Here is a 99,093-nt window from a genome sequence, read left to right on the forward strand (position 1 = left end):
TATCTTGTCCGGAATGTCCTTTCCGTCGAGCATGCTGACCGCGAACTCGAGATTCATCCGCGTGATGGTTGTCACATCGCCGTGGATGGCGTCGCCGGGAAGTGTCCCGCAGGGCGCGACATTCTCGACGAAATGTCCCACCATCTGCCGCGATAATGCCCACACGTCCTTCAGCGGCGAGGAGATCGGGGCACCGGCAATGGTGAGACCCGAGGGGGTCGAGCTGTCGGCGGTCATCGCGGACTCCTTCCGCATCGAATTGTCTGATGCGGCGGTTAACACTAATCACGCCACGGGGCGGTACCCAGGGTTATGGAATCGTCTGTGTGAATGCCGAACCCGTCTCGGGAAGTGCTGTGAGCCGTCACAACGCCGGGGGTGGATCGTCGCACGTCAGTGCCAGAGACTGCGGCAGGGCAGGGGGCGCATTCCGGGTCGCACCTTGGTGTCGATCGTGACCGCCAGGCCCGAGTGCACCGCGGCCGCAGCGAATTCCCATGCCTCGGCGCGAGTGGCGGCGTATTCGAGCACCAATTCGTCGCCCGGGTCGGGTCCGTCGAAATAGACGGTCACGCGCCGGGTCGGCGCCTCGGTGACGGTGTCGGGAGTGTACATGGCCGTGCTCCTTCTTCCTTCTGCGCCGATGCAGATGCCGATACAGCAGCAACGGCGCCGAGTTCGAAGGTACGTTCGTGTAACCGCCGTCAACAGATTTCCGCGCGATTTCGTCGCGCAACACAGACCGGTCTCGTCGGGTGTTGTGATTTCTCAAGGCGTGGGATGCCGACGGGCGTCTGTCGGTGCTGCCGGATAATGTGTTCGACCATGGGGAATTTCGTATTCCGGCGCGCCTTGGGCGCGTGCGCCGGGAGCCTGGTGTTGCTGGCCGCCGCGGTGGGTGCCGCCGCGGGTCAGCCGTTTCTTCCGGCCGATGATCCGGATCCGTTCTACTCGGCGCCGGGCGACGTCGCCGACCACGAGCCGGGCGACGTGCTGGGCATCCGGGCACTGCCACCGCTGGCCGTCTTCCCGGACACCGATGTCTGGCTGATCAAGTTCCGTTCGACGAACTCCGAGAACAAGCCGATCGCGGCCACCACCACGGTGTTGTCGCCGCGCCACCGGCCCGACAACGGGCCGCTGATGTCGTACCAGACCATCATCAACGGGCTGGGCACCGAATGCTCGGTCTCCCACACGCTCTACACCGACGACCCGAACCTCATGGTGCGCGAGGCGCCGGCCTACAACGTCGTGCTGCAGCGCGGCTGGACCATCGCGCTGCCCGACCACCTCGGGCCCGAATTCGCCTACGGCGCGGCCAAATTGGGCGGTCAGATCACCCTCGACGGAATCCGCGCGGCCCAGCAGGTGAAGCAGCTGCGCGTCGAGCACAGCCCGGTGGCGATGGCTGGATACTCCGGCGGCGGGATGGCGACGGCGTGGGCGGCGGCACTGGCCCCGACCTACGCGCCGGATCTGAAGATCGCGGGCGCGGCCGCCGGTGGCGTCCCGATGAATCTGGTGAAGATGCTGGAGGGCCTCGGCTACGGTTCGCATCCGGTGTTCGGGCTCGCGTTCGCCGCCGGAATCGGGCTCGAGCGCGAGTATCCCGACCGGTTCCCGATCTCCGACCAGCTCAACGACCTGGGCGTGCAGATGGGCCGGAAGGTCGCCAACGGCTGCACCAACGATCTGCTGGCCGCGGGCGCCGGGCGTGGCGCGCTCGATTTCGCGAAGACCACCAAGATGACCGAGGACCCCGAGGCCCGCAAGGTGCTCGAGGAGAACAGCCTCGAACTCTACGACGACGGCGTGCCGAATATGCCGGTGTTCGAATGGCATTCGCCCATCGATGGCCTGGTGCCAATCGACTCGATCGTCAACACCGACCGGCGCTGGTGCGGCGCGGGCGTCCGCCTGCAGTCCGAGGCGATCCCGGTGCCCGACCACCTGACCGCCGCGGTGCTCGGGCTGCCGTCGGTGATGACCTGGCTCGACGCGCGGATGCGCGGGGAGCCGGCCCCCAGCAACTGCTGAGGGAACCGAGGAGGGATCGCTGAGGGGCCCCGAGTAGGGATTGCTGAGGGGCTCCGAGCAGGGATTGCTGAGGGGCCCCAGTAGGGATCGCTGAGGGCCCCGAGAGGGGATCGCTGAGGCGGTTCAGATCCCGGCGACGGCGCGATCGATCGCGGTGTCGCCGGAGATCAGCTCCAGCGTTTTGCCGTAAGTGTTGGGTGCGCCCAGGGTTTCGGCGATGACGGCGGCGACGTCGGCGCGAGGGATCGCGCCGTACTCGCCGGGCGGCTCGACCAGGGTCACCCGGCCCGTGCCCGGGTCGTCGGTGAGCCGCCCGGGGCGCACAATGGTCCAGTTCAGGTCGCGGGCGCGCAGATCCTCCTCGGCCTGGGTCTTCGCGTCGATATAGGCGGACCACACCTCGTCGCGGCCCGGCTCGGGCGCCTTGCCCGCGCCCATGGTGGAGATCTGCACGAAGCGGGCGGTTCCGGCCGCCCGCGCGGCGTCGGCCAGCAGGACCGAACCGTCGCGGTCGACGGTGTATTTGCGGTCCACGCCGCTGCCCGGCCCGGCCCCGGCGGCGAAGACCGCGGCGTCGGCCCCCGCGAGCGCGGCCGCGATCTCGGCGGGCTCGGCATTCTCGAGATCGAGCACCACCGGCCGCGCACCGGCGGCGGTCACGTCGTCGGCGTGCGCGGGATTGCGGATGAGGGCGGCCACCTCGTCGCCGCGACGGGCGAGGGCTGCCGCGAGCTGTAGTCCGATCTTGCCGTGTCCACCTGCGATGACGATGCGCATGGGCTCTCCGTTTCGTTGGTCCGTGGTGATTCGCAACGGTAATCGGAACGCACAGCAATCCTACGGACCGTGCCGTTTCCGGCCGGTCGGCACGGTCTACCGGCCGGTATCGAACCGGACTCGCGATGTGTACGAATCGAAAACACCGCGGTGTCAGATGTTTCCGTGCCAGTACCCTCGAAGAACCCGATCAGGCGGGTCCGGGAGTCTTGGGGCCGGGCCCGCACGGCGGAGATCGGGTGTGAACTCACATGGGGGTGAGCCATGCGAAGCTGGCGCGTCGTCGTCACCGTGCTGCTGATCGTGTGCGGGCCGGCTGCTGCCGTCACGCAGGCGCAACCACCGGTGCCCGGCCTTCCCGCGTTACCCGGTCTGCCGGACCTGAATTCTCCCGCGCCGCCGCCCATCTCGCTGCCCGCCGGCGCGGACGTGCCCGATCTGCAGCGCTGGCTCAACGCCGTGGTCCCGCCCCCGCCGATCGTCGCGCCCGCGGTTCCCGTGGGACCCGCGGCGCCGGTGACGCCGGTGGCGCCCGAGGCCGCGACCACCGCGCAGGCGGCGAATCTGGCGCTGTTGCAGCAGGCGGTGATGCCGTCGGCCGTGGGCGATCCGCTGTTCGACTACTGGCCGCCGAATCTGGAGACCTTCGCCCCCGGCGATGTGATCGAGGTCCGCGATGTCACCCCCGTCGCCGCGCTGCTGGTACTCGTTCCGGCGCGGCAGGTGGTGCAGCTGAAGTTCCGGACCACCGACGCGCACGGCGCACCCTCGTACGGCACGGCGACACTGGCGATTCCGGCCGCGCCGTGGACGGGAACGGGGAGCCGTCCGGTGCTGGTGAACAACCTGCCGATCGATGCGCTGGGCCGCGACTGCACGCCGGGGTACACGCTGTCGCACGGATTCTCGTCCGACACCGGCCAGACCGACTTCATCCCGCCGACCACGCAGCTGGCCATGCTGCGCGGCTACGCGGTGCTGATCCCCGATCACGAGGGCCCGCGGATGGCCTATGCGGAGCCGTACGTCGCCGGGCACGTGGTGCTCGACTCCATCCGCGCGGTGCGCAACCTGCCGCCGTCGGAGTTCGCCGGCAGCCGCTACGCCATGCACGGATACTCCGGGGGCGCCATCGCCACCCGCGGCGCGGTCGCGCTGATCGACTCCTACGCTCCGGAACTCGCCCCGTCCATCGTGGGCGCCGCGCTCGGCGGCGTACCGGTCGACTATCAGATGCTGGGCCGCAGCATGAACGCCAACCTGGCGTCCGGGATCTTCCTGGCCGCCACGTTCGGGGTCGCGCGGGAGCGCCCGGAGATGCTCGGCGAGATGAACAATCTCGCCCGCTGGGCGGCGACCTCGCCGCTGAAGGACACCTGCTCGGGCGTCTTCGCACTGCCGGGCGTGCTGATGCTGCCGATCGATCTGGCCTCCCAGATCCCCGATCCGCTGCACAGCGACATCGCCACCCAGATCTACGACGTGACCCGGATGGCGGATTTGAAATCGGCGGTCCCGCTGTACATCTACAACGGTGAGCAGGAATGGTGGATCCCCGCCGAGGGCGCCCGCACCCTGTTCCGCGAACAGTGCGCGATGGGCGTGACCGCGGTCTACCGCAGCGTTCCCGGCGAACACATCCTCGCCGCGGGAATCGGCTATCCCGACGCGCTGTTCTGGCTCGACCAACGCCTCCAGGGCGCGCCCGCTCCCGACGAATGCTGAATGGGACGGTGGCGCAAAGGGGCCGGGGCACTGCGGGGAAATTTGTGTGCGGCCCCTAGCCGTACGTCCCGCCTTTCATGAATCGTCATCGGATTCATGCTGATTCGTCGTTGTGGTGTTTCCGTGGCCGTACCGTGATGTCACGCGGCGCCGGTGTTTGCGCGGTCGGCGCCGCGCCTGGCATCGGCGCGCCGCACTGAATCAGGAAAGGAGGCGCCGGTTCGGTAGCCGGGCCAGCCACCGTCGGACGGTTGCCCCGAGAGACAACCAGACCGTCCGTCGGCGCACCGCCGCACCGCGGCATGTGGACTACCAACCCCCTCCGTTGCGCGGTGCGAGTGCGCAGCAGTGGATTCATCCGCCGGGCGCGACCTCACCCCTGGCGCCCGGCGGATACACACCACCGCGGTCACGACCTCTGGAGCGACCCGATGACATCTCCCGCACCGGTCCTGCGCCTCGCCTCCGTCCGCTCGGATGGGGACACCGAACCGGCCGCCCCGCCAGGCTCGCTGACTGCGAGGCTGGCCGACCACTTCCGCACCGGCACGAGCGCCGCGGGCCTGTCCGCGGGCGTGCGCGAGTGCCTGGCCCTCGCACTCGGGGTGCTGTCGACGCCCGGCCCCCGGGACGCGGCGCAACTGTCCGAGCTGGTCGGCCGCGCCGGCGAATGGGCCCGCGAGGGTATCGATCTGGATACCGTGCTGCGCACCTACCACGAGGAGGTCCGCCGCGGCTTCGAGCGGGTCGCCGACGAACAGCGGTGCGGCCCAGCGGAATTGCTGGCCGGGACCGAGGATATGCTGCGGCTGCTCGAGACCGTCACGGTCGCGACCTCGTCCGCCTATCTCGACGAGCACCGGCTGTCGGCGCGCCATCATCAAACGGCCGCGCAGACTCTCGTGACGGCGCTGCTGAGCGGGCACGGCCGCGAGGCGCTGGCCCGCCGGACCGGTATCAGCGTGGCGTCCACGTATCAGGTTGTGGCGCTGTCGATTCCGCCGCATCCCGGCGAGCGGAACCCGCGACTGAACACCGAGGGCGTGGCCCGGCGCAAGCTGCGCCGGCTGCAGAGCGCCCTGGCGCCGGTCCTGGGCTCGCGGGCGCTGTCGCTGCTGTCGGTGGACGGCGGGACCGTGCTGGTGCCGGTCGAGGAGATTCCCGCGCTGACCGGTGGGCTCGCGCTGACCGCCGACACCCTCGACGTGCTGTCGTCCGCGGCGTCGGTGCCGCTGACCGCCACCGTCGTCACCGGCGCCACCGAGCGCATCCCCGAACTCGCCGAGCAGGCCCGCGAACTGCTGGAACTGGTTCTCGCCCTGGGCCGCCCGGCCGGCCTGTACCGGATGGCCGACGTGGCCGTGGAGTACCAGATGACGCGGCCGGGCCCTGCCCGCGAGCACCTCGCCGCCGCCCTCGACCCCCTGGCCTCGCACCCCGAACTCCTGGAAACGCTGCGCGCCTTCCTCGGCGCCGGGCTCGACCGCCGCGCCACCGCCCAGCGCCTCGGCGTCCACCCCAACAGCGTCTCCCACCGCATGCGCCGCATCGAACGCCTGGCAGGCATCGACCTGTCCCACCCCGAGGGCATCTCCCGAGCCAGCCTCGCCCTCCTCGCTTACGAACTCGCCGCCGTCTGACGGGTTTGCGAGCCTCGGCCCGGTTTCGCGGGCCGAGGCTTTCCTTTACTGCCGAGGGCCGAAGGGAGCAAGGAGTAGGGGTGGTAGGCCGTCGGGGGTGAGGGTGCCTGCCAGGGGCACGCCGGCGTCGGTGAAGAGGGCGGTGGCGCGGGGCATGTGGTCGGCGGAGGTGACCAGGACGGCGTCGCCGGATCCCATGGCGCGCATGAGTTCCGCGGAGTTGGCGGCGTTCTCGACGGTGTCGGTGGCGGCGGGTTCGGTGTGGATGCGCTCGGGGGCGATGCCGCGCTCGATCAGCCAGCGCGCCATGGCGTCGGCCTCGGTGACCCCGGCCCGCGGATTGCCGCCCGTCACGATGACCGGCGACTGCGGGGAGATCACGGCCTGCACGAATCCGGCCTCGAGCCGGTCGACCAGCTCCGGCCGCATATGCCCGTCCGGTTCCAGGCCGTACCCGAGCACCACGATGGCGGTCCCGGGCCCGCGCGGCACCGGCAGGGGCGGGCCGGGCGGGCTGGTGTCGAGGGCGCCGAAGGTCTCGAGCACCGCGGCGACGGTGTCGAGTATCGGGTCGCCCACGGCCGCGGGCGCGGTGAGCAACAGCCCGGCGGCGACGGCGGCGCCGGCCAGGACACGGGTACAGGATCGCGACAGCGAGATCGTGGTGTGGGGCATCGGAACTCCAGAGGAGAACCGCCGACGTCGGCGGGAGCGGGAATATGCAGCGATCATGCCCGCCATTTCCGTGATCTGATCGTGATAGGTTGCAGCGCTGGATATCTCACGGCAACGAGCGCGTCGCAATTGTGACCCCGACAGCCCCGCGACAACGCCGTCGTGCGCGGCGCGCATTTCCCCTCCTCGTGAACTCTCACTGCGGCCCACCGGCACGCTCGTGAGATTTCGAAAAGCCTGCTCGAGTCCGTATCCGGCGCCTCTTTCCGGACCTAGCGTGTGACCGCAGTTCCGAGCCGCCCGAAATCACGGCGCGGCACCGGAACCGAAGAACGCCGTGGTTCTGCAGGAAGGCAAGGAATGAGACGTAGTACCCGCCGCCGGCCGTTGAGCGCCGCGGTTCTCGTGGGGGTCTCGCTGCTCGCGATGGGCTTCGGTGGCGTCGGCGCCAGCGCCGACCCCGCACCGGTTCCCAGCGAACAGCCGACGGAACAGCAACTGGCCGACAACATCGCGCAGGGGTTGAAGAATCCGGCCGCTCATCCGATCGCGGACAGCGGCAGCGCCGGCAGTTCGGGATCCGCGTGCACCTCCGGCAGCGGCGCGGGGTCGGGCAACGGCTCCGGCGACTGCTACGGCGGTTCCGGTTCGAGTTCCGGCTCCTCGGGCGGGCATTCGTCGGACACCGTGGGGTACGGCCCGGCGAGCACGTCCTTCCTCGCCGCCTTCGGCTACGGGCTGCTGAACCCGAATGTCGCGCCGCCGGGCACCAACGACTGGAACTGCAAGCCGACGGCCGAGCACCCCGAGCCGGTGGTGCTGGTACACGGCACCTGGGAGAACGCGTACGACAATTTCGCGTTCGTCAGCCAGCCGATCAAGGATGCCGGCTACTGCGTCTACACCTTCAACTACGGGCAGTCGAACCTGCTGGAGGGCGGCGGCCTGGGCTCGGTGCTGCCGGGTGCGAACGGCACCGGCCTCATCCAGGATTCGGCCAAGCAGCTGGCGACGTTCGTCGACCGGGTGCTGACCGCGACCGGTGCGCCGAAGGTGAACATGGTCGGGCACTCCCAGGGCGGCGTCATGTCGCGGCAGTACCTGAAGTTCGAGGGCGGCGCGTCCAAGGTGGACCACCTGATGACCTTCGGCGCCACCAACCACGGGACGTCGCTGGACGGGATCGGCGCGCTCGGGCGGGCGATCAACAACTTCGGGATCGACGTGCTCGGGCTGGTCGAGATCTTCGTCGGGCACTCGGGAATCCAGCAGACCATCGGCTCGGATTTCATCAACACCCTCAATGCCGGCGGCGACACCGTGCCGGGCGTCGACTACACCGTGGTCGGTACCCGCTACGACGAGGTCACCAACCCGTACGACCTGACATTCCTGCAGGCCGGACCGGGTGCGACGGTCCGCAACATCACCCTGCAGGACGGGTGCGAACAGGATCTGTCCGATCACCTCACGCTGATGTACTCGCCGCGGGTGCTCTCGATCATCCTGAACACCCTCGACCCGTCGCAACCGCTGGCGTGCACGTTCAACCCGTGGCTGTTCGGCGGCGGCGGCAAACTCTGACGACCAACCGACGGGTGCCCGGCGGCACGCGAGAGTCCTGATACCCCTCCGCGTCCCGCCGGTCGCCACCCGCCGTTTCGCTCACACGGGATGGGCATCGCCGGCCCAGCTCCGACACCCGTGCGGCGGTCACGAACGGCGGTACCGGCCCGCCGGGCGGTGGAATACCCCCATCGCCCGGCGGGCCACCGGCCTGTCCGGCCGGTACCGAGAACAGGAGAGAGCGAGATGATCCGGAAACTACTGCGCGGCAGCGTGATTCCCGTCGTGGTCCTGGCGGCGGGCGTCCTGCTGGGCGGGGCGCCGGCCACGGCGGACGCGCCCGACGGGTCGGCGGTCACCGGCAGCTGGCCGGTGGACGGGCGCACCGTGCAGTTGCGCGTGCACTCGGCGGCCATGGACACCGACATCATGGTCAACGTGCAGCGCCCCGCCGACGCCGGCGCGCCCGCGCCGGTGCTCTACCTGCTCAACGGCGGTGGGGGAGGCCAGGATTCGGCCACCTGGCAGCGCAATACCGACGTGCTGGGATTCCTGTCCGACAAGCAGGCGTACGTGGTGCAGCCGGTCGGCGGCAAGTGGAGCTACTACACCGACTGGCGCGCGCCGGATCCGAAACTCGGTGTGTACAAGTGGAAGACGTTCCTCACCGAGGAACTGCCCCCGCTGATCGACGCCGAATTCGCCACCACGGGCGCGAACGCGCTGGCCGGACTGTCCACCTCGGGCACCTCCGTCCTGCAGCTGCCGATCGCCAAGCCGGGCCTGTACCGGGCGGTGGCCGCCTACAGCGGGTGCGCCCAGATCAGCGATCCGCTCGGGCAGCAGTTCGTGAAGCTGTCGGTGGAGTCGTGGGGCGGCGGCAACACGGTCAACATGTACGGCCCGCCCAACGACCCGATGTGGGCGGCCAACGACCCCTACGTGCACGCCGACGGGCTGCGGGGCCTGCAGCTGTTCATCTCCAGCGGCACCGGCGCGCCCGGGGCGTACGACAAGTACGAGGGCAAGTACATGCAGCCCGGCCCGCGCGGCTTCTTCAACCAGCTGCTGATCGGCGGGGTGATCGAGGCCGCGGTCGATCACTGCACGCACAACCTGCAGGACCGCCTCGCGCAGCTGAACATCCCGGCGACCTTCGATTTCGAACCCGACGGCACGCACTCGTGGGGCTACTGGCAGGATGCGCTGAAGCGGTCGTGGCCGGTGCTGGCCTCCGGGCTCGGCATACCCGCCTGATACGGCACCTGCCCGGGACCGCGGCGGAGTGGTCATAGACTTTCCGTCGTAGAACCGAGCCGGAACCGCGTAGGGGCGGTACCGGGGAATGTCGAACTTCGGCGTTTCGAACGAGAGTGACAAGGCGGTCGGAGCGGTGCGGACGAGCTGTGCAGTAGGCGCCAGGGGCGTCGAGATCGGTGCGGGCGGCGGCCTCGCGGGCGGTGCGCGGTGACGGCCGCCGCGCTCGATACCGAACCCGAGGTGCTGCGACCGCCCTTGGAGAAGTTCGGCTTCTCCGAATTCCGGCGGACCGCGATGATCGGGACCGTGCTCGGCGCCTCGGTCACCCGCCGCGTCGTGCGCGGCGGCCTGCGCCGCCCGAAGCGCCGCCGCGCGGTCGCCGACGGCATGGTCGACGGGTTCGAGACGCTGGGCCCGATGTTCGTGAAGCTCGGTCAGCTGATCGCCTCCTCCCCGGCGTCGTTCCCGGCCGAACTGGCCGACGCGTGCCTGCGCTGCCTCGACGATGTGCCGCCGTTCCCGGGCGTGGACGCCCGCGCCATCATCGAGTCCGATCTCGGCCGCCCGATCTCGGAGCTGTTCCGGGAGTTCGACGACGAGCCGCTGTCGGCGGCGTCGGTGGCGCAGGTGCACGGCTGTGTCCTCGCCGACGGACGCCCGGCGGTGGTGAAGGTGCAGCGGCCCGATATCGCGCGGCGCATGATCGTCGACCTGCGCGCGGCCTACCGGCTGGCGGGCGCGATGCAGAAACGCTCGGAGAACGCGCGGGTCGCCAATGCGGAGGGCGTGGTGCGCGACCTGTACGAGACCACGGTGGCCGAGCTGGACTTCCGCAACGAGGCCGACAACCAGACCCGGGCCCGCGCCAACCTGCGGGCCTTCGGCGACAACGCGAATGTCGTTGTGCCGGAGGTGTACTGGGAATACTGCGGGCCGCGCGTGCTGTGCATGGAGCGGATGAGCGGTATGCCGCTGGACCGCTTCGACGACATCCGCGCGGTGCACCCGGATCCGGAGCTGCTGATCCGGCGGCTGGTCAAGGCGTGGGTGGAAAGCGTTGTGGTGCACGGGCTGTTCCACGGCGACGTGCACGCCGGGAACCTGTGGCTGCTCGACGACGGCCGGGCCGCCATGCTCGATTTCGGCATCGTCGGCAAGATGACCCCGCAGTGGCGCGACTTCGTCGGCGCGCTGTTCCACGCCAGCGCCGTGGACGGCGACTTCCGGCCGGTGGCGCGGGCATTGCGCGAACTGGACCTGGTCGACGGCGAGTCCGGTGACGACGCCACCATCGGCCGGCAGCTGGCCACCGCGCTGGCCCCGGTGCTGTCGGGCAAACTCGCCCAGCTCGATATGGGCAAGGTCGCCGCGCGCATGGTCGAATTCGGCAAGCGTCGCGGCGCGTTCGGCCCCGAGCAGCTCATCCTGATGGGTAAGCAGCTCGGCTACTTCGAGCGGTACGCGGTGGCCCTGGCCCCCGGGTGGCGGCTGGGCCAGGACCTCTACCTGTTCCGCAACATCTTCCCCGACGAGGTCGCCGCGAAGGCCGCCGAGGAGGGTATCGAGCTGCCCGACTGAGCGGGATCAGTCCACGAATTCGCGGTCGCCGTAGCGGACCGCAGCGGGGTCCCAGGTCGCGCCCAGGCCGGTGACGAACCGGCCGACCAGCGGCAGATCGGCCAGATCGGCGACCAGGATCAGCGTGTCGTTCTCGGTGACGGAGCCGCCGACGAGGCGGTCGCGGACCTCCGGGTCGGCGACGAGCGCGTCGTGGAACCGGGTGACGCCGATGCCGGGGACCTCGACGGTGAACGCGTCGCGCGCGGGGGAGTCGGCGGGCAGCGGTTCGAAGGTGAGCACCGACTCCTGGCCGAACCGCGTCCGGACCTGGTCGGCCAGGTCGTGCAGCGCGGGCCCGGATACGCAGGCCAGGTGGAATTCCCGCGAGCGCTCGTAGGTGGCCTGCCGCTGGGTGTCCGACCAGAACACGCCGCTGACGAGCGTCGAGCCGACCGGCAGCGTGAGGTGTCCCAGCGCCATGCCGTCGACCTGGAGTTCGAAGGCCTCCAGCCGGTTTCGCAGCCGGTCGTCGCCGGGGTCGGTGATGGTGGCCGTGTTGTCGGTGGCGAACAGCTCCGCCTCGATCCGGAGCGGATTGCCCGCGGCGCAGTCGGCGGGGCCTGCCTGCGCGGTGCCCGCTCCCGTCATCACCCCCGCCGAAACCACCAGCGCCGCAATCATTCCCACACTTCGCGATCCGATCATGTCACCCTCCTGCTCGCGTCCACCTACGGTATTCGATCACCGGGCGCATCCGGCGTTGTCACATCGGGGCCGCGCGTCGCGATGGTTCCTCGGGGCGCGGGAATATGCTCCCAGCGAACGCCCTACCCGCCACCACCGAAAGGGTGCGTTTTCATGACCGATACCGATCCGGACGAGCCCCGCGAGCGGCCCGCCGGTGGGGACGACGCGACCGTCGACGAGCGTGTCCAGCTCGCCGCCGAACGGGGGGACCGGGACGAGCTACGCCGGCTCGCCGCGGCGGGCAGCGAGGACGCGGTCGACGAGCTGATCGAGCTCGCGGCCGAGCGCGGGGAGATGGGCGAACTGCGCCGCTGGGCCGACCACGGCAATGCCGTCGCCGTCCACCAGCTCGTCCAATTGGCCAGTGACCAGGGTGATCTGGTCGAACTCCGCCGCCTGGCCGCGGGCGGCAACCGCGATGCCGCGGACGCGCTGGCCGAACTCACGGCCGAATAGCCCGCTCGATAATGTGACGCGACACACACTTGAATCCGACGTAACGTCAGGTTCTAGCGTGGAGCGTGCACACCGAGAGGAGACCGGAGTGGGCGAGCGGATGTGGCGGATCGGGGAGCTGGCCCGGGCGACCGGGGTGACCGTCCGGGCGTTGCACCACTACGACCGCCTCGGCCTGCTGACCCCCTCGTCGCGGACCTCGGGCGGGCACCGGTGCTACACCGGCGCGGATGTCCGGCGGCTGCATCGCATCGTCGCGTTGCGGGGCTACGGCTTCGCCCTCGAGGAGATCGCGGGCCTGCTGGACGCCGAGCCCGATTCCGATCCGCGGGAGGTGATCCGGCAGCAGCTGGTCCTCCTCGACGACCGGATCGCGCAGGCGACCAGGCTGCGGGCCCGGCTGCTCGGTGTGCTCGGCGGCCTCGACCTCTCGGCCGAGCCGCCGGCCACGGAATTCCTGCGACTGATCGAGGAGACGACGACCATGAGCCGCCCACTGACCCACGAGGAATTCGCCCGCCTGCAACAGCGCCGCGCCGACTACGCGGCCCGCCTCACCCCGGAAGACCTCGCGGCCCTGTCGAAGCGACGCGAGGAGGCCATGGCGGCCCTGACCCCCGAGGAACGCGACCGCATGACCGCCGAACGCAACAGCCTCCTCCCGGAGTCACCCAGCGGCACACCCTGATCGGCCCGCCATTCCCGGCACGCGCACTCTCAATTTCCCGGCGCGCCCACTCTCAATTGCCCGGCGCCCACTCTCAATTTCCCGGCGCGCGCTCTCAATTTCCTGGCGCGCGCTCTCAAATTTCCCGGCATGCTTTTGGCCGGGAACTCGCCACCACACCTCGCGACTATCCTTGTTCCGCAACATGTTTCGGCGAAACCCTGCGAAGCGCGGTCCAGCCGCCCCACCCCCGCTCGCCCAGTAGTTCCATCAGACGGCGGGCGGGCGGGGCGGCATCGAAGGCGAGGGCGTCCAGCAGCGTGGCGAACGGGGGCTCGAGGCCGGTCTCGCCGAGGTAGGCGTCGCCGTACTCGTCGGCCAGGCGGGTGAGGTAGGCGGACAGGGTGTCGGCCAGGGTGACGAGGGCCGGGTCGTCGTCCGTCCGGTCGAGGGCCCGGCCGAGGGTGAGATAGAAATCGAGGAGCTGGGGGTCGGCGAGCTGCCGATGCTTGCGGGCCACCCACTCCGGAACGCGCTGCGGGGCCCGCGCGGCGAGCGGGATCCACCCGTCGCGCTCGACCCGGACGATCCGCTCGTCGACCCCCAGCTCCCGCAACCTGTCGAGGAATCCGACCACCTCCGGCGGCAGCGCGAGGTCCTCGGCGGCGGTGAGGCGGGCGATCCGCGCGCGGTGCCGCTGCCGTTCGCGGATCTCCGCCCGCAGCCGCGCATCGATATCGGCGACCGCCGCCGCGAACTCGTCCGCACCGGCCGCCAGCATGTCCCGCACCCGCGCCAGCGGCACCCCCGCCTCCGTGAGCGTCCGGATCCGGATCAGCTCGATCACCGCGCCCGCGTCGTACCGCCGGTAGCCGTAGTGGTCGCGCTCCGGTTCCGGCAGTAGCCCGGTGGCGTGGTAGTGCCGCACCGCGCGCACGGTCACCCCCGCGCACGACGCCAGCTCGCCGATGGTCAGCATGCCACCAGTCTGCGGGACCCGCCCGATGTCACGAGACGGCGTCCCGGATGATCCGGGTGATCTCGGGCGCATGCGTCACGACCAGCCGATGGTCGGCCTCGAGCCAGACCGCCGAGATCCGGGGCCGCGCCCGCACGAGCCTGTCGATCCCCGCCCGCCAATTCCGATTCCGCCACACCGTGCGCTCGTCGTCGCCCGATCCCGCCATCGCGGTCGACATGATCATCCGGACCGGCCGATCGATCTCCCGGTACCGGTCCAGAATTCCCCGCCGGATCCCGTCCAGCTCGAGATTCAGCGCGAGAATATCCTTCGCGCCGAGCAGCATTCGGCTGTCGGGATCCGCCGCCATCTCCGCCGCCATCGCGCGGAACTCCGGAAGATCGTCTTCGGCGAGAAACGGTTCGGGCACCGGATTCGCGCCGTCGACGAGAATCAGCCCGCCGACCGCCCCGGGATGTGCCGCGGCGTAATGCACGGCGAGATCCGCGCCCAGCGAATAGCCCACGAGGACCGGCGGCGAGGAGAACGGCGCGAGCGCGGCGATCACGGCCTCGAGATCCCCGAGAAACTCCTCGAATCCGTATCGATCGGTCGCCGAAGACAACCCGTGCCCCCGTGGATCGAACGCCGCCACCTCGTGATCGCGCCGCAGCAACCCGATCAACTCACCCAGCTCGGCCCGCGTCGACCCCAGCCCGGGACACACCACGACCGGCCGCCCGGCCCCGCCCCGGCTCACCGCGATCCGCACAGCGCCGCGCCGGACCGTGAACTCCTCCGCACTCATGCCACCATGCTGGGGCCTTGACCCTGCGTCAGGGCCAAACCGGCCGCTACAGGCTGCGGCCGATGATGACCTTCATGATCTCGTTGGTGCCGCCGTAGATCTTCTGGATGCGGGCGTCGGTGAAGGCGCGGGAGATGGGGTATTCGGCCATGTAGCCGTAGCCGCCGAAGAGCTGGAGGCAGTCGTCGGCGACGCGGCACTGCTGTTCGGTCAGCCACCACTTGGCCTTGGCGGCGGTCGGGACGTCGAGTTCGCCGCGCAGGTGCTTGGCGACGCAGTCGTCGGTGAAGGCCCAGGCCACGCTCTTGGTCGTATCGGCCTCGGCCAGGACGAACTGGGTGTTCTGGAATTTGAAGATCGGCTTGCCGAACGCCTCGCGCTCCTTGGCGTAGGCGATCGTCATCTCGACGGTCTTCTCGATGGCCGCGGCCGCGGCGACCGCGAGGATCAGTCGTTCCTGCGGCAGCTGCATCATGAGCTGGATGAACCCGGCGCCCTCGGCGGCGCCCAGCAGATTGGACTGCGGCACGCGGACCTCGTCGAAGAACAGCTCGCAGGTGTCCTGGCCGTGCTGGCCCACCTTCTCCAGGTTGCGGCCGCGCCGGAACCCGTCCCGGTCGGTCTCCACCGCGATGAGCGAAACGCTCTCCGCGCCTTTACCTTCCGACGTCTTGGCCGCCACCAGCACCAGATCGCAGAGGAGGCCGTTGGAGATGAAGGTCTTCGCGCCGGACAGGACGTAGTCGTCGCCGTCCTTGACCGCCTTGGTGCGGATGTTCTGCAGATCCGACCCGGTGCCGGGTTCCGTCATCGCGATGGCCGCGACGATCTCCCCGCTCGCCATCTTCGGCAGCCAGGCCCGCTTCTGCTCTTCGGTGCCGTAGGAGTGGATGTAGTGGGCGACGATGGTGGAATGCACCGGGTTGCCGAGGCTCGGCGCCATGGCCCGCGTCTGCTCGATCGCGACGACGGCCTCGTGGGCGAAGGTGCCCCCGCCCCCGCCGTACTCCTCGGGAATGCTCAGGCACAGCAGCCCGACGTCGCCGGCCTTGTTCCAGATCTCGCGGTCCACGTGCTGCTGGCGTCCCCAGCGGTCCTCGTTGGGCGCGCACTCCTTCTCGAAGAACCGGCGCGCCAGGTCGGCCAGTGCGTCCAGATCCTCGTCCATCCACGGGGAACGGTGCAGAGACACAGCAGAACTCCTCTGTTCGAAGGCTTGCCTCCGATGCTGGTGCGCCCGCGCCGCCCCGCCAATGACCGCACCGCTCGATTCCTTGACCCGACTGCTCGAGGTCACCTCGTGGGCACTGGGAATACGGGCAACGAGACTACGCGGGCGTTCAGCGCTGATACGACCCCGGCGGGCTGCCGGTCCAGCGCCGGAACGCGCGGGAGAACGCGCTGGGTTCGGAGAAGCCGAGCCGCCGCGACAGCGCCGCGACGGTCTCCCCGCCGCGCACCAGGCTCGCCACGGCCGCGTCCCGCAGGATCTGCTCGCGGATCTCGCGGGCCGAGGTGTTCTCCTCGCGCAGCTTGCGGCGCAGCGTCGCGGGGCTCATCCGCAGTTCCGCGGCCACCTCGTCGTTACTCGGCCAGGCGCCGGTGCGGCCGCGCTCGAGAATCCCCCGCACCTGGGCGCTGACCGAGACCGAGTAGTGCCGGCGGGCGATGACGGCCGAGGGCGCGTCGCGCAGGAAGGCCACCAGATCCTTCTCGTCGCGCACCAGCGGGAGGTCCAGGGCCGTCACGTCGAACACCAGCGCGGGCGCGGGGGCCGAAAACACCACGGGCGCACCGAAGATGAGGTCGTAGTCGTCGAGACCCGATGGGGGATAAGGCACTTCGACGCGGCACAGCTGGAAGCGCCCGCCGACCGCCCAGCCCAGAAAGCGGTGGGTGATGGTCAGCATGGTGTCGATCACCAGCCCGACCGGGCTGCGCACCGCGCTGATGTCGAAGGCCAGCCGCGCCTGCTCGCCATCGATGACCAGTGTCAGCGGCGGAAACCCGGGTAGCGACTTCTGGAATCCGAGGAACCGCCGGATCGCGGCGTCCACGTCGGCGGCGCCGAGCAGCGCGAAGCACACCAGCCGGAAGGTACCGCGCGGCATCGGACGCAGCCCGAGCCCGAACAACTCGTCGTCGGTGGCCCGCCACAGGCGCTGCATCATCCGGACGGTCTGATCGACGGTGACCCGGGACCGGCCCTCGGCGAGCAGTTCCGGCGCGATCCCCGCCGCGCCGAGCATATCGGCGACGTCCCAGCCGCGCGCCCCCGCCAGCTCGACCATGGCCCGCACCCTCGCCATGGGCAGGGTGTATCCGGCATCGGTCGAGGTCACCCGCAGACCGTAGCAATCCCGGTCAACTGTGTTACCCGGTGATCACTGTATGTGGCACGCTGCGTGTCGCCGGGCGCGAATATGGTTGGGGCGCAAGCGGGTCGGGGGTCATGGGGTGTTGGCGAACACCGCGTCTGCGGTGGGCGCCGCCACGGCTCGGTCGAGCCAGGTCTCGAGCAGGGCTGTGTCGGAACAGGTGGCGATGCGGTCGCGGGCCTCGGGGGAGAGCGGGATGCCGCGGTGGTCGAGGATGCGCAGAATGCTGTTCGCGATGCCCTCCGTGCGGCCTTCCTCGCGGCCTTGTGCGCGCAGGCGCTGGGAGGTTTCGGAGCGGAAGAACGCCATGTCCACGGTCATCAACTGCCTCCAGATCGTCGCGGCCCGGGTGCTGCCCAGTCCGAGTTCGGTGAGTTCGGCGAGGATGGCGCGGTCCTCGTCGTCGTCGACATCCCGCAGGGCGGTGGCCAGCGCCGTCAGTATCTCACCGATGCGGGGGTCCTTGGCGTGGGTGACGGCGGACAGGGTGGCGAGCGGGAGGTCTCCGGCGGCCGCGGCCGCATCGGTCACCACCGGGACGTTGTGCGGGCCGAGCACCATCGGCTGCACGGTGAGACTCGGCCACAGCGGCAGCCCGATCGCCGCGGGCCGCACCGCCCACAGCGCGGTCACCCGATCGTGGCAGACGATCAGCAGCACGACCGGTAACCGGTACTTGCTGTGGGCATGGGCGACGTAATACGCCCACGCCGCCGGCTTGTCCGGATCGTCCTGGCCCTGCGCCTCGACGAGCAACAGGAACGGCCCATCCACGGTCTCGACCCGCAGCATACTGTCGACCCGCCGCTCGACCGGCTGGATCTCGGTGCGATCGGTAGGCATCAGATCCACCGCCACCGGATCGGGAAACGGCAGGTCCAACGCCCGAAACGCACGCGCGAACACCCCCGGGTCGTGCCGGAAGATCCGATGCATCGCCTCGTGCCGGGAACTGACCATGGCCACGAGGATAACTCGAGGATCGAAAGTATGTTCGATAGCACGGAATTCTAGCGAGTCAAACTTCTTGGCAGGGTTGCTCGGTTTACGCTCCGGGCACATCGAGCCAGGAAGGAGCCGATCCTGTGGCGAGATTACGGCGATTGAAGATCCCGGTCGAAGACAAGGTGCGCGTGGTGTTGTCGGTGCTGGCCGGGGAGATGAGCGCTGCGGAGGCCGCGCGACGGCGCGGGGTGAGCACGGCATCGGTCGGGAAGTGGAAGCAAACGTTCCTCGAGGCTGGGACGAAAGCGCTGGATGAAGTTGGGACCCGGGGACGAACTTCTTCAGTCGATGGGCTCGGCTCGAAGGAGCATTGTTGGGCGGTTCATCACTAGTAGCCATAGCGGCAGGATGACCAGGCACAGTACCGGCACGATGGTGGAGTCGCCGACCGTGAGCGCGGCCATGAACAGCGCGAGCCAGCCGTAGCGGGCGATGACCAGCACCGCGCCGAGGACCCCGCACGCGAGCGCGACGACCGGCGGAATACTCGGCACCAGGGCATGCGCGATAGTGCCGACACAGACGCCCAGGAACGCCGCCACGAATATCCGGCCGCCCCGGAAACCTGAGGAGGCCGCCACGATCAGTGCCGCCAGTTTGACGACCGTGATCAGGACCAAGTGCGTAACCGGCGTGGAGTCGGCTTGCGCGGTCAGCTCTTTCATTTCTTCGAGCCCCTTGAACAGGGTCAGGTGCCCACCCAGCGCGCCGAGCATGCCGAGGACGACACCGCCTGCGGCAAGAGCGAAGAACGGGTTCGGCAGCCGATGGAAAGGCTGTGCGCGTAGGGAAACTGTATACCGCGACCAGGCAGAGCCCGGCCGAGATGAGCGCGATCACTGTGCCGGTGAGTACATCGATCAGTGCAGGTGTGGAGCGGTAGGCCGGAATGTCGAGTGACAGTGCGGGTTGCTCGAACGCTGTCACGGTCAGTGCAGCCGTACCGGCGGCGACCAGCGGCGCGAACAGCCGGTTCCACAGGGGCCCGGCGGCAGTGGCGGTCGCCAGTTCGGTGAGCACCAGCGCGGCGGCGATCGGTGTGCCGAACAGTGCGCCGACCGTGGCCGCTGCGGCGAGCACCGCGGCGGTCTCGGCCGGGACCCGCCGCCATAGTCGCGCCGCGATCCACACCGTCAGTGCGGTATTGATCGCTGTGATCGGGTTTTCCGGGCCCAAGCTGACACCGCCGGCCATGCCGAGGACCAGCACGAGGGCAAGACTTGGCAGCACTCGTAGCGGTTGTGGCGTGTCCAGCAGGTCGAGGGTGGCCGGATCGGGACCGGCGTGGCCGGGCAGTTTCCACACCAGCATTCCGGCCACTGCTCCGGTGAGGGTCAGGATGGTGAAGATCCACCACCCTGACCGGCCGTCGACATTCAGCAGGCTCGGGGTCGTTGTCCACAGAAGCTTACGCAGCTGTTCGGTTGTCGAGTTCAGCGCGATGAGTAGTAGCGCGCAGCCGATTCCGATCGCGACCGCGGGCAAGGCCAGCACCGCGAGTTCGCGCGGTCCGGGTGCTTGCTCAGGTGCCCCGGTGCCGGTCAATGTTCACTCCGGCGCACCAGTCGCGCCAGGAACGGAAACAGCAGTACCGTGGTCGCTCCGGCGGCGACGAGTGTCGAGGCCAGATCCGCGCGCAGCAGATCGGAGCTGGTGGCGACCTGGGTCACCGCGACGATGATCGGCAACCCGGTTGCCGCGTAGAGCGCCAGCTCGGTACGTCCGCGCCGCGAGGTCAGATTCGCGCCGTGGGGAATGAAGCGCTCGCTCAACAACACCGGCAGGCCGCGGGCCAGCAGGATGGTCACCACGAACAGCGCCCACAGCAGCGGGTTCGCGGCGACCGCGCCGACATCGATTCCCATCCCGGACACCACGAAGAAGACCGGGATCAGCATGCCGAATCCGATTGCCTCCAAAGAGGTTTCAACCTCCGGATGGCCGGCGGCGACAAGCTTGCGCAGAATGAGGCCGGCGGCGAAAGCGCCGAGCACGACATCGAGATCGAACACCTCGGCGACCATCATCAGAATCAGGAGCAGGAGCAGCACACCGCGCACCGGCAGCTGATCTGTGCCGCCACTGGCCCTGTCGAGCATGCGGCCGAACCCTGGCGATCGATCCAGCAGTCGCCGCGGAAGGAACCCGATCAGTCCGGTCGCGACCACGAACAGTGCGAGCACGACAATCGCGCCCCCGAGATTCCGGCTGGTGAGCAGCAGCGACATCGCGAGTACGGGACCCAGTTCGCCCACCGCGCCGTGTGCGAGAACCGCGCGGCCCAAAGGTTTGTCGAGCAAGCCTTCCTGCTTGACGATCGGCAGCAGGGTCCCCAGTGCGGTCGAGGTCAATGCGATCGCGACGGCGATACGCGCGGCGAAATCGGCGTCCGAGGCCGCGAGGGTCACCAGTGCCAGCGCGATTCCGAGACCCGTGAGCCAGGTGAACCATGCGGTGCGCCCGGACCGGCCCCCGAGCAGGCGAGGATCCAGTTCGTAACCGGCCAGCAGGAACAGCATTCCGAGCCCGAGTTCACTGAGCAGATCGACGCCACCGGCGGTATCCGCCCAACCCAGGGAATGCGGGCCCAGCAGCACTCCGAACACCAACAGCAGCACCACACTCGGTACGGCGCCGCGTACCAGTCGAGACAGAATCGGTGCCGCCACAGCGACCGCGCCGATCCAGCACAGCGACACGATCGCCGACGGCCCCGCAGTCGGCAATCCATCAGCAAGCGTATCCACTCACCTATCGTGGCATGTCAAGCGACCGGTGACGGCACTATAGCAGCACTTGAAGTGGTGATTTTCTGCCGGAATACTCGTCGCTTCCCCAAGGCATTCAGAAAAGTGCTGCATATTTGCACGCATCAGGCGCGCGCCCGCTCGAGCGGGTGCTCGTGAGATGGCAGCACCGATCTCGGCAACGAGTCGCCCACTGCGGGGACGAGTGAGATCTCCTCTCGCTCAGCAAAATTCAGGCGAGTCGCGCTGCGACGGTGCGGTACCGGGCGAACTGTTCGGGTCTTGACACTCTTCGTCCGCTCGGGGTGGAGCGCCGCCGACGGACGGGTTACTCACGGCAGGGTTGGGTACCGAAATCGCTTGTGCCGGTGTAGGTCACATTGGACAGGTAGGGGCCCATCACCGCGACTTCGTCGCCGGGGGCCTTGGTGTTCTGGACAGCTCGCCTGGCCGCGGCATCAACCATGTGACCAGCCAGTTCCTGCCAAGATCTTGACGGTGAAGATGTGTGAGTCGCGTAGGCGTCGGGTTTGACCTCAATCTTGACCGAACTCCTTGTGCGGGATGTCCTTCTTGGGATCTGTCGACTCGACGCCTACGCGGCGGCGTGTGCGTCGTGTTCGGGCGGTCGTGACATCATAGGACCCTGCTTATGTTCTTCACCGTCTTGTCCGTCTAACCCGTTGCGTCGCAGAAGAATTCGACACAAGGGAGACAGATGGGCAACACAGTCGATGGGCTCGCGATCGTCGGTGGGGTCGACACCCACGCCGACACGCATCACGCCGCGGCGCTGGACTCGCTCGGCAGATTGCTGGACACGCGGGAGTTCACCGTCGACACCGGTGGCTATCGAGCCATGGTGCAGTGGCTGCAGTCGTTGGGGCCAGTGACCGGCATCGGCGTGGAGGGCACCGGATGCTACGGTGCCGACCTGACCCGTTACCTGCGTTCGTGCTCGATCCCGGTCGCGGAGATCAACCGTCCAAACCGCCAGGACCGCCGGTTACGCGGCAAATCCGATCCCCTCGACGCCGAAAGTGCCGCCCGTCGTCTCTTGGCTGCCACACGCCATGTGCGGCCGAAGGATTCCACAACGGCAGTCGAGTCGATCCGGGTCACCGCACCCGATGTTCTGCGCGCCCAGCTGCGCACGATGACGCTGAAAGCGGCGGCCGCCAGGGCAGCCCGATTCCGGATTACCCCGGCAACACCGGTGGACCCGGTCCAGGCCACCAAACTCGCGATGCGCAGCATCGGACGCCGTGTCGCGGTACTCACCGACGAGATCGACACCGCCTCAACGCAATTGACGGAGTTGCTGACCTCGATCGCACCGACCACGATGGCCTTGTTCGGCGTGTCCACCGACCACGCCGGCCAACTGCTGGTCACTGCGGGTGGCAATCCCGAACGGCTGCACTCGGAATCCGCCTTCGCCGCTCTGTGCGCTGCGAACCCGATACCGGCCAGCAGCGGTAAAACCCCTCGTCACCGGCTCAATCCCTTCGGCGACCGCGGCGCCAACGCGGCCCTCCACATGATCGCTGTCGTCCGCATGCGCCACGACCCGGCAACCCGAGCCTATGCCGCCAAACGCACGACAGACGGCCTGTCCAAGCGAGAGATCATCCGCTGCCTCAAGCGCTACATCGCCCGTCAGGCCTACCACGCGATCATGACCGACCTCGGCCACAAATCAGGGCACATCAGGACTTGACGGTCTATAGGACCATCGCAAGACACGTGTCTCGCGGGTCGCTATCCAAGTGGTGCGTCGTCGTCTCGGCGATGAGTTCCGCGAGCCCGCGGAGTCTGGACTGTCGGCCGGCGCAACCTCGCCACCGGTGTCCGGGGTCCGCGGACTGCCGCTCACCCCCGACGACTTCTTGCGCTGACGGCGGGATCCGGGTGTTCGGCGTTCGGTGACTCGGGGCTAGGTGAAACGGGGCCCGGCGACACGGGATCCGGCGGCCCGGGGTCCTGTGGCGCCGGATACCGCACGGCTGCGGGAAAGCAGCGCAGCAGTGCGGCGAGCCGCGCGGTATCGCCCGCCACCTCGGTGTCTGCCCGCTCGACGGCGTCGTGCAGCGCCGCACCGGCGAACACCAGATCGCGCAATGTCGCCGCCTCCGGCACGGTCAGCCACGCCTCGGGTTCGGCGTGCTCACCGCGGTCCAACTCGAGGCGCCCGCCCGCAACGGTGATGCGGAACCGATCACCCGCGACGTCCAGCTGGCAGCGCAGCGACAGCTCACCCGCCAGTGCCGGATCGAAGGTGGCGCGCAGGGCGAACAGCAGCGCGTCGACGCTCAGTTCCGCCGCGCCGTCCTCGGGCAGCGGTGCGCGGCTGCCCCAGTGGGCGAGCGCGCGGAGCACGGGCTCCAGTTCCTGCCCGCGCTCCGTGAGTTCATACACGGCGGCGGGCGCAGGCGGTCCCAGGCGCCTTCGCCGCACCAGGCCGTCGGCTTCGAGCTCGCGCAACCGCTGCGCGAGGACGTTCTGGCTCATCTGCGGCAGCCCGCGGTGCAGGTCGGAGTAGCGCTTCGGGCCGAAGACCAGCTCCCGCACGACGAGCAACGCCCACCGCTCGCCGACCGCATTCAGCGCTCGCGCGATGCCGCAGGGGTCGTCGAACAGCCGCTTCTTGCTCATGCACCCGATTGTACTTGCACAACAGGTGTGAATGCTCCTAAATTAGGAGTGTGAACGTGGCCTCCGTCGACGGCACCGTCATCGGCTACACACGGCACGGCGACGGGGCCCGGGTGGTCCTTGGTCGACATGCTCCGACGGTGACGATCACGCATCGAGAAATGGAGAGAAGCAGTGAACGAGATGACACGTCGTGTGACGTCCGCCGACGGTACGAGGATCGCCTACGACCGGAAAGGCACTGGCCCGGCGGTGATCCTCGTCGGCGGCACCCTAGACGACGGCGCTGAGAACGCGCCGCTGGCCCGGCTCCTTGCCAACCATTTCACGGTCTACAACTACGCACGACGCGGCCGGGGCGACAGCGGCGATACACTGCCGTACGCCGTGGCGCGGGAGGTGGAAGACCTCGACGCGCTGATTGCGACAGCCGGCGGCTCGGCTCACGTGTACGGCGCCTCATCTGGCGGCGCCCTCGCGCTGGAGGCAGCAGCGGCAGGTTCGGCGATCGACAAGATCGCGGTGTGGGATGTGCCGTACGTGATCGGGGACGATCTGTGGCCGAGGTTCAACCAGTACCTCGCGGACACTCACGAGGCAGACAAGGCCGGCCGGGACGAGGAGCTCCTGGAACTGTTCATGAGGCTTACCGGCGGACCCGACGCGGACATCGCGGCTGGCAAACAGCACCCGCTCTGGGCCTCGTCCGTCGCGCTCGCCCACACGCTCGTCAAGGACGCCATGGTCCTCAATGACTACAAGATCCCCACAAACCGACTTGCCCGCATCACTCAGCCGGTCCTGGTGACCACCGAGGGTCCGACCACCCAGCCCCAGTTCGCAGGCCTCCCGACCGACTTCTTCGACCGCGCCGCGAAAGCGATAATTGCTGCCATCCCCCAGACCGAACGACACACGCTCGACGGACAGGGACATGTCGTCGACCCCGAACTCATGGCCCGTGTACTGAAGACGTTCTTCAACCAGTAACCCGTCGACTGATCGGGTCGCGACCGTGGGTCGCTTCGGAACGCAGGCCCATCGGCCACGTCAGCATCGATCGGTGAGCGGCGACTCCTGAGTTCCGGCAGTCCACCCGCTTGGCTGCCACCGGCCACGGGTGCCCGACCGGTTGGTGTTCTGGGGAATCTTGATCCGCCTCACCACGGGGGCGTCGTGGGTCGACATCGAAGCAATCCTCGAACACCGGGTCTCTGACACCACGCTGCGAGCCCGTCGCGATGAGTGGATCGCTGCGGGGTGTTTCCACCAATTACGCGCCGAAGCGCTCGCCGCGTTCGACCGGATCATCGGACTCGACCTGTCCGAGGTCGCCGTCGAGCCTGAACGTACATGTGCTGAGCCCAGCTCTATCAAGATTGAGGATGCGGTGACCGAAGCCCGGGTGGTCCCTAGGCGTCCGGGTCGCGTTTTCCGGGGGCGATGAAGGATTTGGAGTCGTCGATGGGGGTGTTCTGTGCGGCGGAGAGCCACCAGGTGCCTTCGCGTTCGATGAGGACGTAGAGTGCGACCTCCGAGAAAGCGCCGGGGGTGAGGGCCTGTCTGCGGATTTGGGTGACGACCACGCCCGGGGCGGGACTCGTTGCGACCACGACCTCGAAACGGGAGGCCGGTGCCGCGGGCTTGTCGGCTCGCATCATCCGGCGGTGGATGGTGTTGATGCGGTCGTGGCCGACGACCAAGGCTCCGAAGGGGGTGCCCCACACCACGTCCGCGGCGAAGGAGTTGTCGTAGCGGTCGGCGTCGGTGGTCTCGAGGGCCTTCTGTAGTTCGGCGGCGAGATCGGCGGCCACCGCCTGTGCGGTCGCGTCGGTGGCCGGGTCGGCGAGGGTGGGCCGGGTAGTCATGTCATCCTCCGTTCGGCGGGTACCGAACACAGCCTGCAATCTCAACCAACGTTGAGGTCAAGCCCTGTGGTACTCGTCAGCTGCACGGCGTCGACCCGGCCCACGTCGCCCTCGCCACCCGCCGCGACGACCACCACCGGCTCGTCGCGGCCTTCCGGAAGTATGCCCGGACTCACGTCACCGGACCCGAATTCGACTGAGCCGCCGACGTTTCCACGCGAACGGCGGTTACGCGGTCTGCCCCTGCTCGGCGCGCCGGCGCACGATCTCCGTGATCCATGTGGGCGCGTACGGGGAGGTGCAGTTCGGCGGGGTCGGGTAGTCCTTCAGCACTCCGAGGCGTTCGCCGATGGCGAGGGCGCGAGCGCGGTGGCCGGCGTGCTCGATGCCGATCTCGGCGAGGCAGTGATTCATCGCCCACTGCAAGCGATCCGGGGCGTCGCGCATATCCGCCTCGATCGCGTCCAGCAGGCCGGCGAGGTCGAGGCCCTCGGGCTTCTTCGCGACGCGTTCGGTGGTCAGCGCCCAGCCGGCGCTCGCGACCACCGGGTCCGGGTCGGCGAGCCAGGCGACGCGCAGGTCCTCGGCGTGCGGATTCTTCTTGACGACGTTCACGAGCCAGTCCTGGACCTTGGGCGTGCGCGCCTCGCGCAGCATGCCGTCCAGGTCGCCACGGTCGAATGCCTTCGGCCGGCAGATCAGGGTCGCCAGCAGCCGTGCGGCGGAGTCGCCGGTCGCCCACAGCTGCCGCGCGAGGTCCTGCTGCGTCTTCAGCCGCTTGGCGAGCGCGCGCAGCTTGGTGAGATTCACGCCGTGGTCGTCGCCGTGCTTCTCGTTCACCGCGCGGATCTTGGGATCCGCGAGGGCGGCCAGCTCGGCCGTCACCTCGGCCACCGTCGTCTCGGTCACCTCGGTCTCCTGTCCGTCGCGGGGAGTTCTCGGCCGAATACAGCATGTCCGATGCGCTCCCGGTCCCGGCGGAGGGGTCAGTCCTTCCGGCCGGTGAGGGCCAGCGAGGTGCCGAGCCCGATCATGACGAGCCCGCCGGTGCCGCCGACGGCCGCGAGCCGGCGCGGCGAGCGGGTGAACCAGCCGCGCGCCGCGCCCGCGACCAGCGCCCACCCGGAGTCGAAGATCAGCCCGAAGACCGGAATGCACGCGCCGAGCAGCAGCATCTGCCCCGGCACCCCGCCGGTGTCGAGGGTGACGAACTGCGGTAGCAGCGCGGCGAGGAACACGATGGATTTGGGATTGGCGAATCCGACGACCAGCCCGTCCCGCAGGACGGCCAGGGTGCCGCGGCGATCGACGGTGACCTGGGCCGAGAGGGACTCCGCCAGATTCCCGCGGTGCCGGAACGCCTGCACGCCCAGGTAGACCAGATAGATCGCCCCGACCAGTTTGACGGCGGTGAAGACCCCCGCCGAGGTCGCGACCAGCGCTCCGAGCCCGAACGCGACGGCCACCACTTGCAGATACACGCCGACCGCGTTCCCGACCACGGTCACCAGAGCCACCCGACGACCGAGCGTGAGCGCGCGCGTGATGGCGAACAGGACGCTCGGCCCGGGAACGACAACCATCACCAGGGCCAGCCCGGCGAACCCGAGCAGATGATCGGCGGAAACCATCCGATCACGATAGCCAGGGTGGACCGGGCGGGCCACCGCAATTCCGTCGGCGATCGGGGCCGGAATCGGATGATCGCCGGGCCGGACGGCCGTCGAAGGTCCCGCCTTAATGCCCTACGACGGCGACGGCCGGGGATGTTGAATGGAACGGTTGGGCAGTATCGGTGCGAGATCGTGTGCCTGCTGCGATGGCGCGGATAGACGAGGTTCACCGATGCCGGAAGACGGACGACGCAGCCGGGCGACGACGGCGGTGATTCCGCACATCGATCAGGCGGTCGACGATGTCGTCGCCCTCGTCGCGCGGGCCCTCCCGCGCCGGGCCGCGGCGGGGGTGACGATGCGCCGCGCCGGGGCCGCCGCGACCATCGCGGCGTCCGCCCCGCTGGTCGTGCGCGTCGGCGAGATCGTCGGGGAACGCCGGGCCGGTCCGGAGTGGGACGCCGTGGCCGCCGCGGCCGTGGTCTCGGTCCCCGATCTGGCCGGGGAGAGTCGCTGGGACGACTATCCGGCCAGGGCCCTGGCGCTCGGCATCCGCTCGGTCCACTCGCATCCGGTCCACGACGGGAACACACCGGTCGCGACGCTGGATCTGTATGCGCCCCAACCGGATGCCTTCGACGACGGTATCCGGCAGACCGTCGCGATCAGCGCGCGCCACATCGAGCGACTGCTACACGCCGCCCACCTCTCCCGGATGAACGAGCAACTGCGGCAGGCGTTGTCGTCGCGCAGCACCATAGACCAGGCGGTCGGCATCCTGATGGGCCGGCGCCACTGCGGCCGGGAGCAGGCGTTCGAATTCCTGCGCGCCGCCTCGCAGCACCACAACGTCAAGCTGGCCGTCCTGGCCGCGGATATCGTCACCCGGGTCTCCGGGAGTGCGCCGGAGCCCGCGCATTTCGACGTGCCCGGCCGGTAGCCGGTCAGTCCGGGGTGAGCACCAGACGGCCGGCGACGATGTCGGCGGCGACCGTGCGCAGCGGCCGATCCGACGCGAAGGCGTGTGCGCGCAGCCGGGAGAGCGTATCGGCGATCGCGAATCCGCCTGCGACGGCCATCTTTCCGCGTGCCGCGTCGACCTCGCGATAATCGATCACCGACACCCACTCGGTGCCGATCCGTTCCACGAGTACACAACTGACCAGGGTCGTCAGCAGAGCGGCCTCGCTCCTGGTGCGCCCCGGGATCGGCCCGGTCCGGCGCGAGTACAGATCCACCGACCCGAATCGGATGGCGCCCAGCCGCAGCGGAAAGGCCGCGACCGCACCGGTTCCCGCCGCGGCGGCGCACGGCCCGAAGATCGGCCACCGCGGATCGTCGCCGACCCGCGCCGACTCCACCGGTTCGCCGCCGGTGAACGCGTCCACGGCCGGACCCTCGCCCAGTGTGAACTGGATGTCCTCCAGCACCGCCGCCCAGTCGCCGCTGGCGCCGAGCACGTCCAGGCTCTCGAGATTCCAGCGCATGGTCAGGGCGACGGCATCGACCCCCGCCAGGCAGTCGGCGTAACTCGCGCAGATCCGCTGGCCCCAACCGGCGATCGGGTGCGTGTGCCCGATCGCCGCCATCGCGGTGTCCAATCGGCCCCGGGGATGCCCGTGCATACGGCTGCTCCGATCCGTACGGCCGTGTCCGCTCGATCCGGAGTCGCTCGCTACGCCCGCCGAGCGTGTTCGTGCCGCGTCCTAAGGATGCCGCTGCCGTCGCGGCCGGTCAGTCCCGAATACGAACGAAACGGTGACCGCACCGGACAGAAAGCGAAGTCCGGCCGGTACGGCGCGCGGTACTACTCTCGGACGTAGGCCGCGGCAGTCGAGAGAGGTGGCGGATGAGCGGAGCCGACGGTGAGATGACGGCCTGGCGGGTACTGCGCCCGGGGCCGATCGGCGGTCGTCCCATGGATCTGGTGCGCGCGCCGGTCCGCGCGCCCGGGGACAGGGAACTCCTGGTGCGCGTGCTGGCCTGCGGCGTGTGCCGCACGGACCTGCATGTGGCGGAGGGGGATCTGCCGGTGCACCGGACCGGTGTGGTGCCCGGCCACGAGGTCGTCGGTGAGGTCGTGGCGCTCGGCGGCGGCGTGGGGGAGTGGTTCGCGATCGGCGACCGGGTCGGCGTCGCGTGGCTGCGGCACACCTGCGGCGTCTGCAAGTACTGCCGCCGCGGGGCGGAGAACCTGTGCCCCGAATCCCGCTACACCGGCTGGGACGCCGATGGCGGATACGCCCAATTCACCACGGTCCCCGCCGATTACGCCCATCCGCTGCCGCCCGGTTACGCCGACGCCGAGCTGGCGCCGCTGCTGTGCGCCGGGATCATCGGATACCGCGCGCTGCGACGGGCGGCCCTGCCCCTCGGCGGCCGCCTGGGCATCTACGGTTTCGGCGGCAGCGCGCATCTGGCCGCGCAGGTCGCGCTCGCCCGGGGCGCCGAGGTGCACGTGATGACCCGCGACCCGAAGGCGCGCGAGCTGGCACTGGACCTGGGCGTGGCCTCCGCGCAGGGCGCCGCGGACCCGCCCCCGGTGGCGCTGGACGCGGCCATCCTGTTCGCGCCGGTGGGTGATCTGGTGCTCCCCGCGATGGCGGCGCTCGACCGCGGCGGCGTGCTGTCGATCGCGGGCATCCATCTCACCGACATCCCGGCGCTGAACTATCAGCGGCATCTGTTCCAGGAGCGCGAGATCCGATCGGTCACGGCCAATACCCGTGCGGACGCCCGCGAATTCCTGGCATTCGCCGCGGAGCATCACCTCGACGTCACCGTGCACCCGTATCCGCTGGACGGCGCCGACCGCGCGCTGACCGATCTGGCACACGGAAAGTTTGCCGGAGCGGCAGTGCTCATGCCCTGACACGCCGAGACACGCCGAGAATTGCACTCCTAGTTCGCGATTCGCGTGCGTGTTGCCCGGTTTTCCTGCTTTGCTGACAAGAAAGCGGCGAAGCGGGGAACGGAGGCGTGGATGGTTCATCGGGTTACACGGCGGCAACACGTACGGGCCGCGCGGCCCTGGGTGTGGACGGCGTTGGCCGGCGCGGTCGCGGTGGCGGCCGTGCTGTGGGTGGCCAGACCCGACCCCGCGTCGTGCAGCGTCACCCCGGCGCCCGCGCCGGAGCCGCCGGTGCGTACCGTGACGAATCCGACTGTGTCCGAACCGCTCCCGACGCTCGAACGGCTCGACTCGCCGCAGCCCGGCGAGGCCCGCTACTACGCGTTCAACCAGCGGGTGGCCTGCTCGATTCCGGAGCTGCCGCTGGACGGGTTCTACATCGGCGTCCCGACCGCGGAGTACGCGGGCGGCGCGGCGTGCGGCGCCCTCGTCCAGCTCGACGGACCGCTCGGATCCGTGCGCGCGCAGGTCGTCGACCGCTGCCCCGGCTGCGGGCCCGGCCAGTACGACCTCAGCACCGCCGCCTTCACCCAGATCGCGGACCAGGGCGCGGGGGTCGCGCCGATCAGCCTGCGCCACATCCACAATCCGGTTCCGACCCCGGAACTCGTGTACCGGGTCCAGGACGGTTCGTCCTCGCACTGGCTGAGCCTGCTGTTCGCCAACACCGGAAATCCGTTGAGCCGCGTGGAGATACGCCCCGACGCGGGCGGCCCCGGCCACACCCTGAAGCGCGGCACGGACAACTACTGGTCGATCTCCGGCGCGGGCGCGGGCCCGTTCACCGCCCTGCTCACCGATACCGAGGGCCACCAGGTGCGCGTACCCGGCATCGCCGTCACCCCGGGCGCTCTCCGGCACACCGGCACCGGCCTCTACGAATTCCCGCCCCTGCCCCCGGCTACGTCGACCATGCCGGCCACGACAGCGGTGGTCCCGACACCCGCCGCCGGTTGCGCGTAAGCCCTGACACGGGTGCGGGATCCGAGACGCTGGTTCGTCGCTCGTGCCGGTGCGCATCGGTGTGTCATCATCGACTGGAACGCGTTCTAGTTTGGCAACCGTGCCAGGAGGGTCGTCGATGGTGAATCCGGAACCGGCGGGCGGGCGGTTCGGCGGGCGCGTCGCCCGGATGCGGGAGGTGCCTGCGGGCCGGATGGTGGAACTGCCGGGGCGCGGGCGGACGTATCTGGTGGATATACCGGGGCCGGGCGGCGCGCCGACGGTGATCCTGCTGCACGGTCTCGTGACGACCGCGATGCTCAACTGGTTCCCCGCGCTGGCGGAGTTGTCGGAACGGTATCGGGTGGTGCTCTACGACCAGCGCTGGCACGGGCGCGGAATCCGGTCGCCGCGGTGGGAACTCGACGATCTGGCCGACGATGTGGTGGCGGTCGCGGATCTGCTCGGCGTCGAGCGGCCGATTCTCGCCGGCTATTCCATGGGCGGCATCGTGGCTCAGCTTGCCGCGCACCGGCATCCGCGACGGTTCGGGGGACTCGTGCTGTGCGCCACCACCTACCGGTTTCGGGAGACGCTGCGCGAGCGGGCGTTTCATCGCGCGATGGGAACCGTCATGGGCGGGCTGTCGCGCACGGCCTCGCGGCGGGTAACAGCGGCGGCGCGGCGGCTTCCCGCCCTGCCTCAGATCACCTGGGAAAACGGCCGAATGGACCGCTGGGCCCTGGCGGAGCTGCGCAGCACCAGCGGCTGGGCCGTCGCGCAGGCCATCGCCGAACTCGGCCGGTTCGATTCCTCGGACTGGCTGCCGGAGCTGAGCATCCCGGCGGCCGTGGTCATCACGACCCACGACCGGGCGCTACCGGTGTACCGGCAACTCGAAATGGCGAAGCTGGTCGCGGGAGCCGAGATCTTCCTCGCCAAGGCCGGGCACGCGGCCTGCGCGTTCGAGGCGGACACCTTCGTCCCGGTCCTGCTCGACGCGTGCGCGGCGGTGGCCGCCCGGAGGTAACGTCCGCCGCCCGTTCATTGCTCGAGAGTTGCTGCTGGATAACAAATCTCACGAGTTCGTGCGTTCGCGCGGCGATTGGGTATCTCTCCCGCAGTGGCGTTGCCGGGCATCGGCGCACCCACCTACCTTGGCTCACATACGGCCGATGACAATAGTCTGTGACAACAGTCACGTGGCCGCTCACAACGGCGTGAGTAGGTGGGAACCATGGGCGACCGGAAGGTGTTGCTGTCCGAAAAGTGGCGTATCGCTTGGATATTCGCCGCGGTGCTACTGCTGCTGGGGCTCGTGTACCCGGCTCCGCATGCGAAGGCGCAATGGTGCGCCGATGTGGATCTGGTGGTGGCCCGGGGCACCGGCGAACCCGGATATCTGGGAAGCGGCGTGGGCGATCCGCTCTACGGCGCTCTCCAGGACCGGTTGCCGGTGAGCGTGAGCGCCTACCGGGTGGACTACCCGGCGGATCTGACCGACCCGTTCTCGGTGGGCAAGGGCAGCGCGGATCTCGTTGCGCACCTGGCGTATCAGGCCGCGACATGTCCGGATCAGCGCTTCATCCTGGCGGGGTATTCGCAGGGCGCGGCGGTCGTGCACACGGCCCTGGGCACCGGGATCACGAACTTCATCCCGGGCGCCGTCCGGGTGGACGGTGACCTGGGCGGGCGCGTGACATCGGTACTGCTGTTCGGCGATCCGATGCGGCTGATCGGCTGGAGCGTGCCCGAGCCGTATCTGTGGCGGACCGCGGACTTCTGCGCCGCGGGCGATCCGGTGTGTGGCGGCGGACTGGATCCGGGCGCGCACAACACCTACGGCGGACTCGTCGGCGCGGCAGCGGATTTCGCCGCCGACCGGCTGTGACCGTCAGCGGCGTTCGACCCGGCCCGGTGGGGGCTCGACCGCACCTCGGGTGGTGAGATACGACTCGAGGGCGTCGAGATCCGTCGGGCCGACCGCGGCCTTGCTGCCCTCGGTGAAGACGCTGAACCCGTCGCCGCCGGCGGCCAGGAAGTTGTTGGTCGAGATCGGGTAGGTGGCAACGGGATTCAGCGGCTGCCCGCCGATGCGCACGCTGCCGGGATCGACCTTGCTGCCCGCGGGCGCGGAATCGGAGTAGGCGTAACTGATCCCGGCCACCGAGAGCACCCCGGACTTGTCCGGGGTGGCCCACTGCTGTTCGAGGAGCCGGAGGATCTGCTGCCCGGTCAGCACCACCGTGACGATCTGGTTGCCGAACGGCTGCACCGTATATGCCTGCTCGTAGGTGATGTCGCCGCCGTTCAGATCCGCCCGTACGCCACCGGCGTTCATGAAGGCGGCCACGGCCTGATCGGGGCGCATGGCGGCGAGCATGGCGTCGGCGATGACGTCGCCGAGCGGGGAGTCGCCGCCGTGGGTGGGCTCGTTGGGCAGCGGCGCGGTGGCGGTGCCGATGACCCGGTCGGCCCGCGGCTTCGCCTGGTCGGCGTAGAAGTCGACGGATCCGGTCGTCGCGGGATCGGGCGGGACGTCGCGGGTGACGACTCGGTTGACCGCGCCCGCGTCGACGATGCCGTCGTGGAATCGCAGGGAGATATCGGTGACGAGGCGGCCGTAGGACGCGGCCTGGGTGACGACCTTGCCCGCGATCGTGCAGTTGTAGGCCTGGTGGCTGTGGGCGGTCAGCATGACCCGGACGGCGGGGTCGGTGCGTTCGGCCAGCTTGGTGACGTTGGGCGTGATGTCGGCGCAGCCGTTGTAGTCGGTGGGCGCGCCGTGGGTGCGCTGCGAGCCGCCGTCGTGCATCAGCGCCACCACGGTCTCGGCGCCCGCGGCACGCATCTGCGGTACGTACTTGTTCACCGCGTCGACCTCGTCGCCGAAGGTGTAGCCGCGAATGCCCTCCGGCATCACGATCGTCACGGTCTCGGGGGTGACGGTGCCGACGACGCCGATCTTGTGGCCACCGAGCTGGAGCATCGTCCACGGCCGCAGTCCCGGCGGGAGCTGTCCGTTGGCATCGGTCACGTTGGCGGCGAGGTACGGGAACTTCGCGCCGGTGAACGGTTCGCCGGGAACGCAGCCGTCCCAGCCGCAGCCACCCTGTTGCAGCCGCGTCAGTTCCGGGACGCCGTGGTCGAATTCGTGATTGCCGACCGCCGAGGCCGCGACGCCGACCGAATTGAGGAATCCGATGGTGGGCTCGTCGTGGAACAGCGCGGAGATCAGCGGGCTGGCACTCACATTGTCCCCGGCGGACAGGACGGCGCTGTCGGGATAGGCCGACCTGAGCCGGGCGAGATGCGTCGCGAGATACGGTGCGCCGCCGGCCGCGTAGCCGGCGATATGCCCGTTGCTGCCGGTGGGCGGCTGGAGATTGCCGTGCAGATCGTTGAGGCCGAACAGGTGTACCTCGCCCGGTTGCGGCTTCGGCAGCTCGTCGGTCGAGACCAGGGGCACCGCGCCGGGAGCGGGTGGTCGCGCCTCATCGCTCGAGCTGCCGCACCCGGCGAGTGCGAGAGTCAGGAGAACGGTCGCCAGAACCCCACGGAAGCGATGACGCGCCTGCATGGAACGACTTTCGCAGAATTCGCCGTCCAGCGCACGACGAGCAGGTGAACGCCGGGGATCACGGGCCGATCAGCCGGGACACCGTGACGAAGCGATATCCCCGCTCGCGCAACCCGTTCGCGATACCGGGGATCGCCGCGCGGGATGCGGGCCGGTGCATGGCGTGCAGCAGGACGATCGATCCGGGACGTACGGCGTCGAGGGTGTCGCGCACGATGCGCTCGGTGTCCGCGTCGCCGCTCGAATCGGGTTCGACGTCCCACATCACGGTCGTGCGGTCGTGGTCGGACAGGTATTTCGGGAGTGCGAAGAGCTTCTTGCCGTAGGGCGGGCGGAAGGTGATCGGCCCTCGATATCCCGTCGCGCGGATCTCGGCATCGGTGCGCTCGACCTCGTCGCGCACGGTGGGGGTCACGAGGACGAACCGCCGATGCGTGTAGCTGTGATTGCCGATCTCGTGCCCGGCGGCGGCGATGGCGGCGCCGTCCTGCGGGCGGGCGGCGAGCTGATCGCCGATGAGATAGAAACGTCGCCGGAATCCCCGCCGCCGCCAGAGTTCTCAGGATCTCCGGCGTATGTTCGGTCGGCCCGTCGTCGAGGGTGAGCGCGACGACCTTGTCGGCCGTGTCCTGCCGGTGAACCAGCCGCCCCGCCACCTGGTACGTGCGCGAATTCATCAGGAAGTACAGCCCCGTGCACACCACGACGAGAACGACGAGGACGATCGCGCCGCCGATCAGGAACTTGCGTCTCACCGGAGGCAAGTTAGCACCGTGACACCGGAGCGGTCGGCGAGCAGATGTCCGCCGCGACGCCGGCGAAGGCGCGGATGGCGGCATTCTCCATCGCGGTGATCCAGACGAGTGCACCCTCCACGGGCGGATTTCCGGCGAGGGGAATGTGGGTGACCTCGGGATGGTGGTAGTAGTCGACGAAGGATGCCGAGGTGGGGTGGACGACCTCGCCGCGAGCGATCCGGTGCAGGATGTCGCTGGTGGTCGCGATCGGCGCCCCGCGCGGGATCGGCCGGCCTCCGGGTGTGACGGCCGGAAAGTATCTGTCGTACAACGCCTTCGGGATATCTCCTCGCGGAATGACCGCGTGGTCGCCGAGATCCTCGAGCGTCGCGTGCCCGCGGCGGGCGAGCGCGCTCCCGGCCGGCACCAGGAGAATGCTCGGCTCCCGGCTCAGGATCGGGCCGACGGTGACGTCGGGTTCCGCGATCGGCAGGCGATGGCACATGAGGTGGTACACGCCCGTGCGGAGCCGGGCGAATTCGCCTGGGAATTCCTCGGTCACGGTCAGGCGGCAGTCCGGATATCGCGCCTGGAACTCGCGCACGATCGCGGTGAAACGCGGACCGGCCATGGCGTAGCTCGCGACACACACGCGCAGGTCTCCGCTGACGCCGCGCGCCATTTCCGTGACGGTGGCGATGGCGCGCCGGAATTGGTCGTGGGCCGGGCGCAATTCGTCGCGCAATCGCTCGCCGAGGGCCGTGAGGCGGACGCTGCGACTGGTGCGGTCGAAGAGTTTGCCCCCGATGCGCTCCTCCAGCGCGCGGATGGTCTGGCTGACCCGCGGCTGGGTCAGGTACAGGCGCTGCGCGGTGCGCCCGAAATGCTGTTCCTCGGCCAGCACCAGGAAGATCTCGGCCTCGCGCAACTCCATGGGCGAATCCTAGACAGCCGCGCCGGGATTGATAAGTCCCACTAATGGCTGGTGTGCACGATAAGCCGTTGATCAGGCACGACGCGAGATCGAAGCTGTATGAGGTTTCATTCGATCCTTTCCGAGGAGTGCTCCCCATGAAGATCAAGACGCATATCGGTGTCAGCCTCGACGGCTTCATCACCTCGCCCGACGGTCTGCCCGCCGTCCTGTCGATGCCCACGTTCGAATCGGGCGAATCGCACGGTTTGCCGGAATTCATCGCGGACTGCGGCGCGGTGGTGATGGGCCGCAACACCTTCGTCCCCGCCGTGGGGTCGTCGCACTGGCCGTGGCCCGGTCTGCGGGTATTCGTGCTGACCACACGGCCGCTACCGGAGGGGACCCCCGAGCACGTGGTATCCGCGCCGTCGCCGGAGAAGTTGCTCGAGCTGATGCGCGAGGCGGACTTCACCGGCGACGTGCACCTCGTCGGTGGCCAGCGGACCATCGACGCGTTCCGCCGGATCCGGGCGCTGGACAGTTTCGGGGTCGTCGTCCTGCCGATCCTTCTGGGCGACGGCATGCGGCTGACGCCGAGCGGCAGTACGTCGCAGTATCTGCGCCTGGAATCGACGCGGACGCTGGAGGACGGCTCGGTGGAGCACACCTACACCCTCGCCGCGGACGTCGGCGCGCAGTAGCGCCGAGTTCACCAGTGCAGACCGGGGATTCGATTCAGGATGCGTGCCGCGGGGGTGGGGAGGCTCATCAACGGGCGGACCACCGGCGCCAGGGCGAGGAGCGGGCTGCCGGAATCGGTCGCGGGCTCGGTGTCCCGGCGTGCGGGGGCCGAATCGCCGAGCCTGCGGAAGCCCTGGTGCAGGATCGCCTTCTTCACCGACGGCATGACCGTGTCGACGAGCTGGGCGAAGGTGCCGATCGGGGTGTCGATGCGGTCGGGGCGCTCCTCGAGGGCGCGGACGACGATATCCGCCGCCTGGTCGGGGGTGTGCACCGGCATCGAGCGGTACAGCTCGGTGGGGGCGATCATGGGGGTGCGCACCAGCGGCATGCGGACCGAGGTGAACGTGATTCCGGCGTCGGCGTTCTCGACTCCCGCGATCTCGCTGAAGGTGTCCAGGGCCGATTTGCTCGCCACGTAGGCGGCGAAGCGCGGCAGCTTCGTCTGCACGGCGATCGAGGAGATGTTCACGAAGTGCCCGAAGCGGCGCTCGCGCATCGATGGCAGCAGGGCCAGGATCAGCCGCACCGCGCCGAAGTAGTTGACCGCCATGGTCCGCTCGAAATCGTGCATCCGGTCGGTGGAGTCGAGCACCGACCGGCGGATCGAGCGGCCGGCGTTGTTGACCGCGTAGTCCACATGGCCGTGGTCGGCGAGCACCTGCTTGACCAGCAGCTCGACGGCCTTCTCGTCGGTGATGTCGCACGAGTACGCCTGTGCCGCACCGCCTTCCGCGCGCACGGCGGCGGCCGCGGCCTCGAGGTCGTCGAGGGTGCGGGCCACCATCAGGACGGTGGCGCCGCGCCGGGCGACCGCGTGCGCGGTGGCGAGGCCGATCCCCGAGGACGCCCCGGTGATCAGCACGATCCGGCCGCGCAGCCCGTCGCCGCCGTCCGCGTGGCGGGCGCGGTCCGGGTCCAGGTGGGTGCGCCAGTACTCCCACAGCTTCTCGGCATAGGAGTCGAACGACGGAACCGGCAGGCCGCGCAGCCGCGACCGGGTCGAATCGGAGACGAATTCGGAGTCGAACGAGACGTGCGGGGCGACCTCGGCCGGAATGCCCAGCTGCCGCAACAGCAGATCGCGCAGCGCGGTAGCGCCCGGGACCTGGGCCAGTGCCCGCAGCGCGGCGTGGCTGCCCGGAACGGTGCCGAGGCCCGCGGGCGCCCCGGCGGCGCGGGCCAGCGCGGCGAAGATGTCGCCGAACGGCTGCGGATCGGGGTTGACCAGGTGGAAGGTGCGCTTGTTGAGCCCCGGCCGGGTGATCAGCCGGACCATCGCCGCCGCCACGTAGTCGACCGGGACGATATTGGTCGCGCCGAGATCCGGCAGCGGCAGGGGCAACTCCGACGGCAGCCCGGCGAGGCGGGCGATCGCGGGGAAGAAGTAGTACGGTCCGTCGACCTTGTCCATCTCGCCGGTGCGGGAATCGCCGACGATGATCGCGGGGCGGTACACCCGCCAGCGCGGTCCGGCGGTCTCGCGCACGAGCTTCTCGGCCGCGAATTTGGTGCGGTGATAGGGGGAGTTCAGGTTCTGGCCGAGGTCGAAGTCGTCTTCGAAGAACGTGCCCCGGTGGTCGCCCGCGACGGCCACCGACGACACGTGGTGCAGCGTCGCGCCCAGCTCGGTGGCCAGCGCGATCACCGAGCGAGTGCCGGAGACGTTGGCGGCGTACGCCGTTTCCTCGTCGGCGGTCATGTCGTACACCGCGCCCAGATGGACGACGTGCTCGGCGTGCGGCGGGTCCTCCTGCAGTCCCAGGCCGTCGGCGGTCAGGTCGCCGAGCAGCGGGAAGACCCGGTCGTGCGCGCCCCAGCCGGCGGCGAGTTCGGCGAGCTTCGCGGCCGAGGCCTCCCGCACGAGCACGTGGATCACCGCGTCGCGATCGTGCTCGAGGAGTCCGGCCACCACGCGCCGTCCCAGAAATCCGGTGCCGCCTGTCACGATATAGGAGACCATCGCCCCTCCTGTCTGTCCGATCCTGTTGCCGCGCAACGGTTTTGGTGCCGAGCGCAACGCTGTTCGTCCGACATGCGTCGGTGGATGTGGACGTAGGAGACGGCCCGCTAACAGAAGTCGGGCCTGGGTAGGAACACCTTCGTGCCTAACTGATGAGTAACTTTAGCGGTGGGGGATATGTCCCGCAAACCAAAACAGCGCCCCGCGTGTTGTGTGTCGTATCACGCGAGGCGCCGTCAAGTATGTGTGTCAACGGTTTTCGTGTAACCGTCGGATGCAGTTGGTAACCCTCTGGCAAATACCCGATCCGCCGGAATCAGCCCCGCCGCCGCACCGGGAATTCGGCGGCCAGATCGCGGAACAGGGCGGTATTGAAGGCGAACGCGCGCTGGCACTCACCGAGGACGCGCTGCTTCTCGAGATCGTCGACGGCCAGCCGGTCCAGCAGGGTGCGGTACTCCCGCTTGAAGGCCGCCGGGTTGGGGATCTGGTCGAAGACGTAGAAGCGGACGCCGTCGCCGCGCTTGGGCAACTGCCACAGCTTTTCCGCCGTACCGCGGATGACCTGCCCGCCGGACAGATCGCCGAGGTAGCGGGTGTAGTGGTGGGCGACGTAGCCGGCGGGCCAGGTCCGCGCGCACTCCTCGATGCGGCCGGCGTAGGCGGTCGTCGACGGCAGCGGCTCGATGCCGTCGCGCCAGCCCGCGCCGCCGAGATGGGCGAGATCGGCCTCGAGATTCGCCAGTCGCGCCAGCTCCGGCCGCACGAACGGCCCCGCGACCGGATCGTCGGCGAGGGTGTCCCAGTGCGTCTCGAGCGCCCGGTACACGTGCCACAGCTGCCCGGTGTACCGGAAGAACGCCTCCACCCCGAGCGACCCGCCGAGCATGTCGCTCATGAACGTCGAATTCTCCGCATCCGCGTGCTGCCGCTCGGTAGCGGTCCGGATCTGGGTGGAGAACGGCGCACTCTCCGCCGTCGTGGTCGTATCCGCCATGATCCCGCTTTCCCGTCCCCGACCGGGGGACCGCAACTATGGGTTACCTAACTTCACTCTCACGATACCGGTGGGGAGGCGCGGGTGAATCAAACTTTCGGACGAAACCGTGTCGTCCGCCGGTCTCGCTATGCTGTCGGGGTTTCGCTTCTGCTCCAGTACGAGGGAGATCGTGGTTCATCCCGAAATCGGCACGACGTTCGCGGACTACGTCATCGACGGTGTCCTCGGGCACGGCGGCATGGGAACGGTCTACCTGGCGCGGCATCCGCGGCTGCCGCGGTCGGTCGCGCTGAAGGTGCTGAACCGCGCGGTATCCGGGGACGCGGAGTTGCGCAAGCGATTCGAGCGGGAAGCGGGTGTCGTTGCGCGGCTGGAACATCCGAATATCGTGGGGATCTACGACCGGGGCACGCACGACGGTTGTCTGTGGGTCGCCATGCAGTACATCGAGGGCGGCGACACCGGGCGGCTCGATCCCCGGCAGCTGACCGGGGAGCGGGCGGCGCGGATCATCACCGACACCGCGTCGGCGCTGGACTACGCGCACGCCCACGGTGTTCTGCATCGCGATATCAAGCCGGCCAACATCCTGCTCTCCGCCGCCGACGCCGGTCGCGCGGAACGTGCCGTACTCACCGATTTCGGTATCGCCCGGATGGATGCGGCCACGAAGATCACCGTGATCGGAACATTCACCGCGACACTGGCTTTCGCGGCGCCCGAGCAGCTCTCCGGTGAGCCGCTGGACCATCGGGCGGATCAGTACTCGCTGGCCTGCACCCTGTTCTCGCTGCTGACCGGCCGTCCGCCGTTCACCGCGGACAATCCGGGGCAGGTGGTGGCGCAGCATCTCTCGGCCCCGGTGCCGCCGCTGGGTCCGCTGCGCCCGGATCTGCCCGCCGGTCTCGACGCGGTGCTCGCGCGAGGGATGGCGAAGGAGAGGGAGCAGCGTTTCGGTAGCTGCGGCGAATTCGCGGCGGCGGTGTGGGAGGCGCTGTCCGGGCGATCTGCCGTCGTGCCGCTTCCACCGGAAACTGCTGTGCGCCAGCATGTCTCGGCGGGGCAGAGGTATCTGCCGCCGCCTTCCGCGTCGTTGCCGGGGTATTCGTCGCCACCGCGGATCGAGCCCGGACAACCGGTGCGACGCGGCAGGCGCGGTGCCTTGGCGGCGGCGATCGTGGCCGTTCTGGTGGTCGGTGCGGGAGTGACGTACGCGCTGCGAGAGTCGACCACGAAGTCGATCGCCGACAGCCCGGGCATTGGTGCCGAGTCCGTTCCGGAAACCACCGTCAGCTCGCATCCGGGCGGTTGGAGCGACAGCGAGCAGGTGGTCGTCCAGGCCTTCCCGAAGGTGTTCTCCGATCCGGTCAACCGCAAGGATTGGCGCGGCGCGGACTGTACGGGCACGACGACCGGCCAGACGCCCGAGAAGAGCGGAATCACGTGCACCGCGGCGGATTTCACGCTGTCGATCTACGACCTGGGCGATGCGGTAGCGGCCGTGGACTACCTCGGTTCGAGTCCGCCCGGCGTGAACTGGATCGAGGGGCAGATCACCCGGCGCGGATTCATGTCGTTCCTGCCGTACCGGGTCAGCCCCGACAGCGACTTCGGTCGGCCCGGGACCAAGTTCTTCTGGGGCGGGTTCAGTTCCGAACCGAAGTTCGCGCGCTATGTGCTCCTCATCGAGATGGACGCGGACTCCCGGGATCAGCTCGTCGACGTGTGGGGTGACGTGCCGCTGTAGGCCGGGTCAGTGGGTGAGCGCGATCTTGACGACGACCACTGTGGCGGCGGCGAGGGTCAGCAGCAGGGCGGCGATCGCGGAGGCGCGCGTCGGCCGCCGCCCGCGCAACCGGCCGATGACGAAGACGATGGCGCCGATGCGGATCAGCACGGCGACCTCGGCGAGGATCTGCGCCGTCCGCGGCTGGAACCAGCCCAGCCATCCGGCGGCGAGCAGGGCGCAGGGCAGGACCGCGGAGCTGAGAATCGGCACGGAGTTGCGCATTTCGCGAATCCGGTCGGCGACGGTGGTCGGCTGCTCGCGCACGGTGCGGGCAACGGTTTCGGCGAAGCTGTGCGCGATGAACGTCGACAGGGCGGTGCCGAGGACGATGAGGACTCCGAGGTGCTTCTCGCTGGTGACGACGGGCACGAGCGCCGTGAGCACGAGAATGTTCCCGTAGATGTACGCGCCGATCCGGCTGGCGGCATTGTCCCGATCCAGCGGCGCCCGCCGCGAGAACAGCGGACCGTGCAACAGCGCGGCGGGGTCGGATTCCATCGATCTCGTGTCCTGGGAGTGGAGAACGGGCTCGCCATCACAGTGACACGTCGTGTGCTCGCCGGGTACCACCCGCCGGGGGTGAATCCGCCGCGCGGCCGGTCCGAATCAAGCTGTGCGCGTGAGCGGACGCGATTGGTATGCCTGGCACACGGATCTGCGACCGGTTCGCCGTCAGGCGGTGAGGATGGTCTTGCCGAGCGCCGTGCGGTCCTCGAACGCCCGGTGCGCGGCCGCCGCCTCGGTCAGCGGCAGGACCGTGCCGATGACGGGGGTGAGGTCGCCGCGCACGGTCAGCTCCTCGGCCCGGCGGGTCAGTTCGGGCCACCGCTGCGGGCGGTAGCCGAGGCTGAACGGGATCAGTGACGCGCCGACGGGAAGCAGCTGCTGCGAGGTGATCTCGACCGGAGCACCACTGGCCGTGCCGAAGACCACCATCCGCGCGCGCGGCCCGGTGAGCAGGCCGTAGGCGTCGCGGGCGGTCTGCCCGCCGACGGTTTCGAGGACGACCGACACCGGACCGACCTCTCGGGCCCAGCCGGGTCGGGTGTAGTCGACGGTCGCGTCGGCGCCGAGGTCGATGGCCAGCTTCCGCTTCGCCTCCCCGCTCGCACCGGCCACGACGCGCGCGCCCGCTCGTTTGGCCAGCTGAATCAGCAGGGTTCCGATACCCCCGCCCGCCGCCTCCACCAGTACCGTCTCGCCGGGTTCGAGTGCGGCGGTCTCGATGACACCCACGGCCGTCGCGCCCTGCCCGAGCAGTGCGAGTGCCTGATGCTCGCCGAGACGATCATCGAGCCGGACAGCCGCGGTGGCCGGCACGACAACCAGTTCGGCGTAACTGCCGGAGCCGACGGTGCCGACGACCCGCTCACCGATTCGATCCGCGTCCACGCCGGACCCGACCGCGACGACCGTTCCCGCCACTTCGATACCCGGCGTATGCGGCAACGGCTGCCCGAGCGGATCGGGAATCACCCCGGCCCGCACCTGCACCTCGAAGTAGTTGACTCCGGTGGCCGTGGCCCGGACGAGCACCTCGCCCGCACCGGGTTTCGGATCGTCGACCTCCTCGACCCGCAGCACCTCCGGTGGCCCGTATTCGTGATAGCGAACCGCGCGCATGACATCCACCTCTCCTATGCGGACCATCGGTCCGTTTACTTCCCGCTATGATACGGACTAATAGTCCGTTTCTGTCAACAGGAGGTTCCCGATGCGCGCCGACGCCGAACGCAACCGCGGCGCGATCCTCGCCGTCGCGGGCCGTCTGATCTGCGACGACAAATTCGGCAACGTCTCCATGGACGACATCGCCGCCGCCGCCGGAGTCGGCAAGGGCACCTTGTTCCGCAGATTCACCGACCGCGAGGGCCTGTTCCGCGCGGTATTCGACGACCGGACCAGCCGGGCCTGGGCGGAAGTGCGCGACCTCGCCGGGGATACGACCAAGCCCGCGGAAGAACGGATACTGGCCTTCGTCGCAACGGTTTTCGACCTGACCGCCATCGAGTTGCAGCCGTTGATGCGCGCCCTGCCCGACGGCTGTCAGACGGAAACGTGGGCTCCGTGGCGCGCCCTACTCGCACAATTGATCTCGCAGATCGACCCCGGCGCCGACGCCGAATTCCTCGCCCTGGCGATCTTCGCCGGCATGCGCCCGGAGATCACCGACATGATCACCCCGCAGCGCCATCGGGACGGCGTCCTCGCTCTGACGGAACGCCTGCTCGGTCTCGGCTGACCGTGTGCCTCGCCGGCCCGGCTTATGCTGCGGATGTGGCAGAACCTATTGCGGGTGACGATTCGTCGGGGGATGCGATCGCCCGCGCGTTGCGTGCGGAGATCCTGGCCGGGCGGTTGTCGGCGGGGGAGCGATTGGTCGAGGGGACGATCGCCAAGCGGTACGGGGTGTCGAGGATTCCGGTGCGCGAAGCGCTCGCGCGGCTGCAGTCGGAGGGGTTCGTCACCATCGTCCGGCATCGGGGCGCCACGGTGTCGGAGTCACTGCTGCACGACGGGCGGGAACTGCTCCAGGTTCGCCGGGGGCTGGAGATCTTCGCCGCGCGGCTCGCCGCGGAGAATCGCGGCGGCACGGTCGCGAAGGAACTGGCCGAGGTCGCGGAGGGGCTGTCCGGCGGCGGGCCTGCGTTCCACGAACTGGTCGCCGTCGCCTCGGGGAACGATCACTTGCGCGAGATGCTGGCCGGTCTCAACCAGCGAGTGCGCTGGGGGCTGGGTCACGACCCCGCGGTCTCGGCCACCGACCACCGCGCGGTGGCGATCGCCATCCTCAACGGCGCCGCCGTCCAGGCGAGCTACCTGATGGACGAGCACCTGCAACGCGACGAACGGTTCTTCACCGAAGAGTTCGGCAGCTAACGGTTTCGAGAAACGGTATACAGTCTGAGGTGATATATCGCTTACTTAACGTGAAATATTGGTGAGGAAACACTCTGGCAACCCAGACTGTATACAACTACAGGCAGTTCGATCGCGGTTCTCGCTCCGAGGTCGGCTCGCCGATACGACCGGTGTCGGTGTCACGCTCCCTCCACCCGGAGTTCCGACATGTCCCTCACCCTGCCCGGCGGATCAGCCTCCGCCGTCGTCTCCTCTCCTCCCGTCGCGTCGCCCGATCCGTCGCCCGGCTTGTCCGGTGCGCTCGACCGCATCGGTTTCGGCCGTGTGCAGGCGGTCGTCATCGCTCTGCTGATGGCGGGGCTGTTCTTCGACTCGCTGGAACAGAATTCGACCGGTGCGATGGGCCCGTTGTTGAAGGAGTCCTTCGGTATCGGGAACGCCCAGCTCACCCTGATCAACACGGTCACCGTGGTCGGCGGGCTGGCCGGGCGGCTGATCGGCGGGTACATCGCCGACCGGTGGGGGCGTCGCACCGCGCTGAGCCTGAACCTGCTCGTTTACACGCTGGGCGGCCTCGTCAGCGCCGCCGCGGTGAACTACGAGATGTTGCTGGTCAGCCGTGCGATCGTCGGCATCGGGCTGGGCGGCGAATTCACCGTCGGCCTGGCGATCCTCGCCGAGGTGGTCGCGACCCGGCACCGGGGATCGCTGCTCGCGACCTTGAACATCTCCTCCGGCGGCATCGGCAATATCGCCTCCTTCGGCTTCTTCCTGCTCGTGCTCGGCCCCTTGAACGAAATGCTCGGCGGGGACGACAGCTCGTGGCGCTGGACCTATGTGATCCTCGCGGCGCCCGCCGTCCTCGTCGTCTTCTTCCGCCGGTACCTGCCGGAGTCCCCGCGGTTCCTACTGTCCAAGGGCCGCGTCGACGACGCCAACGCCAGCCTGACCCGGCTCGCGAGCGGCAGTGTGTCGGGACTGCGCAAGCCCGGCCCCACAACGAGTTTCGTCACCGCCGCCGATATCACACCCACCGGCCGGACCTCGTATCTCGCGGTGTTCCAGGGGGTGAACCTGCGGCGCACCGCCGCGATCGGCGCCGCCTCGTGGATGTCGTTCGGCGCGCAGGTGACACTGCTGTTCCTCATGCCGATCCTGCTGGTGTCGCGGGGCTATTCGCTGTCGGATTCGCTGGCCTTCACGATGATCATGAATATCGGCAGCCTGTTCGGCGCGTGCGCCGCCTCGTATCTGGCCGGGCGGGCGCCGCGGCGGGTCACGGTCATGTCGGCCGCGGTCCTCGGATGCCTGTCCGCGCTCGCCTTCGCGGTGTTCGCCCAGTCGACGGCGCTGATCCTGGTGCTGGGCATGATCTTTCAGTTCTTCACCATGATGCTGAACACGATGCTGTCGGTGTGGTCTCCGGAGCTGTTCCCCACCTCCGTGCGCGCCATGGGCGCGTCGGTCGTCAACGGGATCGGCAATGTCGCCGGCGCGGTGATGCCGTTCGCGGCCCTGTACTTCTTCGACCGCGCCGGTGTCGCCGGTGTGTTCGTCATGATCGCCGGCATGTACGCCCTGCTCGTCGTGGCCGCCCGGTTCGGTCCCGAGACTTTTGGCAAGTCGCTGGAGGCGGCCACCGAACATCCTGTCCCCAAGCCGTAAACCGATCACTCGAAAGGGGTTCCGCCGATGGCCGAACTGACGATCTCCGCCACCTCGCACGCGCTGAACTATCTGCCGCAGTACTACGCCGACCACCTCGGACTGTTCGCCGACCACGATGTGAAAGTCGTAGCGACAGCGAAGGATCCGTGGACCGGAGTGCTCGACGACCTCGACAGCGGCGCGGCGGATATCGCCCTGGGCGGCCTGTGGGTGCCCGGCATGTACTGGCGCACCCCCCGGGAACTCACCGTGTTCGCTCAGGTGAACCACCAGTTCCCGAAAGCACTGGTCACTCGGGAACATTCGGGCACCTTCGAGTGGGCGGACCTGTCGGGTGGCACCGTCCTCGCCCCCGGTATCGGCGGCAGCGCGCCCTACGCGTTCACCGCGGGCCTGATCCGGGCGGCCGGGGTGGACCCCGCGGGCATCACCTTCCTGCGTGATCTGTCCACGCCGATGTTCGTCGAGCTGTTCGAAGCCGGACTGGGCGACGCGATCGTCCTCGACACCATGACCGCACAAGTGTTGCAGGACAAGGGAACCGGCGTCGTCGCCCTCGACTATCTCGATGTCGGCGGCCTCGGCCCCAACAGCGTCTACTACTGCCGGACCGACCGCGTCGACGAGCTGTTCGATCGCCTGGTCCGCTTCACCACCGCCCTGAGCGAGTCCATGCGACGGCTGCGGGCCACCCCGGTCGCCGACCTCGAGCCGCTGCTGGCGGCCCACTGGCCGGCCGCCCCGCGCCCGACGCTGATGCGGGCCTGCGACCGGATCAAACGTTCCCGGACCTGGGACACCGCGCGCATCGATGCCGCGGCGACCGACTCGTGGATGCGAATCCTCCAGCAGGAAGGCATGATCCGGACCGTGCCCCCGTTCGCCGACCTGATCGACACCAGAATTATCGACACCGCCGAACTCGCCGCCCCGGTCCGGTGACACGTGCCGCTCGTACTCACCCACCCCGATATCGTCGCGCGGCTCGACCGAGACGCGGTGCGCCGAGCAGTCGAATCAGCGCACACGGCATTGGCTTCCGGGCAGTTCCGCAACCCCGCCCCGCACGGGGTCCCGCTGCCGCGGCCTGCCGGTGCAGCGCTCGACGATCCTCGTCCACTCCGCGATCACCGGCGAATGCCTCGCGGTCCTTGACGGCCGCGCTGTCACCGCGATCCGCACCGCCGCGGCCAGCGCCGAACAGCGGCGCGTCGTTGACGAGTGAGCGTGAAAGGCCGTACGCGCGTAGGGGATGCGCGTACGGCCCTGGGGTCAGCGGGGGACCGGGCCGGTGAGTTTGCCGCCCGAGGATTCGAAGACGAGGCAGGTTACGCCGCGGTCGCGGTCCCAGTCCTTCTTGTTGTCGGGGTAGAGGAAGGAGATCTGGAGTTGGTCGATGAGGGAGCTGTTGGCCAGGGCCGTTTCGACCAGGGTCGTGCAGCGCTCCTCGGCCTTCTGGGAGACGACCGATTCACCGGGGAAGGAACCGCGGTCCAGGTCGAACTTGGCGATCACCTCGCCGTCGTGCGGCTGGGCGCAGGGGGTCACGCTCACCGAGGTGGTGCGCTTGCCGTCCTCGATGCCGCCGACGCAGTCGCCCTCGCGCAGGCGGGTGACCGCCTCCGACGAGTCGCGGGTGACCTCGCCCGCGGAGTCCCGGTGTCCGGAACCGCCGGCGGCCACGGCGCCGATGATTCCGACCGCCACCCATACGGCGGTGAGCGCGATGCCGGCGATGGCGAGCCCGCGCCCGCGCTGGCCCGTCTTCTTGATCTGGACCAGTGCGATCACGCCGAAGACCGCGCCCAGGAGGCAGAAGCCGCCGAGGATGCCGAGGATCAGCGACGCGATCGCGAAGCCGTTCGTCCCTTGCTGCTGGGGCGGCTGCCCCGGCGGCGGGCCGAACTGGCCGGGGCCGCCGGGCATCGGAGCGTACCCGCCGGGCGGCGGCGTGCCCTCCGGCGGAAAACCCTGCGGCGGTGGTTGATTCATGTGCAAGACGGATTCCCCTCCCAGGAATCTGTGCCCCGCCACGGTAGCAGGGCGACCGCTCACCGTACCGTCCCATTTGTCTGTTCGTCGGACCGGTTCCCATTAGTGGTGAATCGGTGCGGCGTCCTGTATTCGTCCGGGGAACTCAGGCGAACTCCCGGACTCTGTTCCGCAGGTCGGCGGCGAGTTCGGCCGCGACGTCGCGCAGGGATTCGGCGACCGGGTGGATGCCCTCGGGCCCGCCCCGGCGATAAGCGAGCACGGTCGGGCGCACGGCGTCCGGGTCGTCGATGCGCACGACGGAAACGGTTGGGGGCAAAAAGGTTACGGCCAGTCCGGGGACGACGGTGACACCGAGCCCGGCGGCTACCAGGCCGATCTTGGTGACCCAGTCGCGGGCGATGTGGGCGACGACCGGCGGCGCGCCGGGCCCGGCCCACGCGCCGAGCAGTGTGGTGCGGGTGTCCGCGCTGCCCGCGATCCAGCGCGCGCCGCGCAGCAAGGCGGGCGGTGCGCTGCTACGGCCCGCGAGCGGATGGTTCTGCGGCAGCGCGACGTAGAGCGAATCCTGAAGCAGGGGAGCGATATCCACGCCGTCGACCGGGTCGACGGGTCCCGACAACACGGCCACGTCGATGCGGCCGCGAGCCAGCGCCGCCGACAATCCCGGTGTTGTGCCCTCCCGGATCCGCACCTCGAGCGCCGGGTTCCGGTGCATCACCGCGGCCATCGCCCGCGGCACCAGGGCGGCGGTCGCGGTGGCGAAGGCGCCGACGCGCACGCGCCCGCTGGGCCGGTCGCCCAGATCCCGCAGTTCGTCGCGGACGGTGTCGAGGCCGTCGAGCAGGGCGTCGGCGTGCCGGAGCACGATCCGGCCCGCGGCGGTGGGGCGCACGCCGCGGGCGAGCCGCTCGAACAGCGGGCCGCCGGCTGCCTGTTCCATGAGCGTGACCTGCCGCGAGATCGCGGACTGCGTGTAACCCAGCCGCTCGGCCGCGCGCGAGAACGATCCCGTGCGCGCCGCCTCCCGCACCACCCGCAGCCCGGTCACCGAGAACTCTGTCATGCGAGAACCTGATACCACACATGCGAGACTTTCGCTGGTCGCATCGCAGATCCGGCTCTAGCGTCGTCGGCATGGATACGGAATCGAACAGAGAACTCGTCCGCTCGATCTTCGAGCGGATGGCCCGCGGCGAGGCGGCGGCGCTGACCGAAGCGATGGCCGACGACTGCCGCTGGGTCTTCCCCGGCGACTGGTCGTGGTCGGGCACGTGGGAGCCGAAAAACGTTGTGGTGCAAAATCTCCTGCGCCCGCTCACGACACAGTTCGCCGACGGCTACCGTAGCGAGGCGGACCTGGTGCTCGCCGACGGCGACCGGGTGGTGGCGCAGGTGCGGGGGTACGCGACCACGACCCGCGGCGAGCCGTACCACCAGACGTACTGTTTTCTCTTCCGGATCGCGGGCGGCCGCATCACCGAGGTGATCGAGCACTGCGATACCGCGCTGGTCGAGCGGGTCCTCGAACCCTTGCCGCGGCCGGGTGCGCTCAGCGGCTGATACGCCGGAGGAATAGTCCTGGGCAGTGGTCAGTTCAGGGCGTCGGTGACCACCTCGGCGACGCGGGTCCGGAAGGCGTCGGGGGAGAAGGTGCGGGCGTGCTCGCGAATCGCGCCGGAATCGTAAGCGGCGGAATCGAAGTCGCGCATGGCGGCGGCGAATCCCGCCACCACCGTCTCGTCGTCGCCGGAGTTCACATGCTCGCCGGTGGTGCCGGGGACCACGGTGTCGAGCGCTCCGCCCGCGCCGACCGCGAGTACAGGCGTGCCGCAGGCCATCGCCTCGACCGGCACGATGCCGAAATCCTCCTCGCCGGGCATGAGCAGCGCGCGGCAGCGGCGGTACCTGTCGATCAGGACGTCGTCGGGCGCGGCGCCGAGGAAGGTGGTCTCCGGCCCGGCCAGCGCCTCGAGCTGGCCGCGGAAGCGCCCGCCGCCCAGCACGACCAGGCGGCAGCCGGCCCGCTGCGCGGCGCGGATGGCGAGATCGGGGCGCTTGTAGGGAACCAGGCGGCCCGCGACGAGGAAGAAGTCCTCGCGAGGGACCGCGGGATCGGGGGAGAAGCGATCGATGCGCACCGGCGGATACACGACCGTCGACTCGAGGCCCCACCAGTCCCGGATCCGCCCGGCCACCGCCCGCGAATTGGCGAGCACCCGCGACAGCCGTGGCGCGGCACGCACTTCGCCGCGGCGGGCCAGGCTGCCGAGCGCGCCGAGCGCGAATTGCCCTGCGCCGCCGCCCGCTTCGCGCGCCCGAAAGGTCCTGTCCCACGCCCACCGCGCCGGACTGTGCACGTAGGCGATCACGGGCGCGTCCGTGGCGAGGGCGGCCTGCGTGGCGAAGGCGTGGTGACTGACGACCACCGCGTCGTACCTGTCGTTCGAGAGTGGCAGGCGGCGTAGCGCGCCGGGGACGAAGGGAAGCAGGGGTGCATGGCGTCCGCCGGTCAGGGTGTGGGCGCGGGTGAGCCAGGTGCCGTGGAAGGCGTTGTTCGTTTTCCCGGCACGCTTTTGGCCGGGATCTACCGCCGGGGCTGGGGGATTCCGGCCAAAAGCGTGCCGGAAAAACGAAGAGGGCGTGGTGGTTTGAGAAGAGGGCGTGGTGGTTTCGGACGTGGATGCCGACTCCGGGAAGGCCGCGGCTTGCACCTCCGCCTCGCACGAGGGGTCCACAATGGGTGCGAAGACGTCGGCGTCCGGCCAGGTCTTGAGAAGTTCGGCGACGACCGCCTCCGAGCCCCCGTACTCGGTGAAGCGTTCGTGGACGAGGGCGATGCGCGGACTACCCACCGATCACCGATCCGCCGGATCTATGTAGCGGGGGGCGGCCTTGCGGCGTAGTGCGGGGGCGACCGGCCGCCCGCGCAGCAGGCCGTCGACGCTGCCCTGGTCGAGGGCGTGGCGGTAGACTTCGGCGGCCTCGGCGCAGGCCCGCACGGTGTGGTCGATGTCCGCGTCGCTGTGGGCGGCGGAGGTGACGAAGGACTGGCCCAGGACGCCGCGGGTCAGGAGTTCCTGGAGGAACAGGGTGCGGAACGGCTGGGAGGGCAGGCCGTCGGGGCCGCGGGTGGTGAAGATCAGGCAGGACGGGCGGCCTACGACCTGGAGATGATCGGCGATGCCGAGGTCGGCGGCGATCTTGTTCACCCCGTCGGCGAGCCGGCGACCGGCGTGCGTCATCCGGGTGATCGGGTCGGGATCGGTGTCGGCGTAGGCGCGCACCACCGCGCGGAAGGCTGCCAGCGACCCCGTCTCGGGCCCGTGCGTGGTGGACAGCAGGAACACCCGGTCGCGTTCGGTCCGCAGGCCGCCCAGCTCCATGAACTCCCGCTTCCCGGCCAGCGCGGAGAGCGGGAAGCCGTTGCCCATGGCCTTGCCCCAGCACGACAGGTCCGGCGTCACCCCGTATACCCGTTGCGCCCCACCGGAAGACCAGCGGAACCCGGTGATCATCTCGTCGAACACCAGCAAGCTGCCGTACCGGTCGCACAGGGCCCGCACGCCCTCGAGATAGCCCGGATCGGGTTCGGACAGCGCCGTGGCGGCCTCCATGAAGACGCAGGCGACGTCGCCCGACTCCAGCACGGCCGCAAGGGAATCCAGGTCGTTGTACCGGAACCGGACGGTGCTTGCCGGGGGAATTCCGGCGTTCATGGCCGTGGTGCCGATGAACCAGTCGTCGACGGAGAAGAACGGCTGATCGCAGACGGCCACCGTCTCGCGGCCGGTCACGGCGCGGGCCAGGCGCACGGCCGCCGTGGTCGCGTCGGAGCCGTTCTTGGCGAACTTGACCATATCCGCGCCGGGAACCAGCGCCAGGAAGTCCTCGGCGGCAAGCAGTTCCAGTTCGGTCGGGCGGGAGAAGCTGAGGCCGTCCGCGACCGCGCGGGCCACCGCGTCGACGACCGGCCGGTAGCCGTGGCCGAGGGTCACCGATCGCAGTCCCATGCCGTACTCGACGTACTCGTTGCCGTCGCAGTCCCACACCCGGCATCCGCTGCCGCGCACCAGGATCGGGGCCATCGACTCCGGATACTGGTCGGGCCCGCGGGCATAGGTGTGCGCGCCGCCGGGGACCACCTCGTGCAGGCGATGCTGGATCATGTTGCTGCGGGCGAACTCTCGTATCATCGCCGCTCCTCCTCCGGTGAGCCGACGGTGAGCGCCCACAGCGTGTGGTCGGCGTGGCCGGTGGGGCCGGGGCAGTTACGCATGATTCCCTCCTTCAACAGCCCCGCCCGGGCCGCGACGGCGGCGGATTCCGCATCGGCGGAATCGGTTTCCGTTGCCACGCGTCGCAGCCCGAGGGGGCCGAAGGCATAGTCGAGCAGTGCCCGGGTCGCCGCCGCGCGAACGTCCTCGTCGGCGTAGGCGGGATCGGCCCAGGCGGACATCCGGGCGTTCCGGTCGAACATGTCCAGGTCGGAGAGCCGGGCTTCCCCGGCGTAGGCGCCGTCGATCTCGAGCACCAGGACCAGCCCGGCGGGCGAGCGCAGGCCGCCGCGCCCGCGGGCGAGTTCACGCCACCAGCCGGGCCGCGATCCCGCGAACATGTCGGGATTGCGCCGCCGGGCCGCGAGCCAGGCGGCCCGATCGGACGGCCGCCGGCCGCGGAGGACGGCATGCGGATACCCCGGAATCTCCAGCGACACCGGGCATCCGCCGTGCAGGAGCGCCGACCGCCGCCACATCCGCCCGGCTGCGAGCCGGACGGAGACGACGAGAAGCGCTGCCGCACAGGATAAGAGGCCACGTGATCCCCCCTGCTGTCCGGCCGAGTCGTCGTCGGCCGACTCGGCCGAACCCCGTACCATGGTCGTGCGCCCGGCGGTTGCGCGCATAGAGGAAGAAGTCCTTTCCGCCACTTTACCGGTCACGCGCCGAATCCAGGTAGCGGTGAACCCGTCCGGCGGGATGTCGGCGGGCGTGAGCGCCCACAGTTCGTGGTCGCGGCGTGCGCCCCCCGCGTCGAAGTAGCGCGCCATCAAGGCTTCTCGGACGAATCCGAGTTCGGCGGCGCCGTTCGCGGCGGCGACGTTGCCGGGCGATATCGGCGCGATGACGCGCTGCAATCCGAGCACGCGGAAACCGTGGTCGAGGACGAGTCCGGCGGCCACGCCCGCGAATCCGTGCCGGGCGACCCGGGAATCGATCCAGATGCTCATCTCGGCCGTGCCGCCCCGGAGGTCGATCGAGCACAGCTCGCACTGGCCGGCGAACCGGCCGTCGATCTCGATGACGCCCGGCAGCCGCCGCCCGGCGCGGGCCTCGGCGCGGCTGACCAGGTATTCGCGGATCCACTGCCGCTCGGTGTGCCGCTCCGGCCAGTCCAGCGGCGAGCTGTACCAGAACGGTTCGATCAGGGCGCGGTCGCGCATCCGGATCCGCCGCCAGTGCGAATGGTCGGTCGGCCGCGGCGGCCGGATGACGACCGTCCGGCCGTGCAGGAACGCCGGTCCCAGCCGCAGCGCCCCCGCCCGGCCGTTCATGACCGGGGCCGCTGACGGCCCAGCGGCGACGTGCGGACGGCGCCGTCGGTGCCGACCGTCAGCCGCCAGTAGGCCCCGGCGGGGTCCCGGAGGACGACGCCGCTGTCGGCCCGCTCGGACAGCCAGGCGCCGCCGGGCAGAACGGCCGCCATGACCCCGCCGTCGCGGTCCTGGATCTGTAGGACGTCGGCGTCGAGCTGGGCGGCCTGTGCGATGGTGGTGCCGGAGAACCGCGCCCCGTGCACCCGGCCGCGCCCGATGACGTGCCAGCCCTCGGGGAACGCGCGCGGGTCGACGTCGTCGTGGGAGCCGGAGATGAGGTTGACGGCGGTGCCCTCGGGACATCCGGCGGGGTCGATGCGTATCTCGGCCGGCGCGGTGTCGAGGTCCGGATCGAATTGCACATTCGCCAGATACGGCTGGCGGCAGTGAGTGAGCAGCAGGCAGGTGCTGCGCGCGGCGATCTTGCAGTTCACCATGCCGAACTGGGCGGGCCCGCCGCGATCACTGCCGACGGCCAGCGCGGTGTCGGCGCCCTCGAACCACACGTTGGTGAACCACCAGTCGTTGGCGGCGCCGTCGATCACGACGTGCCGGTCGGTGGTGCGGGGATCCTCGTCGGAGACGAATTCGACGTTGGACAGCGCCAATCCGGCGTTGTGGTCGCCGCCGGTGCCGAGCACCGAGACGCGGTTGTTCGTGAACTTGGACGAGGTGACGTAGTTCTGGATGCAGGAGGTCACCAGTCCGTACCCGAAATTGTTGATATCGCAGTCGATCACGGCGGTGCCGCCGGTATTGCCGTCGAGCACCACCCCGCGCTGCCGCACGAACCGCGGCGCGTTCTCCGCGAGATGGTTGCCGCGCAGCACCACCGATTCGAATGTGCACCGGAAACATTCGGTGAGCTGGACGGCGGTGGAGGTCGCGCCGGAGAGGAAGAAGCCGAGCCGGGCGAATCGCACCCGATTGCGTTTGCGCAGCGAGACCAGCGTGCCGTCGCCGTCGTAGAACACGGTGGTGACATCCGCGCCGTCGCCGAGAATCGTTGCGTAGTCCGGTAGGTCGGGCCAGCGCGTGACCCGGTACTGGCCCGCCGGGAGATACATCACCAGGGGCCGGTCGCCCACGGCGGCGGCCGCGGCGATCGCGGCGGTGTCGTCGGCGTTGCCGTCGCCGACCGCGCCGAAATCACGGATGTTGCGTGCCGACGGCGCGTCGGTGACGTGTGGCGACCGGAATCCGACACCGGGGTCGTCGTCCGAGGAGCAGGCCGCGAGCGATCCGGCGGCCGCCGCGCCGAGCGTCACCGCCAGCATCCGACGGCGCCCGACCGGCGCGCCGGCCGAGGTCATGCCCGTCTTCCCATGCGCCACAGCCTATCTCGGAGCGACCGGTGCGGAGGAGTGAATGCGACCGCGCCCGTGAGCCGGGACTGATCGGCGCCGCCGAAGGTCGCGATCGCACCGCGCACCTGAGGCGCGGTGGCGGTGCCGAGCTGCACCACGCCCACCGTCGCGTCGCAGCGGCGCGACAGCACGATCGCGTCGGCGGCCGCGGAGATCGGCGCGGCCTCCACGATGATCCGGTCGTACTCGCTGCGCAGCTTCGACATGATCTCCGCGAACCGCTCGGAGGCCAGCAGATCCGGTGTGCGGGAGTCGAGCACGCCGATCGGCAGCACGCTGATCCCTGCCTCGGGCCAGGCCGTCACGGCGTTGTCGAGCGGAGTGGACTGGCGCAGTAGCTCGGCCAGCCCGGCCTCGGCCCGCACCGGGACGTGACCGGAGCTGCCCTGCCCGGTGGTGTCGGCGTCGACCAGCACGACGCGCTCGCCGCCGTCGGCGTAGGTGCGGGCCAGTCCGGTGGCGACCGCCGGCTGGGAGCGGTCCGACAGGGAGGTGAACAGCACGCTCGCGGCGCCGTCGCCGAGCCGCGTGCGCAGCCGCCGCAGCTCACCGGGCGCTCCCGGCCGGCCGTCGTCGATGATGCCGAGGATCGGGGCGGGCAGGATCGCCTCGAGGGCGGTGGAGGTGCGCAGCGTGCGGTCCAGCCGGTCGCGGATCACCGCGCCACCGAAACCGACGACGAGACCGGCGAGGACGCCCATGATCAGGAGGCGTTTGCCCTGCGGCGCGGTCGGCCCGGACGGCAGCTGCGCCTTGTCGACGACGGCGACGCGGGCCGCCGGCGCGGCGTCGAACTGGATGGTCTCCAGCTGGTCGATCATGTGCCGGAACTGCGAGACGGCCTCGTCGGCGAGGATCCGGGCGCCGTCGGCGGTATCGGCGCGCGCGGACACCACGATGATGGTGGTCGCGGGCGGCGAGTCGGCGCTGATGCGGCCGCGCAGATCCCCGGTCGACGCCGACAGCCCCAGCTGGTCCTTCACCCGCTGGGCCACCGTCTCGCTGCCGACCAGCGCGACATAGGAGCGCATGCGCTGCTGCGCGGCCATCCCGCCCTGATAGGAGTCGTTGACCGAGGTGCCGGTCGCCATCGAGACGTAGCAGGTGCTGGACGCGGTGTAGACGACCGGCTGGGTCTTCGAGTAGCCGTATGCCGCGACCGAACACAGCACCAGCCCGGCGAGCAGGATCGGCCACCGCCGCCGCACGATCCGCCAGATATCGGTCACACCCATTGCCCAGCCCTCGCTTCCCCGGCGGTGGGCAGCGCGGGAAGGGCCGTCCGCCGTCGATATTCCTCGATCAGTACGTAGGTGATCCAGACCAGCACCATGGCCTGTAGGTATTTGCCCAGCGTCTCGACGGTGCCGAGGACTCCGCGCTCGAACAGCACGGGCACCTCGATGAGCGCGAGTCCGAAGACGGGCATCGGGACCATCCGGCTGTAGAGCGAGCGCGACCAGATCAGCAGCAGCACGAACGTGATCGAAACCCCCAGGGCGATACCGGGATATCCGCCCAGCACGTAGCCCTCGTTGATGTTGCCCTCGGCCAGCGACACCGACACCTTCGACATGTCCACCGACCCGCCGCGCACCTGTTCGGCCCAGGCGGCGCCGGAGCGGAACTTCTCCGCGCCGAGCAACTGCGTGGGGATCAGGCTCTCCACCGCGTGCCGGAGCACCTCCGACGGCGTCAGCCACGAGTGTGGACCGGCGTAGTAGGCGTCGGTGGCGGCCTCGAGCCCGTCGAATCGGCGTAGCAGGCTCAGGAACGGGCGGAGCGCTTCGGGGTAGACGGAATCGGCCACGGCGGCTTCGGTTTTGGTGGCCTCGGTGGCCTTGAGGCCCTGGAGCGCGCCGAAGCCGCCGATGCCGAGCACCGTGATGATCAGGACCGCCACCACCTTCACCCGGGTCCAGCCGGTCATGGCGCAGCGGACCGCGATCGCCAGCGCGGCGCCCATGATCGGGGTCTTCGACTGCACGGCCGCGGTCCACAGCAGTTCGCCGAAGGTGAGCGCGCCGATGATCAGGACGGTGGTGCGGGGATTATCCGACCGGAGGTAGACGATCAGCCCCACGGCCCCGAGCGTGGCGAGAATGGTGATCAGGTTGATGATCGGGTTCGGGCTCTCCAATTCGCCTGCGCGGCCGTTGTTCCCGGTCGCGACCGCGGCGAGCCGTCCCAGCGTGCCGATGGCGTAGAGCACGCAGAGCGTCCGGACGAAGACCGGATCGCCGGCGAAGGGGACGATCGGGTGGTCGTCGCGAGCCCGCCGTTCCGGGTCGCGGTCGCGTAGCCGGGACCAGATCACGTAGGCCACAACGAGTCCCGCGTAGAACCACAGCCCGAAGACCACCGGCTGCAAGACCGCCGCGATGCCGTGGTCGTAGCCGATGTCGGCCAGCCGCGGATCGGGGACGTTGTCGCCGTAGTGCGGTTCGGGCTGGACCGTCAGCAACACCACCGGCCGTGCGACGTACGAGAGCGCCCAGTGCGCGGACTGAGCGATCAGGAACACCCGGATCGGACCGGACAGCCACATGCCGGCGACCATGACGATCGCCAATGCCCCTGCGACGAGGCACACTTCGGGCTGCGCGGCGCCCGTCACCCCATGTCCTTCATCACCCCGTATGTCGCGTGGGCGGCCCCGCCGTTACCCGATGGCGGCGACGATTTCCCGCGCCCGGTCGGCATACCGGTTCCGGCCCGCCGTGATGCGGCGGTACCCCGCCTCGGCGACCTTGGCGGCGTGGTCGGGATCGCGGGCGCAGCGTTCCAGGATCGCCCGCAGTTCGTCGGGTGAGGAGAACAGCAGGCACTCCGAATTCTCGGCCAGCAAACCCGCGTGCTCGTCGGTGCGCTCGCCGACGAAAAGTCCACCGGCGGCCGGTATCTCGAAGCTGCGGCAGGTGTGGGTGTCGCGGTTCGCGGAGTTGAGCAGCACCAGATTCGCGGTCGTCGCCGCCACCGCCACGGAGAAGTGCTCGCCGTAGACCGGTCCCCGCACGGCCGCGCCGGTGCGCCGCAGGCCGCGGACCCGTCCCCACCCCGGCCCGTACACCGCCAGCGCGGCACCGTATTCGCGCGCCAGATCGGTGAGCAGGCCGGTCCGGTCGGGCCGCCGGGCGCCGATGAATCCGGCGAGGAACCGGTCGCCGCCGCGCCGCGCGCACGGCCGGTGCCACGCCGGATCGTAGGCGCTCGCCACGAAAGCGACAGCGCGAGCGCCGCGTTCGCGCAGTTCGGGCACGTTGTGCCGCTTGGTGGTGACGACGAGATCCCACTGCGCCTCGTGCGCCAGGTAGTCGGCGCTGATGTTCTCGGGATTGGCGACGTCGTCGGGGCTGTAGTGGACGCGCAGCGACGCCGGGACCGACAGCAGCCGCGCCTGATCCAGATGCACCGCCTTGAACGCGAACAGCATGTCCGGTCCGAAATCCGCGGCGAGCGTATCGATCTCGTCGTGGACCGCGCCGACCGACCAGGGCGCGCGGCGGCGCGCCAGCTTGGCGTACACCCACGGCGGCGTCAGCCGGCCCGGCAGAGTGACCGCGGTGGTGTCGACCACCAGCACCTCGTGCCCGGCCCGGCGGAATCCGTCGGCCAGCGAGCGGGCGTTGCTGCCGACCCAATCATCGCCCACATACAGGATTTTCACGATCGTTCCCCCTCGTGCCCCTCGTAGACGGGTATCGCCACGGGTTCGGTCTCGGCGCGGGCGGCGGCGCGTTCGCGGAGGATGAGCCACCGCATGCGCACGAGGTACCAGAGCGCGACCGTGACCTCGGCGGCCACCGTGCCGTACACCAGCGTCCACACCGACTCCGTGTGCACCGCGACGACCAGCGCCACCGCGGCGACGGCCGTGCCGATGACCGCCCCGATCAGCACGCCCACGGTGTCCTGCCGTACCGGCAGCACCGCGGTGGTGACCAGCGAGGTGACCGTGGTGGCCGGGAGGATGAGCACCTCGACCCGCAGCAGCGGCACGGCGGCGGCGAAGGCGCTGCCGAACATCACGTGGATGAGCACCGGCGCCAGCACCCACACGCCGACGACCGCGACGACCGCGGCGGTCAGGCACGCCAGCAGCGACCGGATCGCGTTGCGCCAGAAGACCTTCTCGCCGCTGCGGCGCGCCATCCGCGGCAGCAGGGCGAAACCGATCGGATCCAGCATGGACTGGATGGCGCGCACTAGCCGGACTCCGGCGGAGTACAGGCCCAGGGACGCGGCGTCGAGGACCGCCGCGTACACCGCGGCCGAGCCCTGCCCGTAGCTGGTGACCAGGGCGCGGGAGGTCAGGACCGGCGCACCCATCCGCAAGATCTCCCGCACGTGCCGGGGCCGGGCCGGAAGTCCATAGGTGCGCAACGCGTCCCACCAGGTGAGCGCGACGGTGAGGAACGACGACACCAGCAGGCACAGCATCGCGACCGACGCGCTGGGGACGTGGGGGAGCAGCGCGATCAGCAGGCCGAGATACGCGACCCGCCCGACACCCTGATACAGCGTCGACGCCCCGAACCGGCCCTGCCCGATGAGCAGCCAGTCCTCGGAGATCGACCAGAACCCGCCGGTGAACAGGCCGAGCAGGATCATGTGCACCGCCGGCGGGGCGCCCACCGCCAGCCCCGCCAGCAGCGCCAGGCCCAGGGCGCCGAGCGTGACGGCGCGGATGGCCAGGTAGGCGCCGCGCAGGTGATCGATGTAGGCGGCCTCGCCCGGGGTGTCGTGCACCTTCGCGGCGAGGAACGAGGTGATGCCCATGTCCACGGCCAGCGAACCGATGAAGTACGCGGACATGCCGATGGCCAGCAGGCCGACGCCGTGCGGGCCCAGCAGCCGGGAGATGAGCGGCAGCGTCACCACGGTGATGACGTACTGGCCGTACTTGCCGAAGCTGACGAAGCCGATATCGCGGATCACCGCGGCCAGCCCGTGTTTGACCGGTTTGTGCGGCCGGAGGGTCTCGGATTCAGTCACGTCGCACCTGATCTCGTCGCGCCGAGGACAGCAGCGCCGCGACGGTGCGGGCGGTCTCGGAGATGTCGAACCGCTGCGCGCGAATCGGGGCGGCGTCGGCGAGTTTCGCGCGCAGTTCCGTATTGTCGATGAGCCGGTCCAGCGCCGCGGTGAGCTGGAACCGGTCGCCCGCGGTGACGAGGAGCCCGTTCACCTCGGGCTCCACGATTTCGGCGGGACCGCCGGGATGGGTGGCGATCACCGCACAGCCGGCCCGCATTCCCTCGGCCACCACTTGGCCGAACGGCTCCGGCAGCACCGAGCAGTGCACGAGGATATCCGCCTGTCCCAGTAGGCTTTCCGGATCCTCGACGTGCCCGGTGAAGGTGACCGGCAGCCCGAGGTCGGCGGCCAGGCGCTCGAGGTCCGCCCGGTAGGGCTCCTCGTCGAACAGCGCGCCGCCGATGAGCAGGATCCGGGCGGGCCGGGTCCGGGTGTCCGCGACCGCGCGCAGGAACAGATCCTGGCCCTTCCAGGGGGCGAGCCGTCCGACCACGGCGACCACCGTCTCCGCGGGTGGGCGCTGGGCGGCACGGGTTCCGGGTTCCCGTGCCTCGAGGCCCGGATAGGCGACGGCCGCGGGCTTGCGGCCGGTGCGCAGGGAGGCGAGCGTGGCGCGGCTGTTGGCCAGGTACGCGTCCGCGACGAGGCGGCCGAGCAGCCGGATGGCCGGGGCGAGGACGCGGCCGAAGTAGTCGGCGGTGATCCTGTCGTGCACCTGCCACACCAGCGGTATGCGGGCGCGCCGGGCCGCCACCGCGCCCATCAGCAGCGCTTTCGTACTCTCCGCGACCAGCACCGACGCCTCCGACCTGCGCGCCAGGGCTCCCAGGGACCAGCCCACCCGGAGCAGGGCGATCGCCCCGGTGAGCAGGCGGCGCGCGTCCGCCTTCCGAATGGTCATCGCTCGGCTGTCGAAATCGTTGCGCAGCAGATGGGTTTCGATATCGCGGGCGCGCGTCCGCTCGACCATCGGGCCGTCGGCGGTGAAGACGACGGCGGCGTCCATATGCGCGCGCAGCGCCGAGACCAGCCGCAGCATGGCCAGTTCGGCGCCCGACGGTTCGGCGGTGTGCGCGACGAACACCGCCTTCACGAGACCAGCTCGCGATAGAGGGCGAGATGGCGGCGGGCGGCGGAGTCCCAGGAGAATGACTCGGCATGCGCCCGGCACTGTTTCGCGGTCGGGACCGCGCCGTCGAGCGCGTCGGCCAGGCGGCGGGCGAGCGCGTCCGGATCGCCCGGGGGCACGATCAGCGAGGGGTCGAGTCCCCGGATCGAATCCGGCAGTCCGCCACACTCGGAGACGACGGGCGGTCGTCCGGCGGCGAGGGATTCCAGTGCGATGAGGCCGAACCCCTCCAGCGCCAGCGACGGCACCACCGTGCAGCTCGCCGCCGCATACAGCTCGGCCAGGCGCTCGTCGGCCACCCGGCCCGCGAAGCGGATCGCGTCGTGTCCGGCCGCCAGCTCGTGCAATTCCGCTGCCGCGGTACCGGTTCCGACGATCACGAGGCGGGCGCCGGGGTGGCGGTCCAGGACGTCGGGCCAGCACCGGATGAGTGTGTCGACGCCCATGCGGCGTTCGAGCCGCCGGACGCACAGCACGGTCGGCGGACCCGGCGGAATATCGGTGGCCGCGAACCGATCCAGGTCGACGCCGGGGGCGACGACGGTGATCCGGTCCGCGGATATTCGATAGTCGGAGACGAGGACGTCGCGAAAGTGGTTCGACAGCACCACGAATCGGTCGGCCCGCGCGTACCGGAGGCGTTCGAGGAGATACTTCGCGCGGACCGCGCGGTCGCCTTCCCCGGCCATCCGGCTCTCCTGTGCCCAGGGGCCGTGGAAATGCACGACCAGGGGTCCGGTCGTGGCGGGGCCGTAGAGGCAGAAGTGCCGGTCGAGGATCGCGCCGCGGCGGCCCGGACGGCCGAGGACGGCGCGGCGGGCCCGGCGCAGGGTGCCGCCGCCGGTCGGTCCCCACGAGCTACCGCCGGTGGGCGGCGTACCGAAAGCCGTTGCGGTGAGGTCGATCTCGGGCTGCCGGGCGAGTGCCCCGAACAGCTCGGTGAAGTATCGGTTCAGCCCGCCGGGTGCGGCGGAGAACCACTCCGACCCGGTCATGTGTACTCGTACAGGATCCATCGCGCGCTACCCCCGCGATCCGTTGCCGGGCGATCGCGGTCGCGATCGCAATGACCCCCTGTCGGATGAGAGTCTATGCGAATTCCGCCCTTCCGTGCGGCCGAGTCGTGTTGCGGGGCAACGGCACCGTTCACCCCTCGCCACAGCGGCCGTCCCCGACCCGCTCCCCGGCTGAGCCCGCCGCCGCCCCCGCTCCGCCGGAGAGGTTAGGCTTGCCTAAAGGTTGCGGGACGGAGTCGACGAGCGGAGGACGAGATGACCACAGCCGCCGCGAGGACCGGGAGTGCCGGGCTGACCAGGCGCGGACTGTTCGCGGCGGCCGGTGCGGCGGGCCTGGCCGCACTGGCCGCCTGCGGTCGCGGGCCGGACGACGAACCGCTGGGGCCCGGCGCCTGGTCGTTCACCGACGATCGTGGCCGGACCGCGCGCGCCGAGCGGATTCCGTCCCGGATCGTCGCGTTCACCGGGTCCGCGGCGACGCTCGCCGACTATGGCCTGGCCGATCGGCTCGTGGGTGTGTTCGGCGAGGTGAGCGACGGCGCCAGGACCGGGCTGTCCGGCGACCTCGATATCGGGAAGCTCACGGTCGTCGGCGACGCCTGGGGCGAGTTCGACGTCGAGCGGTACGCCTCGCTCGAGCCGGATCTGCTGGTCACGGACATGTATGTGCGGGATCGGCTGTGGTACGTGCCCGACGAGAGCGTGTCGCGGATCGAATCGATCAATCCGGCCGTCGCCGCCGTCTCGGTGGCCCAGCAGTCGCTGCCGGTCACGATCGGCCGCTACGAACAGCTCGCCGTGGCGCTCGGCGCGGACCCCGGGGCAGCGCCGGTGGCGCGGGCCAGGGAACGCTTCCAGGCCGCCGCGCAGGCGGTGCGGGACGCCGTCGCCGTGAAACCGGGACTGCGCGTCCAGGCGGCGTCCGCGGCCCCCGGCACCTTCTACGTCTCCGATCCCCGCGCCTCGGCCGACCTGCGCTATTTCCAGGAGCTGGGCGTGGCGCTGGTGACGCCCGAAAAGGTGGACAGCGGAGGGTTCTACGAGAGCCTCAGCTGGGAGAACGCCGACAAGTACCCGGCCGACCTGATCCTGCTCGACAGCCGCTCCAGCGCCCTGCAACCCGACGCGCTGGCGGGAAAACCGTTGTGGCGCACGCTGCCCGCGGTGCGCGCGGGCCGGATCTCCGCCTGGAACCCCGTTTTCCGATTCTCCTACGCCGGCACCGCGCCCGTACTCGAGCGGCTGGCCGACGCGCTGCGGGCCGCCGCCACCCCTGCCTGATCGGCCGTAGCGAAATCCCCACGCGGTGCGATACATTCGCGAGCGGCAGTGCGGCTTCTCCGAACCCTTGTTCCGGGCGCGCCCGGCTTGCGGAAGGACGACAGAGTGGGGAAGTTCAGCGCCGGGGCGGGCGCCGACGAGATGCGGGTGCTGGTCGAGAACGGCGAGTACTGGCTGCGTAATCGCGGCGATATCGCCATGATGGCCGTCACCGCGCGGCGGCTGCGCGAACACTGGCCCGCGGCGCGGATCGGCATGCTCACCGAACAGCCGCGCGTGCTGCGCGCGCTGGTCCCGCAGGCGGAATCGATCGACCTCGCCGACGGGGGCGGGTGGACCGAGCCCGGGCGGTTCGATCGCCTCGGCGGACTGGCGGCGCTGCGCTGGCGCGCGGTCACCGACGGGCCCAAGGCGCGGGTGCGCGCGTTGCGAAAGGCGGTGCGCGGCACCGCGGAACACGCGGAGCCGCCCGCCCCGCCGCTGCCCGCGGCCGCCGCCGAGTCCGCGCTCGTGCTGGCCCAGGGTGGCGGCTACATGACCGACGTCGACCGCTACCAGGCCACCCGAACCCTCGCCCTGCTCGATCACGCGCAGCGGCTGGGCATCCCGACCGCCATGATCGGCCAGGGGTTCGGCCCCATCGACGATCCGGCCCTGCTGGAACGCGCCGCCCGGGTGCTGCCCGGCGTCGGATTCATCGCCCTGCGGGAGGGCCGGCGCGGGCCGAAGCTGCTGGCCGACCTCGGCGTCGACCCGGCGCGGGTCATGGTGACCGGCGACGACGCGGTGGAACTGGCCTACGATCTGCGCCGCGACGAAGTGGGCGACGAACTGGGCGTCTGCTTGCGCATCACCTACTACGCCGAGGTCGGCGACGCGGCCCGCGCGGTGCTGAGCGAGGTGATCCGCACTCGCGCAGCCGAATACGGCGCCCCGCTGCGCCCGCTCATCATCTCCGAGTACGACGCGGAGGACCGCGACTGCACCCGGCGGCTGCTCGCCGGGGCCGCGAACACCCGCCGCCCGGTCGGCCGTGCCGGCACCGCCGAGGATGTGGCCCGCCAGGTCTCCCGCTGCCGCGTCCTGGTGACCAGCGCGTACCACCTGGCGGTTTTCGCCCTCTCGCAGGGGATTCCGGCCGTCGGCATCACCGCTTCCCGGTATTATGACGACAAGTTCCACGGCCTGGCCGATATGTTCGGCACCGGGCTGCGCGTGGTCCACGCCGACGATCCCGACCTGAGCCGGTCGCTGACCACCGCCGTCGGGGAGCTGTGGGAGGCGGCGCCGGATCTGCGAGCGCCGTTGCGGCACAAGGCCGTCGAACAGATCGCCGCCGCCCGTGCCGGGATGGATCGGGTGTTCCGGCTGGTGGAGGGCGACCCCACCGCCACACCCACCCAGGGGGAGTGATGAGCACACTGTCGGTCTGCGTTCCCGCCTACAACGCCGGGCGCACGCTCGAGACCACCATGCGGTCCATCCTGGACCAGGACGAGGACTTCGAACTGTCGGTCCTCGACAACGCCAGTACCGACGAAACCGGCACCGTCGCACGGTCGTTCGACGATCATCGGGTGCGCGTGCATCGCAACGACACGGTGCTCGCGATCGGCGACAACTGGAACAAGGCGGTCGCGGTGTCCTCGGGGGACCTGGTGAAGGTGGTGTGCGCCGACGACATCCTGCTGCCGGGCGCGCTCAAATCCCAGACCGCGCTGATGGGGGACGCCGCGATCGCCATCTGCTCCTCGAAATTCGAGGTGATCGACGAGGACGGCGCGGTCGAGGAGACCGATCTGGGCCTGCCGGGGCTGCTCGGCGCCCAGCCCGCCCGCACCCTCATGCGCACCATCGTGCGCCGCGGCCCGGCCGACTTCGGCCCCACCGCGGCGGCGACCTTCCGGCGCGCCGACTTCGAACGCGCCGGTGGTTTCCGCGGCGATCTGGTCTTCCCGATGGATGTCGACCTGTTCGCCCGGGTGTGCGAGTTCGGCGTGTTCTACGGTATGCCGGAAATCCTTGCGGCCTGGCGCAATTCGTCGTTCAACCTGTGCAGTCGCAGCTCCACGGTCTCGAAGCTGACGGAGATGGCGCGCTTCCACCACCGGCTGGGCCGGGAGTATCCGGATCTGGTCACCCGCGCGGATGTGCTGACCGGTGACCTGCGCCTGGTGGGCCAGGCGCTGGAGCGGGTGCGGGTCCGGGCGGTGGCGACCGTGCGCCGCCGCCCGGACCTGCTGCGCTGAGGGCGCTGCCCGGTCAGATCGTCCAGAGCGGGCCGTAGGTGATCACCGTGTCACCGTCGGCCCCCACCACCCTGACGAACGGGCGGATCGTGGTCTGGCCGAGGACACCGGTGACGGTGCCGTGGAATCCCGACATCTGGATGAAGCCCTCGCCTCCGGAGATATCCCCGCCGGCGCATTCGAACGTCTGGATCCCCGGACCGGTCCCGACTTCGATCTCCGCTCCGATCTGCGGAATCAGGTCGAACAGCTGGATGAAGGAATCGGTGCCGACCTGCGCGCCGAGCCCCGGGGTGTAGTAGTGGAATTTGATCTTTCCCGACAACGTGGCGGGATAGCCCACCATGTAGCCGATGGTGATGTGGCCCCGCCAGTCGTCGGTGTTGGGGCCGGATACCCGGTAGGCGGCCCGGCCGTTGTGGAACCACTCCCGGGTCAGCGGATTGCCGTCCAGCGGCGGCACGAAGTCGATCCGGGTGTCGGACTGGATGGCCTCCACGGTGCGGGTGGAGTGGTCGACGATGCTGCTGACGCTGTCGATGCCCCCGGCGGCCGTGCCGCCCGCGAGTGCGATTCCGATGGCGACGGCGGCCGCGGCGGCGGTTGCGCGCGCGACGGCGCGACGAGAATTGTCCCTCATGAACGATCTCCCCTGTTCCCTCATCGGGTTGAGTACGCCGTAATCGCTACGGACGCAAGTCTTTCCCCTGTGATTCGAAGCCCGCCGAGGCCCGGATCCGTGCGTCGCGAGTACGGGTGTACTGACGTTCCGGACGTACGGCTGCTTCGCTGTCGTGTTGTGCGATATCAGGTGTGGCCGCTCCCCTCGGAGCAGCCGGACGCCGGAACGAACGGGCCGGCGCCCTCACGGCGGCTGCGGGATCTGCGTGACCCACTTGCCGCCCAGCGCCGGTAGTCGCGCCTGCACCTCGGGTAACAGGTCGGGCAGGGTCAGCAGGACCCGGTCCGGCCGGGCGGCGACGAGATCCTCGGGCGCGATGATCGGGATGTCGGTGCCGGGCATGCGGCGGCCGTGTTTCGCGGGGGACGCGTCGGCGACTCCCGCGAGGTGGGCGCGGCTCAGCCCCGCGCGGGCGAACAGGGCGACCGCGCGGGACGCCGCCCCGTACGCGTAGACCCGTTTGCCTTGTGCCGCTTCGCGTTCCAGCCACTGTCGCAGGTACCGGATCTGGCGATCGGCGACGACCTGGAGCGGTTCCAGCGCGTCCGGGTCGGTGAGCCCGGCCTCGGCGGCGAGAATACGGCGGACCGAGTCGTCCGGATCGGTCTGGTGCGGGACGGCGGCGACGAGCACCGTGCCCCCGTAGAGGTCGAATTCCCAAGCGCTGGCGGGGAACAGCCCGGCGGTGCCGAGCAACGACCGCAGCGCCGTGAGCGAGTAGTACGCGAAATGGCCGTGCCGCAAGGCATTCCATTGCCGCTGCGCGACGATGGCGCGCAGCGAGTGGAATTGCAGCAGCAGAACGCCGTCGCGGCGGGTGGCGGCGGCCCGGTCGGCGATCGCGGCGCGCTGATCCGCCTCGTGCATGAGGCCGAAGCTGTCCAGGACGACATCCGCCGGGCGCGAGTAGGTTTCGAGGAATCCGCGGGCGGCGAGCAGCGGTAGCCAGGTGCCGCCGTGCGGGCTGCCGAATTCGCGGACGGTCCCACCGCGCAGCCAGCCGGCGGCCTCGACCCGGTCGACCGCGTCGGCGGCCTGATCGCGCAGGGCCTGTGGCTCCAGGCCGCGCGGTTCGGCGGTGGCGGTGTCGTCGTCGGCGAGCTGCGCCAGCCCGCAGCCGCGGCACAGCAGCATCGCCAGCGCGTGCCCGCGGTCGGTCGCGACCGGCGCGTCGGCGTCGGGAAAGTCGTTGGCGGCGGGCATCTTCCCGAGATCGAGGACGTCCGCCAGATCGGATTCGCCGCACGCGCGGCAGCGGCGGGCGGTCACGGCTCGGTGTCCTCGAGCGCCGACCGCAGCCTCGCCCAGCTTCCGGCACCGCGGTCGCGCGCCGAGACCGCCGTGACGTCCTCCGGCCACGGGATGCCGAGGTCCGGATCGTCGTAGGCGACGGCGAGATCCTCGGCGGGATCGTGCGGCCGGTCGATGCGGTAGCACACGTCGGCGGTCTCGGTGAGTGCCTGGAATCCGTGCAGGAATCCCGGCGGCACGTAGAGATTCCGGAAATCCTCGTCGTCCAGCAGGAATTCCTGGTGCCGGCCGTAGGTGGGCGACGCGGGGCGGATGTCGACGAGGACGTCGTGCACCGCGCCGTGGGCGCAGCGCACCAGCTTCGCCTCGCCCCGGCCCGCGCGGCCGTGCAGCCCGCGGACCACGCCGCGCACCGACCGCGACTGGGAATCCTGGACGAATGTGGCCGCGGCGCCGGGCTTTCCGAGATGGTCGTCGAATTCGGCGGCGTCGAAGGTGCGCGTGAACAGGCCGCGGTCGTCGCGGTAAGGGTCCGGGACGAGGACCAGCACATCCGCCAGCTCGGCGGGTTCTATGCGCATCGCCTCACGCCCCGATCCGGACGCGACGCAGGCTGCCGTCCAGCTCGCCCGCGTCGCGCAGCGCGCGTAGGCGGGCCAAGCGGGTGAATGTCGCGGTGAAGTCGTCGGCGGTCAGGCCGCGCGCCACGTACTCACGGGCTAGTTCGACCGCGCCGGCGGCCACGCTCCAGCGCGCCGCGAAGCCCAATTCCTCACGCGCCCTGGAGAAATCGACGCGATAGGAGCGCGGATCGGAGCCCCTCTCGCCGGTGATGGCCAGTGTCGAGCCGGGAACGGCGTCGACCACGGCGCCGGCGATATCGGCGACGGTGAGGTTGTTGGACTCGTCGCCGATGTTGTACGCGCGGCCGGAGATTCGCTCGGCGGGGGCGGTGAGGCAGGCCGCGAACGCCTGCGCGATATCGGCGGCGTGCACCAGCGGCCGCCACGGCGTGCCGTCGGAGAGCACCCGCACCTCGCCCGTCAGTACCGCGTAGCCGACGAGATTGTTGAGCACGATATCGGCGCGCAGCCGCGGCGAGAAGCCGAAAGCCGTCGCGTTGCGCAGGAATACCGGGCAGAAGTCGGCGTCGGCGAGCGCCGCGGCGGCCGACTCCACCCGGACCTTGCTCTCCGCGTACGGGGTCAGCGGCCGCAGTGGAGCGTTCTCGCCCACCAGGTCGCCGCCCGCCGCGCCGTAGACCGAACACGTCGACGCGTACACGAACCGGCGCACGCCGGCGGCCTTGGCCAGCCGGGCCAGCCGCACCGAGGCGTGGAAGTTGATGTCGTAGGTGATCTGCGGCGCCAGCGCGCCCAGCGGGTCGTTGGACAGCGCCGCCAGGTGGATCACCGCGTCGAAGCCGGTGAGCTGGTCGAGGGTCAGCTCGCGCAGATCGATGGCGAGGCCCGGCGGGTCGGCCGGCGCCGCGCCGAGGACGCAGTCCGCGTAGTAGCCGATGTCCAGGCCGACCACGTCGTGGCCCTCGGCCTGGAGGATCGGCACCATGACCGTGCCCAGATAGCCCTGATGTCCGGTGACGAGTACGCGCATGATCACAAACCTCCGAAGACGACAGCGGCCTTGTCGATGACGAACGCCTCGGCGTGCGCGGCGCGGCACTGCACGCCGCGCAGCCGGGACAGCCCCAGGAACGCGTGCTCGTCGAACCAGTCCCGATCCCGTTGCGAGGGATAGTGTTTGACGAGCAGCTCCGCCTTGCGCCGGGCGATCTCGGCGGACAGCGGGACGAACATCGTGGGCTGCGGGGTGTCGGTCTCCCATTTGAGGACCTCGTAGCCGAGCACCAGATGATCGCGGAATTCGGTGGGCGCCAGTTCGGCCAGCAGCCGGTGGTCCTGGTGGGCGTCGCCGCGCTGGGGGGCGAACACCAGATCGGGCTCGCTGTCGCGACGCAGCCGCGCCACGGCGGTCTTCACCGATTCCCAGTGCGCCGGGGTGCGCCCGTCGGGCAGGTCCAGCACGGTGACCTCGAGTTCCGCGCCGGGGCAGAACGAGGTCAGCGCGGCCCGCTCCTCGTCCGCCCGCGGACTGCCGCCACCACACAGGACCAAGGCCCGGACCCGCAGGCCCGCAACAGATTCCGCGAGGTTGATGAGCGTGCCGCCCGCGCCGATGGCGATATCGTCGCAATGCGCCGCCAGCAGCGCCACCTCGCGCACCCGGGCGGACAGCCTCAGCACGCCGTGTCCTTCCGGCTCATACGAGGCTCCGCTCCCAGACCATCCACGGACGGTCACCGACGTGGTAGGCGGCGTCGAGTTCCGCGCGCTCCTTGAACGTGTCGGCGGGCTTCCAGAAACCCTGGTGCTGATAGCCGAGCAGGCGGCCCTGCGCGGCGAGCGCGCCGCACGCGTCCTCGACCAGATCGCCGCCCGGCGGCAGCAGGTCGAACACCTCCTGGGTGAGGACGAAGAAGCCGCCGTTCTCCCAGATCGGCAGCCGCGATACCGGCGTGATGTGCTCGACCTCGCCCGCCGCGTTGACGTCGACGCAGTGGAACGACGACTGCGGCGGCACGATCATCATCGACGCGGCGGCCCCGGAGAACACGCACTTGTCGATCATCTCGTCGAGCGGGGCGTCGGTGAGCACATCGGCGTAGTTGGCCAGGAAGTACTCCTCGCCGGCGAGGTGTTCGCGCACCCGGCGCAGCCGCTCGCCGATCGCGGACTCCAGGCCCGTGTCGACGAAGGTGATCGTCCAGTCGCTGATGTCGGAGCCCAGCAGCTCGACCTGCCCGGAACGGATGACGAAGTCGTTGGACGCGGATTCCTCGTAGGTGAGGAAGAAGTTCTTGATGTGGGCTGCGCCGTAGCCCAGGCACAGGATGAAATCCGTGTGCCCGAAGTGCGCGTAGTAGCGCATGACGTGCCAGATCAGCGGTCGCGGTCCGACCATCTGCATGGGCTTGGGCACCGGATCACCGGAGCCGCCGCGCATGCGCATGCCGTAACCGCCACAGAACAGGACTACTTTCATCTCCGGCCCCCGGAAAAATCGGCGTGATGCAGGATGGGCAGCGGATACACGAGTTCCGCGCCCCAGTCGCCGATATGCCGCAACTGTGCGGTGATCTCGGCTTCCAGATTCCACGGCAGCGCCACCACCACGTCGGGCCGGTCGGCGTCGATGCGGTCGGGCGGATGGATCGGGATCCGGGTGCCCGGGGTGTAGCGGCCGTGCTTGTAGGGATTGCGATCGACGGTGTAGGCCAGCAGATCCGGCCGGATACCGCAGTAGTTGAGCAGCGTATTGCCCTTGCCCGGGGCGCCGTAACCCACGACGCGCCGCCCGGCGGAGCGGCAGTCCAGCAGGAAGCGCAGCAGTTCGTGGCGCACCTGCTCGGCCCGCGTGCGCAGGCCGGAATAACCGGTGGCACAGTGCAATCCGGCCTGCCGCTCGGTGTCCATCAGATGCGCGACCCGGGGCGTGGCCGTCGCGACGGCCGCCGGGCGCGCCCACACCCGCAGCGAACCGCCGTGGGTGTCCAGCAGTTCCACGTCCACCACCGACAGGCCCGCCGTCGCCAGCGCGTGCTGTGCCGACAGCAGCGTGTAGTACTGGAAGTGCTCGTGGTAGATCGTGTCGAATTGGCCGAGCCGCACCAGGTTCAGGGCGTGGTGCACCTCGATCGACAGCCAGCCGTCGTCGGCCAGCAGCTCCCGCAGCGCCCGGGTGAACCCGAGTAGATCCGGTACGTGCGCGTAGACGTTGTTGGCCACCACCAGATTCGCCGGTCCGTAGTCGGCGCGGATCTTCTCCGCGAGCGACTGGTCGAGGAATGCCGTCACCGTCGGGACGCCGCGCTCGCGGGCGGCGGCGCCGACGTTGACCGAGGGCTCGATGCCCAGGCAGCCCACGCCGGCGGCGACCGCGTGGCGCAGCAGGTAGCCGTCGTTGCTGGCGACCTCGACGATCAGCGACTTCGGTCCCAGGCCGAGCTTCGTGATCGCTTGGGTGACAAAGGTTTCGGCGTGTCGCACCCAGCTGTCGGAGTAGGAGGAGAAGTAGGCGTACTCGGTGAACGTCTCCTCCGGGGTGATCAGCGCGGGGATCTGCAGTAGCAGGCAGTCCTCGCACAGGCGTAGATGCAGCGGATACGTCGGCTCGGGGAGATCGAGTTCCGCGGCGGTCAGGAATTTCTCGCACGGGGGTGTCGCGCCCAGATCGAGCACGCTCACCAGCCGGTCGGAATTACACAGGCGGCATCGCACGAGAAATTCCCCACCTTTCGCCAAGGCCGGTCCCGGCCGGAAGCGTGCCGGGATGACATTCAGGAGTGTGCCCCGAATGACCATCGGGACCATGTCCGAATGACCGTCGGGAACGTGTCCGGATGATCATCAGGAAACGCGCCGCGATGATCATCGGGTCGGCATCGACCCGGGACAACCATCAGGTCGGCATCGACGATGCCTACGTTACAACAGGATTCCCGCATTTTTCGGCGAGCGCCGGGGACCTTCGAACCGTATTTCGGTCGGTTTTTCTCCCAGGCCTGCGGGAGCATTCCGGTAGCTAACCGGCGAACCTTTCACGGCAAAGGCCCCGATTGCGAGATTTGCCTGTCGCGCCGTTCGTACCAGCTGGTTCTCATCGATTGGGGGAGGTGGGGATTCGAACAGGGAACCGGTTGCCACGTTTCCCGCTAAGGCCGAGATACCGTGTGCCTCCGCCATTTCGGGCGCGCGCGCCGAAGATCGAGCCCGTAACATTCCCGTTCGGGTAGGCGACACACCGTCGAACCCATCGGCTGTCAGGGATTGTGCAGCCTCTGGGGGATCGGTCAGTGGGGATCGAAGCCGAGTTCTCCCGTGGGGGAGGTGTATTCATTCATGAGTTTCGAACTTCGTTCCGGTGCGGTCACGCCCGTGCCGGGCGCGCCGCGGTCCGAACGCGAGCGCTGGCAAGCGGAATACGCCCGAAAGCTGTGGGCCGGTGACCTACTCGTCGTGGGTCTCGTGGTCGCGGCCGCGCAGGTGATCCGCTTCGGTGGGCCGGTGGATCCGCCGCTGGCCACCACGCTACCGCTGGAAGTCCGCTACACCGCCGTCTCGCTCCTGCTGGTGCTGGTCTGGGGAGCCTTCCTCGCCGGCGCGGGCACGCGATCGCCGCGTGTAATCGGCAGCGGCACAGAGGAATACCGTCGCCTGGTCGCCGCGACGCTCCGCCTGTTCGGCCTGATCGCGATCCTGTCGCTGATCTTCCGCTTCGATATCGCGCGCGGCTATCTCGCGATCGCGCTACCGCTGGGGCTGGCCGGGCTGATGGTGGAGCGCTGGCTGTGGCGGCGCTGGGTCTCGGTGCGCCGGATGGCCGGGCGATGCGGGATCCGGGTGCTCGTGGTGGGCAGCCGCGGCGCCGCGGCGGCGATGGTCGCCGCCTTCTCCCGGGATCCCGGATCGGGCTATCACGTCGTCGGGGTCTGCACCCCGGACGGGGCGGCCCCGGATATCGAGGTCGGCGGGCGCACGATTCCCGTTGTGGGAGACGACCGCTCGGTCGTCGAGGCCGTGCGGGCGACCGGCGCCGATACGGTCGCGGTCACCGCCACCGACAACCTCGGCCCGGCCGACTTCCGCCATCTGGCATGGGAATTGGATCCACCGGGGGTCGAGCTGATCGTCGCGCCCGGCCTGGTCGACATCGCGGGAACGCGGCTCACCCACCGGCTGGTCGCGGATATGCCGATGCTCCATGTCGAGAAGCCGCAATACGACCGTGCCAAATCGACCGGGAAGGCGGTGTTCGACCTCTGTTTCGCCGGGGGCGCGCTGCTGGCCATCGCGCCGGTGCTGGTCGCCATCGCGGTGGCGGTCAAGTTCACGAGTCCGGGGCCGGTGTTCTACCGCTCGGAGCGCATCGGCCGCGACGGCAAGCCGTTCCGCATGATCAAGTTCCGCAGCATGTACGTCGACGCCGACGCGCACGTGGCGAAGCTGATCGCGGCCGCGGGCGGCAATCCGCTGTTCTTCAAGATGCGCGACGATCCGCGGGTCACCTCGGTGGGCCGGCTGATCCGCAAGTACTCACTCGACGAGCTGCCGCAGTTCTTCAACGTGCTGCGCGGCGATATGAGCGTGGTCGGCCCGCGCCCGCAGGTCCGCCGGGAGGTGGACAGCTACGACGGCATGATGCGCCGGCGGTTGCTGGTGAAACCGGGCGTCACCGGCCTGTGGCAGGTGAGCGGCCGCTCGGACCTGTCGATCGAGGACGCCATGCGGCTGGACCTGTCCTATGTGGAGAACTGGTCCATGGTGCTCGACCTGCTGCTGATCGCCCGGACGATCGGGGCCGTGACAAAGGGGGACGGGGCGTACTGACCGTCGAGTGAACATCATTTAGTAAAAGATGTTCACAAAACGGGTGTGGTGTGGTTCACTCCTGTGGAACGTGTTCCAAAGGAGGTACCGTGTCAGCCCCGTCCATCTCCCACGACTTCGATTTCACCGATCCCGACCTGCTGTCCACCCGCCTGCCCGTCGAGGAGTGGGCGGAACTGCGCAAGGCCGCGCCCGTCTGGTGGGTCGACCAGCCCAACGGCGTCAGCGGCTTCGACGACGGCGGCTACTGGGTCGTCAGCAAGCTCGACCAGATCAAGGAGATCTCCAAGAACTCCGAGGTCTACTCCACCCACGAGAACACCGCGGTGATCCGGTTCAACGGCGACATCACCCGCGAGGAGATCGAGATCCAGCGCGCCATGCTGGTGAACACCGATCCGCCGGCGCACGACAAGCTGCGGCGCATCATCTCCCGCGGGTTCACCCCGCGCGCGGTGCAGAGCCTGCGCGAGGCGCTGGTCGAGCGGGCGGAGCGAATCGTCCACGAAGCCAAGAAGACCGGCGGCGGCGACTTCGTACAGCAGGTGGCGGCCGAGCTGCCGCTGCAGGCGATCGCGGAACTGCTCGGCGTGCCGCAGGAGGACCGCGGCAAGCTGTTCGACTGGTCCAACCAGATGATGGGCTACGACGACCCGCAGTACCAGGACACCTACCGGATGGCCAATGCCGAGGTCATGGGCTACGCCTGGAATCTGTCCGAGGAGCGCCGCAAGTGCCCGGCCGACGATATCGTCAGCCAGCTGGTCAGCGCGGACGTCGACGGCGAGGCGCTCGGCTCGGAGGAGTTCGCCTGGTTCGTCATCCTGCTGGCGGTCGCCGGTAACGAGACCACCCGCAACGCCACGACGCACGGGATGAAGGCGTTCATCGACTTCCCGGAGCAGTGGGAGCTGTACAAGGCCGAGCGCCCGCGCACCGCGCCGGACGAGATCGTGCGGTGGGCCACGCCGGTGATCGCCTTCCAGCGGACGACGTTGCAGGACACCGTTCTCGACGGCCAGGAGATCAAGAAGGGCCAGCGGGTCGGGCTGTTCTACGCCTCGGCGAACTTCGACGAGGAACACTTCGACAAGCCGTTCGAATTCGACGTGATGCGAAACCCCAACCCGCACGTCGGTTTCGGCGGCACCGGCACCCACTACTGCGTCGGGGCGAACCTGGCGCGGCTGCAGCTGGACCTGATCTTCAACGCGATCGCCGACGTGATGCCGAATCTGCGGCAGGTCTCCGAGCCGGTGCGGTTGCGGTCGGGCTGGCTGAACGGGATCAAGAGCTGGCAGGTCGCCTACGAATGACGGCGCGCGCCGCCACCACAGGTCCGATCCGCGTGCCGGGGCCAGGCGTGCGAAGATCGACGTGGTGGCGGCGAAGCCGTTTCCGCGGAAGGCTTTCCCGGGTGCGCGGCGGGGCGGAGACGCGGGAGCGCGGTCCGGTGAGGGAGGCAGACGATGAGTGAACCCGCACGCCGCGGCCGGATGCCCGCGGTCAGCGACGCGGATATCCGCCGGGTGGCGAGGGCGCTGCTGGTGGATCAGGGCCCCGAGGCGGTGACCCTGCGCGCGATTGCGCGCGATCTCGGCATCACCGCGCCCGCGCTGTACCGCTACTACGCCTCGCGCGACGATCTGGTCGCGCGGCTGCGCAGCGATATCTGTGCCGACCTCGCCGCCGAACTGGCCACGCAGGTGGCGGAACTGCCCGACGACGGCGTGGTGCAGCTGTTCGCCATCTGCCGCGGCTTCCGGCACTGGGCGCTGGCGCACGCCCGCGAGTTCACCCTGGTGTTCGCCTCGCCGACGGGCGAGAGTCCCAGCGCCATGCGCCAATTCGACGAACCGTTCGGCCGCATCTTCCTGGAGGCGGCCGGGCGGCTGCTCACCACCTACGACATCGTCACCCCCGCGACCGACGTCATTCCCGACGCGCTGCGCGAGGACCTGATCGGCTTCCAGACCGAACTGCTCGCCGTCCTCGCCGAATCGGGCCAGAAGTTCCCCGCCGAGAAGCTCGACCTCGGCGTCACCTACCTGATGATCACCTTCTGGGCCCGCCTGTACGGCCACGTGACCCTCGAGGTCTTCGGCAACTACCCGATCCCGGTGCGAGATTCGGACGCCCTGTTCGACGCCACCCTGGTCGACCTGGTTCGGACCATCGGCCTGTCGGCCTGAATCCTCCGTAGTTTCCGGCCAAAAGCGTGCCGGAAACCAGGTTGGGCCTGTCTCAATCAGGTCGAGCATGCCTCAACCAGGTTGGGCATGCCTCAACCAGGTTGGGCATGTCTCAACCAGGTTGGGCCTGTCTCAACCAGGTTGGGCCTGTCTCAACCAGGTCCGGCCTGTCTCAACCATTTTCCGGCGTGCTTTTGGCCGGAATCAGCCGGCGGTCTCCAGGACCGGGCGGCGGATTCCCTTGAAGCGACGCAGGATTCGGGGCTGGCGCAGGAAGCGAGCCATCCACTCGCCGAGGGTTACGCCGGCGGCCAGGGCACAGCCGACACCGAGCGCGGCGAGCATCTGGTTGAGGCCGAGCAACTGCTGGTCGTTCAGGAGAGCCGACAGGCCGCGGTAGACCTTCAGACCCGGCAGCAGGGGAGTAATTCCCGCGACCGCGACGACCAACGGCGGAGTCAGCGCGCGGCGGGCCATCAGACCACCGGCGAGACCGACGACCGTCGCGGCCACACCCGAGGAGACGACGGGCCCGAAGTCGGCGTACTGCACGAACAGATAGCAGATCGTGGCCGACATACCGCTGATGGCCGCGGCGGCGAGGGCCCGGCGCTCGGCGTAGCAGGCCAGCGAGAACGCCAGCGAGGCGACGGCACCGGCGATCAGCTTCACCGGGAGGTTGGTGATGTCGTAGGACGACGACGACATATCGATCGGCGGCGACACCGCGCCCAGCAGGGTGGCGGCGCGCAGGGCCAGGGCGACGCCGGCGATGATGCCGCCGGTCATCACCAGCAGTTCGAGCATGCGGGCCGCCGCCGTGATCGGCGCGCCCGTGATGGCGTCCTCGACCGAGCCCACCAGGCTCAACCCACTGAGCAGCACCGTGATCCCGGCCGCCACGATCAGGGACGGATTGGTCTCGACCTTGCCGCCGAAGGTGGCGAGCAGGATGGCCGGCACGGTCGCGACCGCGCCGCCGACCATGTGCTGGAAGAAGAACGGCAGGCCCTTGCTGTTGAGATAGCTGTTGGCCCGGTAGATCGCGGAGGTCGTCACGAAGCTCACCGCGGCGAGCAGCACGCCGCCGCCGAGCAGCAGCGCGATCGACGCCGCCATGAGCGCCCAGCCGAACGTCGCGACCCAGCGGCTGTAGGGGTGCGGGGCGGTGGTGATCGCCTCGAGCGCCTCGAGCGCGTCCTCCGGCGACATGAGCTCGCGGCGGATGCGGCGGGTGAGCCGGTCGACGGCGGCCAGCCGGGTGAAGTCCAGCGAGCGGTAGTTCACGATCCGCATGGTGCTGGCGGGCGGCAGCGTCGGCCCGCGGTCGGCCGAGATGCGGATCGAATTGTAGGTGACGTCGACGTCGACCTGCGACAAACCGTATGTGGCGGCGATGAATTCGACCTGCGTCGTGGTGTCGGTGACGGCGGTGCCGGCGGACAGCACGACCTCGCCGACGCGCTCCGCGAGGTCGAGCACCTGGGTGACGCGGGCGTCGTCGGTCAGGTCGATCGGCTGCAGCGGCGCGGGCGCCTCCACCACGGCGTCGGCGGTGGCGTGGCGCTCGGCGACGAGTCTGTCGACCACCTTGTGGAGGACACGCCGCATCCGCGCCGGACGCTCGGGTTTCGGCGCGTAACGGATCACTACCGTATCCACGTCATCACTCACACAGTGCAACATAGAGACTGGGTCGCGATCCGTCAGCCTCGGCTCGCTCCGGCGATGGTCACGATTGCGCTGGTTCCGCGGGCGTGCCCGCAACGTTTTTCCAGCTCAGGGGTGGTGTACTCCGGAATCGGAACGATCTCCGCCGGGCGTGGGTGTGGCGAAAATGGCACTGCGAGCGCCCCGGGAATCCGCCCCGGCGAGCGAACCGCCCGGTCGGCGAAACCTTCTGCGAGCGTGCCGGTCTGTAGGCCGGACGCGGGGGTGCGGAGACGAAATCGTGTCGTGGGTTACGGATCGGTTATTCGAAGGCCGTGGCGGCTATCGTCAGGTCATGGGCACCGATAACACGACCGCGGAGACATTGCGAGCGGCCCTGGACGGCCCCTGGCGGGAGGTTCGGGAGCAGGCGCGCCGGCAGCTGAGCGACGACAGGCTGTTCGGTGATCCCTATCTGGACTATCGCGCGGCGCGAGCGCGCGTCCTCGACCAGATGCGGCTGGTGGCCGAATTCGGCTACGCCGAGAAGGGCTTCCGGCTGGAGCACGGCGGCACCGGCGACCCGGGCGGCGCCGTGACCGGGCTGGAGATGCTCGCCTACAACGACCTGTCGCTGTGGGTGAAGTGCGGCGTGCAGTGGGGCCTGTTCGGCGGCGCGGTGGAGAACCTCGGCACCGACCGGCACACCGACGTCGTCAAGCGGCTGCTGTCGCTGGATCTGCTCGGCTGCTTCGCCATGACCGAGTCCGGGCACGGCAGCGATGTGGCGAATCTGGAGACGACCGCCACCTACGACCCGGCGACGGGCGAATTCGTGGTGCACAGCCCGACCGAATCCGCCCGCAAGGACTACATCGGCGGCGCCGCCGAACACGCCCGGATGGCCGCGGTGTTCGCGCAGCTGATCACCCAGGGCGAGAACAAGGGCGTGCACTGCCTGCTGGTGCCGATCCGCGACGAGGAGGGGCGCGACCTGCCGGGCGTCACCACCTCCGACTGCGGCCTCAAGGGTGGCCTGCCCGGCGTCGACAACGGCCGCATCCTCTTCGACCAGGTCCGCGTGCCGCGGGAGAACCTGCTCAACCGGTACGCCGACGTGGAACCCGACGGCACCTACACCTCCGAGATCGAGAATCCCAGCCGTCGCTTCTTCACCACGCTGGGCACGCTCGTGCGCGGGCGCATCAGCGTCGGCGGCGCCGCGGCGGCGGCCGCGCGAGTCGCGCTGAGCATCGCGCTGCGCTACGCCGAGGAGCGCCGCCAGTTCTCCGATCCGGACACCGGCGAGGAGACCGTGCTGCTGGACTACCGCAGCCATCAGCGCCGGCTGCTGCCGCACGTGGCGCGCGCCTTCGCGCTGTCGTTCGCGCAGAACGACCTGGTGCGGCGCATGCACGCGGTGCAGACCGGGCAGGATCTGGATCCCGGCGCGCAGCGGGCGCTGGAGAAGCGCGCGGCCGGCCTGAAGGTCGCCCAGACCCGGCACGCCACCAAGGCCATCCAGGAGTGCCGCGAATCCTGCGGCGGCGCAGGCTATCTCACCGAGAACCGGCTGGTCACCCTGAAGGCCGACACCGACGTGTTCACCACCTTCGAGGGTGACAACGTCGTGCTCACCCAGCTGGTCGCCAAGGAGCTGCTCACCGCGTACTCCGACGAGGTGCGCGATCTGGACGCCCTGGGCTGGGTGCGGTTCGCCGCCACCATGGGCCGCGACGTGGTGCGGCAGGGCACCGGCGTGCGGCAACTCATCCAGCGGCTGCGCGACCGGTCGGACGAGGGCGTGGACGACGGCGATCTGGCCCGGCGCTCGGTCCAACTGCAACTGTTCGCCGACCGCGAGGACTACCTGGTGCGCACGGCCGCGCACCGGCTGCAGGCCCGCGCCAAGGAGACCGGCCCGTTCGAGGCGTTCAACAACGCCCAGGACCACATCCTCGCCGCCGGTGAGGCGCATATCGACCGGCTGGTGCTGGAGGCGTTCATCGAGGGGATCTCGGGCATCGATGACGAGGAGGCCCGCGCCCTCGCCGACACCGTCTGCGACCTGTTCGTCTTCTCCTCCCTCGAACAGCACTCGGCCTGGTACATCATGCATCGCTTCATGTCGGTCGAGCGGGCCAAGGCCGTCCGCCGCGGCGTCAACGAACTGGTCGACCGCCTCCGCCCCGCGGCCCCCACCCTGGTAGAGGCCCTCGGCGTCCCGGAGCCCATGCTCCACGCCACCATGTTGGACGACGCGAGCGTGCACCAGGGGCAGTGATCCCGGCCAAAACCATGCCGGGAATTAGGTAGAGGCGCGTGCCGGGAGTTAGGTAGAGGCGTGCCGGGAGTTAGGTAGAGGTGCGTGCCGGGGAATTAGGTAGAGGTGCGTGCTTCGCGGCAGTCACCTATTTCCCGGCGTGCTTTTGGCCGGGAACCCGGCCGCACGGCGGGCGTGATTAGGGTCGTGGGGTGAGTGGACCGAGTGTGGTGGTGGATCGTCCGGTGTCGCGGGTGGTGGCCGTCGTGGTGTGTGTGCTTGTTACCGCCGGAGTGCCGCTGACGTTTTCGGGGGACGGGCCCACGGCGGTGGATCGGGTGGTGGGGGAGTGGGTGGACGGGGCGCTGGGCGGGCATCCCGGGGTGTATCGGGTGCTGGTGATTCCCAGCAATGCCTATGTTCTGCTGCCGTTGCTGGTGGGCGGTGTGGTCTGGTTCGCGTGGCGGCGGGAGTGGTGGCGGGCCGGATTCCTGCTCGTGGCACCGGAACTCGCGGTGGCGGTCAACACCTGGGTGCTGAAACCACTGTGGCACAGGCACTTGGAGGACTACCTCGCCTATCCGAGCGGGCACACCGTGCACTTCGTCGCCGTCGCAACGGCTTTCGTGCTGATAGCGGACGAGTATCGCACCCGGATGGCCGAGGCGGTGGCGGCCGCCGTGCTGCTGGCGTGCGTGGCGGTCGGCATGGTCGGGCTCGGCTACCACTATCCGACCGACATCCTGGGCGGGACCGCCGCGGCGATCGCGCTCGTGACGGCGTCCTACTCGGTAGCGCTGCGGCTCAGCCGGGACCGTAGGTCAGTACCAGCGAGATGACGAACCACAGCACCCACGCGAAGGCGATGAGCATGCCCAGCGCGAGGCTGATGCGCAGGATCGCGCGGCCGATATCGACCCGCTCGGCATCCTTCGGATACAGCTCCCACGGGCTGTACCAGGGCATGGGGATCGCCCGGGGGCCGTAGGCCTGCTCGGCCTCCTGCTTCGCCTCGAGGTAGGCCTCGGCCTGCGCCTGCTGCGGGCCGCCGTACCAGAGCGTGATGTCCACCGGGCCGCCGAAGCCCTCGTGCTCCAGATCCTGCGGGGCCGGCAGGTACGGCAGGATGCCCAGGCCGCGGAAGGTCATCGCGATATCGGTGGGCGTCCACTGCGCGCGCCCCTGCGAGGCCAGCGTGTTGAGGTAGTCGGCCAGCCGCCGCGGTTCGTCGCCGAGCACCACCTCGAAGCTGGGGTCGTTCCACAGCTGCCGGATGCGCAGATCCGAGCCGTGCGGCGGGACGACCAGCACCACCCCGTGCACCACCCGCTGGCCGAGACCACGCTCGGCCAGCCAGCTCTGCAGCGCGTAGGTGTGGTCGCGCGACTTGTCCAGCGGCGTGCGGCGGTCGCCGCCCTCCAGCGTCACGACCTGGCTGCCGACCCGCCAGGGACCGCTCAGCGGCACCTCGAGTTCGCCGCTGACCTTCTCGGCCAGCGCCTCGGCCTCGATGACCACGCAGCTGGTCGGCGTCCAGATCACGGCGTCGAACTGATGCAGGCGGTCGGCGTGGAACAGGCTGCAGTTCACGGTGGCGACACCGTGCGGATCGTGCGGCCCCTTCCAGGTGCGCAACCAGTCGATCAGCGCGCGCTCGGCCAGGGTGCCTGCGGCGTTCTGCACTCGCACGAGCATTGGCGACCAGCCCTTCCCGTCGACACTCGGTACCGAAAGCATAAGTGGCCGGACGAGTTCGGGCAGGCATCCCTCGCCGCGTGTGGGTATTCCGACATTCTTCCCGGCCAAAAGAGTGCCGGGAAGATCCTGTTGGCGCCGCTCAGGCCGTGGGGACCGTCGGCCCGGCCGGGGTGATGGGGAGGCGTAGGGCGCCCGGGGCCCAGGCCGGGACTGTCGGCTGCCACGGTGCGACCGGGGCGATGCGGCGGTACGGGCTGCCCAGGCGCGGGCGGGGGTCGGCCTCGCCCTTGTTGGGCCAGAACGCCATCGCGCGCTCGGCCTGGGCGGTGATGGTGAGCGACGGGTTCACGCCCAGATTCGCCGTCACCGCGGAGCCGTCCGCGATGTGCAGGCCGGGATGGCCGAAGACGCGCTGATACGGGTCGACGACGCCGGTCTCCGGCCCCTCGCCGATGACGCAGCCACCGATGTAGTGGGCGGTGGCCGGGATGTTGAACACATCCATCACCAGGCCCTGCACATCCCCGTTCACCTTCTCGCCGAACCGCCGCCCGACCTCGTGCGCGAGCGGGATCCACGTCGGATTCGGTTGTCCCATACCCTGTTTCGTCTTCAGCTGCCCCCAGCGGCGGAACGAGGTCAGCGAATTGTCCAGCGACTGCATCACCAGCAGGATCACCGACTTCTCCGACGCGCGCCGGGCGTTGAGGCTGCGCAGGAACACCCTCGGCTGCGTCACCATCGCCAGCAGGAACCGCAGGAACCGGAACGCGCCGCCGTCGACGATCGGCGCCGACAGCGGGAACAGCGCGTTCTGGCCCTTGCCGTAGTGGCAGACCTCGATGTGGGTGTCGGGCTCGGGGTGGATCGAGGAGGTGATGGCGATGCCCTCGGCGAAGTCGGACCGCTCGCGGCTGACGACATTGAGGATGGCCTCGGAATTACTGCGGGTCAGCTCGCCCAGCCGCGGCGACAGATTCGGCAGCACCTTCTCGTCGCGCATCTTGTGCAGCAGCTTCTGCGTGCCCAGCGCGGCCGCGGCGAACACCACCTGCTCGGCGGTGAAGGTCCTGCGCTCCTTGCGGACCCAGCGGTCCGAGCGCTGGGTCTCGATCGCGTAGCCGCCGCGGACCATGGGCCGCACCCGGCTCGCGGTGGTGAGTTCGAACACCTTCGCGCCGCCCTGCTCGGCCAGATAGAGGTAATTGGTCGGGGTCGTGTTCTTGGCGTTGTGCGGGCAGCCGGTGAAGCAGCGCGCGCAGTGGATGCAGCCGCTGCGGCGCGGGCCGGCGCCGCCGAAGTACGGGTCGTCGACCTCCGTGCCCGGATCGGCCTCGTTGAAGAACACGCCGACGTCGGTGGGGTGGAAGGTGTCGGTGACGCCCATATCCTCGGCGATCGCGCGGATCACCTCGTCGGCGGGCGTCATCCGGGGATTCTGCGCCACGCCGAGCATGCGGTGGGCCTGGTCGTAATAGGGCGCCAGCTCGGACTTCCAGTCCGTGATGTGCGCCCACTGCCGGTCGCGGTAGAAGGCGGGCAGCGGCTCGTACAGGGTATTGCCGTAGATCAGCGACCCGCCGCCGACGCCCGAGGCGGAGAAGACCGCGCACTTGCCCAGCAGGCTGATCCGCTGCGGGCCGGTGAGGCCCAGCCGCGGCGCCCAGATCGACTTGCGCACATTCCAATTCGTCTTCGGGATGGCCTCGGCCGGCCACCGGCGGCCGGACTCCAGCACGGCCACGCGGTAGCCCTTCTCGGTCAGCCGCAGGGCGCTGACGCTGCCGCCGAATCCGGAGCCGATCACCACCACGTCATAGTCGAAGTCGGGCATGTCTTCCTCTCGATCCGCCACAGTGCAATGAAACGGTTTGCAATTCATTCTTTCACTTGCCGGAGATGGCTGAGAACATATCCTGCCCGCCCGTCCGTCCCGGCGCGCCCGTATGGCGCTGATGTGCCGTTTGCGGTAAGCAACAGTCGTGACGAGCGAACCCCCCGGACCACCGGCAGACGGCCGTGCGGACCGCGTACTCACCGTCCCGAACGTGCTGAGTGTGCTGCGCCTGTTCGGTGTTCCGGTGCTGCTGTGGCTGCTGCTGGTGGAGCACGCCGACGGCTGGGCGTTCGCGCTGCTGATCGCCAGCGGCATCACCGACTTCCTCGACGGCAAGCTGGCCCGGCTGCTCGACCAGTACTCGCGGCTGGGCGCGCTGCTGGACCCGTTCGTGGACCGGCTCTATCTGGTGGCGGCGGCGGTCGGCCTGCTGGTGCGCGGCATCCTGCCGTGGCCGTTCGTCGTGATCTTGGTCGCTCGCGATCTGATCCTGGCCGCGGTCCTGCCGATCTACCGGCGGCGCGGGCTGCCCCCGCCGGAGGTGATCTATCTGGGCAAGGCGGCGACCTTCGCGCTCATGTCCGCGGCGCCCTGGCTGCTGGGCGGACAGATGGATTGGGCGGCGGCAGGTTTCGCGCGGGCCTTCGGGTGGGCACTGTTGATCTGGGGTACGGCGGCCTATGTCTGGACCGGTGTCCTCTACCTCGGCAAGGCGGTGGCGGTCGCGCGGTCGATACCGGCGGTGCGGCAGGCGACCGGCGAGCCGATACAGTGATCACGACGCCCGCGAAAGGACGCCCCGTGAAAGGACCTGATCTGTGACGAGCCTCCCTGAGGATCTGCGCTACACCGAGGAGCACGAGTGGGTGCGCCGGGTCGACCCGACGCGGGTGCGGGTGGGCATCACCGACTACGCCCAATCACAGCTCGGTGACGTCGTGTTCGTGCAGCTGCCGGCGGTCGACACCGCCGTCTCGGCGGGTGACGGTATCGCGGAGGTGGAGTCCACCAAGAGCGTGTCCGACATCTACGCGCCGCTGACGGCGAAAGTCGTTGCGGTGAACGACATTCTGGACTCGGAGCCGGAGACGCTCAACACCGATCCGTACGGGGACGGATGGATGTTCGAATTGCAGGTCGAGGACGCCGGAAAGCTCGACGCACTGCTCGGTGAACTGCTCGATGCCGCAGGTTATCAAGGAGTTATCGGGGGCTGAAGCCGCCTTCACAGTTCTACCTGCACGGGATCGCCCTGGCAGGGTACGGTCAATGCCAACAGAAGTACCGGCGGCCGGTGCCGGAATCTCCAAGGGCGCGACAGCCGGTCGCGTACGGGTGTCACGGCAGAGACAGCACCGGAATATCGGTACGGATAATCGGTTCGAGGAGGAGAGCAAGGGTGAGCGAGAACAAAGACCCGGGTTACGGGGAGAGCGCGGCCGAGACCACATCGGTGTTCCGCGCTGACTTCCTCAACGAGGTCGACGCGTCGCGCTCCGGTGAGCAGACCGGCGAACAGCCGGTGCAAGGGGTCGAGGGCCTTCCTCCGGGTGCTGCCCTGCTGGTGGTCAAGCGCGGGCCGAACGCGGGGTCGCGATTCCTGCTGGATCAGCCCACCACGTCGGCGGGTCGCCACCCGGACAGCGACATCTTCCTGGACGATGTCACCGTCTCCCGCCGCCACGCGGAGTTCCGCCAGGACGACGACACCTTCCAGGTGGTCGACGTGGGCAGCCTGAACGGCACCTACGTCAACCGCGAGCCGGTGGACTCCTCCGAACTGCAGAACGGCGACGAGGTCCAGATCGGCAAGTTCCGGCTCGTATTCCTCACCGGCCCGCGGCCCGCCCAGAACGATTCCGCGGGCGCTCTATAAGCGAGGTCGGTACACAGAGATGACAGGCGCAGCGCAGTGGACCCGCGGAGGGATGTCGATCGGCTCCGTGCTGGACCTGCTGCGTCCGGACTTTCCGGACATCACCATCTCGAAGATCCGCTTCCTCGAATCCGAGGGGCTGATCAGCCCGGAGCGCACGCCCTCGGGCTATCGCAGGTTCTCCGTCGCCGACGTCGAACGGCTGAGGTTCGTCCTGACGGCGCAGCGCGACCAGTACCTGCCGCTGAAGGTGATCAAGGAGCAGCTGGAGGCGATCGACAGCGGCGCGGCGACGCTCGGGGTGCGCGAGGCGCGCGCCCGGGCGGCCGACGCCGGCGCGGCCGGGCCGGGGGACACCCCGGCGGCCGCACCCCCATCCCCTGGACTTACTCCTCCCCGGAGGCTCGGCGTGGTTCCCGGTGAGGTCTCTCCGGAAGAGTTGCGGTTCGACCACGAAATCCGCATCACCCGAACCGATCTGCTGGAGCAGGCGGGGATAGACGAGAAGTTCCTCTCCGAACTGATCCGCGCCAACCTGATCACCCCCGGTGCGGCCGGATTCTTCGATACCGAGGCGGTGACGCTCGCGCGGACCGCCAGGGCCCTGAGCGAATTCGGTTTGGAGGCGCGGCATCTGCGCGCCTTCAAGCTGGCGGCCGACCGGGAGGCGGCGATGGTCGCCCAGATCGCCGCCCCGATCGCGAAGAGTCGCGACGCCGACGCGCGCGCCCGCGCCGAGGAGACGGTGCGCGAACTGGCGGCGCTCTCGCTGACGCTGCACACCAGCCTCGTCAAGACTGCGGTGCGCGGCGCACTCGGTAGCTGAAATCTTCGCCTAGACTCGGTGATACGGCCGACCCCATCGTGCCCGTGGGGAGGTCGGCGAGTATTGGGAGGCAGTGCGATGAGTGAAATGCGTGTGATCGGCATCCGTGTCGAACAGCCCCAGAATCAGCCCGTGCTGTTGCTCCGCGAGGTGGACGGCGACCGATATCTACCCATCTGGATCGGCCAGGCGGAGGCAACCGCGATCGTCCTCGAGCAGGAGGGCGTGACGCCGATCCGCCCGCTGACACACGATCTGATCAAGATCCTCATCCACGAGCTGGGGCACACGCTCAAGGAGGTCCGGGTCGTGGATCTGCAGGAGGGCACGTTCTACGCGGATCTGGTGTTCGAGAACGACCTGCGCATCTCGGCGCGTCCGTCGGATTCGGTGGCCATCGCCCTGCGGGTGGGCTGCCCGATCTACGCCGAGGAGCCCGTGCTGGAGGAGGCCGGCCTGGTGATGCCGGACGAGCGCGAGGACGAGGTGGAGAAGTTCAAGGAGTTCCTGGAGTCGGTGTCGCCCGACGATTTCAAGGCCACGGACAGCTGATCCCGGCCAAAAGCGCGCCGGGAACATGGAGAATTCGTGCGCCGGGAACATCGAGAATTCGCTCCGGGAGGGCGACACGCCTAGCGAGGCGACACGCCCGGACGACCGGGTGATATGAACCTCATGTAGAGGTCGAGAAACACGCCGCACGCGGAGTTTGGTCCGGTGCCGCTGCTGCCGGGACAATCGAGGGAGTAGCCTCGACAGTTAGGCCGTTGTTCGCATCGGTGACGCAGTGAGGGAGTAGTCAGTGGGAGATAAACCGCAGCAGACTGGATCTGATGCGCGGCCCGCCGCCGTGGTACAGCCAGGACTGTTCCCCGACGACACGGTGCCCGACGACTTGGTCGGCTACCGGGTTCCCAGCGCGTGCCAGGTGGCCGGTATCACCTACCGGCAGCTCGATTACTGGGCCCGCACGGGTCTGGTCGTCCCGTCCATTCGCAGTGCCACCGGATCGGGCAGTCAGCGCCTCTACTCGTTCAAGGACATCCTGGTCCTGAAGATCGTCAAGCGGCTGCTCGACGCGGGCATTTCGCTACAGAACATCCGCATCGCGGTCGACCACCTGCGCAGCCGCGGGGTCGAGGACCTGGCCGGCATCACGCTGTTCTCCGACGGCACCACCGTCTACGAGTGCACCTCCCCGGAAGAGGTCGTCGATTTACTGCAGGGCGGCCAGGGCGTCTTCGGCATCGCCGTCAGCGGCGCCATGCGCGAACTCACCGGAGCGATCGCGAACTTCCCGGCCGAGCGTGCCGAGGTGCACACCGCCACCGACCGCCCGGAGGACGAACTCGCCTACCGGCGCAAGGCGCGCATGAACCGCAAGACGGGCTAGTCTGTCCCGTTCTCCGGAAAGTGTTGTCCGCGTTGGTCGTCCCCGATCGGCGCGGATTCTGCACGCAACGCCGCCAGTAGCCGCTCGCCGCGCGGCGCGAGCCGGTAGACGACATTCCTTCCGGACCGAATCCCGGTGACGACCCCCGCCTCGCGCAGGACGGCGAGATGGGCGCTGACCGTGCCGAGCGAGACCGCGAGGCAGTGCGCCAGCTGGGTGCTGGTCGCGGGGCGAGCGAGTTCGCGCAGCACCCGGGCCCGGCCCGCGCCGAGCAGCGTAGCCACGGGATCGTCGCCGTCCTCGCCGGCGGCCGCGGCCGGGGCGAAAGCCGGATAGACCAGTGCGTAGTCCGGCGGCTGCTCGCAGGTCCACCAGCCCCCGGGCGTGGTGCGCGGCACGAAGATCAGGCCGTCATCGATCCAGCGATCGGGTATGTCGCTGGTGCTGAACCGGATCGCGCCGTCCCCGACCCACACCGGACGGTTGCGCATGCTGTCGACGGCGTGCCGCCAGCCGTAGGCCGCGAGCAGGCCCGCACGGTGGGCGATATCGCGTTCGAGCACGGCCCGGCGGCGCGCCCAGTCCGGTGCGACGAAGCTCCGCCAGCCCTGCTCGAGCACCGCGGCCATGCGGGGCGCGAGCCGGTCGTTCCGCAGCCATCGGGTGTCCTGGGGTGCCCAGCTCGCGGCGACGGCGGTCGCCACCTCGGCGCGGACCTGCTCGTCGGTGTACGCGGCGACCGCCGCGAGTTCGTCGTCCAGCCGCGTCCGGGTCCCGTCGCGCGGCGGCTGCGCCACCATCTCCGGGAACCATTTGGTGGCCGCGACGAGCGGCAGCAACCCTGCCGCGACGTCGTCGTCGGCCAGCCAGGCGCGGTAGGCGTCCTGGTGGCGAGTGCGCCAGGCCGACATCCAGGGTTCGGTGCGCGGGCGTTGCAGGGTGATGAGGCAGCCGAGGGTCTCGGCGAGCGGGGAGATCGCGAAGCGGCAGCGGGCCAGTGCGGCCTGGCTGAGGTGGAGCATGGTCATGGTTGCGCCTTTCGGCGCAAGGTTATCAACGCGTCCCGCCGGGCGCGATGCTCGGCCGATGCCGATATCGACGATGTGGTCCGGGCCGTTCCGGTCGCTGCTGGCCGGGCAGCTGGTGTCGCTGCTCGGCGACGCGATGGCGCCGGTCGCGCTCGCGCTCGCCGTGCTCGGCGCGTCGGGGCGGCCGGAGGATCTGGGCGTCGTCCTGGCCGCGCAGATCCTTCCGCACCTGGCGCTCCTGCTCGTCGGCGGTGCGGTCGGTGACCGGTTCTCCCGGCGCACGGTCCTGATCGCGGCGAGTTGTGGCGCCGGTGTGACGCAGGCCGCCGTCGCGTCGGTCCTGCTCACCGGGCATTACGCCCTCGTGCCGATCGCTGCCCTCGAGATGGTCAACGGCGGATTGCAGGCATTCACGACACCGGCGTTTCGCGGCCTGATCCCCGACCTCGTCGCGGCGGCCGACCTGCAGCGAGCCAATGCGCTGCTGGCCACGGTCAAGAACGGGTCGAAGATCGGGGGGCCCGCGGTGGCCGGGCTGCTCGCGGTCACCGCGGGCGGCGGCTGGGCCATCGCGGCCGACGCCGCGAGCTTTCTCGTCGCGGCCGGAATCCTCACGCGGCTACCGCATTCCGTGCCGCCCGCGCACGGCGACGGGCGGAATCTGCTCGCCGATATCCGGGAGGGCTGGGCGACCTTCCGGCGGCTGCCCTGGCTGCTGGCCGGGACGGTCTCGTTCGCGGTGATCAATCTCGTCAACACCGGCACCTGGCAGATTCTCGGCCCGGTGCTCGCCGCGGACCGCCACGGTCCGGCGATGTGGGGAGTGCTGCTCAGCGTCCGTGCGGGTGGTTTGCTGCTGATGAGCGCCGTGCTGTATCGGATCGTGCTGCGCAACCCGTGGCGTGACGGCCGGATCCTCGGCATGGTCGCGCCGCTGGCCATGGCGGCGCTGGGCCTGAAGGCCGGTACGCCGGTCCTGCTCGGGTGCGCGGCACTGGCGGGGATGGGGTTCGCGGCGGTCGGCATCACGTGGGCGAGTGTCGTGCAGCGGCATGTCCCGCGTCCGATGCTGTCGCGCGTGAGCGCCTACGACGATCTGCTCAGCTATCTGACGATTCCGATCGGTCAGTTACTGGCCGGACCGGCCGCCGAACGGTGGGGTGCGGCGCCGGTGGCGATCGGCTCGGCGACCGTGTTCCTGCTGGCAGTCCTGGCGCCGCTGGCCGGGCGGCGGTGGGATCCGTCGGCTGTTTCACACGGGTCGGTAACACGCGCGACACGCGGTACCGCATAAACTGACGGTGCGTCGCCGCCGTGCGGGAGAGTTCCGGGTAGCCACCCGGGCGCCGAAGGAGCAGCACCTCCCCGTCAATCTCTCAGGCAACAGGGACCGTACGGACCATCGACGCCTCTGGAAAGTGGTGGCCGCACACAATGCGGACCACCCGCCCATGGGGAAAGGGATGCGCGCGGGCAGCCGCGGCGGATTCCGAATCTCTCAGGCGCCCACGACAGAGGGGGAGGGCCCGAAGCCGCCGGCATCGTGCAGTGTCCGCACACCGCCGGCCTCCGCCCGAACCAGGGAGCTGCCGTGACCCGTTCCTTCGCCGATCGCCATATCGGACCCGACCCCGCCGCCATCGATCGCATTCTCGACACCATCGGCATCGGTTCGCTGGACGAACTGGCCGAGCGGGCCGTGCCGTCGAGCATCCTCGACGACCCGGCGGGCAACGGGCTGTGCGTGTTGCCCGCGGCGGTGTCCGAACACGAGGCGCTCGGCGAACTGGCCGCTCTGGCCGGGTCGAATACCGTCGCCGCGACCATGATCGGGCTCGGCTACTACGACACCCTCACCCCGCCGGTGCTGGTGCGCGGCCTGCTGGAGAATCCGGCCTGGTACACCGCCTACACCCCGTACCAGCCCGAGATCAGCCAGGGCCGTCTGGAGGCGCTGCTCAACTTCCAGACCATGGTGTCGGACCTGACCGGCATGGAGGTCGCCAACGCGTCCATGCTGGACGAGGCGACCGCCGCGGCGGAGGCGATGACCCTGCTGCGGCGCGCCAACCGGACCGGCACGTCGAACCGGCTGCTGATCGACGCCGACCTCTTCCCGCAGACCCGGACCGTGCTGCACACTCGCGCCGAGCCGCTGGGCATCGAGATCGTCGAGGCGGACCTGAGTTCGGGCGCGCTGCTGGACGGCGATTTCTTCGGCGTGCTGGTGCAGACTCCGGGGGCCTCCGGGCGCCTCGTCGACTGGACCGAGACGATCGCGGCGGCGCACGAGCGCGGCGCGCTGGTCGCCGCCGGGGCGGATCTGCTGGCGATGACCTTGGTCACGCCGCCGGGGGAGCAGGGCGCGGACGTGTGCTTCGGCACCACACAGCGTTTCGGCGTGCCGCTGGGGTTCGGCGGCCCGCACGCGGGATATCTCGCGGTGCGCCAGGCGCACGCCCGCCAGCTGCCGGGCCGCCTGGTCGGGGTGTCCAAGGACGCCGACGGTCACCTCGCCTACCGCCTCGCCCTGCAGACCCGCGAGCAGCACATCCGTCGCGAGAAGGCGACCTCGAACATCTGCACCGCTCAGGTGCTCCTCGCGATCGTGGCCGCGATGTACGCGAGCTACCACGGCGCGGACGGGTTACGCGGGATCGCCCGGCGCGTGCACCGGCATGCCGCGCAGCTGGCCGCCGGGCTGGGGGAGGCCGTCGTCCACGAACGCTTCTTCGACACCGTGCTGGTGCGGGTGCCCGGCGGCGCGGAGGCGGTGGTGGCCAAGGCACAGGGGCGCGGGGTGAATCTGCGCCTGGTCGACGCCGATCACGTCTCGGTGGCCTGCGACGAGGCGACCACCGAGGAGCATGTGGCGGTCGTGCTGGACTCCTTCGGCGGCGGCGCCCGGGCCGACGGCACGCCGGACGAGGCGGCGCTGCCCTCGATCGAGACCCGGACCTCGGAGTATCTGACGCATCCCGCGTTCACCCGCTACCACACCGAGACCGCCATGCTGCGGTACCTGCGGCAGCTGTCGGACAAGGATATCGCCTTGGACCGCAGCATGATTCCGCTCGGCTCGTGCACGATGAAGCTCAACGCCACCGCGGAGATGGAGCCGATCACCTGGCCCGGATTCTCCCGCATCCACCCGTACGCGCCCGTCGAGGACGCGCCCGGCCTGCTGCGGGTGGTCGAGGATCTGGAGTCCTGGCTCTCGGCCGTCACCGGATACGACCGGGTGAGCCTGCAGCCCAACGCCGGTAGCCAGGGGGAGTACGCGGGCCTGCTCGCCATCCGCCGGTACCACCTGGATCGTGGTGACACACACCGGGATACGTGCCTGATCCCCTCCAGTGCGCACGGCACCAACGCTGCGTCGGCCGCGATGGCCGGGCTGCGGGTGGAGGTCGTGCGGTGCCGCGAGAACGGTGACGTCGACCTGGACGACCTGCGCGCCAAGATCGCCGACCATGCCGACCGGCTGGCCTGCATCATGATCACCTACCCCTCCACGCACGGCGTCTTCGAACAGGAGGTCGCCGAGCTGTGCGCGCTGGTGCACGACGCGGGCGGCCAGGTGTACGTCGACGGCGCGAACCTGAATGCCCTTGTCGGACTTGCCCGTCCGGGCCGGTTCGGCGGGGACGTCTCGCATCTGAACCTGCACAAGACGTTCTGCATCCCGCACGGCGGCGGCGGTCCCGGGGTGGGCCCGGTCGCGGTGCGCGAGCATCTGGCGGCGTACCTGCCCGGCGACCCCCTGGAGACCGACTCGCGCGCGGTGTCGGCGGCGAAGTACGGTTCGGCGTCGATCCTGCCGATCACCTGGGCCTACATCCGGATGATGGGCGCCGACGGCCTGCGCCGCGCCACGCTCACCGCCATCGCCTCGGCGAATTACATTGCGCGGCGGCTGGATCCGTACTACCCGGTGCTCTACACCGGTGACAACGGCATGGTCGCCCACGAGTGCATCCTCGACCTGCGCGAGATCACCAAGCGCACCGGCGTCACCGTCGACGATGTGGCGAAGCGGTTGGCGGACTACGGTTTCCACGCCCCCACCATGAGCTTCCCGGTCGCGGGCACGCTCATGGTGGAGCCCACCGAGAGCGAGAATCTGGAGGAGGTGGACGCGTTCATCGAGGCGATGATCGCGATCAAGGGCGAGATCGACCAGGTCGAGTCCGGCGTCTGGGACGTGGCGGACAGCCCGCTGCGCGGCGCCCCGCACACCACCGCCAGCCTGGTCGGCGACTGGCCGTACGCCTACAGCCGCGAAACCGCCGTCTACCCCCTGGGTCTCGCCAACCCGCGCCCCAAGATCTGGCCCTCCGTCCGCCGCATCGACGGCGCCTACGGCGACCGCAACCTGGTCTGCTCCTGCCCACCCCTGGACGCCTACACGGAGTGAGCACACCGTCCCGCCCCCAGTCGCCCACCCGCTCTCCGCACATCCTTTTTCCGGCACGCTTTTGGCCGGAATCTCGCCCGCTGCGGTGGATTCCGGCCAAAAGCGTGCCGGAAAAAAGGGTGGTCGGCTATAGGGTGGTCGGCTATAGGATGGTGGGGTAGAGGTCGTCCCAGTTCGGGTTCTTGGCCTCGATCAGGCGAATCTTCCACGCCCGGTTCCACTTCTTGAGGCGCTTCTCACGTAAGAGTGCGCACTCCAGTGTCTCGTGGGCCTCGTACCAGACGAGGGTGTGCACCCCGTACCGTCTGGTGAAGCTCGCGACGACATCATTCTTGTGTTGCCACACTCTGCCGACGAGATTGCGTGTCGCGCCGACGTACAGAACGCCGTCTCGACGGCTCGCCAGGATGTACACACACGGTGGCGGCTGCCACGGTCTCCTCCCCATGGGACGAGCATGGCAGCACCCACCGACAGGTCAGGGGGTCGTGAGGGCCTGGTTGACGGCGGTGCCGAAGGTCAGGTCGTTGGTGCTGGCCAGGCGGGTGTAGGTGCCGCCGGTTTTCTGGGCGACGGTTTGGAGGGTGGGGGTGCCCTGGCCGCCTACGACGATGACGTCGATGCGGACCGGGTGGGCCGCGTCGGTGGCGGCGGTGATGTCGGCGATCAGTTTGTCGCCGGTGATGGACGAGTCGTCGTTGGGGCCGCCGGTGATGAGCAGCACATTGTTGGTCCGGCCGGTGGCGTAGCCGGAGATCGCGCTGCGGTAGGCCGCCTCCAGTGCGGGATAGGTGCGGTCGGTGCGGCTGGTGGTGGCGGTGACGTTGCCCAGCGCGGACATCAGCTCGGTGCGGTGCTGCTGGTTCAGCGGACCGGTGCGCGAGACGACCTCGTACGGAGTGCCGCCGCCGGTGTCGCCGGCGTAGGTCCAGACGCCCAGGCCGAAGTCCGGCGGCATGGTGTCGAGGGTGGACATCAGCGCGCCGAGCGTATTGCCCAGGCGGGTGAGCGACCCGTCGGTGGCGCCCATCGACGCGGAGGTGTCCAGCAGGACGGTGGACTGCACACCCAGCACCGGATTCGCCAGCACCGATTTCACCTGGTCCAGAACGGATTTCGGCGGGACGGGGGAGGTCGTCTGCGCCGCGGCCTCGAAACCGTTGTCCGCGAACAACTTCTGCTGTTCGGGTGCGCGTAGGTAGTCGGCGAAGATCCCGGCGACGAGATTCTGGGTCTTGTCCACCCAGGGCGCGGTGAGCAGCGCGGCGGGGAAATCGGCCACGGGCGTCTTGGCGCCGTCGGGGCGGAAGGCGGCCGCACCGCCCGCCGATTTGAGTTGCTGCTCGGTAACTGCTGTGGCGTGGATGGCGTCGTCGGCGCCGCCGGGCGCGCCGACCAGGCTCGCCGGCGCGCCGGTGCCGTCGTCGGAGCGGGGTGCGTCGGCGGCCAGCAGCGAGATGGCCGAGATCACCTGTCCGGACCGGACACCTTCGTCGGACAGCGGGTCGGCGCCGGAGACATTGGATCCGACGGCGAGCGCCGCGGCGAGGGTGTTGTCGCCGGCGGGCATCGCCATGCGCAGGCCGCCCCAGCCGTTGAGCCCGATGTCGCCGAGCGAACCCTGCTGCAGCCGAGGCAGGTCCGACCACCCGGTCTTGGCCTTCTCCATGGCTTGGCGCAGCTGGTCGGGGACGGCGAGCACGATCGGGCTGGTCGCCACCGACGCGGGAGCGCCCTCGATCAGGCCGGGCACCCGCATCTGCTCGACCGATCGCGAGGAGTCGGGGATCCAGAGCGCGGGTCGCGGGCCCATCTTGGCGTCCCACGAGCCGGCGGTGAACGCGGCCACCATCGCCGCCGAGGGCTGGACGTTCACGGTCACCGAGACGCAGTGGTCGCGCACCTTGGGCTTGGTCGCGTTGTAGCGGTCCGCCGCGGCGCGCACGGGTGTGGCGATATCCGGATCGACGGTGACCGCCAGCGCCGACTGGCCTTCGACGCATTCGCCCGCCGCGCTGCGATCGGAGGACGCGGAATGGCCCCTCAGCCAGAACCAGCCGCCCACCGCGGCCACCACGAGCAGCGCCGCCACGACCGACACCACGAGACCCTTGCTGACGCCTCGCGAACCGCTGGCGCTGCGATGTGTACCCACGGTGCACCAGTGTAGGTTCACGCGAAGTTTGCCGCCCACCCCGCTCAGGGGTCCCCTACCGTCCGGCGCGCGGGGGCGCAGGACGGCAGGGGAACTGAGGCGCCGGGCCGGCGGGTGGACCTAGCGGACCACCCGCCCGCGGTCGTACTCGTGGCCTGCCCAGACGCCGGACTGGCCGGTGGCCGCGGCGAAGTCGCCGCACTGGCGGCGGATCGGGCAGCCCGCGCAGATACCGCGCGCGTACGCGAAGTCCTGCGACGGGTACGGGAACCACGCGTCGTGATTCGGGTCACCCTTGCAGGCGGCTCCCTCCCATTTCTGCGAGTCCGAGAGTGGGAGCAGATCCACCAGGGATAGTTCCTGTACTGCGTTCGTCATATCGGATCCCCTCCTTCCCGGGGGCCTTATGTGGTGGCGGTCAGGGCCTTCCAGATCCGCCGTTGTCTCTTGTCCATGTCGTTGGGCGCCTTCGGTTCCCACAGCAGCCGCATGCCGGCCTCCTCCGGCGTGCGGTCCGCCTTGCGCGTATTGCACGGCCCGCACGCGGCGATCAGGTTGTTCCACGTGTTCGGGCCGCCCCGGCTGCGCGGGCGGATGTGGTCGACGGTGCGGGCCCATCCGGCGCAGTACCCGCACCGATGGGCGTCGCGCCGCAGGACGCCGGCGAGCGTGGCGCGACTGTCGTCGTGCACGAGCACCCGGTGTTCGAGGTAGACGTAGTGCCGCAGCCGAATCGCCTGCGGCAGCGTGATTTCCAGGTGCTTGGACCGGATCGGGAAGTGCGGCTCCCGCACGGCGACGATCTCGGCCGTACCGGTGAGGAGCAGCACCACCGCCCGGTCGGCGCTGATGTCGGTGAGCGCCTCGTAGGAGGCGTTCAGCACCAGCACCCCGGCGTGTATCCAGTTGTCGGGGGTGAGGGCCGCGTCGGCGGCGCGATGGAACGGCATGGGCGTCACCAGGTTTCGCGAGGGAGAAGAACGAATCGGGGCGAACGGGCGAGTCAGGCCCGGCCCGGGAGGTGGCTGAACGAAAGCCGCTGTAGGGCATCGCTCTTCGCGCTCGCGCGCATCTCGGTCGAGATCATCAGCCACCTCCTTCCCGGTGTGCGTCCGGTGCCGCGACCCCGGCGGGGCCGCTTGATCATCGTTCTCATGGTGACACAGCGTTACTGCCGCTGTCGGGTCATTTTCCGACGGTTCAACGCGGTGCCGGCCGGATTTGTTCCGTGCCCCCGGTCACGTCCGTAGCCAGAGGTCGATCTCGTCGAGCCGCGCCGCCGAGAACAGCGTCTGGCCGTCGAGGGCGTCCAGTAGTCGCCACTCGTACGGTGCGGCGGGGGCGCGCACCAGGCGGTAACCCGCGCGCGCGGCACGGGCGGTGAGTTCCCGCACGCGCGCGGACGCCGGGTCGGGTTGCACCAGCTGCAGATGTCGCTCGGGCTGGTTCATTCGGGATTCCCCACATCGTCGGCCGGACCTGGCCCATGACGCACGCCCTCGGGCGCCTGAGGTTCCGGCGGATGCCGGAATACCGAGTCGTCGCGCGTGCGCGAGGGGATGTTACGGTTGATCGTCAGCGGCGCTATACACTGCGCGCCAGCGTATTCCGGCCGGAGTCAGCCGACGGAGGAGATGCGGGCGTCGCCGGGACGGAGTGTGAACCGCCGGCGGTGGAAGTCCCAGAAGCGGTAGATCGGCCACTGGATCGTATGTCCCAGCCAGGCCGCCACGATGATGACGCGGTGTACCGGGTGCACCGGAATGCCTTGGTCTCGTAACGTGCGTAAGCCGGTTAAGTGGAACCGCCAGTGCAGGAGCGGGCTCGTCCGGCGCCGCCGCGCCGAGGTCCGGGCGCGCATCGCGGGCACCTGATCGATCCGGAACCCCTTCTTGCCCAGGCACAGCGCGAGATCCAGATCCTCGGCAACATCCGCGCGCACCTGGGTGTCCGGGCCGACCCGCAGCCACGCCTCGCGCCGGACCGCCATATTCGGCCCGTACATATTGCCGACCTGCCCGCCGATCCGGCCGGTCCGCAACAGCGCCCATTGGCCGAATTCCAGGAGAAATCCGACGGGCGAATCGTGATAGGTGCACAGTCCCGTCACCGCGGCCGTCCCGGGATTATCGGCGAGGAATTCGCGAATTGTCCTGCCCCACTCCGGGTCGACGATCGTATCGGCATCCGTGCGGGCGATGATTGTCCCGCGCGCCTTGTCGAATCCCGCGTTGCGGGCGGCGGCGATACCCCGGCGCGGCTCGAGCAGGAGTTCCACCTTCGGGTGCGCGTCGGCGAAATCCCGGACGATCGCGACGGTGCCGTCGGTGCTGCCGTTGTCCACGACGATCACCTCGTCGACGGCCTCCTGGGCGGTGAGATGCCGCAGCGTCCGCTCGATGATCCGGGCCTCGTCGAGAACCGGGACGACGACCGACAGGACCGTCGTATTCTCGCCCTCGTCATCCGATGTGAACGAATCAGTCAATTTACCGGCACCCCTTCGGCAGACCGCGATCTCCAAATCCCCCGTGCGATACCGGGTAGCCGCAATGCATGCGGCGAAACATACCCGGGCACATGCCCTTTTTCGTATCGGGCAGGGAATATTTGTGAATGAACGCAGGCCCGCGACGGGCCCCGCTCCGAACCTTCACCATCGACATCGACCGGTCAGTACCGGCCGGTCGAGACGTCCCCGCCGGTGTATCCCGGCGGCGCGCATAGAGTCGAAGGTCCCATATCGGACATTCTGGGGCAGACGGTCCGCAATCTCAATTCGAAGGGCGGGGGACGGGTGAGGGGGCGGCCGGGTGCGTGTCACGTATCGGATCGGCATCAGCCTCCCAGTGATGGTGAACAATAAAGACGCCGTCACTTTTGTGCCATTACACTACGAATCTCTATACCGCGGTCGGCGTCTCGGGGTTGGCGCGCACGACACGGCCGTCGGTCAGGACCTTCCGGATCGTGGGGTGTGTGCCCATGTGGGCGTGGCGTGTGCTTGTTGTCGTTCTGCTGGTCGCGGGTGGGCCGGCGCTGGTCGCGCGGGCCGACCCGCCCGGCCCGGACGGGCCCGTGCCGATCTCGCCGCCGGGCCTGGACCTGCCGGGTATCCAGCGGTGGATCGATTCCGTCGTGCCGCGTCCGGAACTCCCGGTGGCCGGATTGCCGGAGGTCGAATCGGTGAGCCCGGCGGCGGAATCGGCCGCGCTGCTGTCCGCCGTCCTGCCCGATCCCGTCGGTGATCCGATGTTCGACGCCCGCCCGCCCGGTCTGGACGACCTCGCGCCCGGCGACGTCGTCGAGACCCGCGACGTCACCGGCGTCGCCGCGCCGCTGTTCGCCCTGCCGCTGACCGCGCCGGTCCGGCAGGTGGTGCAGGTGAAGTACCGCACGGCGGACGCGCGCGGCGAGGCGTCGTTCGCGACGGCGTCCCTGGTCCTGCCCGCCGCCGCGTGGGCCGGTCCGGGGGAGCGGCCGGTGCTGGTCAA

General features: G+C 69.6%; 92 protein-coding genes, 4 pseudogenes and 1 riboswitch. Of the genes and pseudogenes, 41 read left to right on the forward strand and 55 right to left on the reverse strand.

The features are described from left to right. Both ON41_RS13775 and ON41_RS13780 read right to left on the reverse strand, forming a co-directional pair. Nucleotides 1-237, reverse strand: a pseudogene (locus ON41_RS13775) (PucR family transcriptional regulator); the annotation flags it as partial. Between the two features lie 156 nt (nucleotides 238-393). After that, entirely contained in the window at nucleotides 394-615 is a 222-nt protein-coding gene (locus tag ON41_RS13780) for a hypothetical protein (protein ID WP_040748009.1), read from the reverse strand. Between the two features lie 210 nt (nucleotides 616-825). Between ON41_RS13780 and ON41_RS13785 the strand changes: the two genes are divergently transcribed. Continuing rightward, nucleotides 826-2,040, forward strand: a complete 1,215-nt coding sequence (locus ON41_RS13785) for a lipase family protein (RefSeq protein ID WP_040748010.1) — start codon at nucleotides 826-828, stop codon at nucleotides 2,038-2,040. Between the two features lie 123 nt (nucleotides 2,041-2,163). On the opposite strand, the gene ON41_RS13790 is transcribed toward ON41_RS13785, so the two are convergent. Continuing rightward, nucleotides 2,164-2,817, reverse strand: coding sequence for an NAD(P)H-binding protein (locus tag ON41_RS13790; RefSeq protein ID WP_040748011.1), 654 nt, complete (start codon nucleotides 2,815-2,817; stop codon nucleotides 2,164-2,166). A gap of 264 nt (nucleotides 2,818-3,081) precedes the next feature. Here ON41_RS13790 and ON41_RS13795 point away from each other — a divergent pair, with 264 nt between their 5' ends. Both ON41_RS13795 and ON41_RS13800 read left to right on the forward strand, forming a co-directional pair. Beyond that, nucleotides 3,082-4,542 (forward strand): lipase family protein, encoded by a 1,461-nt coding sequence (locus ON41_RS13795; RefSeq protein WP_040748012.1) that lies wholly within the window; start codon nucleotides 3,082-3,084, stop codon nucleotides 4,540-4,542. Nucleotides 4,543-4,973: 431 nt separating this feature from the next. Further along, nucleotides 4,974-6,182 (forward strand): PucR family transcriptional regulator, encoded by a 1,209-nt coding sequence (locus ON41_RS13800; RefSeq protein ID WP_040748013.1) that lies wholly within the window; start codon nucleotides 4,974-4,976, stop codon nucleotides 6,180-6,182. Between the two features lie 45 nt (nucleotides 6,183-6,227). Here the strand turns inward: ON41_RS13800 and ON41_RS13805 are convergent, their stop codons facing one another. Continuing rightward, complete coding sequence (locus tag ON41_RS13805) at nucleotides 6,228-6,857, reverse strand: YdcF family protein (RefSeq protein ID WP_085995674.1); 630 nt, start codon at nucleotides 6,855-6,857, stop codon at nucleotides 6,228-6,230. Between the two features lie 360 nt (nucleotides 6,858-7,217). On the opposite strand from ON41_RS13805, the gene ON41_RS13810 reads away from it, so the two are divergent. From ON41_RS13810 to ON41_RS13820, 3 genes are all read left to right on the forward strand, one after another. Continuing rightward, nucleotides 7,218-8,441, forward strand: coding sequence for an esterase/lipase family protein (locus ON41_RS13810; RefSeq protein ID WP_040748014.1), 1,224 nt, complete (start codon nucleotides 7,218-7,220; stop codon nucleotides 8,439-8,441). Between the two features lie 228 nt (nucleotides 8,442-8,669). Then, the gene (locus ON41_RS13815; RefSeq protein WP_051161410.1) at nucleotides 8,670-9,680 is read left to right on the forward strand and encodes an alpha/beta hydrolase; all 1,011 of its coding nucleotides are present in this window, start codon (nucleotides 8,670-8,672) and stop codon (nucleotides 9,678-9,680) included. Between the two features lie 210 nt (nucleotides 9,681-9,890). Continuing rightward, nucleotides 9,891-11,261, forward strand: coding sequence for an ABC1 kinase family protein (locus ON41_RS13820; RefSeq protein WP_051161412.1), 1,371 nt, complete (start codon nucleotides 9,891-9,893; stop codon nucleotides 11,259-11,261). A gap of 6 nt (nucleotides 11,262-11,267) precedes the next feature. On the opposite strand, the gene ON41_RS13825 is transcribed toward ON41_RS13820, so the two are convergent. Further along, nucleotides 11,268-11,948: a hypothetical protein gene (locus tag ON41_RS13825; RefSeq protein ID WP_040748015.1), complete on the reverse strand. Its 681-nt coding sequence runs from the start codon at nucleotides 11,946-11,948 to the stop codon at nucleotides 11,268-11,270. Nucleotides 11,949-12,101: 153 nt separating this feature from the next. Here ON41_RS13825 and ON41_RS38980 point away from each other — a divergent pair, with 153 nt between their 5' ends. Together ON41_RS38980 and ON41_RS13835 are read left to right on the forward strand one after the other, a co-directional pair. After that, nucleotides 12,102-12,446, forward strand: a complete 345-nt coding sequence (locus tag ON41_RS38980) for a hypothetical protein (protein WP_063709877.1) — start codon at nucleotides 12,102-12,104, stop codon at nucleotides 12,444-12,446. An 88-nt stretch (nucleotides 12,447-12,534) separates the two neighbouring features. After that, complete coding sequence (locus ON41_RS13835) at nucleotides 12,535-13,134, forward strand: MerR family transcriptional regulator (RefSeq protein ID WP_218003448.1); 600 nt, start codon at nucleotides 12,535-12,537, stop codon at nucleotides 13,132-13,134. 166 nt (nucleotides 13,135-13,300) lie between these two features. On the opposite strand, the gene ON41_RS13840 is transcribed toward ON41_RS13835, so the two are convergent. From ON41_RS13840 to ON41_RS13860, 5 genes are all read right to left on the reverse strand, one after another. Beyond that, nucleotides 13,301-14,092 carry a MerR family transcriptional regulator gene (locus ON41_RS13840; protein WP_040748016.1) on the reverse strand — a complete coding sequence of 264 codons (792 nt, stop codon included), beginning with the start codon at nucleotides 14,090-14,092 and terminating at the stop codon, nucleotides 13,301-13,303. A gap of 28 nt (nucleotides 14,093-14,120) precedes the next feature. Next, the gene (locus ON41_RS13845) at nucleotides 14,121-14,882 is read right to left on the reverse strand and encodes an alpha/beta fold hydrolase (RefSeq protein WP_040748017.1); all 762 of its coding nucleotides are present in this window, start codon (nucleotides 14,880-14,882) and stop codon (nucleotides 14,121-14,123) included. Between the two features lie 46 nt (nucleotides 14,883-14,928). Then, nucleotides 14,929-16,050 carry an acyl-CoA dehydrogenase family protein gene (locus tag ON41_RS13850; protein WP_040748018.1) on the reverse strand — a complete coding sequence of 374 codons (1,122 nt, stop codon included), beginning with the start codon at nucleotides 16,048-16,050 and terminating at the stop codon, nucleotides 14,929-14,931. Between the two features lie 172 nt (nucleotides 16,051-16,222). Next, nucleotides 16,223-17,224 carry an AraC family transcriptional regulator gene (locus tag ON41_RS13855; RefSeq protein WP_051161414.1) on the reverse strand — a complete coding sequence of 334 codons (1,002 nt, stop codon included), beginning with the start codon at nucleotides 17,222-17,224 and terminating at the stop codon, nucleotides 16,223-16,225. A 108-nt stretch (nucleotides 17,225-17,332) separates the two neighbouring features. Then, entirely contained in the window at nucleotides 17,333-18,220 is an 888-nt protein-coding gene (locus ON41_RS13860) for a hypothetical protein (protein WP_040748019.1), read from the reverse strand. 167 nt (nucleotides 18,221-18,387) lie between these two features. Between ON41_RS13860 and ON41_RS41580 the strand changes: the two genes are divergently transcribed. Continuing rightward, nucleotides 18,388-18,597 carry a hypothetical protein gene (locus ON41_RS41580; RefSeq protein ID WP_373281346.1) on the forward strand — a complete coding sequence of 70 codons (210 nt, stop codon included), beginning with the start codon at nucleotides 18,388-18,390 and terminating at the stop codon, nucleotides 18,595-18,597. Here the strand turns inward: ON41_RS41580 and ON41_RS43425 are convergent. The 3 genes and pseudogenes from ON41_RS43425 to ON41_RS13870 all read right to left on the reverse strand — a co-directional run bounded on the left by ON41_RS43425 (nucleotide 18,547) and on the right by ON41_RS13870 (nucleotide 21,012). Beyond that, entirely contained in the window at nucleotides 18,547-18,981 is a 435-nt protein-coding gene (locus tag ON41_RS43425) for a voltage-gated chloride channel family protein (protein WP_276325731.1), read from the reverse strand. The genes ON41_RS41580 and ON41_RS43425 overlap by 51 nt on opposite strands. Before the next feature lie 157 nt (nucleotides 18,982-19,138). Then, nucleotides 19,139-19,576, reverse strand: a pseudogene (locus ON41_RS43770) (chloride channel protein); the annotation flags it as partial. A 230-nt stretch (nucleotides 19,577-19,806) separates the two neighbouring features. Then, nucleotides 19,807-21,012, reverse strand: a complete 1,206-nt coding sequence (locus tag ON41_RS13870; protein ID WP_051161416.1) for a cation:proton antiporter — start codon at nucleotides 21,010-21,012, stop codon at nucleotides 19,807-19,809. A gap of 718 nt (nucleotides 21,013-21,730) precedes the next feature. Here ON41_RS13870 and ON41_RS13875 point away from each other — a divergent pair. Continuing rightward, on the forward strand, nucleotides 21,731-22,732 hold the full coding sequence (locus ON41_RS13875; protein WP_040748021.1) for an IS110 family transposase: 1,002 nt from the start codon (nucleotides 21,731-21,733) through the stop codon (nucleotides 22,730-22,732). A 152-nt stretch (nucleotides 22,733-22,884) separates the two neighbouring features. On the opposite strand, the gene ON41_RS13880 is transcribed toward ON41_RS13875, so the two are convergent. Beyond that, entirely contained in the window at nucleotides 22,885-23,667 is a 783-nt protein-coding gene (locus tag ON41_RS13880) for a winged helix-turn-helix transcriptional regulator (RefSeq protein ID WP_063709878.1), read from the reverse strand. Between the two features lie 183 nt (nucleotides 23,668-23,850). Here ON41_RS13880 and ON41_RS13885 point away from each other — a divergent pair, with 183 nt between their 5' ends. Beyond that, entirely contained in the window at nucleotides 23,851-24,657 is an 807-nt protein-coding gene (locus ON41_RS13885) for an alpha/beta fold hydrolase (protein ID WP_040748072.1), read from the forward strand. 422 nt (nucleotides 24,658-25,079) lie between these two features. On the opposite strand, the gene ON41_RS13895 is transcribed toward ON41_RS13885, so the two are convergent. From ON41_RS13895 to ON41_RS13905, 3 genes are all read right to left on the reverse strand, one after another. Continuing rightward, nucleotides 25,080-25,535 carry a DUF4440 domain-containing protein gene (locus tag ON41_RS13895; RefSeq protein ID WP_051161420.1) on the reverse strand — a complete coding sequence of 152 codons (456 nt, stop codon included), beginning with the start codon at nucleotides 25,533-25,535 and terminating at the stop codon, nucleotides 25,080-25,082. A gap of 228 nt (nucleotides 25,536-25,763) precedes the next feature. Then, nucleotides 25,764-26,444, reverse strand: coding sequence for a DNA alkylation repair protein (locus tag ON41_RS13900; RefSeq protein WP_040748022.1), 681 nt, complete (start codon nucleotides 26,442-26,444; stop codon nucleotides 25,764-25,766). A 77-nt stretch (nucleotides 26,445-26,521) separates the two neighbouring features. Continuing rightward, on the reverse strand, nucleotides 26,522-27,166 hold the full coding sequence (locus ON41_RS13905; RefSeq protein WP_040748023.1) for a LysE family translocator: 645 nt from the start codon (nucleotides 27,164-27,166) through the stop codon (nucleotides 26,522-26,524). Nucleotides 27,167-27,380: 214 nt separating this feature from the next. Between ON41_RS13905 and ON41_RS13910 the strand changes: the two genes are divergently transcribed. After that, nucleotides 27,381-28,088, forward strand: coding sequence for an ANTAR domain-containing protein (locus tag ON41_RS13910; protein WP_051161422.1), 708 nt, complete (start codon nucleotides 27,381-27,383; stop codon nucleotides 28,086-28,088). 4 nt (nucleotides 28,089-28,092) lie between these two features. Here ON41_RS13910 and ON41_RS13915 read toward each other — a convergent pair whose 3' ends face one another. Then, the gene (locus ON41_RS13915) at nucleotides 28,093-28,773 is read right to left on the reverse strand and encodes a hypothetical protein (RefSeq protein WP_157185462.1); all 681 of its coding nucleotides are present in this window, start codon (nucleotides 28,771-28,773) and stop codon (nucleotides 28,093-28,095) included. Between the two features lie 245 nt (nucleotides 28,774-29,018). On the opposite strand from ON41_RS13915, the gene ON41_RS13920 reads away from it, so the two are divergent. The 4 genes from ON41_RS13920 (at nucleotide 29,019) to ON41_RS13935 (ending at nucleotide 32,892) form a co-directional block, all read left to right on the forward strand. Continuing rightward, nucleotides 29,019-30,020, forward strand: a complete 1,002-nt coding sequence (locus ON41_RS13920) for a zinc-binding alcohol dehydrogenase family protein (protein WP_040748077.1) — start codon at nucleotides 29,019-29,021, stop codon at nucleotides 30,018-30,020. Between the two features lie 111 nt (nucleotides 30,021-30,131). Then, on the forward strand, nucleotides 30,132-31,022 hold the full coding sequence (locus ON41_RS38985; RefSeq protein ID WP_157185463.1) for an expansin EXLX1 family cellulose-binding protein: 891 nt from the start codon (nucleotides 30,132-30,134) through the stop codon (nucleotides 31,020-31,022). Between the two features lie 118 nt (nucleotides 31,023-31,140). Beyond that, nucleotides 31,141-32,031, forward strand: coding sequence for an alpha/beta fold hydrolase (locus ON41_RS13930; RefSeq protein WP_040748024.1), 891 nt, complete (start codon nucleotides 31,141-31,143; stop codon nucleotides 32,029-32,031). A gap of 207 nt (nucleotides 32,032-32,238) precedes the next feature. Further along, entirely contained in the window at nucleotides 32,239-32,892 is a 654-nt protein-coding gene (locus ON41_RS13935; RefSeq protein ID WP_051161428.1) for a cutinase family protein, read from the forward strand. Between the two features lie 3 nt (nucleotides 32,893-32,895). Here the strand turns inward: ON41_RS13935 and ON41_RS13940 are convergent, their stop codons facing one another. The 4 genes and pseudogenes from ON41_RS13940 to ON41_RS13950 all read right to left on the reverse strand — a co-directional run bounded on the left by ON41_RS13940 (nucleotide 32,896) and on the right by ON41_RS13950 (nucleotide 36,252). Beyond that, a complete protein-coding gene (locus tag ON41_RS13940) occupies nucleotides 32,896-34,581 on the reverse strand; it encodes a bifunctional metallophosphatase/5'-nucleotidase (protein WP_051161430.1) in 1,686 nt (561 codons plus the stop codon). A gap of 58 nt (nucleotides 34,582-34,639) precedes the next feature. Then, a complete protein-coding gene (locus ON41_RS13945; protein ID WP_444543676.1) occupies nucleotides 34,640-35,098 on the reverse strand; it encodes a polysaccharide deacetylase family protein in 459 nt (152 codons plus the stop codon). 28 nt (nucleotides 35,099-35,126) lie between these two features. Beyond that, nucleotides 35,127-35,420: pseudogene (locus tag ON41_RS43945) on the reverse strand (polysaccharide deacetylase family protein); the annotation flags it as partial. Next, a complete protein-coding gene (locus ON41_RS13950) occupies nucleotides 35,347-36,252 on the reverse strand; it encodes a LysR family transcriptional regulator (protein WP_040748025.1) in 906 nt (301 codons plus the stop codon). The gene ON41_RS13950 and the pseudogene ON41_RS43945, both read right to left, overlap by 74 nt. A 137-nt stretch (nucleotides 36,253-36,389) precedes the next feature. On the opposite strand from ON41_RS13950, the gene ON41_RS13955 reads away from it, so the two are divergent. Continuing rightward, entirely contained in the window at nucleotides 36,390-36,935 is a 546-nt protein-coding gene (locus ON41_RS13955; RefSeq protein WP_040748026.1) for a dihydrofolate reductase family protein, read from the forward strand. Between the two features lie 8 nt (nucleotides 36,936-36,943). Here the strand turns inward: ON41_RS13955 and ON41_RS13960 are convergent, their stop codons facing one another. Both ON41_RS13960 and ON41_RS13965 read right to left on the reverse strand, forming a co-directional pair. Next, nucleotides 36,944-38,938 (reverse strand): SDR family oxidoreductase, encoded by a 1,995-nt coding sequence (locus ON41_RS13960; RefSeq protein ID WP_040748027.1) that lies wholly within the window; start codon nucleotides 38,936-38,938, stop codon nucleotides 36,944-36,946. 316 nt (nucleotides 38,939-39,254) lie between these two features. After that, nucleotides 39,255-39,935 carry a biliverdin-producing heme oxygenase gene (locus ON41_RS13965; protein ID WP_040748028.1) on the reverse strand — a complete coding sequence of 227 codons (681 nt, stop codon included), beginning with the start codon at nucleotides 39,933-39,935 and terminating at the stop codon, nucleotides 39,255-39,257. Nucleotides 39,936-40,107: 172 nt separating this feature from the next. On the opposite strand from ON41_RS13965, the gene ON41_RS38990 reads away from it, so the two are divergent. Beyond that, nucleotides 40,108-41,685 carry a serine/threonine-protein kinase gene (locus tag ON41_RS38990; protein WP_246829524.1) on the forward strand — a complete coding sequence of 526 codons (1,578 nt, stop codon included), beginning with the start codon at nucleotides 40,108-40,110 and terminating at the stop codon, nucleotides 41,683-41,685. 6 nt (nucleotides 41,686-41,691) lie between these two features. On the opposite strand, the gene ON41_RS13975 is transcribed toward ON41_RS38990, so the two are convergent. Both ON41_RS13975 and ON41_RS13980 read right to left on the reverse strand, forming a co-directional pair. Continuing rightward, a complete protein-coding gene (locus ON41_RS13975) occupies nucleotides 41,692-42,225 on the reverse strand; it encodes a hypothetical protein (protein WP_040748029.1) in 534 nt (177 codons plus the stop codon). A gap of 174 nt (nucleotides 42,226-42,399) precedes the next feature. Continuing rightward, entirely contained in the window at nucleotides 42,400-43,350 is a 951-nt protein-coding gene (locus tag ON41_RS13980) for a quinone oxidoreductase family protein (RefSeq protein WP_040748082.1), read from the reverse strand. Between the two features lie 91 nt (nucleotides 43,351-43,441). Here ON41_RS13980 and ON41_RS13985 point away from each other — a divergent pair, with 91 nt between their 5' ends. From ON41_RS13985 to ON41_RS43430, 5 genes are all read left to right on the forward strand, one after another. Continuing rightward, nucleotides 43,442-43,969: a TetR/AcrR family transcriptional regulator gene (locus ON41_RS13985; protein ID WP_040748030.1), complete on the forward strand. Its 528-nt coding sequence runs from the start codon at nucleotides 43,442-43,444 to the stop codon at nucleotides 43,967-43,969. A 35-nt stretch (nucleotides 43,970-44,004) separates the two neighbouring features. Then, nucleotides 44,005-44,607: a GntR family transcriptional regulator gene (locus tag ON41_RS13990; protein WP_157185464.1), complete on the forward strand. Its 603-nt coding sequence runs from the start codon at nucleotides 44,005-44,007 to the stop codon at nucleotides 44,605-44,607. A gap of 189 nt (nucleotides 44,608-44,796) precedes the next feature. Beyond that, complete coding sequence (locus tag ON41_RS13995) at nucleotides 44,797-46,254, forward strand: MFS transporter (protein WP_246461666.1); 1,458 nt, start codon at nucleotides 44,797-44,799, stop codon at nucleotides 46,252-46,254. A gap of 27 nt (nucleotides 46,255-46,281) precedes the next feature. Beyond that, the gene (locus ON41_RS38995) at nucleotides 46,282-47,199 is read left to right on the forward strand and encodes an ABC transporter substrate-binding protein (protein ID WP_051161439.1); all 918 of its coding nucleotides are present in this window, start codon (nucleotides 46,282-46,284) and stop codon (nucleotides 47,197-47,199) included. A 151-nt stretch (nucleotides 47,200-47,350) separates the two neighbouring features. Further along, on the forward strand, nucleotides 47,351-47,482 hold the full coding sequence (locus tag ON41_RS43430; protein WP_276325732.1) for a hypothetical protein: 132 nt from the start codon (nucleotides 47,351-47,353) through the stop codon (nucleotides 47,480-47,482). Between the two features lie 47 nt (nucleotides 47,483-47,529). On the opposite strand, the gene ON41_RS14005 is transcribed toward ON41_RS43430, so the two are convergent. Both ON41_RS14005 and ON41_RS14010 read right to left on the reverse strand, forming a co-directional pair. Beyond that, nucleotides 47,530-48,249, reverse strand: a complete 720-nt coding sequence (locus ON41_RS14005; RefSeq protein WP_083905342.1) for a DUF4190 domain-containing protein — start codon at nucleotides 48,247-48,249, stop codon at nucleotides 47,530-47,532. Nucleotides 48,250-48,394: 145 nt separating this feature from the next. Next, a complete protein-coding gene (locus ON41_RS14010) occupies nucleotides 48,395-49,315 on the reverse strand; it encodes a LysR family transcriptional regulator (protein WP_040748031.1) in 921 nt (306 codons plus the stop codon). A gap of 71 nt (nucleotides 49,316-49,386) precedes the next feature. Here ON41_RS14010 and ON41_RS14015 point away from each other — a divergent pair, with 71 nt between their 5' ends. Continuing rightward, on the forward strand, nucleotides 49,387-49,812 hold the full coding sequence (locus tag ON41_RS14015) for a nuclear transport factor 2 family protein (protein WP_040748032.1): 426 nt from the start codon (nucleotides 49,387-49,389) through the stop codon (nucleotides 49,810-49,812). A 29-nt stretch (nucleotides 49,813-49,841) separates the two neighbouring features. On the opposite strand, the gene ON41_RS14020 is transcribed toward ON41_RS14015, so the two are convergent. The 10 genes from ON41_RS14020 to ON41_RS14065 are packed head-to-tail and all read right to left on the reverse strand — an operon-like array spanning nucleotide 49,842 to nucleotide 62,373. Further along, entirely contained in the window at nucleotides 49,842-51,104 is a 1,263-nt protein-coding gene (locus ON41_RS14020) for a glycosyltransferase (RefSeq protein ID WP_040748033.1), read from the reverse strand. 3 nt (nucleotides 51,105-51,107) lie between these two features. After that, on the reverse strand, nucleotides 51,108-52,445 hold the full coding sequence (locus tag ON41_RS14025) for a glutamate-1-semialdehyde 2,1-aminomutase (RefSeq protein ID WP_040748034.1): 1,338 nt from the start codon (nucleotides 52,443-52,445) through the stop codon (nucleotides 51,108-51,110). After that, nucleotides 52,442-53,803 (reverse strand): GNAT family N-acetyltransferase, encoded by a 1,362-nt coding sequence (locus tag ON41_RS39000; protein ID WP_051161444.1) that lies wholly within the window; start codon nucleotides 53,801-53,803, stop codon nucleotides 52,442-52,444. Before ON41_RS39000 ends, ON41_RS14025 begins: the two co-directional genes overlap by 4 nt. Then, the gene (locus tag ON41_RS14035) at nucleotides 53,800-55,158 is read right to left on the reverse strand and encodes a glycosyl hydrolase family 28-related protein (protein WP_040748035.1); all 1,359 of its coding nucleotides are present in this window, start codon (nucleotides 55,156-55,158) and stop codon (nucleotides 53,800-53,802) included. The genes ON41_RS39000 and ON41_RS14035 overlap by 4 nt, the downstream gene beginning before the upstream one ends. Next, nucleotides 55,155-56,447 carry a protein tyrosine kinase gene (locus tag ON41_RS14040; protein WP_040748036.1) on the reverse strand — a complete coding sequence of 431 codons (1,293 nt, stop codon included), beginning with the start codon at nucleotides 56,445-56,447 and terminating at the stop codon, nucleotides 55,155-55,157. The genes ON41_RS14035 and ON41_RS14040 overlap by 4 nt, the downstream gene beginning before the upstream one ends. Next, nucleotides 56,438-57,829, reverse strand: coding sequence for a hypothetical protein (locus ON41_RS14045; protein ID WP_040748037.1), 1,392 nt, complete (start codon nucleotides 57,827-57,829; stop codon nucleotides 56,438-56,440). The genes ON41_RS14040 and ON41_RS14045 overlap by 10 nt, the downstream gene beginning before the upstream one ends. A gap of 45 nt (nucleotides 57,830-57,874) precedes the next feature. Continuing rightward, nucleotides 57,875-58,879, reverse strand: a complete 1,005-nt coding sequence (locus ON41_RS14050) for a CgeB family protein (protein WP_040748038.1) — start codon at nucleotides 58,877-58,879, stop codon at nucleotides 57,875-57,877. Then, a complete protein-coding gene (locus ON41_RS14055) occupies nucleotides 58,876-60,159 on the reverse strand; it encodes an oligosaccharide flippase family protein (RefSeq protein WP_040748088.1) in 1,284 nt (427 codons plus the stop codon). The genes ON41_RS14050 and ON41_RS14055 overlap by 4 nt, the downstream gene beginning before the upstream one ends. 40 nt (nucleotides 60,160-60,199) lie before the next feature. Continuing rightward, nucleotides 60,200-61,288, reverse strand: coding sequence for a glycosyltransferase (locus ON41_RS14060; RefSeq protein WP_051161462.1), 1,089 nt, complete (start codon nucleotides 61,286-61,288; stop codon nucleotides 60,200-60,202). 50 nt (nucleotides 61,289-61,338) lie between these two features. Then, the gene (locus tag ON41_RS14065) at nucleotides 61,339-62,373 is read right to left on the reverse strand and encodes a glycosyltransferase family 4 protein (protein WP_040748040.1); all 1,035 of its coding nucleotides are present in this window, start codon (nucleotides 62,371-62,373) and stop codon (nucleotides 61,339-61,341) included. A 276-nt stretch (nucleotides 62,374-62,649) separates the two neighbouring features. Here ON41_RS14065 and ON41_RS14070 point away from each other — a divergent pair, with 276 nt between their 5' ends. The 3 genes from ON41_RS14070 to ON41_RS14080 all read left to right on the forward strand — a co-directional run bounded on the left by ON41_RS14070 (nucleotide 62,650) and on the right by ON41_RS14080 (nucleotide 65,924). Next, nucleotides 62,650-63,675, forward strand: coding sequence for an ABC transporter substrate-binding protein (locus tag ON41_RS14070; protein WP_051161446.1), 1,026 nt, complete (start codon nucleotides 62,650-62,652; stop codon nucleotides 63,673-63,675). 105 nt (nucleotides 63,676-63,780) lie between these two features. Further along, nucleotides 63,781-65,088 (forward strand): polysaccharide pyruvyl transferase family protein, encoded by a 1,308-nt coding sequence (locus ON41_RS14075; protein ID WP_040748090.1) that lies wholly within the window; start codon nucleotides 63,781-63,783, stop codon nucleotides 65,086-65,088. After that, nucleotides 65,088-65,924, forward strand: coding sequence for a glycosyltransferase family 2 protein (locus ON41_RS14080; RefSeq protein WP_083905345.1), 837 nt, complete (start codon nucleotides 65,088-65,090; stop codon nucleotides 65,922-65,924). Before ON41_RS14075 ends, ON41_RS14080 begins: the two co-directional genes overlap by 1 nt. A gap of 13 nt (nucleotides 65,925-65,937) precedes the next feature. On the opposite strand, the gene ON41_RS14085 is transcribed toward ON41_RS14080, so the two are convergent. From ON41_RS14085 to ON41_RS14115, 7 genes are all read right to left on the reverse strand, one after another. Beyond that, nucleotides 65,938-66,564, reverse strand: a complete 627-nt coding sequence (locus ON41_RS14085; protein WP_040748042.1) for an MspA family porin — start codon at nucleotides 66,562-66,564, stop codon at nucleotides 65,938-65,940. 225 nt (nucleotides 66,565-66,789) lie between these two features. Further along, nucleotides 66,790-67,809, reverse strand: coding sequence for a Rossmann-fold NAD(P)-binding domain-containing protein (locus tag ON41_RS14090; RefSeq protein WP_051161464.1), 1,020 nt, complete (start codon nucleotides 67,807-67,809; stop codon nucleotides 66,790-66,792). Nucleotides 67,810-67,871: 62 nt separating this feature from the next. Beyond that, entirely contained in the window at nucleotides 67,872-68,438 is a 567-nt protein-coding gene (gene rfbC, locus ON41_RS14095) for a dTDP-4-dehydrorhamnose 3,5-epimerase (RefSeq protein ID WP_040748044.1), read from the reverse strand. Nucleotides 68,439-68,442: 4 nt separating this feature from the next. After that, entirely contained in the window at nucleotides 68,443-69,471 is a 1,029-nt protein-coding gene (locus tag ON41_RS14100; RefSeq protein WP_040748091.1) for an NAD-dependent epimerase/dehydratase family protein, read from the reverse strand. Nucleotides 69,472-69,473: 2 nt separating this feature from the next. Further along, nucleotides 69,474-70,121 (reverse strand): PIG-L deacetylase family protein, encoded by a 648-nt coding sequence (locus tag ON41_RS14105; RefSeq protein ID WP_040748045.1) that lies wholly within the window; start codon nucleotides 70,119-70,121, stop codon nucleotides 69,474-69,476. 16 nt (nucleotides 70,122-70,137) lie between these two features. Further along, entirely contained in the window at nucleotides 70,138-70,920 is a 783-nt protein-coding gene (locus tag ON41_RS14110; protein WP_040748046.1) for a glycosyltransferase family protein, read from the reverse strand. After that, the gene (locus ON41_RS14115) at nucleotides 70,917-72,155 is read right to left on the reverse strand and encodes a class I SAM-dependent methyltransferase (protein ID WP_040748092.1); all 1,239 of its coding nucleotides are present in this window, start codon (nucleotides 72,153-72,155) and stop codon (nucleotides 70,917-70,919) included. Before ON41_RS14115 ends, ON41_RS14110 begins: the two co-directional genes overlap by 4 nt. A 621-nt stretch (nucleotides 72,156-72,776) precedes the next feature. On the opposite strand from ON41_RS14115, the gene ON41_RS14125 reads away from it, so the two are divergent. The 3 genes from ON41_RS14125 to ON41_RS14135 all read left to right on the forward strand — a co-directional run bounded on the left by ON41_RS14125 (nucleotide 72,777) and on the right by ON41_RS14135 (nucleotide 76,456). Further along, nucleotides 72,777-74,264 carry a sugar transferase gene (locus ON41_RS14125; protein ID WP_040748093.1) on the forward strand — a complete coding sequence of 496 codons (1,488 nt, stop codon included), beginning with the start codon at nucleotides 72,777-72,779 and terminating at the stop codon, nucleotides 74,262-74,264. 89 nt (nucleotides 74,265-74,353) lie between these two features. After that, nucleotides 74,354-75,580 carry a cytochrome P450 gene (locus tag ON41_RS14130; protein WP_040748048.1) on the forward strand — a complete coding sequence of 409 codons (1,227 nt, stop codon included), beginning with the start codon at nucleotides 74,354-74,356 and terminating at the stop codon, nucleotides 75,578-75,580. Nucleotides 75,581-75,733: 153 nt separating this feature from the next. Beyond that, nucleotides 75,734-76,456: a TetR/AcrR family transcriptional regulator gene (locus tag ON41_RS14135; RefSeq protein WP_040748049.1), complete on the forward strand. Its 723-nt coding sequence runs from the start codon at nucleotides 75,734-75,736 to the stop codon at nucleotides 76,454-76,456. Between the two features lie 204 nt (nucleotides 76,457-76,660). On the opposite strand, the gene ON41_RS14140 is transcribed toward ON41_RS14135, so the two are convergent. Continuing rightward, nucleotides 76,661-78,067: a threonine/serine exporter family protein gene (locus ON41_RS14140; RefSeq protein ID WP_040748094.1), complete on the reverse strand. Its 1,407-nt coding sequence runs from the start codon at nucleotides 78,065-78,067 to the stop codon at nucleotides 76,661-76,663. A 394-nt stretch (nucleotides 78,068-78,461) separates the two neighbouring features. Here ON41_RS14140 and ON41_RS14145 point away from each other — a divergent pair, with 394 nt between their 5' ends. Then, complete coding sequence (locus ON41_RS14145) at nucleotides 78,462-80,390, forward strand: acyl-CoA dehydrogenase family protein (protein ID WP_040748050.1); 1,929 nt, start codon at nucleotides 78,462-78,464, stop codon at nucleotides 80,388-80,390. A 191-nt stretch (nucleotides 80,391-80,581) separates the two neighbouring features. Further along, nucleotides 80,582-81,208, forward strand: coding sequence for a phosphatase PAP2 family protein (locus ON41_RS14150; protein WP_246829525.1), 627 nt, complete (start codon nucleotides 80,582-80,584; stop codon nucleotides 81,206-81,208). On the opposite strand, the gene ON41_RS14155 is transcribed toward ON41_RS14150, so the two are convergent. Continuing rightward, a complete protein-coding gene (locus ON41_RS14155) occupies nucleotides 81,174-82,052 on the reverse strand; it encodes a nuclease-related domain-containing protein (protein WP_246829526.1) in 879 nt (292 codons plus the stop codon). The two genes, ON41_RS14150 and ON41_RS14155, sit on opposite strands and share 35 nt — an antisense overlap. A gap of 154 nt (nucleotides 82,053-82,206) precedes the next feature. After that, nucleotides 82,207-83,901 (reverse strand): GMC oxidoreductase, encoded by a 1,695-nt coding sequence (locus tag ON41_RS14160; protein WP_040748052.1) that lies wholly within the window; start codon nucleotides 83,899-83,901, stop codon nucleotides 82,207-82,209. Between the two features lie 148 nt (nucleotides 83,902-84,049). Here ON41_RS14160 and ON41_RS14165 point away from each other — a divergent pair, with 148 nt between their 5' ends. From ON41_RS14165 to ON41_RS14190, 6 genes are all read left to right on the forward strand, one after another. Beyond that, a complete protein-coding gene (locus tag ON41_RS14165) occupies nucleotides 84,050-84,679 on the forward strand; it encodes a CDP-alcohol phosphatidyltransferase family protein (protein WP_040748053.1) in 630 nt (209 codons plus the stop codon). Nucleotides 84,680-84,722: 43 nt separating this feature from the next. Then, on the forward strand, nucleotides 84,723-85,121 hold the full coding sequence (gcvH, locus tag ON41_RS14170) for a glycine cleavage system protein GcvH (RefSeq protein ID WP_040748054.1): 399 nt from the start codon (nucleotides 84,723-84,725) through the stop codon (nucleotides 85,119-85,121). Nucleotides 85,122-85,303: 182 nt separating this feature from the next. Further along, nucleotides 85,304-85,780: a glycogen accumulation regulator GarA gene (garA, locus tag ON41_RS14175; RefSeq protein ID WP_040748055.1), complete on the forward strand. Its 477-nt coding sequence runs from the start codon at nucleotides 85,304-85,306 to the stop codon at nucleotides 85,778-85,780. Nucleotides 85,781-85,799: 19 nt separating this feature from the next. Beyond that, nucleotides 85,800-86,606, forward strand: coding sequence for a transcriptional regulator FtsR (ftsR, locus tag ON41_RS14180; protein WP_040748056.1), 807 nt, complete (start codon nucleotides 85,800-85,802; stop codon nucleotides 86,604-86,606). A 78-nt stretch (nucleotides 86,607-86,684) separates the two neighbouring features. Next, entirely contained in the window at nucleotides 86,685-87,158 is a 474-nt protein-coding gene (locus ON41_RS14185; RefSeq protein ID WP_040748057.1) for a bifunctional nuclease family protein, read from the forward strand. Between the two features lie 250 nt (nucleotides 87,159-87,408). Continuing rightward, complete coding sequence (locus ON41_RS14190; RefSeq protein WP_051161450.1) at nucleotides 87,409-87,999, forward strand: MerR family transcriptional regulator; 591 nt, start codon at nucleotides 87,409-87,411, stop codon at nucleotides 87,997-87,999. On the opposite strand, the gene ON41_RS14195 is transcribed toward ON41_RS14190, so the two are convergent. Continuing rightward, on the reverse strand, nucleotides 87,996-89,027 hold the full coding sequence (locus ON41_RS14195; RefSeq protein WP_063709879.1) for an ArsR/SmtB family transcription factor: 1,032 nt from the start codon (nucleotides 89,025-89,027) through the stop codon (nucleotides 87,996-87,998). The genes ON41_RS14190 and ON41_RS14195 overlap by 4 nt on opposite strands. Nucleotides 89,028-89,085: 58 nt before the next feature. Here ON41_RS14195 and ON41_RS14200 point away from each other — a divergent pair, with 58 nt between their 5' ends. Next, nucleotides 89,086-90,321, forward strand: coding sequence for an MFS transporter (locus tag ON41_RS14200; protein ID WP_157185465.1), 1,236 nt, complete (start codon nucleotides 89,086-89,088; stop codon nucleotides 90,319-90,321). Nucleotides 90,322-90,334: 13 nt separating this feature from the next. After that, nucleotides 90,335-90,430, forward strand: a riboswitch (glycine riboswitch). A 188-nt stretch (nucleotides 90,431-90,618) separates the two neighbouring features. Further along, a complete protein-coding gene (gene gcvP / locus ON41_RS14205; RefSeq protein WP_040748059.1) occupies nucleotides 90,619-93,444 on the forward strand; it encodes an aminomethyl-transferring glycine dehydrogenase in 2,826 nt (941 codons plus the stop codon). Nucleotides 93,445-93,586: 142 nt separating this feature from the next. Here gcvP and ON41_RS14210 read toward each other — a convergent pair whose 3' ends face one another. The 6 genes from ON41_RS14210 to ON41_RS14235 form a co-directional block, all read right to left on the reverse strand. After that, on the reverse strand, nucleotides 93,587-93,892 hold the full coding sequence (locus ON41_RS14210; protein ID WP_040748060.1) for a GIY-YIG nuclease family protein: 306 nt from the start codon (nucleotides 93,890-93,892) through the stop codon (nucleotides 93,587-93,589). 30 nt (nucleotides 93,893-93,922) lie between these two features. Continuing rightward, nucleotides 93,923-95,599 (reverse strand): substrate-binding domain-containing protein, encoded by a 1,677-nt coding sequence (locus tag ON41_RS14215; protein ID WP_040748098.1) that lies wholly within the window; start codon nucleotides 95,597-95,599, stop codon nucleotides 93,923-93,925. A gap of 120 nt (nucleotides 95,600-95,719) precedes the next feature. After that, nucleotides 95,720-95,977, reverse strand: coding sequence for a WhiB family transcriptional regulator (locus ON41_RS14220; protein ID WP_040748061.1), 258 nt, complete (start codon nucleotides 95,975-95,977; stop codon nucleotides 95,720-95,722). A gap of 26 nt (nucleotides 95,978-96,003) precedes the next feature. Next, nucleotides 96,004-96,549, reverse strand: a complete 546-nt coding sequence (locus ON41_RS14225; RefSeq protein ID WP_040748062.1) for an HNH endonuclease — start codon at nucleotides 96,547-96,549, stop codon at nucleotides 96,004-96,006. Between the two features lie 288 nt (nucleotides 96,550-96,837). Then, nucleotides 96,838-97,050: a hypothetical protein gene (locus ON41_RS14230; protein WP_040748063.1), complete on the reverse strand. Its 213-nt coding sequence runs from the start codon at nucleotides 97,048-97,050 to the stop codon at nucleotides 96,838-96,840. A gap of 167 nt (nucleotides 97,051-97,217) precedes the next feature. Further along, complete coding sequence (locus ON41_RS14235; RefSeq protein ID WP_051161456.1) at nucleotides 97,218-98,087, reverse strand: glycosyltransferase family 2 protein; 870 nt, start codon at nucleotides 98,085-98,087, stop codon at nucleotides 97,218-97,220. A 512-nt stretch (nucleotides 98,088-98,599) separates the two neighbouring features. Here ON41_RS14235 and ON41_RS14240 point away from each other — a divergent pair. Beyond that, nucleotides 98,600-99,093 (forward strand): annotated as a pseudogene (locus tag ON41_RS14240) (lipase family protein); the annotation flags it as partial.

Source organism: Nocardia transvalensis NBRC 15921, assembly GCF_000308875.1.
Taxonomy (GTDB): Bacteria; Actinomycetota; Actinomycetes; order Mycobacteriales; family Mycobacteriaceae; genus Nocardia; species Nocardia transvalensis.

What these genes read in the sequence shown, in the direction of transcription:
- ON41_RS13780 (WP_040748009.1), bottom strand. Translation starts at nt 615, where the DNA reads ATGTACACTCCCGACACCGTCACCGAGGCGCCGACCCGGCGCGTGACC.
- ON41_RS13785 (WP_040748010.1), top strand. Translation starts at nt 826, where the DNA reads ATGGGGAATTTCGTATTCCGGCGCGCCTTGGGCGCGTGCGCCGGGAGC.
- ON41_RS13790 (WP_040748011.1), bottom strand. Translation starts at nt 2,817, where the DNA reads ATGCGCATCGTCATCGCAGGTGGACACGGCAAGATCGGACTACAGCTC.
- ON41_RS13795 (WP_040748012.1), top strand. Translation starts at nt 3,082, where the DNA reads ATGCGAAGCTGGCGCGTCGTCGTCACCGTGCTGCTGATCGTGTGCGGG.
- ON41_RS13800 (WP_040748013.1), top strand. Translation starts at nt 4,974, where the DNA reads ATGACATCTCCCGCACCGGTCCTGCGCCTCGCCTCCGTCCGCTCGGAT.
- ON41_RS13805 (WP_085995674.1), bottom strand. Translation starts at nt 6,857, where the DNA reads ATGCCCCACACCACGATCTCGCTGTCGCGATCCTGTACCCGTGTCCTG.
- ON41_RS13810 (WP_040748014.1), top strand. Translation starts at nt 7,218, where the DNA reads ATGAGACGTAGTACCCGCCGCCGGCCGTTGAGCGCCGCGGTTCTCGTG.
- ON41_RS13815 (WP_051161410.1), top strand. Translation starts at nt 8,670, where the DNA reads ATGATCCGGAAACTACTGCGCGGCAGCGTGATTCCCGTCGTGGTCCTG.
- ON41_RS13825 (WP_040748015.1), bottom strand. Translation starts at nt 11,948, where the DNA reads ATGATCGGATCGCGAAGTGTGGGAATGATTGCGGCGCTGGTGGTTTCG.
- ON41_RS38980 (WP_063709877.1), top strand. Translation starts at nt 12,102, where the DNA reads ATGACCGATACCGATCCGGACGAGCCCCGCGAGCGGCCCGCCGGTGGG.
- ON41_RS13840 (WP_040748016.1), bottom strand. Translation starts at nt 14,092, where the DNA reads ATGCTGACCATCGGCGAGCTGGCGTCGTGCGCGGGGGTGACCGTGCGC.
- ON41_RS13845 (WP_040748017.1), bottom strand. Translation starts at nt 14,882, where the DNA reads ATGAGTGCGGAGGAGTTCACGGTCCGGCGCGGCGCTGTGCGGATCGCG.
- ON41_RS13850 (WP_040748018.1), bottom strand. Translation starts at nt 16,050, where the DNA reads ATGGACGAGGATCTGGACGCACTGGCCGACCTGGCGCGCCGGTTCTTC.
- ON41_RS13860 (WP_040748019.1), bottom strand. Translation starts at nt 18,220, where the DNA reads ATGGTCAGTTCCCGGCACGAGGCGATGCATCGGATCTTCCGGCACGAC.
- ON41_RS43425 (WP_276325731.1), bottom strand. Translation starts at nt 18,981, where the DNA reads ATGCTCGGCGCGCTGGGTGGGCACCTGACCCTGTTCAAGGGGCTCGAA.
- ON41_RS13875 (WP_040748021.1), top strand. Translation starts at nt 21,731, where the DNA reads ATGGGCAACACAGTCGATGGGCTCGCGATCGTCGGTGGGGTCGACACC.
- ON41_RS13880 (WP_063709878.1), bottom strand. Translation starts at nt 23,667, where the DNA reads ATGAGCAAGAAGCGGCTGTTCGACGACCCCTGCGGCATCGCGCGAGCG.
- ON41_RS13885 (WP_040748072.1), top strand. Translation starts at nt 23,851, where the DNA reads ATGACACGTCGTGTGACGTCCGCCGACGGTACGAGGATCGCCTACGAC.
- ON41_RS13895 (WP_051161420.1), bottom strand. Translation starts at nt 25,535, where the DNA reads ATGACTACCCGGCCCACCCTCGCCGACCCGGCCACCGACGCGACCGCA.
- ON41_RS13905 (WP_040748023.1), bottom strand. Translation starts at nt 27,166, where the DNA reads ATGGTTTCCGCCGATCATCTGCTCGGGTTCGCCGGGCTGGCCCTGGTG.
- ON41_RS13910 (WP_051161422.1), top strand. Translation starts at nt 27,381, where the DNA reads ATGCCGGAAGACGGACGACGCAGCCGGGCGACGACGGCGGTGATTCCG.
- ON41_RS13915 (WP_157185462.1), bottom strand. Translation starts at nt 28,773, where the DNA reads ATGCACGGGCATCCCCGGGGCCGATTGGACACCGCGATGGCGGCGATC.
- ON41_RS13920 (WP_040748077.1), top strand. Translation starts at nt 29,019, where the DNA reads ATGACGGCCTGGCGGGTACTGCGCCCGGGGCCGATCGGCGGTCGTCCC.
- ON41_RS38985 (WP_157185463.1), top strand. Translation starts at nt 30,132, where the DNA reads ATGGTTCATCGGGTTACACGGCGGCAACACGTACGGGCCGCGCGGCCC.
- ON41_RS13930 (WP_040748024.1), top strand. Translation starts at nt 31,141, where the DNA reads ATGGTGAATCCGGAACCGGCGGGCGGGCGGTTCGGCGGGCGCGTCGCC.
- ON41_RS13935 (WP_051161428.1), top strand. Translation starts at nt 32,239, where the DNA reads ATGGGCGACCGGAAGGTGTTGCTGTCCGAAAAGTGGCGTATCGCTTGG.
- ON41_RS13940 (WP_051161430.1), bottom strand. Translation starts at nt 34,581, where the DNA reads ATGCAGGCGCGTCATCGCTTCCGTGGGGTTCTGGCGACCGTTCTCCTG.
- ON41_RS13950 (WP_040748025.1), bottom strand. Translation starts at nt 36,252, where the DNA reads ATGGAGTTGCGCGAGGCCGAGATCTTCCTGGTGCTGGCCGAGGAACAG.
- ON41_RS13955 (WP_040748026.1), top strand. Translation starts at nt 36,390, where the DNA reads ATGAAGATCAAGACGCATATCGGTGTCAGCCTCGACGGCTTCATCACC.
- ON41_RS13960 (WP_040748027.1), bottom strand. Translation starts at nt 38,938, where the DNA reads ATGGTCTCCTATATCGTGACAGGCGGCACCGGATTTCTGGGACGGCGC.
- ON41_RS13965 (WP_040748028.1), bottom strand. Translation starts at nt 39,935, where the DNA reads ATGGCGGATACGACCACGACGGCGGAGAGTGCGCCGTTCTCCACCCAG.
- ON41_RS13975 (WP_040748029.1), bottom strand. Translation starts at nt 42,225, where the DNA reads ATGGAATCCGACCCCGCCGCGCTGTTGCACGGTCCGCTGTTCTCGCGG.
- ON41_RS13980 (WP_040748082.1), bottom strand. Translation starts at nt 43,350, where the DNA reads ATGCGCGCGGTTCGCTATCACGAATACGGGCCACCGGAGGTGCTGCGG.
- ON41_RS13985 (WP_040748030.1), top strand. Translation starts at nt 43,442, where the DNA reads ATGCGCGCCGACGCCGAACGCAACCGCGGCGCGATCCTCGCCGTCGCG.
- ON41_RS13995 (WP_246461666.1), top strand. Translation starts at nt 44,797, where the DNA reads ATGTCCCTCACCCTGCCCGGCGGATCAGCCTCCGCCGTCGTCTCCTCT.
- ON41_RS38995 (WP_051161439.1), top strand. Translation starts at nt 46,282, where the DNA reads ATGGCCGAACTGACGATCTCCGCCACCTCGCACGCGCTGAACTATCTG.
- ON41_RS14005 (WP_083905342.1), bottom strand. Translation starts at nt 48,249, where the DNA reads ATGAATCAACCACCGCCGCAGGGTTTTCCGCCGGAGGGCACGCCGCCG.
- ON41_RS14010 (WP_040748031.1), bottom strand. Translation starts at nt 49,315, where the DNA reads ATGACAGAGTTCTCGGTGACCGGGCTGCGGGTGGTGCGGGAGGCGGCG.
- ON41_RS14015 (WP_040748032.1), top strand. Translation starts at nt 49,387, where the DNA reads ATGGATACGGAATCGAACAGAGAACTCGTCCGCTCGATCTTCGAGCGG.
- ON41_RS14025 (WP_040748034.1), bottom strand. Translation starts at nt 52,445, where the DNA reads ATGATACGAGAGTTCGCCCGCAGCAACATGATCCAGCATCGCCTGCAC.
- ON41_RS39000 (WP_051161444.1), bottom strand. Translation starts at nt 53,803, where the DNA reads ATGAACGGCCGGGCGGGGGCGCTGCGGCTGGGACCGGCGTTCCTGCAC.
- ON41_RS14035 (WP_040748035.1), bottom strand. Translation starts at nt 55,158, where the DNA reads ATGACCTCGGCCGGCGCGCCGGTCGGGCGCCGTCGGATGCTGGCGGTG.
- ON41_RS14040 (WP_040748036.1), bottom strand. Translation starts at nt 56,447, where the DNA reads ATGGGTGTGACCGATATCTGGCGGATCGTGCGGCGGCGGTGGCCGATC.
- ON41_RS14060 (WP_051161462.1), bottom strand. Translation starts at nt 61,288, where the DNA reads ATGCTGCGGCTGGTCTCGGCGCTGCGCGCGCATATGGACGCCGCCGTC.
- ON41_RS14065 (WP_040748040.1), bottom strand. Translation starts at nt 62,373, where the DNA reads ATGACCGGGTCGGAGTGGTTCTCCGCCGCACCCGGCGGGCTGAACCGA.
- ON41_RS14070 (WP_051161446.1), top strand. Translation starts at nt 62,650, where the DNA reads ATGACCACAGCCGCCGCGAGGACCGGGAGTGCCGGGCTGACCAGGCGC.
- ON41_RS14080 (WP_083905345.1), top strand. Translation starts at nt 65,088, where the DNA reads ATGAGCACACTGTCGGTCTGCGTTCCCGCCTACAACGCCGGGCGCACG.
- ON41_RS14085 (WP_040748042.1), bottom strand. Translation starts at nt 66,564, where the DNA reads ATGAGGGACAATTCTCGTCGCGCCGTCGCGCGCGCAACCGCCGCCGCG.
- ON41_RS14090 (WP_051161464.1), bottom strand. Translation starts at nt 67,809, where the DNA reads ATGCCCGCCGCCAACGACTTTCCCGACGCCGACGCGCCGGTCGCGACC.
- rfbC (WP_040748044.1), bottom strand. Translation starts at nt 68,438, where the DNA reads ATGCGCATAGAACCCGCCGAGCTGGCGGATGTGCTGGTCCTCGTCCCG.
- ON41_RS14100 (WP_040748091.1), bottom strand. Translation starts at nt 69,471, where the DNA reads ATGCGCGTACTCGTCACCGGACATCAGGGCTATCTGGGCACGGTCATG.
- ON41_RS14110 (WP_040748046.1), bottom strand. Translation starts at nt 70,920, where the DNA reads ATGAAAGTAGTCCTGTTCTGTGGCGGTTACGGCATGCGCATGCGCGGC.
- ON41_RS14125 (WP_040748093.1), top strand. Translation starts at nt 72,777, where the DNA reads ATGAGTTTCGAACTTCGTTCCGGTGCGGTCACGCCCGTGCCGGGCGCG.
- ON41_RS14135 (WP_040748049.1), top strand. Translation starts at nt 75,734, where the DNA reads ATGAGTGAACCCGCACGCCGCGGCCGGATGCCCGCGGTCAGCGACGCG.
- ON41_RS14140 (WP_040748094.1), bottom strand. Translation starts at nt 78,067, where the DNA reads ATGCGGCGTGTCCTCCACAAGGTGGTCGACAGACTCGTCGCCGAGCGC.
- ON41_RS14145 (WP_040748050.1), top strand. Translation starts at nt 78,462, where the DNA reads ATGGGCACCGATAACACGACCGCGGAGACATTGCGAGCGGCCCTGGAC.
- ON41_RS14160 (WP_040748052.1), bottom strand. Translation starts at nt 83,901, where the DNA reads ATGCCCGACTTCGACTATGACGTGGTGGTGATCGGCTCCGGATTCGGC.
- ftsR (WP_040748056.1), top strand. Translation starts at nt 85,800, where the DNA reads ATGACAGGCGCAGCGCAGTGGACCCGCGGAGGGATGTCGATCGGCTCC.
- ON41_RS14185 (WP_040748057.1), top strand. Translation starts at nt 86,685, where the DNA reads ATGAGTGAAATGCGTGTGATCGGCATCCGTGTCGAACAGCCCCAGAAT.
- ON41_RS14195 (WP_063709879.1), bottom strand. Translation starts at nt 89,027, where the DNA reads ATGACCATGCTCCACCTCAGCCAGGCCGCACTGGCCCGCTGCCGCTTC.
- ON41_RS14200 (WP_157185465.1), top strand. Translation starts at nt 89,086, where the DNA reads ATGCCGATATCGACGATGTGGTCCGGGCCGTTCCGGTCGCTGCTGGCC.
- ON41_RS14210 (WP_040748060.1), bottom strand. Translation starts at nt 93,892, where the DNA reads ATGGGGAGGAGACCGTGGCAGCCGCCACCGTGTGTGTACATCCTGGCG.
- ON41_RS14220 (WP_040748061.1), bottom strand. Translation starts at nt 95,977, where the DNA reads ATGACGAACGCAGTACAGGAACTATCCCTGGTGGATCTGCTCCCACTC.
- ON41_RS14225 (WP_040748062.1), bottom strand. Translation starts at nt 96,549, where the DNA reads ATGCCGTTCCATCGCGCCGCCGACGCGGCCCTCACCCCCGACAACTGG.
- ON41_RS14230 (WP_040748063.1), bottom strand. Translation starts at nt 97,050, where the DNA reads ATGAACCAGCCCGAGCGACATCTGCAGCTGGTGCAACCCGACCCGGCG.